General features: G+C 75.3%; 71 protein-coding genes and 1 pseudogene (2 of these 72 cut by a window edge). 29 read left to right on the plus strand and 43 right to left on the minus strand.

The annotated features are described in order from the left end of the window. A protein-coding gene (locus ABZ576_RS08935) for a hypothetical protein (protein ID WP_360737751.1) crosses the window boundary here: on the minus strand, positions 1-1,156 show its 5' portion. Its footprint begins 1,013 nt before the window's first position; the window shows 1,156 of its 2,169 coding nt (coding positions 1-1,156); it begins with the start codon at positions 1,154-1,156; the stop codon falls past the left edge of the window. Positions 1,157-1,385: 229 nt separating this feature from the next. Here ABZ576_RS08935 and ABZ576_RS08940 point away from each other — a divergent pair, with 229 nt between their 5' ends. Further along, positions 1,386-2,381, plus strand: coding sequence for an acyl-CoA desaturase (locus ABZ576_RS08940; protein WP_360737754.1), 996 nt, complete (start codon positions 1,386-1,388; stop codon positions 2,379-2,381). Here the strand turns inward: ABZ576_RS08940 and ABZ576_RS08945 are convergent. The 3 genes from ABZ576_RS08945 to ABZ576_RS08955 all read right to left on the minus strand — a co-directional run bounded on the left by ABZ576_RS08945 (position 2,363) and on the right by ABZ576_RS08955 (position 5,903). Further along, entirely contained in the window at positions 2,363-3,112 is a 750-nt protein-coding gene (locus ABZ576_RS08945) for a hypothetical protein (protein WP_360737757.1), read from the minus strand. The genes ABZ576_RS08940 and ABZ576_RS08945 overlap by 19 nt on opposite strands. Positions 3,113-3,180: 68 nt before the next feature. Next, a complete protein-coding gene (locus tag ABZ576_RS08950) occupies positions 3,181-5,241 on the minus strand; it encodes a hypothetical protein (protein ID WP_360737759.1) in 2,061 nt (686 codons plus the stop codon). A gap of 203 nt (positions 5,242-5,444) precedes the next feature. Beyond that, positions 5,445-5,903: an NAD(P)H-dependent oxidoreductase gene (locus tag ABZ576_RS08955; protein WP_360737761.1), complete on the minus strand. Its 459-nt coding sequence runs from the start codon at positions 5,901-5,903 to the stop codon at positions 5,445-5,447. Positions 5,904-5,998: 95 nt separating this feature from the next. Between ABZ576_RS08955 and ABZ576_RS08960 the strand changes: the two genes are divergently transcribed. Then, positions 5,999-6,640 carry a class I SAM-dependent methyltransferase gene (locus tag ABZ576_RS08960; RefSeq protein ID WP_360737764.1) on the plus strand — a complete coding sequence of 214 codons (642 nt, stop codon included), beginning with the start codon at positions 5,999-6,001 and terminating at the stop codon, positions 6,638-6,640. 86 nt (positions 6,641-6,726) lie between these two features. Then, entirely contained in the window at positions 6,727-7,470 is a 744-nt protein-coding gene (locus ABZ576_RS08965) for a lipoprotein (RefSeq protein ID WP_360737766.1), read from the plus strand. 19 nt (positions 7,471-7,489) lie between these two features. Here the strand turns inward: ABZ576_RS08965 and ABZ576_RS08970 are convergent, their stop codons facing one another. Beyond that, complete coding sequence (locus ABZ576_RS08970; RefSeq protein ID WP_360737768.1) at positions 7,490-8,122, minus strand: GNAT family N-acetyltransferase; 633 nt, start codon at positions 8,120-8,122, stop codon at positions 7,490-7,492. 238 nt (positions 8,123-8,360) lie between these two features. Then, entirely contained in the window at positions 8,361-10,472 is a 2,112-nt protein-coding gene (locus tag ABZ576_RS08975) for a DUF1996 domain-containing protein (protein ID WP_360738379.1), read from the minus strand. Positions 10,473-11,172: 700 nt separating this feature from the next. Between ABZ576_RS08975 and ABZ576_RS08980 the strand changes: the two genes are divergently transcribed. Then, entirely contained in the window at positions 11,173-12,162 is a 990-nt protein-coding gene (locus tag ABZ576_RS08980; RefSeq protein WP_360738381.1) for a C40 family peptidase, read from the plus strand. A gap of 61 nt (positions 12,163-12,223) precedes the next feature. On the opposite strand, the gene ABZ576_RS08985 is transcribed toward ABZ576_RS08980, so the two are convergent. Continuing rightward, positions 12,224-13,267: an alcohol dehydrogenase catalytic domain-containing protein gene (locus ABZ576_RS08985; protein ID WP_360737770.1), complete on the minus strand. Its 1,044-nt coding sequence runs from the start codon at positions 13,265-13,267 to the stop codon at positions 12,224-12,226. A 342-nt stretch (positions 13,268-13,609) separates the two neighbouring features. Here ABZ576_RS08985 and ABZ576_RS08990 point away from each other — a divergent pair, with 342 nt between their 5' ends. Further along, positions 13,610-14,974 (plus strand): FAD-dependent oxidoreductase, encoded by a 1,365-nt coding sequence (locus ABZ576_RS08990; protein ID WP_360737772.1) that lies wholly within the window; start codon positions 13,610-13,612, stop codon positions 14,972-14,974. A gap of 57 nt (positions 14,975-15,031) precedes the next feature. Here the strand turns inward: ABZ576_RS08990 and ABZ576_RS08995 are convergent, their stop codons facing one another. Beyond that, positions 15,032-19,624 carry a hypothetical protein gene (locus ABZ576_RS08995; protein WP_360737774.1) on the minus strand — a complete coding sequence of 1,531 codons (4,593 nt, stop codon included), beginning with the start codon at positions 19,622-19,624 and terminating at the stop codon, positions 15,032-15,034. Positions 19,625-20,204: 580 nt separating this feature from the next. Between ABZ576_RS08995 and ABZ576_RS09000 the strand changes: the two are divergent. Further along, positions 20,205-21,317, plus strand: a pseudogene (locus tag ABZ576_RS09000) (hypothetical protein); the annotation flags it as partial. Positions 21,318-21,701: 384 nt separating this feature from the next. Next, positions 21,702-21,989: a hypothetical protein gene (locus ABZ576_RS09005; RefSeq protein ID WP_360737776.1), complete on the plus strand. Its 288-nt coding sequence runs from the start codon at positions 21,702-21,704 to the stop codon at positions 21,987-21,989. On the opposite strand, the gene ABZ576_RS09010 is transcribed toward ABZ576_RS09005, so the two are convergent. Then, positions 21,902-23,116 carry a hypothetical protein gene (locus ABZ576_RS09010; RefSeq protein WP_360737778.1) on the minus strand — a complete coding sequence of 405 codons (1,215 nt, stop codon included), beginning with the start codon at positions 23,114-23,116 and terminating at the stop codon, positions 21,902-21,904. The two genes, ABZ576_RS09005 and ABZ576_RS09010, sit on opposite strands and share 88 nt — an antisense overlap. A gap of 748 nt (positions 23,117-23,864) precedes the next feature. On the opposite strand from ABZ576_RS09010, the gene ABZ576_RS09015 reads away from it, so the two are divergent. Beyond that, positions 23,865-26,375: a SpoIIE family protein phosphatase gene (locus ABZ576_RS09015; RefSeq protein WP_360737780.1), complete on the plus strand. Its 2,511-nt coding sequence runs from the start codon at positions 23,865-23,867 to the stop codon at positions 26,373-26,375. Positions 26,376-26,498: 123 nt separating this feature from the next. Continuing rightward, positions 26,499-29,246: a SpoIIE family protein phosphatase gene (locus ABZ576_RS09020; protein ID WP_360737782.1), complete on the plus strand. Its 2,748-nt coding sequence runs from the start codon at positions 26,499-26,501 to the stop codon at positions 29,244-29,246. 282 nt (positions 29,247-29,528) lie between these two features. On the opposite strand, the gene ABZ576_RS09025 is transcribed toward ABZ576_RS09020, so the two are convergent. The 3 genes from ABZ576_RS09025 to ABZ576_RS09035 all read right to left on the minus strand — a co-directional run bounded on the left by ABZ576_RS09025 (position 29,529) and on the right by ABZ576_RS09035 (position 33,366). Next, positions 29,529-29,765 carry a hypothetical protein gene (locus ABZ576_RS09025; RefSeq protein ID WP_360737785.1) on the minus strand — a complete coding sequence of 79 codons (237 nt, stop codon included), beginning with the start codon at positions 29,763-29,765 and terminating at the stop codon, positions 29,529-29,531. A 102-nt stretch (positions 29,766-29,867) separates the two neighbouring features. After that, positions 29,868-31,373, minus strand: coding sequence for an FG-GAP repeat protein (locus ABZ576_RS09030; protein ID WP_360737787.1), 1,506 nt, complete (start codon positions 31,371-31,373; stop codon positions 29,868-29,870). Positions 31,374-31,530: 157 nt separating this feature from the next. Continuing rightward, positions 31,531-33,366: a glycoside hydrolase family 15 protein gene (locus tag ABZ576_RS09035; RefSeq protein ID WP_360737789.1), complete on the minus strand. Its 1,836-nt coding sequence runs from the start codon at positions 33,364-33,366 to the stop codon at positions 31,531-31,533. A 242-nt stretch (positions 33,367-33,608) separates the two neighbouring features. Here ABZ576_RS09035 and ABZ576_RS09040 point away from each other — a divergent pair, with 242 nt between their 5' ends. Continuing rightward, positions 33,609-33,815 (plus strand): hypothetical protein, encoded by a 207-nt coding sequence (locus ABZ576_RS09040; protein ID WP_360737791.1) that lies wholly within the window; start codon positions 33,609-33,611, stop codon positions 33,813-33,815. Positions 33,816-33,914: 99 nt separating this feature from the next. Here ABZ576_RS09040 and ABZ576_RS09045 read toward each other — a convergent pair whose 3' ends face one another. The 3 genes from ABZ576_RS09045 to ABZ576_RS09055 all read right to left on the minus strand — a co-directional run bounded on the left by ABZ576_RS09045 (position 33,915) and on the right by ABZ576_RS09055 (position 37,183). Further along, on the minus strand, positions 33,915-34,403 hold the full coding sequence (locus ABZ576_RS09045; RefSeq protein ID WP_360737794.1) for a DUF5709 domain-containing protein: 489 nt from the start codon (positions 34,401-34,403) through the stop codon (positions 33,915-33,917). A gap of 231 nt (positions 34,404-34,634) precedes the next feature. Next, a complete protein-coding gene (locus tag ABZ576_RS09050; RefSeq protein WP_360737796.1) occupies positions 34,635-35,582 on the minus strand; it encodes a lysylphosphatidylglycerol synthase domain-containing protein in 948 nt (315 codons plus the stop codon). Next, the gene (locus ABZ576_RS09055; RefSeq protein WP_360737798.1) at positions 35,579-37,183 is read right to left on the minus strand and encodes a hypothetical protein; all 1,605 of its coding nucleotides are present in this window, start codon (positions 37,181-37,183) and stop codon (positions 35,579-35,581) included. Before ABZ576_RS09055 ends, ABZ576_RS09050 begins: the two co-directional genes overlap by 4 nt. A gap of 167 nt (positions 37,184-37,350) precedes the next feature. On the opposite strand from ABZ576_RS09055, the gene ABZ576_RS09060 reads away from it, so the two are divergent. Next, positions 37,351-37,734: a BlaI/MecI/CopY family transcriptional regulator gene (locus ABZ576_RS09060; RefSeq protein ID WP_360737801.1), complete on the plus strand. Its 384-nt coding sequence runs from the start codon at positions 37,351-37,353 to the stop codon at positions 37,732-37,734. 60 nt (positions 37,735-37,794) lie between these two features. Here ABZ576_RS09060 and ABZ576_RS09065 read toward each other — a convergent pair whose 3' ends face one another. Both ABZ576_RS09065 and ABZ576_RS09070 read right to left on the minus strand, forming a co-directional pair. Continuing rightward, positions 37,795-40,167: a glycosyl hydrolase family 65 protein gene (locus tag ABZ576_RS09065; protein WP_360737803.1), complete on the minus strand. Its 2,373-nt coding sequence runs from the start codon at positions 40,165-40,167 to the stop codon at positions 37,795-37,797. Continuing rightward, a complete protein-coding gene (locus tag ABZ576_RS09070; RefSeq protein WP_360737806.1) occupies positions 40,164-40,904 on the minus strand; it encodes a beta-phosphoglucomutase family hydrolase in 741 nt (246 codons plus the stop codon). Before ABZ576_RS09070 ends, ABZ576_RS09065 begins: the two co-directional genes overlap by 4 nt. Before the next feature lie 85 nt (positions 40,905-40,989). Between ABZ576_RS09070 and ABZ576_RS09075 the strand changes: the two genes are divergently transcribed. The 5 genes from ABZ576_RS09075 to ABZ576_RS09095 all read left to right on the plus strand — a co-directional run bounded on the left by ABZ576_RS09075 (position 40,990) and on the right by ABZ576_RS09095 (position 48,245). Next, on the plus strand, positions 40,990-41,646 hold the full coding sequence (locus tag ABZ576_RS09075; RefSeq protein WP_360737808.1) for a nucleoside/nucleotide kinase family protein: 657 nt from the start codon (positions 40,990-40,992) through the stop codon (positions 41,644-41,646). 322 nt (positions 41,647-41,968) lie between these two features. Continuing rightward, positions 41,969-43,795 (plus strand): glycosyltransferase family 39 protein, encoded by a 1,827-nt coding sequence (locus tag ABZ576_RS09080; RefSeq protein ID WP_360738384.1) that lies wholly within the window; start codon positions 41,969-41,971, stop codon positions 43,793-43,795. 77 nt (positions 43,796-43,872) lie between these two features. Next, entirely contained in the window at positions 43,873-44,790 is a 918-nt protein-coding gene (locus ABZ576_RS09085; protein ID WP_360737811.1) for a MurR/RpiR family transcriptional regulator, read from the plus strand. A 401-nt stretch (positions 44,791-45,191) separates the two neighbouring features. Further along, complete coding sequence (locus ABZ576_RS09090; RefSeq protein WP_360737813.1) at positions 45,192-45,572, plus strand: hypothetical protein; 381 nt, start codon at positions 45,192-45,194, stop codon at positions 45,570-45,572. A 270-nt stretch (positions 45,573-45,842) separates the two neighbouring features. Then, positions 45,843-48,245 carry a SpoIIE family protein phosphatase gene (locus ABZ576_RS09095; protein WP_360738386.1) on the plus strand — a complete coding sequence of 801 codons (2,403 nt, stop codon included), beginning with the start codon at positions 45,843-45,845 and terminating at the stop codon, positions 48,243-48,245. Between the two features lie 96 nt (positions 48,246-48,341). Here the strand turns inward: ABZ576_RS09095 and ABZ576_RS09100 are convergent, their stop codons facing one another. Further along, positions 48,342-48,782 carry a flavin reductase family protein gene (locus ABZ576_RS09100; protein ID WP_360738388.1) on the minus strand — a complete coding sequence of 147 codons (441 nt, stop codon included), beginning with the start codon at positions 48,780-48,782 and terminating at the stop codon, positions 48,342-48,344. Positions 48,783-49,005: 223 nt separating this feature from the next. Next, entirely contained in the window at positions 49,006-49,848 is an 843-nt protein-coding gene (locus tag ABZ576_RS09105; RefSeq protein ID WP_360737816.1) for a hypothetical protein, read from the minus strand. Positions 49,849-50,243: 395 nt separating this feature from the next. On the opposite strand from ABZ576_RS09105, the gene ABZ576_RS09110 reads away from it, so the two are divergent. The 3 genes from ABZ576_RS09110 (at position 50,244) to ABZ576_RS09120 (ending at position 54,686) form a co-directional block, all read left to right on the plus strand. Then, on the plus strand, positions 50,244-51,017 hold the full coding sequence (locus tag ABZ576_RS09110; protein WP_360737818.1) for a TetR family transcriptional regulator: 774 nt from the start codon (positions 50,244-50,246) through the stop codon (positions 51,015-51,017). A 200-nt stretch (positions 51,018-51,217) separates the two neighbouring features. Beyond that, complete coding sequence (locus ABZ576_RS09115) at positions 51,218-51,634, plus strand: zinc ribbon domain-containing protein (RefSeq protein ID WP_360737820.1); 417 nt, start codon at positions 51,218-51,220, stop codon at positions 51,632-51,634. Positions 51,635-51,917: 283 nt separating this feature from the next. After that, entirely contained in the window at positions 51,918-54,686 is a 2,769-nt protein-coding gene (locus tag ABZ576_RS09120) for a hypothetical protein (protein ID WP_360737822.1), read from the plus strand. Between the two features lie 21 nt (positions 54,687-54,707). Here the strand turns inward: ABZ576_RS09120 and ABZ576_RS09125 are convergent, their stop codons facing one another. Together ABZ576_RS09125 and ABZ576_RS09130 are read right to left on the minus strand one after the other, a co-directional pair. Continuing rightward, positions 54,708-55,094 (minus strand): PPOX class F420-dependent oxidoreductase, encoded by a 387-nt coding sequence (locus tag ABZ576_RS09125; protein WP_360737824.1) that lies wholly within the window; start codon positions 55,092-55,094, stop codon positions 54,708-54,710. Between the two features lie 119 nt (positions 55,095-55,213). Continuing rightward, positions 55,214-56,392: an aminotransferase class I/II-fold pyridoxal phosphate-dependent enzyme gene (locus ABZ576_RS09130; protein ID WP_360737826.1), complete on the minus strand. Its 1,179-nt coding sequence runs from the start codon at positions 56,390-56,392 to the stop codon at positions 55,214-55,216. A gap of 351 nt (positions 56,393-56,743) precedes the next feature. On the opposite strand from ABZ576_RS09130, the gene ABZ576_RS09135 reads away from it, so the two are divergent. Together ABZ576_RS09135 and ABZ576_RS09140 are read left to right on the plus strand one after the other, a co-directional pair. Beyond that, positions 56,744-57,574: an SAM-dependent methyltransferase gene (locus ABZ576_RS09135; RefSeq protein ID WP_360737827.1), complete on the plus strand. Its 831-nt coding sequence runs from the start codon at positions 56,744-56,746 to the stop codon at positions 57,572-57,574. A gap of 122 nt (positions 57,575-57,696) precedes the next feature. Beyond that, positions 57,697-59,070, plus strand: coding sequence for a S1 family peptidase (locus ABZ576_RS09140; RefSeq protein ID WP_360737829.1), 1,374 nt, complete (start codon positions 57,697-57,699; stop codon positions 59,068-59,070). Between the two features lie 82 nt (positions 59,071-59,152). On the opposite strand, the gene ABZ576_RS09145 is transcribed toward ABZ576_RS09140, so the two are convergent. From ABZ576_RS09145 to ABZ576_RS09155, 3 genes are all read right to left on the minus strand, one after another. After that, positions 59,153-59,338, minus strand: coding sequence for a hypothetical protein (locus ABZ576_RS09145; protein WP_360737831.1), 186 nt, complete (start codon positions 59,336-59,338; stop codon positions 59,153-59,155). 175 nt (positions 59,339-59,513) lie between these two features. Beyond that, entirely contained in the window at positions 59,514-60,209 is a 696-nt protein-coding gene (locus tag ABZ576_RS09150) for a L,D-transpeptidase (protein ID WP_360737833.1), read from the minus strand. A gap of 146 nt (positions 60,210-60,355) precedes the next feature. Beyond that, a complete protein-coding gene (locus ABZ576_RS09155; RefSeq protein WP_360737835.1) occupies positions 60,356-61,744 on the minus strand; it encodes a PLP-dependent aminotransferase family protein in 1,389 nt (462 codons plus the stop codon). 75 nt (positions 61,745-61,819) lie between these two features. Between ABZ576_RS09155 and ABZ576_RS09160 the strand changes: the two genes are divergently transcribed. Further along, positions 61,820-63,253, plus strand: coding sequence for an aminotransferase class I/II-fold pyridoxal phosphate-dependent enzyme (locus tag ABZ576_RS09160; protein ID WP_360737838.1), 1,434 nt, complete (start codon positions 61,820-61,822; stop codon positions 63,251-63,253). Between the two features lie 90 nt (positions 63,254-63,343). On the opposite strand, the gene ABZ576_RS09165 is transcribed toward ABZ576_RS09160, so the two are convergent. From ABZ576_RS09165 to ABZ576_RS09180, 4 genes are all read right to left on the minus strand, one after another. Beyond that, entirely contained in the window at positions 63,344-64,258 is a 915-nt protein-coding gene (locus ABZ576_RS09165; RefSeq protein WP_360737840.1) for an SDR family oxidoreductase, read from the minus strand. A gap of 80 nt (positions 64,259-64,338) precedes the next feature. After that, complete coding sequence (locus tag ABZ576_RS09170) at positions 64,339-64,968, minus strand: MBL fold metallo-hydrolase (protein ID WP_360737842.1); 630 nt, start codon at positions 64,966-64,968, stop codon at positions 64,339-64,341. Further along, entirely contained in the window at positions 64,968-66,056 is a 1,089-nt protein-coding gene (locus tag ABZ576_RS09175; protein ID WP_360737844.1) for an S-(hydroxymethyl)mycothiol dehydrogenase, read from the minus strand. Before ABZ576_RS09175 ends, ABZ576_RS09170 begins: the two co-directional genes overlap by 1 nt. Positions 66,057-66,454: 398 nt before the next feature. Beyond that, positions 66,455-66,757 carry a hypothetical protein gene (locus ABZ576_RS09180; RefSeq protein ID WP_360737847.1) on the minus strand — a complete coding sequence of 101 codons (303 nt, stop codon included), beginning with the start codon at positions 66,755-66,757 and terminating at the stop codon, positions 66,455-66,457. Between the two features lie 171 nt (positions 66,758-66,928). Here ABZ576_RS09180 and ABZ576_RS09185 point away from each other — a divergent pair, with 171 nt between their 5' ends. Further along, positions 66,929-67,291, plus strand: a complete 363-nt coding sequence (locus ABZ576_RS09185; protein ID WP_360737849.1) for a nuclear transport factor 2 family protein — start codon at positions 66,929-66,931, stop codon at positions 67,289-67,291. Between the two features lie 171 nt (positions 67,292-67,462). Here the strand turns inward: ABZ576_RS09185 and ABZ576_RS09190 are convergent, their stop codons facing one another. Both ABZ576_RS09190 and ABZ576_RS09195 read right to left on the minus strand, forming a co-directional pair. Continuing rightward, positions 67,463-68,488, minus strand: a complete 1,026-nt coding sequence (locus tag ABZ576_RS09190) for an alcohol dehydrogenase (protein WP_360737851.1) — start codon at positions 68,486-68,488, stop codon at positions 67,463-67,465. Between the two features lie 146 nt (positions 68,489-68,634). Then, positions 68,635-69,297, minus strand: coding sequence for a TetR/AcrR family transcriptional regulator (locus tag ABZ576_RS09195; RefSeq protein WP_360737853.1), 663 nt, complete (start codon positions 69,295-69,297; stop codon positions 68,635-68,637). 189 nt (positions 69,298-69,486) lie between these two features. Between ABZ576_RS09195 and ABZ576_RS09200 the strand changes: the two genes are divergently transcribed. Then, positions 69,487-70,740, plus strand: coding sequence for a YncE family protein (locus tag ABZ576_RS09200; RefSeq protein WP_360737855.1), 1,254 nt, complete (start codon positions 69,487-69,489; stop codon positions 70,738-70,740). 142 nt (positions 70,741-70,882) lie between these two features. Here the strand turns inward: ABZ576_RS09200 and ABZ576_RS09205 are convergent, their stop codons facing one another. Further along, the gene (locus ABZ576_RS09205) at positions 70,883-72,940 is read right to left on the minus strand and encodes a translation factor GTPase family protein (protein ID WP_360737857.1); all 2,058 of its coding nucleotides are present in this window, start codon (positions 72,938-72,940) and stop codon (positions 70,883-70,885) included. 184 nt (positions 72,941-73,124) lie between these two features. Between ABZ576_RS09205 and ABZ576_RS09210 the strand changes: the two genes are divergently transcribed. Beyond that, complete coding sequence (locus ABZ576_RS09210; protein ID WP_360737858.1) at positions 73,125-73,949, plus strand: XdhC family protein; 825 nt, start codon at positions 73,125-73,127, stop codon at positions 73,947-73,949. 140 nt (positions 73,950-74,089) lie between these two features. Here the strand turns inward: ABZ576_RS09210 and ABZ576_RS09215 are convergent, their stop codons facing one another. The 4 genes from ABZ576_RS09215 to ABZ576_RS09230 form a co-directional block, all read right to left on the minus strand. Beyond that, a complete protein-coding gene (locus tag ABZ576_RS09215; RefSeq protein WP_360737860.1) occupies positions 74,090-74,680 on the minus strand; it encodes a GNAT family N-acetyltransferase in 591 nt (196 codons plus the stop codon). A gap of 22 nt (positions 74,681-74,702) precedes the next feature. Further along, positions 74,703-75,206 carry a metallophosphoesterase gene (locus ABZ576_RS09220; RefSeq protein ID WP_360737862.1) on the minus strand — a complete coding sequence of 168 codons (504 nt, stop codon included), beginning with the start codon at positions 75,204-75,206 and terminating at the stop codon, positions 74,703-74,705. Between the two features lie 9 nt (positions 75,207-75,215). Beyond that, entirely contained in the window at positions 75,216-76,226 is a 1,011-nt protein-coding gene (locus tag ABZ576_RS09225; RefSeq protein ID WP_360737864.1) for an SDR family oxidoreductase, read from the minus strand. A gap of 109 nt (positions 76,227-76,335) precedes the next feature. Further along, entirely contained in the window at positions 76,336-79,386 is a 3,051-nt protein-coding gene (locus ABZ576_RS09230; RefSeq protein WP_360737867.1) for an FAD-linked oxidase C-terminal domain-containing protein, read from the minus strand. 124 nt (positions 79,387-79,510) lie between these two features. On the opposite strand from ABZ576_RS09230, the gene ABZ576_RS09235 reads away from it, so the two are divergent. Next, positions 79,511-79,948 (plus strand): MarR family transcriptional regulator, encoded by a 438-nt coding sequence (locus ABZ576_RS09235; protein ID WP_360737870.1) that lies wholly within the window; start codon positions 79,511-79,513, stop codon positions 79,946-79,948. Between the two features lie 98 nt (positions 79,949-80,046). Continuing rightward, positions 80,047-80,631 carry an isochorismatase family protein gene (locus tag ABZ576_RS09240; RefSeq protein WP_360737872.1) on the plus strand — a complete coding sequence of 195 codons (585 nt, stop codon included), beginning with the start codon at positions 80,047-80,049 and terminating at the stop codon, positions 80,629-80,631. A 191-nt stretch (positions 80,632-80,822) separates the two neighbouring features. On the opposite strand, the gene ABZ576_RS09245 is transcribed toward ABZ576_RS09240, so the two are convergent. The 3 genes from ABZ576_RS09245 to ABZ576_RS09255 form a co-directional block, all read right to left on the minus strand. After that, the gene (locus ABZ576_RS09245) at positions 80,823-81,191 is read right to left on the minus strand and encodes a DUF6479 family protein (protein ID WP_360737874.1); all 369 of its coding nucleotides are present in this window, start codon (positions 81,189-81,191) and stop codon (positions 80,823-80,825) included. Between the two features lie 254 nt (positions 81,192-81,445). After that, entirely contained in the window at positions 81,446-81,718 is a 273-nt protein-coding gene (locus ABZ576_RS09250) for a hypothetical protein (RefSeq protein ID WP_360737876.1), read from the minus strand. A gap of 130 nt (positions 81,719-81,848) precedes the next feature. Continuing rightward, positions 81,849-84,284 (minus strand): SpoIIE family protein phosphatase, encoded by a 2,436-nt coding sequence (locus tag ABZ576_RS09255; RefSeq protein ID WP_360737879.1) that lies wholly within the window; start codon positions 84,282-84,284, stop codon positions 81,849-81,851. Positions 84,285-84,607: 323 nt separating this feature from the next. Here ABZ576_RS09255 and ABZ576_RS09260 point away from each other — a divergent pair, with 323 nt between their 5' ends. Both ABZ576_RS09260 and ABZ576_RS09265 read left to right on the plus strand, forming a co-directional pair. Next, positions 84,608-88,648 carry a GTPase gene (locus tag ABZ576_RS09260; RefSeq protein WP_360737881.1) on the plus strand — a complete coding sequence of 1,347 codons (4,041 nt, stop codon included), beginning with the start codon at positions 84,608-84,610 and terminating at the stop codon, positions 88,646-88,648. Then, positions 88,645-90,495: a GTPase domain-containing protein gene (locus tag ABZ576_RS09265; RefSeq protein ID WP_360737883.1), complete on the plus strand. Its 1,851-nt coding sequence runs from the start codon at positions 88,645-88,647 to the stop codon at positions 90,493-90,495. The genes ABZ576_RS09260 and ABZ576_RS09265 overlap by 4 nt, the downstream gene beginning before the upstream one ends. Before the next feature lie 66 nt (positions 90,496-90,561). On the opposite strand, the gene ABZ576_RS09270 is transcribed toward ABZ576_RS09265, so the two are convergent. From ABZ576_RS09270 to ABZ576_RS09290, 5 genes are all read right to left on the minus strand, one after another. Then, the gene (locus ABZ576_RS09270) at positions 90,562-91,815 is read right to left on the minus strand and encodes an MFS transporter (protein WP_360737885.1); all 1,254 of its coding nucleotides are present in this window, start codon (positions 91,813-91,815) and stop codon (positions 90,562-90,564) included. Then, complete coding sequence (locus ABZ576_RS09275) at positions 91,812-92,465, minus strand: GNAT family N-acetyltransferase (protein ID WP_360737887.1); 654 nt, start codon at positions 92,463-92,465, stop codon at positions 91,812-91,814. The genes ABZ576_RS09270 and ABZ576_RS09275 overlap by 4 nt, the downstream gene beginning before the upstream one ends. A gap of 157 nt (positions 92,466-92,622) precedes the next feature. Further along, on the minus strand, positions 92,623-92,826 hold the full coding sequence (locus ABZ576_RS09280; RefSeq protein ID WP_067045059.1) for an MbtH family NRPS accessory protein: 204 nt from the start codon (positions 92,824-92,826) through the stop codon (positions 92,623-92,625). Positions 92,827-92,954: 128 nt separating this feature from the next. Then, positions 92,955-112,850: a non-ribosomal peptide synthase/polyketide synthase gene (locus ABZ576_RS09285; protein WP_360737889.1), complete on the minus strand. Its 19,896-nt coding sequence runs from the start codon at positions 112,848-112,850 to the stop codon at positions 92,955-92,957. Positions 112,851-112,863: 13 nt separating this feature from the next. Continuing rightward, positions 112,864-115,343 carry the 3' portion of a non-ribosomal peptide synthase/polyketide synthase gene (locus tag ABZ576_RS09290; protein ID WP_360737891.1) on the minus strand. Its footprint extends 16,459 nt past the window's final position, so the window shows 2,480 of its 18,939 coding nt (coding positions 16,460-18,939); the start codon falls outside the window, past its right edge; it ends in the stop codon at positions 112,864-112,866.

Genomic DNA, 115,343 nt, shown 5'->3' on the forward strand with positions numbered 1-115,343 from the left:
CGTGCTGGTTGGTGATGCTGGCGACCCAGGTGCGCGGGTCGGCGGGCCTCTTGCTGTCGACCGGGGAGCCGACGGTGACGACGTGGGTGACCCGGTAGGCGCGGCAGAACTCCTCGTCCTGGGCGAGGTTCATCACCGCGATACCGCCCTCGCTGTGTCCGATCAGCGCCAGTTCGGCACCGCGCGGGATGCCGTAGTCCTCCAGCGCCAGCAGGATCGAGCGGGTGTACGGCGAGTCCGTCATGAACAGGTTGCGCCAGGCGCCGATGAAGTCCTGCGGGGAGTCGTTCCGGGGGCGGCCGGGTGCCATGCCGGGGGCCTGGAGGACGTAGCGGACCACCCCGTCCGGGCCGCGCACGTTCTGCATCAGGATCCGGCCGTCGGTGGAGAGCATCTCGATGTTGCGCAGGAAGCCGAGGAAGGACCCTTCCGTGGCGACGACCTGGCGTTCCTGCTCGGTCAGGTCGACGGCCTCGGCGGCGCCCTCGCCCCTGTCCATGCCCGCGAGACGGGCGGCGCTGATGCCGTGCAGCGGGTCGGCGGACAGTTCCCGGCCGGCGGCGAGCGCCCAGCCGGTCTCGTCGTTCTTCGGGTCCTCGTCCAGCAGGGCGCGGATGGCGAGCAGTTCGGCCATCAGCGGGGCCAGCCCGGACAGCGCGCGCTGGGCCCCCTGGTCGCGGAAGAGGGCCCGCAGGGACCGTACGGCCTCCAGGTCCCGGTCCGCGGTGACGGCCTCGGTCAGCCGCCGCATGCCGGGATCGCGCCCGAACTCCGGGTGGTCGACGAGCACGGCGGCGATCCTCAGCCGCAGCGAGGTGACCGCCACCAGCGCGGCCAGGCTCTCCCGGCCGAGCACCTCACCGGCCGCGCCGAGCACATGGCCCATGCCCTTGGGGGCGACGATGGCCGAGCCGCCCAGGCCCTGTTTGTCGGTCAGGGCCCGCAGCAGCGCCCACTGGGCGGCGAGGCCGGTGCGGGGCCGGCGGCGCGCGGAGGCGGACAGGGCCGGGTCGAACAGCGCGGTGCTGGTGCGCGCGGACACCGCGCGGACGCCCTCCGCGACCTCGACCACGTCCCGCGCGCACCGGCGCAGCAGTTCCCTGGTGTCCTGACCGTCCGGCGCGGGCCGTCCCGGCGCGGTGCCGTCCGCTCCCATCCGGCGCTCCCTCGGCTCGACGACACGGGATGGGCCGCGTCGACGGGCGCGGCCCCGCTCCCATGGTCGGCCAGGGCGGGCGGGCCCGCACCTTCATCCATCCAGGTAGAGGATGCCCACCGGGTGCCGTGCCGCCCGTCGAGCCTGGGCTCCGCCCGCGTACGGCTCGCGCATAATCGCCGCACATGACCCCCTCCACTCCCCCGCTCCTCCCCGTGGGAGGCGCGCCGTGACCACGTCCGCCGAACGCCCGGGGGACCCGCGGGCCCCGCTCGCCGACACCGTCCCGGTCGGCCTGCCGCTGCGCACCGGCTATCTGCTCACGCTCGTGGTCGGCCCGCTGGCCGTCCTGGCACTGGCACTGCCCGTCGCCCTGGCCGGGGGCTGGGGGCCGCGTTGGTACGACGGGTTCCTCGGCGCGGGGATGTACGCGCTGTCCATCATGGGCATCACGGCCGGCTACCACCGGCACTTCACCCATCTGTCGTTCAAGGCGAAACGACCCCTGCGGATCGCCCTGGGTGTCGCGGGCGGCCTGGCCATGGAGGGCCCGGTCACCATGTGGGTGGCCGAGCACCGGCGCCACCACCAGCACGCGGACCGGGAGGGCGACCCGCACTCGCCGTGGAAGTACGGCACCACCCGGCGAGCACTGCTCAAGGGACTGTGGCACGCCCAGGTCGGCTGGTTCTCCTCCTCGCCGGTGCGCTCCAACTACCCGCGCTACGCACCCGATCTGCTCGCCGACCCGGACGTGCGCCGCCTGGACCGCTGCTATCCGCTGGCCATCGCCGTCTCCCTTGGCCTGCCGCCCGCACTGGTCTGGGCGGTCACGCGGGACGGGCACGCCGCGCTGGTCACCTTCTTCTGGGCGAGCCTGGTCCGGTACGCCGTCGTCCACCACGTCACCTGGTCGGTCAACTCCGTGGCCCACGCCTTCGGTGAGCGCCACTACTCCACCCGCGACCGGTCCCGGGACGTGCCCTGGGTGGCCCTGCTGACCTTCGGCGAGGGCTGGCACAACCTCCACCACGCCGACCCCAACAGCGCCCGGCACGGCGGGCTGCGCGGCCAGCCGGACCTCACCGCCTGGCTGATCGCCCGGTTCGAACGGTGGGGCTGGGCGTACGACGTGCGCTGGCCGGACCAGCGGCGGATCACCGCCCGGCTGGCCCCCGAGGCGGCCGCCCGGCGGGTGCCGCACGGTCAGCTGCCCGTGAAGTAGCGGGTGAAAGGAGTGGAGTCGACGGCGAACATGCCGTTGAACGGCTCGTTCAGCTGGTAGACCAGCAGCACGGTGAAGGTGATGAGCGCCGTCAGGCCCATCACCATCACCACGTGGGGGAAGCTCCGGCGCACCCCGAACATGAACATGAACGCCACGGTGAGCACACCGCCGACGATCAGCCCGAACCACAGCACGGGTGACAGGGTGTCGGCCACGTCCGCCTCCCGGCCGCGCCGGGCGTCGTCCAGGGTGCTGAGCTGGGCCAGGGTCTCCTGGAGCGTGGCCTGCTGGGCCGGTGAGGCGCCCGCGGGGACCTGGCCGGCCGCCCGGAGGTCGTTCAGCAGCTCCCAGCCGCGCCGGCCCGGCGGCTGCCCCTGCGCCATGGCGGGCCATTCGGCGGACACGACGTGGTGCACGTACGCGTCGACGGCGTCCCGGGTCCGTTCGCCCTCCAGTGCCGGCAGCCCGGCGGCCAGCAGACGGATCTGGTGGGCGGCGCTCGCCTCCACCTGCACATGGCCCACCGCACCGGACCGGGTCTCCCACACGGACACCATCGACAGACCGAGGACGAGGGCGTAGAGCACGCCGACCATCATCGAGATGTACTCGGCGACGTCCTCGCGGGGTTCCTCCTCCGGGTCCGGGGGCCAGTAGCGGTGCCGGACCACCACGACGCCCGCGGCGACCATGGCGATGCCCAGCACGACGGCGAAGATCTCGATCATCGGCTCGGTCTCCTGTCGTCTCGGTGTGCTCGGTGCCGGAGCCGGTGTGCCCGGTGCACGAGCGGGGTCTACTTGCCGATGCGCCGCGAGCCGAGGAGGGCGGCGGCGAGGACGGCGGGGATCAGCATCAGGAACAGCACGACGAGCAGGCCGAGCCCGGTCGGGCCGCCACCGGGCCGGACGAACCGGGCCAGGATGGAGGTGCCGGACGGCCGGCGGGGCGGGGTGCGGGGAGGCCGGGCCGGGGCACTGCTCGGGGCGGTGGACCGGCCGCCGGTGGACTGACCACCGGTCTGCCCGCCGACGGACTGCCCGCCGGTGGACTGACCACCGGTCTGCCCGCCGACGGACTGCCCGCCGGTGGACTGACCACCGGTCTGCCCGCCGGTGGACTGACCGCCCGTGGACTGACCGCCGGCCGCCTCGCCGCCCGTCGCCTGACCACCGGTCGCCCCGCCCCCGCCGGCGCCGCCTTGGCCGGCCGAGGCGCCCGCGGCGGCGCCGGCGGCACCCGCACCACCGCCGGTGGCCGCGGCTCCCGCCGCCGCTCCAGCCGCCCCCGCTGCGGCCGCCGCACCTCCAGCCACCGCACCTCCGGCCGCTGCCGCCCCGGCCGCCGCGGCTGCTCCCCCGGCCGCGGCGCCTCCCGCGGCCGCACCCGCAGCGGCACCGGCTCCGGCAGCGGCACCGGCTCCAGCTCCGGCACCGGCTCCAGCTCCGGGTACGGCACCCGCGCCCGCGCCCACACCAGCAGCGGCACCCGCCGCGACACCGACACCGGCTCCGGCCGCCACGCCCGCACCCGCCGCGACACCGGCTCCGCCCGCCGCCGCACCCGCACCCGCGCCCGCCGCCGCACCGGCGGCTGCCGCGGCACCGGCGGCTGCCGCGGCGCCCGGAGCCGCTGCCGCACCCGCGCCGGCAACTCCGGCTCCCGCGGCCGCGGCACCCGCCCCCGCGCCCGCCGCGGCACCGGCTGCCGCGCCCGCCGCCCCGGTGGTCGTACCCGCCGCAGTGCCGGGCACGGCCACGCCGGGCACGGGGGCGGGTACGCCAGGTGCGGGTACGCCCGGCGCGGGGGCGGCGGGCGGGGGCAGGGGTGGGGGCGGTGGGAACACGGCTCCGGGCGGCAGCGGCAGTACCGGCGGGGCGGGGGGCACGGCAGGCGGGGGAACCGGAGGGACTGGCACGGGAGGGGGAAGCGGCGGGGCCGGCGGTGGGGCGGGGACCGGCGGCACGGGCGCCGGGGGCGGGATCGGCGCGGGCGGGACCGGCGCGGGCGGGACCGGCGCGGGCGGGATGGGCGCGGGCGGGATCGGCGGGGGTGGAGGCGGGGGCGGGGGCGCGGGTAGCGGTGGGTGCAGCCAGAACATGCCGGTCGCACGGGCCTTCAGCAGCGGCGGCGGCTCCGGGCAGCCGTCCGGCCGGAGGGTTTTGATCCGGTCGCTTCCCGTCACGTGCCCCTCGCTGAGGTACTGGCCGGGGGGCCGCTGCACGGTCGCCACGCACCGCACCGATCCGCCGGGTTCCAGGCTCGGGACGTAGTCGCCGCCCACCGCGCAGACGATGGCGGGCGGCTGGAGCACCGGGTCGGTGAGGTGGAGGTCGAACACGGTCCGGTCACCGGTGTTGGTCACGTCGTAGAAGACGGTGGCCCGGTCCAGGGCGAAGGCCCGGCCCAGGGTTCCGGCGCCGGTGACGACGGTTTCGGTGAGTGACAGCCGTCCGCCGACGCCGGCGTACCCGGACCGGGCGACGGCCCGGGGCTCCACGCCGAGGGACGGGACGCGGCCGACGGCGGTGACGTCGGCGATCCAGGTGCCCGGGCGTGCGGTGGACCAGGCGGTACAGGTCGCCGACTCCAGTCCGCGGAGCATGGGAATGTGGTCGCCGCCCATGCAGCGGATCGCGGTGTCCGGCAGGCCGGGGTCGCTCACCCGCACGTCGTACAGGTCGGCCCCGCTGCGGTTGATCAGCCGGTACGCCTTCACCAGCGGGCGGCCGACGCGGATGCCGGGGTCGGTCGCCTCCGTGCCCGGCCTGGTGTCGACGGTGACCTCCAGGGCGAGCCCGTGGGTTCCCGCCCCGTCGGCGACGGCTCGGCCCACCGGTACCCCGGACACGGCCATGAGCAGGGGCAACACCGCGGGCAGACGGGGGCCGAGAGCCCGTCGACACCTCCCTAACAGTCCTATGAACACACAAAAAGGACTAACAGAGCGGCCCACGGGCGCGCTGCGGTCCACGCCGGTCACGGGGTGGGGTCACACGAAGATCACTCCGGTGGCCGCGCGAGGCCGGCGGGGCTCCGTGCCGCCGGACGCCGGGCAGCTCAGGCGTCGGGCATCAGGCCCGCCGCGACCGTCGCGCCGAGCTCCCAGCACGCCTGGGTGGCCGCCTTGTCCGGCGCGCCGGTGACGGTCACCGGCTCGGCCGCCCGGCGCCAGCCGAGTCCGGTGGTGACGGTCTCCACGGCACGGACGGCGCCGGTGACGTCGTTGCCGCCGTGGACGTAGAAGCCGAAGGGGCGGCCCCGGGTCTCGTCCAGGCAGGGGTAGTAGATCTGGTCGAAGAAGTGCTTGAGGGCGCCGGACATGTAGCCGAGGTTGGCGGGCGTGCCGAGCAGGTAGCCGTCGGCTTCGAGCACGTCGGAGGCGGTGGCGGACAGGGCCGCCCGCCGTACGACGCGGACGCCCTCGATCTCCGGTGTGGTGGCGCCCGACACGACGGCCTCGAACAGCGCCTGGCAGTGCGGCGAGGGGGTGTGATGGACGATCAGCAGGGTAGGCACAAGCGGCACCCTGCCGTGCGTCCGCCGCCCCTGGCAAACGGGCTCCGTGACGGCCCGGGCCGGGCGCCGCCGCAGGGAGGACGGGAGGAGTCGCCGTGACCGAGGAGGACCACCGGGCGCCGGCCGCGGTCGTGTTCGACGCGCTGGGCCTGGACTACGAGCAGGCGTTCGCCGGCTCCGCACCGCACCGGGAGTCGCTGCGCCGGCTGCTGGAACTGCTCCCGCCGGGCAGCCGGGTGCTGGACGTGGGCAGCGGCACCGGACGGCCGACCGCGCGGACACTGACCGAGGCCGGCCACCGCGTGCTCGGCGTCGACGTCTCCCCGGTCATGGTGGAGCTGGCCGCCCGGCAGGTGCCCGGGGCCGAGTTCCGGCTCGCCGACATCCGCGAGACGCCGCTGGATCCGGCTTCGTTCGACGCCGTGTGCGCGTACTTCTCGCTGCTGCAGATGTCCCGCGCCGAACAGACGGCCGTCGTGGCGAAGCTGGCCCGGGCGGTGCGGCCCGGCGGCCTGGTCGCCCTGGCGACGGTGCCGCTCGACGTGGAGGACGCCGAGGGCGTCTTCATGGGGCAGCCGGTGCGGGTGACGAGCTTCACCGCCGAGGCGTTCACCCGGCTGGTGACCGGAGCGGGCCTTGCCGTGCTCGCGCGGGAGCAGGCGCCGTTCACCCCGGCCCATCCCGAGGCGACGCCCGAACCCCATCTGTTCCTGCTGGCCCGGCGCGAGGCCGGATGACCCCGCGGCCGGTGCGCCGCCGTGCGTGCGGCATCGTCGAAAGCCCTCGGTTACAGTGACGGCTTCCAACCGAAGGGGAGACAGCTGTGCAGGTCGGGGTGGGGGCCGTAGGCGGCCGAGCGGTGGTCGCGGTGGCACTGGTGGCGGTGCTCGGCGGATGTGCGCAGTCGGGGGACGACGGCGGGAAGAAGTCCGCGCGCACCTCGGCGGGCGCGAAGGGCACGAGGGGTACGGACTCGGCCGGCAAGGAGGCGACGGGCAAGGGCTCGGCGGGCAAGGACGCCGCCGTCGCCACCGGGGGCACGATCGGCGCTGCCGGCTCCGCGTGCGAACTGCCCGTGAGCTTCCGCCTGGCCAAGCACTGGAAGGCCAAGCCGGTCGACGCGGAGAAGGAACTGGGCAAGGCGTCGAAGGGTGAGGACGGCGACCTGACCGGGGCGCTCGCCGAAGCCTTCCTCCGGCAGGGTCCGGTCACCACGGCCTGCGAGATCGACGCCAAGCCGGCCGGCAACATCGGCTTCCTGCGCGTGTGGACCGGCGAGCCCGGCGACGCGGACGCGGGCGGCGTGCTGCGCGCGTTCGTCGCCGCCGAGGACAACGTCAGCAAGGAGAAGTACCGTTCCTTCAAGACCGGCGGCGGGCTCGCCGCGGTGGAGGTGGAGTACCTCTACACCAGCAAGCTCCTCGAGGAGACGAAGAAGGAGAGCGCCTTCGCCGTCAGCACGCCCGAGGGCCCGGTCGTCCTGCACCTCGGCGGCATGGACACCGAGGAGCACGAGGAGATGCGGCCCGCGTACGACCTCGCCAAGCGGACCCTGAAGCTGGCCTGAGGGCCGCCGCGCGCCCCGTTCAGTCCCGGGCCGTGGTCCGGCCCAGGTAGGTGAGCGGGCCGGCGTCCGCGACCGGGACCGGGTGGAAGCCGACCCGGTCGTAGAAGGCTCGGGCGGCGGTGTTGGCGGTGACCATGCCCAGGTGGACCGCCTGGACGCCCTGTCCGCGCAGGGCGTCCAGGAAGGTGCGCATCAGACGGCGGCCGTACCCCCGCCCCTGCCAGCGCGGCAGCAGGTCGATGTGCAGGTGGGCGGGGTAGGCGGCGAGTTCGGGTACGAGCATCCGCTCCGGGTGGTGCAGGAGGCCGATCATCTCCTCGGTGGGCGTGCGGGGCGGGGCGGCGGGCGCGGGGTAGCGGCCGCTCAGCCGGGGGATCCACTCCCGCCGGAAGTCCGCGACGAAGCGCTCGGTGTCCGCGGTGCCGACGATGTATCCCACGGCCCGGCCCGTGCCGTCGTCCAGCACGAAGGCGAGGCCGGGGTCGAAGTGGCAGTACGGTTCGGCGAATATCGACGGCATGAGACCCGGGTCGGGGTAGATCGCCCGGGAGTCGCCTCCGAGGTGCGCGGTGCGGACGCACACGTCGGCCACGGCGGCGCGGTCGGTGGAACGGTAGGGCCGGATGACGGCGGCTTGGTCAACGGACGGCATGCACGCCATCCTCACTCACTTGGGAGCGCTCCCACAAGGGGGTGCCGCGGAGGCGCGGCACGGCGGCCACCCCTCGTCAAGGTGGCCGCCGTGAGTGGGCGGCGCCGGCACGGGACGGCGTGCGGCTCGCGGTTGGCAGCTCGCGGCTTGCGCTTGCGGCTTGCGCTTGCGGCTTGCGGCTTGCGCTTGCGGCCTACGCGGTCGGCACGCCGTGTGTGCGGCCGGCGTGTGCTCGTGGTCAGTAGCGCAGGCGCCTGGCGCGGAGCAGCATGAACAGTCCCGACAGGGCGAGCAGGGTGCCGAGGGCCGCGGGCCACAGGTGCGCCCCCGTCTCCGCCAGACCGCCCCCGGCCGCCCGGGGTTCGGTGCGCGCGGCCGCGGGCGGGGCGTACGCGGCGGCGGTTCCCCGGCCCGAGGCGGTGGAGTCGGACGCGGACGGGTCAGGTGTAGCGGCGGCGGGTGCGGAACGGGCCGGTGCTGCGGGTGCGGAGCGGGCCGGCGTGGACCGTGGTGCGGGGGAACCGGCCGGCGGGACCTCGGCGGCGTGCGTGTCGCGCTGGGTGGTCCGGGCCGGTGCGGTCGTCGCGTCGAGCCGTGGCGCGTCGCCGGAACGGGAAGCCGAGGCGGAGGGCGCGGGCAGGGAGGTGTCGCTCCCTCCGGGCTCCTCACCCCCGCCGGAACCGGAGTCCCCGCCCCCGCCGGAACCGGGCTCTTCGCCCCCGCCGGAACCGGGCTCTTCGCCGCCGCCGTCACCGGGCTGGGGGGCGGCGCTTCCGCCGGGCTCCTCGGCGGCGCCGCCACCGGGTTCCGTGGCCGTGCCCCGGCCCGGCTCCTTCTCGGCGCCGTCGCCGGGCGCGGGCGTCGCGCCGGATCCCGGGCTCGCCGTGGGCGTGGGCGTCGTACCGGAGTCGTCGGCGGTGGAACCGCAGGCGCGCCCGGAGTTGATGCAGTCGACCATCTCGCGCATCAGGTCCTCGTCGAAGACGTTGATGAAGTCGCCGTGGTCGGTGACGGGCTTGTGCAGCTGCTCGGGGAAGGAGTCCACCGCGAACAGGGGGACGGTGCGGCCGCCGTCCCGCAGGCTCGGTGCGGCCACGTCGTAGACGATGCGCTGCACCAGCTGCGGTATGGGCCGGAAGCCGGCCGGGCAGGAGCCGTCGGCGGCCGCGAAGGCCACATGGGTGCGGTGGTTGGCGCTGTCGATGTTGCGGCCGTCCCAGCAGCTCTGGAACCGGAAGGTGCGCACCACGTCACTGCCCGGCGGGCACAGCGGGTACTTGTCCTTCAGCTGGCGGTCCTCGTAACCGGTGCAGCTCCAGGACGCGTTGGCGTTGCCCGGTCCGTTGACGAACGCCTTGGCGTCGCCGGTGATGATGCGCAGCAGGCGCGGCATGGCGGTGATCTCGCCGCGCGGGTTCCCCACGAAGGTCAGCGTCACCTCCTCGGGCGTCACGATCCGGCCCGCGTTGCCCTCAGTACCGCCGCCCGGTGCCCCGGCGTCCCGCTCCTGGGTGCCGTTCTGCAGGCGCAGCACCGGCCAGTAGTACGAGGACTTGTCGCCCCGGTCCGCGCAGCTCGTGCCGGCCTCCGCCAGGTCGTCGTCGCTCGCGAAGGCGTTGTTGGCCTGGTTGCCGACGTAGTCGTGGAAGTGGTGGGCGCCGTTGGAGACGCCGGGGGCCACGATGACGTTGTCGGAGTTGAACAGGCCGCCCGCGTTGACCCCGCAGTCCGAGGTGAAGGTGCCGCGGGAGGCTCCGGCCTGCGGCGCGGCGGCCGGCGGTTCGGGCGGTACGGCGGTGATGTCCGCGTAGTCGGACACGACGGGTCCGTTGCCGCCCTGGCCCGCGCCGTTCTGCCCCTGGCCCGCGCCGTTCTGCCCCTGTCCGGTGCCGTTCTGCCCCTGGCCGTCGCCGCCGTCCGGGGTGCCGGTGGGGGGAGCCGTCTCGCCGGGGCGCAGGGTGCAGGCGGCCAGGGCGTCCAGGCCCTCGGGGCGCTTCCCCGCCCGGTCGATGGCGTCGGCGATCCGCCCGAGGGTCGCCGACCGCCGCTCCTTCAGCGGGTCCATGATCGTGGCGTCGGCGGAGCCGGTGTCCTGCCCTTGCCGTCCCGCCTCCCGCAGCTGCCGGTACGCCGCCGCGGTCTGCTGGTCCAGTTGGGCGAGTTCACGGTCGACGGCCGCGCGGGCGGCCTCGGGCACGGTCGTCAGCCGGTTGCCGACGTCGGGGCAGTCGATGGTCGCCATCCCGGTGGTGAGGACGCGTCCGGTGGAGTCGGCGCCGGATCCGTCACCCCAGTTCTCGCCGGCCGAGGCGTAGACGTTCGCCGCGACGAGTCCGGTCCCGCCCAGCATCAGGGCGACCGCTGCGAGGGTCGCGCGTCGTGCGCGGGTCGGGCGTCTGCGCCTGTTGCGTACCAAGGTCGTCCCCTGTGTCTGATCGCCGGTCGGGCATGGAGTTCCCCGGGCTCATACGGAGGGCGGAGCCGTTGTGTTCAACAGCTTCGCCGATTCACCGGGATCTCACAGGAAACTACGGCCTCCACACTTCTTCGGCCGAACACGACACCGAACATCGCACACAGGTATCGGACATTTCACCTCTCAACCTTCACACGAGGCACACACGTTGGCTAGGTTGACGCGAGGCCGCCCCCGTTCAGCCGGTGAGCCGCCCAACTGCCCCAGGGGGCAAGGAAGGAGCACGTCTTCCATGGCGCCGGAGAACCGCGACGAGGTGCGGCAGCGGATCGATTCCCTCTACGACCAGGCCGAGAACGCCACCGGAACCTTCAACGCCACCCGGGCGATGGCCGTCCGGAGGCGGTCACGCGGCGTTCCGCTGGCCAAGGCGGCCGGCCAGGGTGGCGATCCGGGACTCGACGAGGTCGCCCGGCAGTGGTTCGAGGGGGCGCGCGCCCGGCTCGGCCCGACCGTCCCCGCCGTCCTGCCGGCCGACCGGCTGCCCGGACGTCCGGCCGCACCGGCACCGGCGCTCCCCCGGCAACCGCATGGGGAGGGGACCGGCGCCCTCGCGGGCGGCGCCCGGGAGGTGTTGGAACCAGGCCCGTCCGGCCGCGGGCCACTGGCTCTGGAACGCCCCACCGATCGCGCGGCCGCCGAACTGCCGGCCGGGGGCCCGGTGGCCGCACTGCCCGCCGGGGGCCCGGTGGCCGCACTGCCCGCTGGAGGCGCGGTGGCCGCACTGCCGGGCGCGAGTGTGGTGGCCGAAGTGCCGGGCGGGGGTGCGGTGGCCGCACTGCCCGCCGGAGGCGCGGTGGCCGCACTGCCGGGCGGGAGCGCGGTGGAGGGATGGGCGGCTCAGGGCACGGTGGCCGGACTGCCCGCCCACAGCACGGCAGACGGATGGGTGACGCAGGGCGCGACGACCGGACTGCCCGCCCGCAGCGCAGTAGACGGTTGGGCGACCCGGGGCGCGCTGGCCGAACTGCCCGCCAGTGGCCCGGTAGACGGATGGGCGCCCCAAGGCGTGGTGGCCGGAGTGCCGGGGGCAGGTGTGATCGCCGAGCTGCCGGGTCGGAATGAGGTGAACGGGTGGCTGGACCTGGGTGGAACGGCTGTTCTGCCGGTCGCCGCGCCGTCGCCCGCTCCCGCCGAACCGGTCGTCGCACCCGGGCAGGCGACGACCACGCCGGCCGGCGCCCCGGGGCCCGAGGCGCTCTGGGCCCCGCGCGCCGCCAAGGCGATCGCGTTCGCCCGGGCGCAGATCGGGAAGCCGTGCGTGTGGGGTGCGACCGGGCCGGACTCGTACGACTGCGCCAGCCTGGTCCAGGCCGCGTGGAAGGCCGCCGGCGTCGAGCTGCCGCGCGCCGCGCACGAGCAGGCACTGTTCGGTGCCCCGGTCACGACGGCCGGAATCCAACCCGGTGATCTCGTCCTCTTCTTCGACGACGACCGGCATGTGGGCCTTCACATCGGCGGCGGCATGATGGTGCACGCTCCGGGACCGGGCTCGACCATCCGTGAGGAGTCGATCTACGGCGCCGGGGAGTCGGCCATCCACCGGATCGTCCGGCCGGCCTGACCCGGCTCGGCAAGGGACTGGACCGACGGCCCGCGGGCAGGAGCCGGCCGTCTGCCCGCGGTCAGGGCCTGACCAGGACCTTGAGCGTCTTGCGGTCGGCCATGTCCTGGTAGCCGGCCGGGACGCCGTCGAGATCGGTGGTGGCGTCGAAGACCTTCCCGGGCTCGATGGTGCCGTCGATGATGTCGGGCATCAGTCCCTCGATGTAGGCGCGGACCGGTGCGGGGCCGCCGGCGAGGCGTATGCCGTGGCGGAAGAGGCTGCCGAAGCCGATGGGTGCCTCGTCGTACTGGGGGACGCCGACGCGGCTGATGACGCCGCCGGGGCGGACGATGCCGAGGGCCTGCTCGTAGGCGGGCATGTTGCCGACGGCTTCCAGGACCACGTGGGAGCCGTGGCCGCCGGTGAGTTCGCGGACCGCTTCGATGCCCTCCTCACCACGGGCGGGGACGACGTCGGTGGCGCCGAACTCACGGCCGAGGTCGGCGCGGGCCTGGTGGCGGCCCATGAGGATCACCTGCTCCGCACCGAGCCGCTTGGCCGAGAGCACCGCCAGCAGGCCGACGGCCCCGTCGCCGATGACGGTGACGCGGGTGCGCTCGTCGACGCCGCCGGCCACGGCTGCGTGGTACCCGGTGCCGAAGACGTCCGAGAGGGTCAGCAGGGAGGGGATGAGGGCGGAGTCCGCGGCGACGGGCAGCTTGACCAGCGTGCCGTCGGCGAGGGGCACGCGGACCGCTTCGGCCTGGCCGCCCTCGTCCGGTTCGCCGTCCCAGAAGCCGGCCTGCGGGTGGGCGCAGGAGGTGTGCAGGTTCTCGCGGCAGAACTGGCAGGTGTTGTCGGAGATCGCGAACGGGGCGACGACCAGGTCGCCGGGCTTGACGGTGGTGACCTCCGAGCCGGTGTCCTCGACGACGCCGATGAACTCGTGTCCCATCCGTGCGGGACCGTCCTCGGGCTTCATCGAGCCGTACGGCCACAGGTCGCTGCCGCAGATGCAGGAGGCGGTGACGCGGACCAGGGCGTCGGTGGGCAGCTTGACGACGGAGTCCGGGACGTTCTCGACGCGGACGTCGCCGGCGCCGTACATGAGGGTTGCGCGCATGAGTGTTCTCCCGTGCGGTGATCGTGTGGTGCGGTGGGTGCCGGCCGGTGGTTCACGGGCGAGTGCGCGCCCTGCCCTGGCTCCAGCCTGCTCGGCGTGGGCGCCGACCGCATGTGGAGGGTCCGCCGGGCCCGGGCAGCACGGCGTCGCCGCGCCGCAGCCGCCGAGTGAAGTGCCGACCGGCCGGGCCGGAATGCCGTCGGTGCGCGGCATAAGCACTGCCTGGGCAAGTCATAAGACCGGCTTATGGGGTCATAGACCGGACCCCCGTACCAACTTAGGTGTGCCTTAGTTTAGGCTTCCTGATCAAGTCGCCCATTCGCGTTCGAAGGGAACCTGATCATGCCGCGCCCCCTGCGGGTAGCCATCGTCGGAGCCGGCCCCGCCGGGATCTACGCCGCCGACGCCCTGCTCAAGTCCGAGGTGGCCGCCGACCCCGGCGTGTCCATCGACCTCTTCGAGCGGATGCCCGCCCCGTTCGGCCTGATCCGCTACGGCGTCGCGCCCGACCACCCGCGCATCAAGGGCATCATCACCGCGCTGCACCAGGTGCTCGACAAGCCGCAGATCCGTCTGTTCGGCAACGTCGACTACCCGACCGACCTCAACCTGGACGACCTCCGCGCCTTCTACGACGCGGTGATCTTCTCCACCGGCGCCATGGCCGACCGCGAGCTGCCCGTACCCGGCATCGACCTGGACGGCTCCTACGGCGCCGCCGACTTCGTGTCCTGGTACGACGGCCACCCGGACGTGCCGCGCACCTGGCCGCTGGAGGCCGAGAAGGTCGCGGTGCTCGGCGTCGGCAACGTGGCCCTGGACGTCGCCCGCATCCTCGCCAAGACCGCCGACGAGCTGCTGCCGACCGAGATCCCGCCGAACGTCTACGACGGCCTGAAGGCCAACAAGGCCGTGGAGATCCACGTCTTCGGCCGCCGTGGCCCTGCGCAGGCCAAGTTCAGCCCGATGGAGCTGCGCGAGCTGGACCACTCCCCCACCATCGAGGTCATCGTCGATCCCGAGGACATCGACTACGACGAGGGCTCGATCGAGACGCGGCGCGGCAACAAGCAGGCCGACATGGTCGCCAAGACGCTGGAGAACTGGGCGATCCGGGACACCGGCGACCGCCCGCACAAGCTCTTCCTGCACTTCTTCGAGTCGCCCACCGAGATCCTCGGCGAGGACGGCAAGGTCGTCGGCCTGCGCACCGAGCGGACCGCCCTGGACGGCACCGGCAACGTCAAGGGCACCGGCGTCTACAAGGACTGGGACGTCACGGCGGTCTACCGCGCGGTCGGCTACCTCTCCGAGAAGCTGCCCAAGCTGCCCTGGGACATCGAGTCGGGCACCGTCCCGGACGAGGGCGGCCGGGTGATCGAGGAGGGCGGCACCCACCTGCGGTCCACCTACGTCACCGGCTGGATCCGGCGCGGCCCGGTCGGCCTCATCGGCCACACCAAGGGCGACGCCAACGAGACCGTGGCCAACCTGCTGGACGACTACGCCAACGGGCGGCTGCACACCCCGGACACGCCCGAGCCGGAGGCCGTGGACGCCTTCCTCGCCGAGCGCAACGTCCGCTTCACCACCTGGGAGGGCTGGTACAGGCTGGACGCCGCCGAGCGCGCCCTGGGTGAGCCGCAGGGCCGCGAGCGCGTGAAGATCGTCGAGCGTGAGGACATGCTGCGGGAGAGCGGGGCGTAACTCCCGCACCCGACAGGGTTCCAGGGGCCGGCGCCGGTGCGCCGGCCCCTGCTCCGTTCAGCCCCGCGCCGCCCGGGCGAACAACTCGTGCAGCGGCACCGTCGGCAGCAGCCTGACGAGGGGGCCGTACAGGCCCTTGCCCGCCCGGACCGCGCCGTGCGTGGCCAGCTTGCCGCTCTCCACCGGCAGATGGGGCGCGCCGAGAGCCTCCCAGGTGTCACGGGCGAAGACCGTGCGCCCGGCGCGGGCCCGCCGGCCGGTCTCCACCGCCCCGACGGCCACCAGCTCGGCCTGCGCCGCCTTGTGCCGGGCGGGGGTCCAGCCGTTCCAGCGGCGGACGTTGCGGTCCGTCGGCCGGGCCAGCGCGGTCAGCTGGAGGTGGAGCGCGGCGGCGTCCGTGCCGACACCGAGCCGCCGCGCGACCTCGGCGACCAGGCCGGGGACGCTGAGCGCGGGGTTCGCCTCGTAGCCGCCCGCGGGCACGGGGGTCGCGGCCGCGCGGGCCGCCATCCGGGACATGCCGTCGAGCAGCTCCCGGATCCCGGTGACCTCCTGCCGGAGCCGGGGCAGGTCCCATCGATCGCACAGGTCCCACGCCCGTGCCACCCGCTCCGGTTCCGCCAGGGCGGCCGTCCGCAGGAACACGTCCCCGCCGGGAGCCGCGACGACGAACATGCCGTCGTCCCTCGCCGTGGCGGGTCCCGGGACGGTGTCCAGGAGCGGCTCGGAGCACGGGATCACGGTGCCCTCGTAGGGCCGGAAGCCGGGGTCCTCGGCGGCGGCCCGGGCCAGCACCGGACTGCCCATCAGCTCGACCAGCGTGCCGGGCGCGGCGAGCCACGCCCGCAGCAGCTCGTACAGCCGCAGCGCCCCGTCGGCGGCCGGGTCGCCGACCGGCCGCTCGGTCAGGGCCCAGGCGATCACGCTCAGTGCCTCGGTGTGCGGGGCCCGGCCACGGCGTATCCCGTCCCCGGCCGTACCGTCCGGGCCTGCCCGGTGCAGGTACAGCCGGCCGCTGCGGCTGCCGACCAGGACGTGTCCGCCCGGTTCGACCGGCGGCCGGCCGGCGGGCAGTGCGCGGGCCCAGTCCGCCGGCAGGCCGAGGTCCGTCTCCAGCTCACCGGCCAGGTCTTCGTCGACGTAGGGCCGCGTGCCGAGCAGTTCGGCCCAGACGGCCGCCATGCGCTCCGCGGCCCGGACCGGCCCGTCCGCGGTCCACAGGTCGGCCGGGTCCTCCGGGACCCCGGCGGCGAGCAGCGCGCGCCGGCCGTGCGGCCCGAGCCGGTGCCAGCAGGCGTCGTACTCGGAGGCCGTGGTCTTGTTCGCCTGGTAGGGCTTGGAGCGCAGCATCCTGGCGTGGTCGTCGTGCCCGGTGCGGCGCGGGAGACCGCCGAGGACCAGGTGGGCGACGGGACGGCGCGCTCCGGTGCGCCGGCAGAAGACGGCGAGGGCCTCCGGGGTCAGCGGGACGGGTCCGTCGCGCTCGACCCGTTCCAGCAGCCGGGCGAGGCGCGCGGCGTCGTCCCGGGTGATCGTGACGGTCCGCTCCTCCTCGGTGCCGTCGGGGGCGGGGGCCCCGGCCGGCTGCACGAAGCGGGACAGGCCGTCACGGGCGGGCCCGGCCGCCGCGGCCGGTGCGCCGGCGAGCTGCCGCTGCGGTGCGCGACCGGTGCGCCACTCGCCGCCGGGCTCGGCGAACGGCTGCCGGCTCCAGGTCCGCAGCAGGGCGGACAGCGCGGTGCGGTCGTCCTCGGCGGTGGTCTCGACGGCGGCCCGCCAGGCGACGGCGTCGATGCCGCCGAGCAGCGTCTGCCACTCGGCGGGGCGGGACGGCGGCGCCAGGCTGCGGGTCTCCTCGTCGATCTCGCCGCGCAGGAAGCGGCCGTCGGCGGCGATGGCCGTCAGGGTGCCGGGATGCCGCTCGGGGGCGTACGCCTCGTAGGCCCGCAGGTCGGGCAGCAGGCCGTTCAGGGCGGGCGCGAGGGCGGTGTCGGGGGTGTCGGCGGGGAGGGTCACCACCGGCCCGGAACGCATGATGCCGACGCGCCGGGAAAGGTGCTCACGGCGGCGCAGCACGTCGGCCGCGAGCCGGGCCGCGCGCACCACTCCCTCCCGCACGCGGGCGTCGGCGACCTCGGGCAGCAGCCGGGTGACCCGGTCGCGCAGCCCGTCGTCGTCCGGGGTGTCCAGGGCGGCGTCCAGCAGGGCGCGCACCGAAGCATCGGCGACGGCGCGCAGCGCCTTGGAGGAACGCGCGTCGCGTGGGGTGAGGAAGTGCCAGAACGCGGGCGGCGGCACCGGGCCGGCCTCCTTCCCGAGCGTGGGCGCGCGGTCCCGGTCGCGCTTCGAGGGCGAGGCGAAGCCGTGGACCTGCCACAGCAGTGAGTTGTCCGCGGCGGCGTGGCAGCGGACGGTCATCTCGCCGACGGTGACGGCGTCCTCGCCGCCCTCCGGGAGGCCGATGACGCCCCACGGGTGGCGGCCGAAGCGGCGGCTGCGGTAGCGGGCGGTGCGGCCGTCGACCGACTCCACCAGGAACTCGGTCGGCGACGGGCCCTGGTGGGGTGTGCGGTTCAGGACGCGGCAGCCGACGAGCCGGCCCTTCTGCCCGAGCGGGGAGGCCGGGGCGTCCTCGGGGAGCACCGCGAGGTACTGGCCGCCCTCGAACTCCTCCATGCCGGGCGGAACGTCCCGGTCGCGGTGGAAGTCCGGAAGGGCGCGGTCGGCCGCGGGCGCCCCGGTCGCGGGGTCGTACGGCGTCCAGTTGCCACGGGTGTGGAACACCTGCGCGCCCCAGAGGCGCCGGCCGTCACTCATCTGGAAGTCGTGGCCGCCGATGCCCTCGCGCCCGCCCGGCCGCAGCACCCGCTCCCCGTCGAACCGGCCGCCGCCGTCCGGGGTCTCGAACTGGTACCCGAACCCGCCCTCGATCAGTCCGCCGTAGGGCCGCAGGCCGAACGCGTCCCCGGGTGTGAACACCTCGTGCGGCCGGTCGGCCCAGAACGCCTGGTCGGCGAAGGAGTGGCGGTCACCGGTGCGCCAGCTGACGAGGAACTGCCCGCCGACGTAGTGGACGGCGTGCGAGGTCGCCTCGTCCGGGAGCCTGAAGGAGCAGGCCGCGCGCGTGCCCGCGAGGTCGACGGCCACGGCGCGGTCCGCGCCGAAGACGGTGAGGACGGGCCAGGTGCAGGTGACGCGGAGGGCGTCGGCCGGGTCGAAGCCCGCGACCGCCGCCTCCAGGGCGGGCCAGCCCAGTTCCTCGGGCAGCCCGGCGCGCAGGGCGCGGGCCAGCGGGCCGGTGAGGTCCAGCGCCGCCAGCGCCTCCTCGATGCCGTCCAGGGCGGTGGCGGTGGGCCGGTCGAGGAGGCCGGCCAGTTCGGTGACCGCCTCGTCGGCCGCGGCGAGCCCGCCGCCGCGCAGCGCGCCGAGCAGGCCCTCGATCCGGGTGTGCACCTCGCTCGCGATGCCGGCGTTCTCCGGGAGCCGGGTGATCGCCGTGCCCGCGCCGCGCAGCCCCTCGTGCACGGTGCCCTCCAGACGGCGCCCGAAGACCGGGTGCGCCGCCAGGGCCTTCAGGTCGCGGCGCGACCGGTCGCCCCAGAAGGTGAGCGTCACGGCGTCACCGGGGTCCTCGACGGTGATGCCCTCGGCGAGGCAGGCGTCCAGCAGGTCCGCGTCCAGGCCGGGCCACCGGTACCTGTCCTCGTGGATCACCACGGGTGTGCCCGCCGCGCGCAGCCGGGGGGCGAACCGCGTGACGATCTCGAAGAGTTCCTCGGGCACGGGCTGGCTGGACACGCCGCCGTACGCCACCCGCTGATGGCGGTACATGCGCGTGTACCGGCCCAGCCAGCCGGCCAGGCCGCCCTCGGGATCGAGGTGCCCGGCCGCCGCCGCGTCGACGATCCCAACGCGCAGCAGCAGCCGCAGCCAGACCGCCGCGTCCTTGCGGGAGTCGGGGAACAGGTCGAGCAACGCGGCCTGCACGCCGGGGCCTTGCGGATGGTCGCCCAGCGGTCCGGCGGCGGCCTCCAGCAGGGCGTCCGGGACCGCCTTGCCGCGGGCGGCACCGAGGACCTGCCCCAGGACGCGGGCGACCTCGTCGGTGCCGAGACCGGCGGCCCGCGCGGACGCCGCGATCCGGCGGGCGAGGTCGGCCGGGAGCTCCCCGGGCGAGGCCGCCCAGGCGGTGAGCACACGGACGTACTCCTCATGTGCCTCGGCCGGTCCGAGCTGTCCGGCCAGCCAGCGCTGGTGCTCGCTCAGCTCCTTCACCGGCAGGGCCCCGCGCGTCGCGAGAAGCAGCGTGTTGGCCCGCCGCCAGCCCGGGTCGACGGGCAGCGCGTGCTCCCGCTCCGCCTTGCGGGCCAGGGTGTACGCCTTGGCGGCGGCACCGCCGGGGTAGCCCAGCAGACGGTGGGCCACCGTGTCCCAGAACCAGGGCAGATGGGCGGCCGGCAGCCCGCTCGCCGGCCGCCGCAGCCGCTCGAGGCAGCGCCCCATCCGGGGATAGGCGGACGACACGGCCACCGCCACCTCGCCCAGCAGGGCGTCGGCCGCCCTCTCCGCGGCCGGGTCGTGGGACGCGGCCCAGAGCACGTAGGTCCTGGACCGGTGGGGTTCGGTGGGCAGCAGGCCGTGAGTGAGCATGCGGCGATCTTGGCACGGCGGTCCGACACTCGCTCCGGGCTGTGGACAACTCCCGGCACCGGCCCGCCCGGCCTGTGGACGATCAGGGCCGGTCTCGGGGTAGCAGCGCGCGCACCCGGCAGGGCACGCGAGAGACGCCGGGTGCGCGCGGGCGACTGAGGGAGCGGTGGATACGTGCGCGGGCACGGCAGGGGTGGTGGATGCGTGCGCGGGCACGGAATGGGACGGCGAATGCGTGCGCGGGCACGGGAGGGGACGGCGGATGCGATGCGTGCGCGGGCACGGCAGGGGCACGGGAGAGACGAGTGAACGGGGTCCGCCCCTGAGCGGATGGGCGGGCGGGCCCCGTTCGACGGACCAGTGTGGGGCCGTGCGCGGCGGGCGGGCACGCGTGAGACGTGCTCGGCCGACGCGCGGCCCCCACTCCCCGGGCGTACGCCGCACTCCCCGGGCGTGCGCCGCGCACCCCGTGCGCCGGGCGCACACCCGGGCGACGCGCGGGGCCGGGCCCCGGCCGACGGATCGGCCCGCCGAACGGTGATACTGGGGGGCACATCCGCCCCCATCAGCAGATTGGCTCATGTCGAACTCCGCCACCGACCACGCCACCATCCCGCAGACCCTCTGGGCGGCCCGGGGCCGCCACACGGGTCCCGCTCCCGAGGACGTCGTCCGCCGCACCTTGCGACGACACAAGGAGACCGGGGACATCGACGACTTCGCCGAGCCGCCCGGGGCAGGGGATCCGGACCCGCGGATCTTCGAGGCACGCTGGCGGGCCGGCGGCACGGTGACCGTGCGGGCCAGGCTCACCCTCGAACCTCGTCGGGGCCGGCCGCAGGGGCACGTGTGGCGGCTGGTCGCGGAAGCGGAACGGCCGTGGGACGAGGCATGGCCCTCCCCCGCGACCCTGTTCTGGCCCGAGGGCGGCTCGGGTGAGGGCGGTGACGGCTCCTGGGACCATCACGCCACGGTCGCCGGTCTGCGCTTCCGGCAGGTCAACGCGTTGCCCGAGGACGACAAGGAGATGCGGCGCCGCCTGCGGGACGCGGCCCGCGAGTCCTGGTGCGTGAACGTCGTCGTCCACGAGGCGATGACGCCGGACGAGCGGGGCCGGCTGCCGCTGGCGCGCCTGCTGCCGCCCGGCCTCAGGCACCGTGTGATCGAGCACCGGGCCGCCCCGCAGCAGCTGCGCGCCGTCAACTGGGCGCTGAAGGACCTCGGCGTGGAGGTGCCGCGCGGCGGGGCGGTGCTGCTGCCGCCGGATCCGGCGCCGCGGGACTACGACGGCCGGGAACACAGCGTGCGCAACGTCTTCCTGGACGGCTCGGAACCGGCCGAACTCGTCGCCGCCCTGCGCCGCTTCGTCGCCCTGCCCCGGCCCCTGCCCCGGGAGGCGGAGGAGGCGTTGACGGACCTGCGCGAGAACTGGACGCTGCTGACCCTGCGGGAGGAACTGGAGCGCGAGCGGCGGCTGGTCGCCATGTACGCCGAGGCGCTGGAGGCGATGACGAAGTCCCGCGACCTGTACCAGCAGGCGGCCGAGCAGGCGCTGGAGGCGCTGGCCGCCTACCGCGACGTACCCGCGCCCGCCGTGCCGCAGCAGCGGCCCGGCTCCCGGACGCCGGGTGCGCTCCAGCAGCTGACGCGGACGTTCGAACGGCTCAAGCTCGCGGGCAAGGGCCGTCAGCAGCCGGTGTCCCCTGCGGACGCCCCGCCGCACCCCGCGCCGCAGGATCCGCCGGCCGGTGACGCACGCGGGTACGACGTGCGGAAGGACGACGCCCGGGAAGACGACGTACAAGAGCACGACTCACGGAAACTCGACCTCCGGAAACTCGACCTCCGGAAGCACGACGTGTCGAAGCACGAGCTGCCGAAGCACGACCTGCGGAAGCACGACGTGTCGAAGCACGAGCTGCCGAAGCACGACCTCTCGAAGCACGACTTGCGGAAGCACGACTTGCGGAAGCACGACCTGCGGAAGGACGACTTGTCGGAGGGCGACGGCACGGGCGCCGGCGGCGAAGCCGGGGACCGCTCGTCGTAGCGCTCCGGCGCGGACAAGGAGCCAGGGATGGACACGACCACGACGCTGCTGGTGATCGGGGCCGTCGTCGCGGCGGCACTGCTCGCCGTCGCCGTCGGTCTGCTGGTACGGCTGGTGCGAGCCCGGCGGACGCTGCGGCGCGCCGGGCTGCCGACGGGCCCGCGGTGGGTGTTCTGGGGTGCGGTCGCCTACCTGCTGCTCCCCGCCGACCTGCTGCCCGACCCGGTCTACCTGGACGACATCGGCGTCCTCGTACTCGCCCTGCGCAGCCTGCGCCCCGCCCGGACCCTGCCTGGGGAGACGACCGCGCCCTGACCGGCCCCCGCCGGATGCCGCGTCCCCCCGGCGTTCCAGGACGCGGCCGTGGACACGAGCCCGGTGAGCAGGACCGTCAGCGCCGCGAGCGCCGCCGCGGCGGCCGCCGTGCCGGCGAGCCAGGACGGGGCCAGGGTCGCCGCCTCCAGCCGGACCGGGGCCGGCAGGCCGAACCGTCCGCCGAGCATCTGCCCCGCGGCGAGGACCGCGGTGGCCCCGACGGCGGCCGTCGCCGCGACGAGCCGGGCCGGCACCGCCCGCGCGGTGAGGGCGAGGGCCAGCAGACCGCACAGCGCCGAGGCGAGCAGGGCGGCCCCGAGCGCGCCGTGGGACAGTCCGGCCCAGTAGCGCGGGGCGTGGGCCACCCCGCACAGGACCATCAGCAGCGCGGCGCCCCGGGCGGCCCGCACGCACACCGTCCTAGCCGGACCGTCCGCGGCCCGGCGCCGGGCCGCCGACCGCTCCGCGCGCGCGTGCCGGGCCGCCGGCCGCTCCGCCCGGGACCGCTTCCTCCTGACGGGCCGGCCCTCGGTGGGACGTGGCTCCGCCGGCCCGGCCTGCGGGTTCCGCCCTGCCGCTGGGGCGGCCTCGGCCAGAGGCCGCCGGTCCGCGGCCTCCGCTCCCGCCGGCTCCGGGTACGCCCGCTCCGGGTACGCCGGCTCCGGGCCCGTGGGCGCCAGGTTCATCGCCGCCGAGTTCACCGGCTCGGGCAGCGCTCGCTCGCCGGTCGTCCGGTCCGCGGCCAGCCGGGTGATCAGCTCGGCGAGCTCCTCCACGGGCCGGTGGACGGCCACCGCCCGCACCGCCGCCTCCCCGCAGTGCGGTCGCACCGGGTCGCGGTGGAGCAGCTGCATCAGCCGGGAGACGTCCTCCAGGGGACGGCGCTCGGCGGCGGCCCGGATGGCCTCGTCGGCGCTGCCGGTGTCCCGGGGCGGCTCGGTCAGCAGGGTCACCAGGCGCGTGACGTCCTCCACGGACCGGTCCACCCCGACCGCGCGCAGGGCGTCGGCCGTGGTCCGGGCATGCTCCGGTGAGCGCTCCAGCAGAGTGATGAGCCGGACGACGTCCTCCAGCGGCCGGTCGGCGACGGCCGCGCGGACCAGGCCGGGCAGCGGATCACCGGACACGGAACCGCCGCCGGAACCGCCGCCGGGGCCTCCACCAGGGCCGCCGCGCCGATCGCCGTGGCCATCGCCGCGCGGACCGCCGGACGCATCGTCGGCCGGACCGCCGGACGCATCGTCGGCCGGACCGACGGACGGGGAGCCGTCCGCGCCGGACGTGCCGGGAGGTCGCTCGGAAGGTCTCTCGGAAGGTCGCAGGGGCAGGGTGAGGAGCTGGGGGGACGGGGTGGGGACGCCGGTGGCGGCGGGTGCCGGAGGTATCAGCGAGTCGTCGGGACGGGGGGACGAAGAGCGGGTGGTCATCTCGGCTCCAGGAGAAGGGGCGGCCGCACCTGCGCCCCCGGGTACGGCCGCGGCGTCACGCAGTCCATTACTAGGAGTGGGGCAGGAGCCCCGCCACTCGGGCGGGGCACTGGTGTGAGGCGGTCCGCCGACCGCTCCCCCGCCAGCCCCAGCCCGGACGTCCCGCTCCTCCCCCGCCAGCCCCGGCCCGGCCCGACCGTGCCGCTCCCCCGCCAGCCCCGGCCCGGCCGTCCCGCTCCCCCCCGCCGGCCCCGGCCCGGCCACGACCGTGCCGCTCCCCCGCCAGCCCCAGCCCGGACGTCCCGCTCCCCCCCGCCGGCCCCGGCCCGGACGTCCCGCTTCCCCGTGGCCGTGCTTCCTCGCCGTCCTCCCAGGTGCGTTCCACGCGGGTGGAGGCGCATTCTTGCTGTGTCATCCACCCTGAGGCGTACGGGACGAGGTAGGGCCGATGGCGGGGAGCGGCGAGCAGGACGGCCGCGCGCGGACCCGGCTGGCCGCGCCGCTGGCCGACGTCTGTGCCCGCGCCCTGGGCTCGGCCGGCGGCCGGGTGGCGGGGGTGTACCTGCGGTCCGGCACCCCGGGACTGCTGCGTCTGGCGGTGATCGTGGGGCTGCCCGGCCCCCTGTTCCGGCCGTGGTGGCGGCTGCAGGTCGGCCGTCCGTTCCCCGTCGCCGACGCCTACCGGCTCGGTGTCCAGGTGGTGCTCCCGAACGCCGCGGAGACCATGCGCCGCTATCCGCAGTTCGCGGCCGGTCTGCCCTTCCCGTTCGGATCGGTGCACGTGCCCGTGCCCCTGCCGGCGCCGGGTGCCGCCGAGCCGCTCGGGGTGCTCACGGTGCTGCGCCCGGCTGCGACGGACGCCGCCGAGGAACTGCCCGACCGGGAACTGCTCGCCCGGCTCGCCGAGGGTCTGGGCGCGGAGCTGCTCGGCCTGGCCGGCGGCGACGAGAGCGCGGTCTTCTGGGAGGGGGAGCCGCGGTGCCTGCGGCCGCCCGCCAGCCGGCCCGCGCGGGCCGCCGCAGGACGGTTCAGCTGGGACCCGGTGACCTCCGTGGTGCGCGCGGACGACCGGCTGCGGGCACTCCTCGGTCTGCGGCCGGGCGAGTTCACGGGGACGGCGCGGGCGCTCGCGGACGCCGTGGCCCCGGCCGACGCGCACCGCGTCCTGGCCGCGCTGCACGACGCGGCCGCCGGGACGCCGCCGGGCGCGCCGCTGAGCCTGCGGGCCCGGGACGGCACGCCGCGGCTGCTGGACGTGTGGCCGGCCGGTGCCGGCGCGGTCGGTCCGGCGGTGGGCGGGGTGGTGTTCGACCCCGGCGCGGCGGTCTCCGCCGACGGTGCGGCCGACCTGTTGCCGCAGGGCGTGTTCTGCCTGGACCGGACGGGGCTCATCGTGTACGTCAACCCGGCGGCGGCCCGGCTCGCCGGCCGGGAGCGGGAGTGGCTGCTCGGGCGCGCGCTGTGGGAGGCGATGCCCTGGCTGGCCGGGCCGCCGTACGACGATCACCTGCGCGGGGCCCTGCTCTCCCCCGAACCGGTGCACTTCCACGCGCGGCGGCCGGCCGACGACCGGGACGCGCCCGGCGAGGGCGACTGGCTGGCCGTGTCGGTGCACCCCGGTGCGGACCTGCTGACCTGCACGCTCGTCCCGGCCAGCCGCGTGGATCGGGCGGCGGAGCCGGCCGCCGAGGCGCACGGTGGGCGGGACCCGGCGGTGGGCGGCTCTTCGCTGGCGCCGCTGTACCGGCCGATCGCGCTGGCCATCGCGCTGACGGACGCGGTGACCGCCCGGCAGGTGTCGGCGGTGGTCATGCAGGAGCTGCTGCCCGCGTTCGGGGGCCGGCGGCTGGCCATCTACCTGCTCCAGGACCGGCATCTGTACCTGGCCTGGGAGACCGGCTTCCCGCAGGGTTTCCTCGCGCCGTTCGACGGTGTCGGCCTGGACGCGCGCATTCCGGGCGTGGAGACCCTGACCACCGGCCGGCCGCTGTTCTTCGAGTCCATGCAGCAGATCGCGGCGTCCTATCCGGGCCTCCCGCTCGACGCCCACGAGGGGGCCCGCGCCTTCCTGCCGCTCATCGCCTCGGGCCGGCCGGTCGGCTCCTGCATCCTCGGCTTCGACCGCCCGCGCGGTTTCAGCACGGAGGAGCGCACGGTGCTCACCGCGCTCGCCGGGCTGATCGCGCACGCGATGGAGCGGGCGCGCCGCTACGACAGCGAGGCGGCCCTGGCGCGTGGCCTCCAGCAGGCCCTGCTGCCGCGCCGGTTGTCCGCGCACCCGCTGGTGGAGACCGTCGGCCGGTATCTGCCGGGCACCCAGGGCATGGACGTGGGCGGCGACTGGTACGACGTGGTCGGGTCGGGGGACGGGCTCGCGCTGGTCATCGGTGATGTGCAGGGGCACGGGGTGCAGGCGGCGGCCACCATGGGCCAGCTGCGCAGCGCCGTGCGGGCGTTCGCGCTGGGCGACCGGCCGCCGGACGAGGTGATGTGCGGTACGAACCTCCTGCTGATCGACCTCGATCCCGGTCAGTTCGCCAGCTGCTGCTATCTGCGCCTGGATCCCGCCACCGGCCTGACCCGGATCGCCCGCGCGGGCCATCCGCCGCCGGTGCTGCGCTTTCCCGACGGACGGACCCGGCTGCTGGACGTCCCGGGCGGTGTCGTCCTCGGGGTGGACCCGCAGGCCCGGTACCCGGTGACCGAGCTGGTGCTGGAGCCGGACGCGGTCCTCGCCCTGTACACCGACGGCCTGGTGGAACGGCCCGGCGCGGACATCGACGAGGGCATCACGGCGCTGCGGCTGGTGCTGTCCAGGGCCGGTGCCGCCGTCGGCCGGTCCGGTGGGCGGTCCCTGGGCGGGGTCGCCGACCGGCTCACGGCGACCGCCCGGCGGGCCACCGACCGCCCCGACGACGTCGCCCTGCTGCTGGCCACCCGCCGCGCGGCACCCGGGTAGCGGCCGGTCGGCCGGGGCCGTCTCCCGGGGTACCGCCGTCCGGTCGGCCGCCGTCCGGTCGGCCGTCGTCCGCCCCGGGCGACGGTCTCGCCGGATACGGCCGGGCAGTGTAGACATGGGCACATGGTGCGACTGCCCGGCCGGCCCGTGACTCGGCCGCTCCGTTCCCTCGGGCACCCGCGCGCACCGGACGTCCCGCCGCCGCGGGAACGCGAGGGGGACGCCGGCCGGCCGGGGCGGCCGGGGGTGCTGCGGTCGGCGCTGAGCGGCCGCAGCGTGGCCGGGCAGGTGTTCCTGCTCCAAGTGGTGATCGTGGTGCTGCTGGTGGTGTCGGCCGTGGTGGCCCAGGTGCTCCAGGTGCGGCGCGACACCGACGTGGAGGCCGCCAACCGCTCCCTCGCCGTGGCCGAGACGTTCGCCAACGCGCCCGGCACGGTGGCGGCGCTGCGCTCAGCGCATCCCTCGGCCGTCCTCCAGCCGAAGGCGGAGGCCGCGCGCAAGGCGACCGGCGTGGACTTCATCGTCGTGATGAACACCGAAGGCGTCCGCTACACGCACCCCAAGACCGACCGCATCGGCAAGAAGTTCGTCGGCACCACCGCCCCGGCGCTGGCCGGCGGCACGGTCACCGAGCACATCACCGGCACGATCGGCCCGCTGGTGCAGGTCGTGGTGCCGGTGAAGGACCCCGCCGGCAAGGTGGTGGGCCTGGTCTCGGCCGGGATCACCACCGCCCACGTGGGCGGGGCCGCCGACCAGCAACTGCCGCTGCTGCTCGCCGCGGCGGCCGCCGCGCTCGCGCTGGCCACCGCGGGCACGGCCCTGGTCAGCAGACGGCTGCTGCGCCAGACGCACGGCCTCGGGCCCTACGAGATGACCCGGATGTACGAGCACCACGACGCGGTGCTGCACGCTGTCCGGGAGGGCGTGCTGATCGTCGGCGGTGACGGCCGGCTGCTGCTGGCCAACGACGAGGCGCACCGGCTGCTCGGCCTGCCCGCGGACGCCGAGCGGCGCGACGTACGGGAGTTGGGCCTGGACGAGGAGACGGCGGGGCTGCTGGCCTCGGGGCGGGTGGCCACGGACGAGGTGCACCTGGTCAAGGACCGTCTGCTGGCGATCAACCAGCGGCCCACGGACCTGCGCGGCGGCCCGCCCGGCAGCGTCACCACGCTGCGCGACTCCACCGAGCTGCGCGCCCTGTCCGGCCGCGCGGAGGTGGCGCGGGAGCGGCTGAACATGCTGTACGACGCCGGGGTGGGCGTCGGCACCAGCCTGGACGTGGCCCGTACCGCGGAGGAGTTGGCGCGGGTGGCGGTGCCCCGGTTCGCGGACTTCGCGACGGTGGACCTGTTCGACGCGGTGCTGAGCGGGGAGGAGCCGCGGCCGGGGACGGCGCTGCGCCGCTCGGCCTGCGTGGGCGTCCACAAGGACGCCCCGCTGTACCCGGTCGGCGAGCGGATCCGGTTCGTGGCCACTTCGCCGCAGGCCCGGGCGCTGACGACCGGGCAGTCGGTCGTGGTGCCGCGGCTGCGCGCGGAGCCCGGCTGGCGGGCACAGGACCTGGAGCGGACCGACCAGGTGCTGTCGTACGGCATCCACTCGCTGATCACCGTGCCGCTGCGGGCGGGCAGCCTGGTGCTGGGCGTGGCGAACTTCTGGCGGGCGGAGAAGCCGCAGCCGTTCGACGCCGAGGAGCTGGCCCTCGCGGAGGAGCTGGTGGCGCGGGCGGCGGTGGCCATCGACAACGCCCGCCGGTACACCCGTGAGCACAGCATGGCGGTCACCCTCCAGCGGAGTCTGCTGCCGCGTTCGCTGCCCGAGCAGGGGGCCCTGGAGCTCGCCTACCGCTATCTGCCGGCCCAGGCCGGGGTGGGCGGCGACTGGTTCGACGTGCTGCCGCTGTCCGGTGCCCGGGTGGCCCTCGTCGTCGGCGACGTGGTGGGGCACGGGCTGCACGCGGCGGCGACGATGGGCCGGCTGCGGACGGCCGTGCACAACTTCTCGTCGCTGGACCTGCCGCCGGACGAACTGCTCGGCCTGCTGGACGAGCTGGTGGGCCGGATCGACCAGGACGAGACCCCGGCGGGGGGCGCGGCGGTGGTGACGGGCGCCACCTGCCTGTACGCGATCTACGACCCGGTGTCCCGGCTGTGCACCATGGCCCGGGCCGGGCACCCGCCGCCCGCGCTGGTGGGTCCGGACGGCGCCGTGGAGTTCCCGGAGCTGCCCGCGGGTCCCCCACTGGGCCTGGGCGGGCTGCCGTTCGAGACGGCGGAGCTGGAGCTGGCGGAGGGCAGCCGGCTGGTGCTGTACACCGACGGGCTGGTGGAGGACCGGGAGCGGGACATCGACGAGGGGCTCGGCCTGCTGCGCGACGCCCTTCGGCGGACGCCGGGCGCCTCCCCGGAAGACACCTGCCGGACCGTGCTGGACCGGCTGCCGGCGCGGCCGAGCGACGACGTGGCGCTGATCGTCGCCCGTACCCGGGTGCTGGGCGACGACCGGGTCGCGCAGTGGCAGGTGCCGTCCGAGCCGGCGGCCGTGTCGCGGGTGCGGGCCTCGGTGACCCGGCGGCTGGCCGACTGGGACCTGGAGGAACTTGCGTTCACGACCGAGCTGATCCTGAGCGAGCTGGTCACCAACGCCATCCGGTACGGGCGCGGCCCGATCGGGGTACGGCTGCTGCGCGACCGCACGCTGATCTGCGAGGTCTCCGACCACAGCACGACCTCGCCGCACCTTCGGTACGCGGCCGGCACCGACGAGGGCGGGCGGGGGCTGTTCCTGGTGGCGCAGCTCGCCGAGCGCTGGGGGACCCGGTACACCCCGCACGGCAAGGTGATCTGGGCGGAGCAGCCGCTGCCTTGAGCACGCCCCGACCGGGCCCGCGGCAACGCTCGGGGCCGCCCTGCGCAGGAGCGTCGCGGGGGACGACCGGGACGAGGCCCGGGGGTCTTCGGGCACGGCGTGGGCCCGGCGGGCCGTGGCGCGTGCCCGGGGGTCTTCGGGCACGGCGTGGGCCCGGCGGGCCGTGGCGCGCGGGCCGCGTCCCGGTCGTGGCCCCCGAGGGGGCGTGACCGGGGCGGCGGGGGCGCGTACGGCCCGCCGGGCCCCTTCCCGGAGTGCCCGGTTCGCCTGAGGAGGCGGAGATCAGCCGCCGTTCAGCCGCGAGCGCAGCAGCTGCTTGCCCAGTTCGGCGCCCTTGCGGCTGTCGGCCTGGGCCTTGCGGAACAGGTCCGCGACTTCGTCGTCCTTGTCCCGTTCGGCGTCCTGGATGTACTGCTCCAGGCGCAGGGCGTTGCTCAGGCACGCCTCGACGTACCAGATGAGGTTGTAGTCCTTGTCGCGGGTGCCGGTGACGTCGCCGGTCTCGCTGGTGCTGGTCATCCGGGGTCTCCTCCTTCGTTCGACCCTGCGTCGATTCCGTTGCGGGACACCCCGGGTACCCGTGCCGTCTGTCGGCACACCGCCCGAATCCGGGCCGGTCTGCTACTCGTCGATCACCGCGCCGAAACGGGCGCCGTGGGCGGTGCCGCCGAGGGCCGCCGCGCCGTAGGACCAGGAGCCGTCGGCGAGCGGCCCGCCACCGCTCGCCGGGAGCAGCCACATCGCGCCGTCGCCCGCGTTCTCGCCGGGTGCGGCGGCCAGCAGTTCGGCGCGGCCGTCGCCGTCGGTGTCGGCGAGACGCACCTGGGCGCCCCAGGCGTCGTCGGCCTCGGCCGTGCCGGGGACGCCCCGGGTGTTCTGGTCGAAGGACCGGGCGTGGGCGCCGGTGAGGCCGTCGCGGGAGCCGCGCAGCAGCCAGACCGCGCCCGCGTCGGCGGTGGTGCCCACGTCCTCGCCGGGCGCGCCGACCGCCACGTCCGCGCGGCCGTCGCCGTCCACGTCGGCCACGGACAGGTCGGCGCCCCAGGCGTCGCCCTCTTCGGCGGTGCCGGGGACGCCCGGGGAGTTCTGCGACCACCACTGGGGGGCGGTGCCGGGGCCCTGGGTGCCGGCCGGGCCGTGCTCGCCGCCGTAGTAGACGCCGACCAGGCCGCCGGGCGCGTGCGCGTCGCCGGTGGCGTCGTCGGCGGCGCCGAACTGGCCGACCACGAGGTCGTCGTAGCCGTCGCCGTCGATGTCGCCGGAGGCCGAGCCGAGGCCGCCGTGCAGGTCCCGGCGGTGGGCCAGGCCCCGCGGGCCGCCCGCGTAGTACGCCGACCAGCCCTTGGCGTAGTCGTCGTCGGGGCTGTAGCCGGAGACGACCAGGTCGGCGAAGCCGTCGCGGTCGTAGTCGCCGGTGGTGACGTAGCCGGGCTGGAGCCGGTGGCCGGCGGAGTGCGGGGCGCCCACCCGGCGCAGGACGCCGGCGTGCCAGGTGAACACGTTCAGGCCCACCTCCTGGTCCACCACGACCAGCTGGTCGGAGTCCACGTCGCCGGTGAACCGGGCGGCGGCCACGGCCAGTCCGAACCGGGCGCCGGCAGCGGGCCGGGCGGCGGTGACCGAGGCGGTCCCCGCGGTTCCGAGGCCCTTCTTCGAGCCGTACAGCACGGTGACCCGGCCCGCGTCCGCGACGCCGCCCTCGTCCTCGCCGGGTGCGCCGATCACCGCGTCGTCGTAGCCGTCGCCGTCCAGGTCGCCGGTGGCGACGGCCTGTCCGAAGTCGTCCCATGCCTCGGAGGTGCCGGGCACGCCCTTCGTGGACTGGCTGACGACCTGGACCCGCCCCCGGGGGACGGTGGTGCGGGTACCGATGCCGTTGGGGGCGCCGTACTGGACGGTGACGTAGCCGGCGCCTTCCTTGCCGTCGACGGTGCCCTCGGGGACTCCGGTGAGCAGGTCGGTGTAGCCGTCACCGTCGAAGTCGCTGTTGCGGTCGGCGGCCGAGGTGCCGCCGGGTACGCCCGCGAAGGCGGCCGGGGCGGCGAGGACGCCCGCCGTGGCCGTGAGCAGGAAGGCGGCCGCGGCGACGGCGGCGGAGCCCGCGGTACGGCGGGTGTTGCTGGTCATGTCCGGTACCCCCGTGCGTGATTGACGGTCCATCAGCCGGCCGGTCCGGTCGGCGCTGGGTTGGACCCGGCGGGGGTGCGGGTGGTTGTGGTGTGCGCACGGGCTGTTACACGGCGGTGACAGCCGTGCCCGGAGCGGGACGGGGCGGGGCGGGGTCTCAGCCGAGGGCGCGGTCCAGGTTGAACGCGGCGCTGATGAGGGACAGGTGGGTGAACGCCTGGGGGAAGTTCCCCTGTTGCTCGCCGGTGCGGCCGATCTCCTCGGCGTAGAGGCCGAGGTGGTTGGCGTAGGTCAGCATCTTCTCGAAGGCCAGGCGGGCTTCGTCGAGCCGGCCGGCGCGGACGAGTGCCTCGACGTACCAGAAGGAACAGATGGAGAAGGTGCCCTCGTCGCCGCGGAGGCCGTCCGGGCTGGCCTGCGGGTCGTAGCGGTAGACCAGGGAGTCGGAGACGAGGTCCTCGGTGAGGGCGTCCAGGGTGGACAGCCACTTGGGGTCGGTGGGGGCGATGAACTTGGCCAGCGGCATCATCAGCACGGAGGCGTCGAGGACGTCGCTGTCCTCGTACTGCACGAAGGCGCCCCGGCGCTCGGACCAGCCGCGGTCCATGATCCGCCGGTAGATCGTGTCGCGGGCCCGGCGCCAGCGCCGGTGATCGGCGGGCAGTCCGCGGTGGTTGGCGAGGCGGATGGCCCGCTCGATCGCGACCCAGCACATCAGGCGGGAGTACAGGAAGTCCTTGCGGCCGCCGCGGGTCTCCCACACGCCCTCGTCGGGCTGGTCCCAGTGGTCGCACACCCACTCGACCAGGTGGCAGACGTCGTCCCACTGTGCGCTGGAGATGGGCTGCGCCCACTTGTCGTAGAGGTAGATGGAGTCGATCAGGGCGCCGTAGATGTCGAGCTGGAGCTGGCCCGCGGCGGCGTTGCCGACCCGGACCGGTGCCGAGCCCAGGTGCCCCTCCAGGTGCGGCAGCTCGCGTTCGGGCAGGTCGACGCGGCCGTCGATACCGTACATGATCTGCAGCGGGCCCACGGCCGAGCTGTCGCAGGGGGTGATGTGCGTGGTCAGGAACCTCATGAACGCCTCGGCCTCGCCGCTGAAGCCGAGTCTGAGCAGCGCGTAGACGGCGAAGGCGGCGTCGCGTACCCACACGTAGCGGTAGTCCCAGTTGCGCTCGCCGCCGAGCTGCTCGGGCAGGCTGGTGGTGGGCGCGGCGACGATGGCGCCGGTGGGGGCGTAGGTGAGGAGCTTCAGGGTGAGGGCGGAACGGTGCACCATCTCGCGCCAGCGGCCCCGGTAGCGGGACTGCTGCAGCCATCTGCGCCAGTAGGCGACGGTGGCGTTGAACTGCTGCTCCGCCTCGGTGCGGGCGCAGCCGCGGGGTATGACCTCGTCGCCGAGCTGGTCGACGGCGAAGACGGCCGTCTCCCCCTCGCTCAGTTTGAAGTCGGCCCGCGCGTCGCGGCCGTCGTTCTCCGTCGAGACGGTGGAGGTGAGCGCGAGGGACCGCTCGGGGGACTCGAACAGGATCATGCCGTCCAGGGAGCGCAGGGTGTGCGGGTCGGCGCCGTAGTTGAAGCGCGGGGCGATCAGGGCCCGGAAGGGCACGGTGCCGCGGACGCAGACCACACGCCGGATCAGCCGGTGCCGGCTCACCTCGCGCGCGCTGTCGCAGCAGACGGGCATGAAGTCCTGCACCTCGCCGACGCCCTCTTCCGTGAAGAAGCGGGTGATCAGCACGTTGGTGTCGGGGAAGTAGAACTGCTTGGTGCGGGCGGGGACGGAGGCGGCCAGCTCGAAGCGGCCGCCGCGCTCGGCGTCGAGGATCGCCGCGAAGACGCTGGGGGAGTCGAAGGAGGGACAGCAGTACCAGTCGATCGTGCCGTTGGTGCCGACCAGGGCGACACTGCGCAGGTCACCGATGAGCCCGTGTTCGGCGATGGGCAGATAGCGGGTGCGGGGAGCGTCCCCGGCGAACGGCGTCGCGGCCATCGGCGGCCTCCCGGTGGTCTTCCCTGCTCACGGCCGTTTCATCCGCTTGCGGGGCGTTTTTCAGTGTGTGGGGTGTTTTCCAGCTTAAGAGCGCGTGGTTTCCTGTGGCGTGGGAAGGCGCTCGTCACCCGCTCCCGTGACGCCTCCGGATGCAGGCGGCGCCGCGGGGGGCAATGGTGAGAGTGTGCCCCGTTCGGCGGCACCGGCACGGATGCGGTCATCCGGACCGAGGAGGAGGCATCATGTCGACATCCACACCCGAAGAGTCCCGTAGCGCGGACGACGTCCGCACCCCGGACGCCCTGCTCCACTCCGCACCCTCGAGGGATGTCACCCCGGAGGACCTGGTGATGGCGGCGGGCAGGGACGTCACACCGAAGACCCTCGACTGGGCGCGTCGCAAGCTGGAGTCGGAGGGGCCGGCGGCCATCGAGAAGCTGCTGCCCTAGGGCGATCCGGGGATCACGGGAGAGCGAACGGGGGGACCGGCCGGGCACGTCGTGCCCGGCCGGTCCCGTGCGCACGCGCCGGGAGGGACGCGGCCCGGTCTACTCGGGCAGGCTCGTCTCGTCCGGTACGACGTGGACCGCCGCCTCCTCCGCCCCGGCCGCTCCCCCGTCGACACCCACGTCCTGGGCGATCTCCTCCTTGACGGTGTCCGCGTGGGCGCCCTCGTCCGGGGCGACGAGACGGCCGGCGCGGGGCCCGCCCGCCTCGGGATCGACCGGTTCGCCCTCACCGCCGGGCAGGTCGCCCACCTCGTCGCCGGCCGGCACGGTCACGTCCGGGACCTCTTGGCCGAGCCGTTCGTCCAGGGTCTCCCCCGCGTGCTGCTCGGCGGCCGTGGTGCCGTGCTTGGTGACGCCCAGGGGGCGTTCGGGCGGGGAGTAGCCCTCGTCCAGCATGTCGTCGTAGGAACGCTCGTCGACCGCGTCCTGGAGGTCCAGGGGGGCGGCGTCCTCCTGCTCCTCGTTGGTTCCGGTGGGCTGGTAGGCGTCGTCCGCCATCGGGGTCTGCTCCGACTGCTGGTCGCTCATCGTCGCCTCCTTCTCGGCTCGCGGGGCGGTCCCGGTCCGCGTTTCCCGTGGCCGGACGGTTAACCCCGCCCGCCCGCGAAGAGATCGGCCGGCGGCCCGCCCGGCCGGGTATGCCCCCGGCGTCCCCCGGTACGGCGCGGACGACCCCGGCGGTCCCGGCCCCGGCGGTCCCGGCCCCGGCGGTCCCGGCCCCGGCGGTCCGAGGTCCGGTGCCGGCGAAGGCGACGGCCCTCACAACGCCTTGCGCCGCACCAGCAGCCAGAGCACCAGCAGACCGGGGAGCAGCGGCAGCCACATCGTCAGCAGCCGGTAACCGAGTACCGCGGAGGCGGCCGCGGCGCCGGGGGTGCCCGCGGCGGTGAGCGCGAGGGCGAGCGCGGCGTCCAGGGAGCCGAGGCCGCCCGGGGTGGGCAGCAGGGCGGCGGCGCTGCTGGCCGCCAGGTACAGCAGGGCCACCTGGAGCGGGGCGAGCGGCAGTCCGACGGCCCGGGTGACGGCGACGAGGACGAGCGCGTGCAGCGCGGCGAAGGCCAGCGAACCGCCCCACAGGGCCGCCGCACGGGCGCGGCGGGCGTGCAGCGCGCGGATGTCGGCCAGTACGGCGCCGAGCCCGCGCCGGCAGCGCGGCCACCAGGGTGTGGCGAGCAGCACCGCCGCGAGCGCGGTGGCGCCCAAGGCCGCGGCGGGTACCGCGGCCGGGACGTGCGGGATGCGGAGCAGCCCGGGCCAGACGGGGGCGAGCAGCGCGAGCAGCACCAGCCGTACGACGGCGCCCGCGGTCGCCTTCACGGCGAGGGCGGCGGCCGCGCGCCCGGCCGGCAGCCCGCAGCGCATCAGGAACCGCAGGTTCACCGCGCCCGCGCCGAGCCCCGCGGGGAGCAGGTGGTTGGCGGCGGAGGCGGCGAACTGGGCGGCGACCAGCCGGGGGCCGGGCAGCCTGCGCAGGACGGCACCCTGCTGGGCGAGCGCGGAGGCCGCCCAGGTGCCGACGGCCGCCGTCGCGCCGACCAGCAGCCAGCCGTGGTCGGCGACCGCCAGCCGCCCGGCCCCGCTCTCCACCGCGGGCCAGTGCCGGCGGGCCAGGTAGAGCGCGCCGAGCAGTACGGCGAGGCAGACCCCGGCGTGCCAGTAGGCGCGCCGCCGGCCGAGGGCCGCGGCGAGGTCCGCCGGGGACGTCATGAGCCGGCGCCCGGTACGACGTAGTAGAGCCGCACCCGGCCGACGGGTACGGCGGTCCAGTGGCGGGCGTAGCCGGGCGGCTCGCTCCCCGCCGGCACCAGCGTGGCGACCGGCATCCGCCGGGCGGTGCGGATGATGCCTGCGGTGGTGGTGTTGGCGTTGGGGCCGGCGGTCGCGCCCGAGGAGCAGCCGGCGGCGAAGGCGACCGGGATGGCCTCGTGGCCGGTGAGCAGGCAGGGCGGCCGGACGCCGTGGCGGTGCAGCTCGGCCGCGGTACGGGCCCAGGCCCGGTGGGCGGTGTCGGTGCTGCGGACGGTGTGCAGGACGACCACGAGCTGCACGGCGAGGTGGGCGACGAGCCCGGCGCCGACCAGCGCGGCGAGGATCGGACGGGTGGCGGGGCGCCGGGCCGGTCGCGGACGCCGGACCGCGGGCGGGCGGCCGGCGGGGCCCGGGGCCGGACGCGGGGGCCGGGCCGGGAGCGCGTCCCGGGCCGTCGGCGGGGGCGCCGCGGGACGCGCGGCCCCGCGCGGGTGCCGGGGCGCCGCCAGGTGGAGCAGCGCGTCGGCGGCCGGGACGGCGAGGAGGGCGTAGGCGGGGAGCAGGAAGCGGGGGGCCGCGTAGCCGATCAGGAACAGGTAGGGGAAGGCGGCGGTCGCCGCGCAGGCGAGGGGCAGCGCCGTGGCCGCCGTACGCCGGGCGCGGACGGCGACGGCCAGCGCGAGTCCGGCGAGCAGGGGCAGCGCGCACCACCACACGGCGAGCGCGGGGTGCGGCAGGGCGCCGGTGCAGGGCCGGCACAGGGTCCGCCCGCCCAGGCTGCGCAGCTGGTCCACGACGGCGAGGTGCCAGCCGAGGCCGCCCTGGATCGCCGAGCCGTCGGCCAGCCGTCGTGCCAGGCCGCCGTAGCGCGTGAACGCCTCCACGACCCACTCGGCGGCACCGCAGGCGAGCCCGGCGAGCAGGACGAGCAGGGCGCGCCGGTGGCGGCGCGCCAGGCCGAGGCCGAGCAGGGGCAGGGTCGCCCAGACCGAGTCCACCGGTCGCATCCACGCCATCAGTGCCGCGCTCGCCGCGAGGCCCCAGAGCGCGGTGCGGTCCGCGGGAGCGCGCAGGAAGCAGGCGACGGCGGCCAGGGCACCGACGGCGACCCAGTAGTTGGGCATGGCCTGCGGGCCGTAGAACAGGGTCACCCACAGGGAGGCGAACAGGGCGCCGGCGAGGGCGAGCACCCGGACGGGGAACAGGCCGCGCCAGGCGCGCAGCGCCAGGAAGAGGGCGAGGCCGGACAGCAGGGAAAGGTAGATCCGCAGCAGCGCCGTGGACGACGACCAGGACGCGACGGGTGCGACGAGCAGCGAGACGCCCCGCGCGCGGGGCGCGCTGAAGAAGGTCGCGGGGGCGTGCCCGCTGACCTGGCTGACGTACACGGTCTCGTCCCAGCCGAGGCCCAGGCCGGGCGGTACGAGGAGGAGTTGGGCGAGGCCGAAGGCCCCGGCGACGGCGGCGAGCGGCCAAGTGGCGCGCGCGGAACCGGCGGACGTGCGGCGCGAGCGCTCACGGCTCGCCGCGCCGAGTGTCGCGTGGGCACTGCCGGCCATGACCACCCCTTCGTCCCTACGGTCCGTAGGGTCCGCTTGTCACACTAAAGCGTGCAGGGTTGACGGCGGGAGCGGCGCGGAACACGGCCGAACCGGCGTGAATCCCCCACTCGGGCCCGGCGGCTGGGCCATCCGGCCCACGGCCCTACGCGCTGTAAGGTTGGGGCATGGCTGGCACAGGGTCCCGCGGCAGGACGGAGCGGCGCAGCGCCGGGAAGCTGGAGAGCGAGGTGCTGACCGCCCTGTGGGCCACGGAGCGGCCACTGACCCCGGCGGAGATACAGCAGCGGATCGGCGGCGGACTCGCCTACAACACGGTCCACACGATCCTCAAACGCCTGTACGACAAGGGACTGGTGCTGCGGGACGCCGACGGGCGGCGCGGTGCCTACCGGCCGGCCAAGAACGCGGCCGAGCTGACCGCCGAGGCGATGCGCGAGGCCCTGGACCGGGGGCCGGACCCGATCGCCGCGCTCCGGCAGTTCGTCACCGGGCTGAGCTCGGAGGAGGAGCGGGCGCTGCGCGAACTGCTCGGCGGAGGCGGCGCGTGAGGGCACGCGGAACCGGCCCCGGTCCCACGTCGGAGACGGCGGAGCGGGGCCGGGTAAGGCTCACCCGTCCTGCGGCGCCCCGCCCGTGTGCGGCGCGCGGTGGGGCGGCTGTTGCGGGGCCGGGCGGCGGACCACCGGCGGCAGGGCCCGGACGGCCGGCTCGTCGGTGCTGATCGTCAGCGGCTCGCCGTGGTGGCGCAGTGTCAGCGGCGGGCCGTCCAGCAGCTGGTAGGTCGCCTTGTCCGCGCCGATGTCCACCCGCAGCCGGCGTCCGCGGAACTGGAGGTGGAAGGCGAGGCGGCGCAGCCGCTCGGGCAGCCGGGGCGCGAACCGCAGCCGCTCGCCGTCGTGCCGCATGCCGCCGAAGCCGGCGACCAGCGCCATCCAGGTGCCGGCGAGCGAGGCGATGTGCAGCCCGTCCCGCGTGTTGTGCTCCAGGTCGTGCAGGTCCATCAGCGCGGCCTCGGCGGTGTAGGCGTGGGCGAGGTCCAGATGGCCGGTCCGGGCGGCGATGACGGCCTGGCAGCAGGCCGACAGGGAGGAGTCGCGCACGGTCAGCGCCTCGTAGTAGGCGAAGTTCCGGGCGATCTGCTCCTCGTCGTACTCCTGCTCGAAGTAGTCGCCGCACGTGTACATCGCGAGGACCAGGTCGGCCTGTTTGACGACCTGTTTGCGGTAGAGGTCGAAGTAGGGGAAGTGGAGCAGCAGCGGGTACTGGTCGGGGCGGGTGCCGGCGAAGTCCCAGCGCTGGTAGCGGGTGAACCCGGCGTGCTGCTCGTGGACGCCGAGTTCGTCGTTGTAGGGCACGTGCATGGCGTCGGCGGCGTCCCGCCAGGCCGCGCTCTCCTCGTCGTCCACCCCGAGCCGGCGCGCCTCGCCCGGGTGGCGTTCGACGGCGTCGGCCGCGGCCCGCAGGTTCTGGCGGGCCATCAGGTTGGTGTAGGTGTTGTCGTCGGCGACCGCGCTGTACTCGTCGGGGCCGGTGACACCGTCCAGGTGGAAGACGCCGTGCCGGTCGTGGTGGCCCAGTGATCGCCACAGCCGGGCCGTCTCCACCAGCAGCTCGACACCGGTCTCCCGCTCGAACTCCGTGTCGCCGGTGGCCTCGACGTACCGGACGACGGCGTCGGCCACGCCGGCGTTCACGTGGAAGGCGGCGGTGCCGGCCGGCCAGTAGGCCGAGCCCTCCGGGCCGGCGATGGTCCGCCAGGGGAAGGCCGCTCCGGCGAGCCCCAGCTGGGCCGCGCGCTCCCGGGCCTCGTCGAGGGTGTTGTACCGCCAGCGCAGCGCCTCGGCCACGGCCTGGGGCGCGGTGTGGCCGAGCACCGGCAGCACGAACATCTCGGTGTCCCAGAAGGCGTGCCCGTCGTAGCCGGAACCGGTCAGTCCCTTCGCCGGGATCGCGCGCTGCTCGGCCCGCGCCCCGGCCTGGAGAACGTGGAACAGCGCGAACCGGACGGCCTGCTGGACCTCCTCGTCGCCCTCCACCTCGACGTCGGCGCGGGCCCAGAAGTCGTCCAGGCACGCCCGCTGGCCGTCGAGCAGGCCCTGCCAGCCGTCGTGCGCGGCGGCGGCGAGCGCGGCGTCGACTTGGTCGGCCATCGCGGGCAGCGACCGGGTGCCGGACCAGCCGTGGGCGACCAGCTTCTCCACCCGCAGGGTCTGGCCGGGCTCCAGGACCGAGGTGACGGTCAGCCGCGCGACGTCGATGCCGCTCTCGCTGCGGCGGGTGGTGCGCTCGGGGCCGGTGACCACGTGGTCGGCGGCCACGGCGACCCTGAGACCGCTGCGCCGGGTACGGTGCACCAGCCGCAGCCGGTCGCCGGAGGCGAAGCCGTCCTCCTGTTCCAGCGGGGACTTCAGCGCCCGCGCCGCGCGCGGGTCGCCGTTCGGCTCCGGCAGGCTCTCGTTGGCGACCAGCTCGGACTGGATCACCACCCGGCTGCGGCTGCCGACGGCCTCCACCTCGTACGCCACCGCGGCCACCGCGCGCTGGGTGAGCGACACCAGCCGGGTGGAGCGGACCCGGACCGTGGAGCCGGCCGGGGAGGTCCACTCACAGGTCCGCTCCAGCACGCCGCGGCGCAGGTCCAGGACGCGTTCATGGGCGACGAGCCGGCCGTAGCGCAGGTCGAAGGGCTCGTCGTCCACCAGCAGTCGCAGGACCTTGCCGTTGGTGACGTTGATGACCGTCTGCCCGGACTCGGGGTAGCCGTAGCCGGCCTCCGCGTACGGGAGGGGGTGCACCTCGTGGACGCCGTTGAGGTAGCTGCCGGGCAGGCCGTGCGGTTCGCCCTCGTCCAGGTTGCCGCGCCAGCCGACATGGCCGTTCGAGAGGGCGAAGACCGACTCGCTCTGCGCGAGGACGTCGAGATCGAGGGCCGTCTCCCGTACGGTCCACGGTTCGACGGCGTACGACCGCTCGGTGATCACTGTGCGCCTCCCAGCTCGGCGAGGTCCTTCACGACGGTGTGCGCGCCGTGGGTGTAGAGGGCGTCGCGCTGGCCCGTCCGGTCCACGCCGACGACGTACCCGAAGCCGCCCGCGCGGCCCGCGTCCATGCCGGCCAGCGCGTCCTCGAAGACGGCGGCGCGGGCCGCGTCGACACCGAGGTCGCGGGCGGCGGCGAGGAAGGTGTCGGGGTGCGGCTTGCCCGGCAGCCCGCGCTCGGCGGCGACCACACCGTCGATGCGCACGTCGAAGAAGTGCTCGGCGCCCACCGAGCGCAGTACGTCCAGGCAGTTGGCGCTGGAGGAGACGATCGCGGTGCGCAGCCCCGCGGCGCGGACGGCCTCCAGATAGCGCAGCGTGCCCTCGTACGCCTCCACGCCGCCGGTGCGGATCCTCGCGAGCAGCAGGTCGTTCTTGCGGTTGCCGAGACCGTGCACGGTCCGGGCGTCGGGGGGGTCGCCGGGACCGCCTTCGGGCAGGTGGATGCCGCGCGAGTCGAGGAAGGCGCGGACGCCGTCGGCGCGGGGGCGGCCGTCGACGTACTCGTCGTAGTCGGCGACGACGTCGAAGGGCCGCCCCTGCTCGCCCTCGTAGTCGCGCAGGAAGGCGTCGAACATCTCCTTCCAGGCCGCCGCGTGCACGACGGCGGTCTTGGTGACGACCCCGTCGAGGTCGAACAGACATGCCTGGATGGTGTCGGGCAGACCGAGCTGAGTCATACCCAGGACTGTTCCCCGTCGACGGCGCTCCAGCGAGTGGCGCACGCCACATACGGGGTGCGCCGGCGGTGCCACACTCTTCTGTGTGCCGCTGACCTTCGACGACCTCCTCGTCCGCGCCCGCGCGCTGCCCCGCGACGGCCGCCGGGCCCTGCTCGGCATCGCGGGCAGCCCCGGCGCGGGCAAGACCACGCTGGCCGAGCGCCTGGTGTCCGCCCTGAACGGCGACGGCTCGGTCCGGGCCGCGCACGTGCCCATGGACGGCTTCCACCTCGCCGACGCCGAACTGGACCGGCTGGGCCGCCGGGACCGCAAGGGGGCGCCGGACACCTTCGACGCGGCCGGGTACGCGGCGCTGCTGCGGCGCCTGCGCGAGGAGTCCGACGAGGTGGTGTACGCGCCGGGGTTCGAGCGGGTCCTCGAACAGCCCCTGGCCGGTGCGATCCCGGTACCGCCCGAGGCGCGCCTGGTGGTGACCGAGGGCAATTACCTGCTGCTGGAGCGGGGCCCGTGGGCGCGGGTGCGGCCGTGCCTGGACGAGGTGTGGTTCTGCGAGACCGCCGAGGAGGAGCGGGTCCGCCGACTGGTCGCCCGGCACGAGGAGTTCGGCAAGGAGCACGCCGCGGCCGTGGCCTGGGTGCGGGGCACCGACCAGCGCAACGCCGACCTGGTCGCGGCGACGCGGGAGCGGGCGGACCTGGTGGTACCGGACACCGCGCTGCCCGCACCGCCGCCGCGGTGAACTCCGGCGGGCCGCGGGCCGTACCGGTGTGCACGGCAGAGGGTCTGCCGGTACGACTCGTGCGGCGGTGACGCCCGCGGAGGCGGGAGCGGTGCGACAGTGGGGCCGTGATCCGCCTCCCGAGCCCTCCCGCCGGCGGGCGGCCGGCGCCACCGAGGGGCGGATGATGGCGCGCGAACGGCACCCGGTCCTCACATCCGGGGCGACCGCCACGGGACCGGCCGGGCAGGCGCCCGCCGGCGCGGCCGCCCGGCACCGGCGGCACCGGCGGTGGCTGCCGCCGCTGCTGGTCGCCCTGCTGTCGGCGCTGTCGGCCGCCGCCATGGTCACCACGGCCGTGCAGCAGACCCCCACCATCGACGAACCGGTGTACGTCGCGACGGCCGCCGACTACCTGCACGAGCACCGGCTGCGCTACAACCCCGAGCACCCACCGCTCGGGAAGCTGCTGATCGCCGCCGGGGTGGCGGTCGCGGACCCGCACTACGACCCGTCGTCCCCCGGCACCCAGGGCGATGTGGGGCGGCATCTGCTGTACGCGTCGGGCAACGACCCCTGGCGGCTGATGCTGTGGGCGCGGATGCCGGTCATCGTCGTCACGCTGCTCGGCGGGCTGGTCGTGTTCGCGTTCGCCCGGGACCTGACGGGCACGGCGGGCGGACTGCTCGCGCTCACCCTGTACGCCTTCTCCCCCGACGTCATCGCGCACGGCTCGCTGGCCACACTGGACATGCCGGCGACCGTGGCCGTCCTGGCCTCGGCCTGGCTGGCCTGGCGGGCCCGGCGCCGTCCCGCCCGGTACCTGCCCCTTGCGGGGGCGGCGCTGGGCGCGGCCCTGGCGACCAAGATGAGTACGCTGCCCGCGGTGCCGGTCGTGATGGCGCTGGCGGCGGTCTCCACCCTGCACGCCCGACGCTCCCGCGAGCGCGACCAGCCACCCGGCGAGCCCCACCGGCAGCCCGGCGAGCCCCACCGGCAGCCCGGCGAGCCCCACCGGCAGCCCGGCGAGCCCGACCGGCGCTCCGACGCCGCCGACCGGCGGTCCGGCGTGCCCGCGAGGCGCTCCGGCCCCCTCGCGAGGCGGTCCGCCGTGTTCGCGTGGCCGTCCGGACTGCTCGCGAGGCGCCCGCGCACGCCCTCGCGGCGAGACGTGTTCCCGTGGCTCGCCAGCCCCTCCGGCCCCTCCGGTCCCTCCGGCCCCTCCGGCCGCTCCGGCCGGTGGCGGAGCGTGTGGGCGGCGGGGGGCGGCGCGGTGGCCGTCGTGCTGGTGGCGGTCGTCGTCGTGTGGGCCGTGTACCTGGCCGTCGACCCCCGGCTGCGGTTCACGCCCGCCGAGCCGGCGCCGGACGTGGCGGGACTGCGCGGGCGGCTGGTGGAGCTGCTGCCGCTGCCGCCCGCGTACCGGGCCGGGATGCGGGTGCAGTTCGGGCTGGAGGACCATCCCTGGCAGGGCTATCTGTTCGGGCGCCTGTACACCGGTTCGCTCTGGTACTACCTGCCGGCCGCCCTGCTGGTGAAGACGCCGCTCGGGCTGCTGGCGCTGGGCACGGCCGGTGCCGTGGCGGTCGTGGCGCGGCGGCGGACGCGGCACGCGGCGCCGTACCTGCTGCTGCCGCCCGCGGTGCTGCTGGCGGCGGCGATGACGGGGTCCCGGGACTTCGGCACCCGGTACGCGCTGTGCGTACCGGTGTTCCTCGCGGTGGCGGCGGCCTGCGCGCTCGCGCCGCGGCGGCGGTGGACCGCGCTCCTCGCCGGCGCGCTGGTGCTGTGGGCGGCGGTGAGTTCGCTGCGCACGTTCCCGTACTACCTGCCGTACGCCAACGAGGCGTTCGGCGGGCCGGCGCACACCCACCGGCTGCTGCACGACTCGAACGTGGACTGGGGGCAGGACCTGGGGCGGCTGGCCGACCGGCTGCGGGAGCGGTATCCGGGCGAGCGGGTGTGGCTGGTCTACAAGGGCAGCGGGGTGCCGTCGGCGTACGGCATCCGCGCCGCCGATCCGCGCACCGTACCGCCGGACCGGGTGCACGGGCTGCTGGTGGTGTCGGACTCGGCCGCCGCCAAGGCGCGCGGGAGGCTCGCCGAGCTGATCGCGAGCAGCCGGCCCGTCGGCGAGGTCGGCCATTCGATCACTCTCCGGCGGAGGTGAGCCCGGCACCTCAACCCCCTGGTCACGGCGGTCGGTGAGCTATGTTGAGTGCTCCGGCAGACGAAGGAGGCCGACCCGTGTCCTCGCCGCAACAGGCACGCGCACAGGCATCAGCGATCACATCGGGCAAGGCGGTGCCCGAGGCCGAGGCCGCCCCGACCTCCCGGCTCCACGAACTCTTCGACGGCCCCCGTCTGTCGCCGGGGCAGCGGCGCATCGCCCAGTACCTGATCGAGCACATCACCGAGGCCGCGTTCCTGTCGATCACCGAGCTGGCCGACCGGGTCGGGGTCAGTCAGCCCTCCGTCACCCGCTTCGCCGCCGCCGTCGGTTTCAGCGGCTATCCCGCGCTGCGCGAGAAGCTCCAGTCGATCGCGCTGAGCAGCCTCGCCGGCGGGCCCGGGGAGGAGAACCGGGCCAACGAGCTCCAGGCGGCGGTCGACGGCGAGATCCAGAACCTGGAGAACCTGCGGCGCGACTTCGCCGACCCCGACCGGGTCATCCACGTCGGCCGCGAGCTGTCCCGCTCCACCCCGCTGACCGTGCTGGGCCTGCGGATCTCGGTGTCGCTCGCCGAGTACTTCGGCTACGCGGCCCGCCGTATCCACCCGGACGTGCGGCTGGTGACCCGGGGCGGCAGCGTGGCCTACGACGCCCTGATGCAGTCCCGCGAGGCCGGCGGCAGCTGGGTGCTGGCCTTCGCCATGCCCCGGCACTCCCAGGAGACGCTCAACGCCGTCCGGGTGGCGCGCCGCGCGGGTCTGAAGGTCGCACTGGTGACCGACCTGGCGCTCGGGCCGCTGGCCGACGAGGCCGACATCGTCTTCGCGACCGGCACCGGTGCGCGGCTGGTGTTCGACTCCTACGCCGCGCCCGGTGTGCTGGCCGCGGCGCTGCTCCAGGCCATGACGGACGCCGATCCCGAGCGCACCCAGGCCCGGCTGGAGAAGTACGAGCAGCTCTCCGAGCAGCATCAGTTCTTCCTCAAGGACTGAACGGCCGATCCTTCCGCCCGTGCCGGGAATTCCGTGAAGATCTTGCGGTCCCCACCCCCCTGCACGGGGATCATTCACCCCAAATCACGCATGAATGTTTTCATACGTCTTGCAAACCGGTCGGCATATATAAATACTGCTCGGCGGACTCACCGCTCGTGACACCGCCCCGAGAAAGCCGACGGACCGCCCATGCGCACGTACCACCGCACGCAGCAGCGCCGCCCGGCACCCGGGGCACCCGCACGGACGCCCCCAGCCGCCGTTCCCTACCCACGTCGGCGTCGGGGGTGTACCGGGGCGCGTCGTCTGCGCGACGTGCCCGTGGCGGCCCCGGTCATCCCCTAGGCCGGGGCCGCCCCCATCCGTCGACACCCGCACGACGCCGCACACCGGAAGCGATGATCATGACCCTGACCAGCACGCGCATCAGCCCCGACTGGCCCTGCCAGGTCAAGACGCCGGGCTCGTACGACTGGGAGCGCTCGGCGGCCAAGTGGCTGCGCGAGCTGATCCCCGCGCGCTACGCCAGTTACCCGGCGCTCATCCGGCACCCTGTCCTGCTCGCCCGGCACGCGCAGATCCAGGTGCAGCAGGAGATCCGGGTGGCACGGACCGCGCTCCAGACGGCGCGGGCCGAACTGCCCGTGCTCGGCCTGCCCGAGTCGGTGATCGAGCACACGATCAAGATGTACGCGGCCGAAGTGCTCCAGCTCCAGCACATCGCGCGCAGTGTCCGCGCCGTCAGCGAGGCCCTGGCCGGACGCGGCACCGGTCGCTGAACCCACCGCGCGCCCGCCTCGGCCGTCATCACGCTCCGGCCGGCTTCACGCTTTCGTACACACTTTTCCCCAGCTCAGGACCCGGCCCGCCCCGCAGCGGCCCCTTCCCGCCCACCCCCCGCGGACCGTTCGCCCCTTTTGGACGCCTCCCCGCTCTCCACCTCCGGGGATCTTGTATGAAGGTCGCATGAAGCCGTACCCGGCAGACGAGTGATCGAACGGGGTGAGGTGTGCAATGCTCGTCGCGTGACGAGCGAGCCTCTGCCCCCGGTGGACCCCGGCACCGGCGCCGACCTCGTAGCGCTGGCCAGGGTCGTGGCCCGCCAGCGGGCGGAGATGGAACTGCTGCGCGACCGGGCCGCGACCTCGGCGATCGTGGAGCGGGCCAAGGGCGTGCTGATGGCCGTCACCGGCTGCACCCCGGACGCCGCTCACGAGGAACTGTCCCGGCGCGCCAGGGACGGCAACCGCACCCTGCTCGAACAGTGCTGGCTCACCCTGGGCGCCCTGCCGCCCGGCGGGCGTCCCGCCGCCGCGCCCACGGCTCCGCCCGCGCAGACGCCCGCCGCCGCGGATCCCCGCGGGAACCCGGCCGCCGGCACCCGTGAGCTGACGGACGTGCTGGGACGCATCGGCCGGGACCTGGTCCGGGTCGGCTCCCCGCAGGAGCTGGCCGGATGTCTGCTGGAGCACCTGGGTCCCGAGGCGGACGCCGACGCGGTGATGCTGTACGAGCGGCTGCCCGAGGGCGGGCTCCTGCTGATCGGCTCCGCCGGCATCGACCCCACCCTCGCCGCCCAGTGGCGCCAGGTGCCCCCGGTGTCCGGAGTGGCGGCGCTGGACGCCCTCCGGTCCGGGGAGCCGTGCTGGCTCGAGGACGTCGCCGTGGACCGCACGCGGTACCTGCTCATCGGCGAGCCGCCGGAGCGGTGGCTCACCCGGGTCTGGCTCCCGGTGCCGGCCGGGGAGGCTTCCAGCGTCGCCTTCGGCGTGCTGCGCCGCTGCGGCGACCCGTTCGACCCCGGCGAGCGGGAGCTGCTGCGGGCCGTGGCCCGGCTGTGCGCGGGCCGGCTGCGCGCCTTCGACAGCCCGCACGAGGACCCGGCCGGGGCCGTCGCGCAGACCGTGCAGGCCGTGTTCGACGCGCTGCCGGGCGCGGCGATCCTGCTGACCCCGCTGCGCTCGGCCGCCGGCGAGGTGGAGGACTACCGCATCGACGCGGCCACGCCGGAGGCGGTCGACGTGTTCGGCCGGACCGGGCGGAGCATGGTCGGCAAGCACATCCTGGAGAGCTACCCGTCGGTCGCCGGTGAACCGCTGTGGCACGGTTACCTGCGGGCGCTGGAGACCGGAGTGCCGTTCGAGGGCGAACCGTTCGCCTACCAGGACTCGACCGGCGACGTGCCCGTCACCGCCACCTACAGCGTGCGCGCGGCCCCGCTGGGCGAGGGCCTGGTGGTCACCTGGCTGCGGCACGACTCGACGGAGCTGCAGGAACAGCGCCTGGCCGACGTGCAGCGGCTCGGCAACCTCGGCTGGGCGAACTGGAACCTGATCACGGAGGAGATCTCCTGGGCGGCGCAGACGTTCGCCGTCCTCGGCCGCAAGCCCGGACAGCGCCCGGTCCGGCTGGAGCGGCTGCCGGACCTGGCCCTGCCGGAGGACCAGGGGGCGCTGGCCCACGCGATCGCCCGGCTCGTGGCCGACGGCCGTTCGTTCGACGTGCCCTTCCGCATCGACACACCCGCCGGCCCCCGGCACCTGCGGATGGTCGCGGAGGCCGTCATGGCGCCCGACGGCAGCCCGGTCGAGGTGCACGGCTTCGTCCAGGACGTCACCGCGCAGCGCAGCGCGGAACTCGCCCTGGTGGAGAGCGAACGCGCGATGCTGCTCCAGCGCGGCATCCTCCAGGCCGAACGGGCCCTGGCGGCCCGGCTGCAGCACGCCCTGCTGCCGCTGCCGAGCAAGCCGGTGCGGCTGGCCGGGCTGCGCGTCGAGGTCGGCTACCTGCCCGCGCAGGCCGGCATCCACGTCGGCGGCGACTGGTTCAGCGCCGTCGAACTGCCCGACTTCAACGCCCTGTTCGTGGTCGGCGACGTGGCCGGTCACGGCATCGACGCCGTGGCCACCATGGCCCAGCTCCGGTTCACCGCGAAGGGGATGGTCAGCACCGGGTCCTCGCTCACCGGGGCGCTGGCGCGGCTCAACCAGCTGCTGCTGCACTCCCGGGACGGCCAGATCACCGCCACCATGGTCCTGGCCCGCTACGACCCCGACGAGCACGTCCTGGCGTGGGCACAGGCCGGGCACCCGCCGCCGTTGCTGGTGCGCCGCGGCGAGGCGCGCTTCCTGGACCGGCCCGGCGGCATGCTGCTGGGCGCGACGGCCGCCTCCGACTACGAGTCGCTGGAGCTCCGCCTGGAGCCCGGGGACCGGCTGCTGCTCTACACCGACGGCCTGGTCGAACGCCCCGGCGAGGGCCTGGACGCGGGCTTCGCCCGGCTGGCCGAGGCGGTACGCGCCCACGGCAGCGGCGAGTCCGGCTCCCTGGACGCCCTCCTGGCGTCGATGCTGCCGGACGAGCGGCGGGACGACGTGTGCGTGCTGGACATCCGGATGCCACTGGAGGATGTCCAGGACGCGGTGGGGACGGCGGACGACACGGAGGTCTAGCGGCCGGGACGTGGACCCGGGCGCGGTCGGTCGGTGCCCTGATGCTTCCCCCGAAGTCGGTGGCGCGCGTGGTCTCCTGGCCGGTGGCGCGCGTGGTCAGTCGACGGGGTGGCCGGCCTCGATGGCGGTGGCGTCGGGGAGCCTGAGCAGCGGTCCGTCGCGCCCCGGCCCCCACTCGACGAGGTCGAGCACGAAGCCGACGTGGTCGCCGCCGTCGATACGGTGCAGGACGGTGCCGACGCACCAGGCCGCCGTGTCCGCCAGGACGGCGGTGCCGCCGTGGCCCTCCCACCAGTCGAGCGGCGCGAACTTGTCGACCTCGTCCCCCGTCTCGCCGCCGAAGTGCTCGGCCAGGCCACGCTGGTCGCGGGTGAGCAGATGGACGGCGAGGCACCGCGCGTTCCGGGCGACCCGGTAGGTGCGGTTGGCCTTGGACAGCCACACGGCGAACCGGGGCGGCTGGATGGAGCATTGCGAGGCGAAGCCCACCAGACAGCCGGCGCGTTCACCGCCCGCCACGGCGGTGACCACGCACATGTCGGGTTCCAGCCGGCCGAAGAAGCCGTCCGGGCCGGTCTCCGGTCCGCCCGTGCCCGCGGTGTCCCGGGTGCCGCTCACATCCGTCATGCCGTACCGCCTCCCGTCCGACGCGCCGGCCGGCCCCTGTTCCGCCGGTCCGTGTCCAGCGGATACCCCTCCCCACGCCTTCCCATGAACGATCGAAGCCGTCAACCCGGCCCCGCCGCCGGGCGTCCGGGCGTCAGGCCGGGTCGAGCACTCCCTGCGCGAACCGGTTCAGGGACGCCGTGAACGCGGCGACGAAGGCGTCCCTGTCCTCCTCCGGCAGCGCGTCCAGGGACAGGTAGGGGTTCAGGTCCTCCAGCTCGACCAGCAGCAGGGTGCCGTCGAGGTCACGGCAGGCGTCGACGCGCTGGATGCCGTACCCGAGGTCGTTCCAGTCGATGAACCGGCGGGCGAACTCCAGGTCCGCTGCGGTCGCCTGGTACGGCTTGAGCTCCCAGCGGCGCTGCGGGTCGGGGGCGTACAGGGCGTACTGGAAGTCGTCGTCCACGAAGTAGAAGGACACCTCGTGCAGGAAGTCGACGCGGGGCTGGATCAGGACGTCGCCGGCGGCGTGCTCGGCGAGCCGGCTCTCGGGGACGACGCGCAGGCCGAGGGAGTCCGCGCCGAGCTTGGGCTTGACCACGTACCGCGGGGCGGCCGGCAGCAGGTGGAGGTCCTCGGCGCGGTCGACGGTCGGGATGACGGGGAAGCCGGCGGCGGTCAGGTCGAGCAGGTACTGCTTGCCGGCCATGTCCGCCTTCCCGGTGAGCGGGTTGTAGACCCGGGTCCCGGCGGCGAGCGCCCGGGCACGGAAGGCTTCGTAGGCGCGCTGGTAGCCGAGGACGGGACCGCTGTTGCGGACGACGACCGCGTCGAAGCCGTCCATCAGGGCCTCGGCGTCCAGCGGATGGCACAGGGCCAGGTCGAAGTGGGCGCGCAGCCGGGAGGTGAGGTGGATGTCCTCGTCGCAGTAGCGGCGCCCGCGGGCCTGGTACGCCAGGTCGGTGACGTAGAGCAGGCGGGGGCGGGCGACGGGCATGGAGGGCTCCTCGGGGTGGCGGGACTGCTCACCGGGGTCCGGCGCCCGGCGACGGTGGAGAAAGGTTACGTCGCAGGGTACGGGCGTCTCCGGCCACCCCCGGCCCACTCCTTCCGCCACAGGCCGGTCCACTCCTTCCGCCACAAGCCGTCCGCTTCTTCCGCCACAAGCCGTCCGCTCCTTCCGCCACAGCCCGTCCGCTCCTTCCGCCACAGCCCGTCCGCTCCTTCCGCCACAGGCCGGCGCTAGCGGCCGGCCGCCGGCCGCCTCGGCCGCGGTGACGCGGGCGGACGATGGTGCGACCCAGTGGCCCCGGTAGCACTCAGTTCCCCCGAAAGCGGGCTCACGCTGCACTGAGTGTCACTCATCCGGTCCCGGATGCTACGTTCCCGTCCATGAGCTCCAGCAGCGCGGTGCCGACCGCGAAGCCGCCGATCCGGGACGCCCTGGTGGCGGCGGCCTTCCAGCTCTTCCTGGAACGCGGGTACGAACAGACCACCGTGGACGACATCGTGGCCCTGGCCGGTGTCGGCCGGCGTTCCTTCTTCCGTTACTTCCCCTCGAAGGAGGACGTGGTCTTCCCGGACCACGAGCGCTGCCTGACCGACATGACCGCCTTCCTGGCGGCCGGCGGCCCGGAGCACGAGCCGGTGCGGCGGGTGTGCGACGCGGCCCGGCTGGTGCTCCGCATGTACGCGGAGAACCCGACCTTCTCCGTGCAGCGGTACCGCCTCACCCGGCAGGTGCCGGGCCTGCGGGCGTACGAGCTGTCGGTGGTGTGGCGCTACGAGCGCGCGCTCGCCGAGTACCTGCGCGCGCGGTTCGCGGGGCGGCCCGACGGGACGCTGCGCGCCGACGTGATCGCGGCCGCGGTCGTCGCCGCGCACAACAACGCCCTGCGTTCCTGGCTGCGCTCGGCAGGCGAGGGCGACGCGGGTACGGCGGTGGACCGCGCGCTGGAATACGTGCAGCGGACGTTCGCCCGGCCGTCGGACACCCCGGCGGCGTCCCGGCCCCGCGACACCCCTGCGGCGCCCGCCTGGGCCGGTCCGGCCGGCGCCGCCGTGGAGGCGGAGTGTCCGCAGGACGTGGTGGTGCTGGTGTCCCGCCGGGACGCCCCGCTGTGGCGGATGGTGCAGGAACTGGAGACGGCGCTCGACCGCGGCTGACCCCGGCACCCCTCCCGCCCACGGCCGGCCAGGAGAGACGGCGGTCCGGCAGTGTACAAATCTGGGGTACGGAGTGCCTTTACGAGTGACACTCAGTGCCATATCCTGTCGCCGTGCACGGTGGCACGGCAACCGTGCTCATGCGTGCGCGGCCAGCGCCGGGCACGCGGAATTCCGGCCGAGCGCAGGGAGTTGACAGCGTGTACCACCACTCAGCAAGCGCCTCGCATTCGGCGGCCGGTTCCGCGGCGGGTGTCCTGGACCCTGCCGCCGCGGACTCCAAGGACGCCATCCTCTTCCAGCGCTGCACCTGGTGCGGCACGGCGATGTACCACCGCCTGCTGTGTCCGGTGTGCCAGGGCAGCGAGCTGCGCACGGAGCGCAGCGAGGGCGTGGGCACGGTCCGCCACTCCACGGTGGTGCACCGCAACACTCCGGCCGCGCGCAACGTCTCCCTGATCGAGATGGCCGAGGGCTTCGTCGTCCGGGGCCGGGTCATGGGCCCGCCGGTCGGGATCCACAGCGGCGACCGGGTCCGGCTGTCCACCGCCAAGGACCCGGTGCGCGGGGAGCCGGTCTTCCAGCTGGTCGACGAGCCGTACCGCGCCTGGACCTGACGGCCGCAGCCCTCCCCCGGCCCCGGCCGCACCCGCACCCGCACCCGCACCCGCACCCGCACCCGCACCCGCACCCGCACCGGTCAACGACCGCCGCGAGTACGCGGCTTCCCGCCCCTTCGGGTCGGAGCGTCCCGGGCGCGGTCCTTCCTCCTCCTCACCCCCGGGTGTGATCCACCACCTCCTCCGCACAGGCAACCCACAGCCTCCGCTTTCCATCCTCCGGGAGCGAGGGGCGCCCGGAGAGGCCGGGACGTCCGATCTCGGGGTCCGAGGAGGAACTGTGGTCCGTGCCCGGCACATATGGGCGGCCGCAGCCGCGTTGCTCGCGGTGGCGGGAACATCCCCGGGGGTGGCGGTCGCCCACTCCCAACCGCTCGGAGGGCAAGGGGGGTGGGCGGCCGGTGACGACCTGCCGCTGCCACCGGGATGGCGGCTGACCGGCGGGGGCCCGGCTCCGCAGCTGGTGTGGCGGTCGGGCCGGGCGGTGCCGATGGGCGACGCCCGCGTCGAATTCCACGCCGCGGGACGGCTGTTGGGCGTGCCGCGGCCGGACGCGGACGGGCGCGGCTTCCGGTTGCCGCTCGACGGACGGCGGGCGGCGGACCTGCGCGGGCTGGAAGTCTGGTCCGGCGGACGTCGGTTGGACGCGCGGGAGAGCGGCGGCGGCGCCGTGTCGGCGGCCCGGTTGCCGGCCGCGCTGCCGGCGAACGGCGTGGACCCGGGCAAGCCGGGCGCGTACCGCACCAAGACGGGTGAGTACGGGCTGAAGTCGGTGCGGCTGCCGGGCTTCTCGGCGCCGGTGGAGATGCGCGCGGTGGTGGTCGCGCCGGTCGGCGCGTCCGGCAAGCGGCCCGTCGCCCTGTTCCTGCACGGCCGTCACTACACCTGCTACAAGGGGCGCGACGACATCTCCGGCGCCTGGCCGTGCCCGGCCGGCACCAAGCCGGTGCCCAGTCACCGCGGTTATCTGCGGGACCAGAAGCTGCTGGCCTCGCAGGGCTACCTGACCGTGTCCGTCTCGGCCAACGGCATCAACGGGCAGGACTTCGCGGCGGAGGACGGCGGCGCGCAGGCGCGGTCCTCGCTGGTGCGGCAGCACCTGGCCCGGTGGGCCGATTGGGCCGAGCACCCGGAGAAGGCGCCGAAGGCGGTCCGCGAGGCGCCGCGGGCCGATCTGTCCCGGGTGCTGCTCGTCGGGCACTCGCGCGGCGGTGAGGGGGTCAACCGGGCCGCGCTGGACAGCATCACTCCGCCGCCCGCCGACCAGGACGGCTACCGGGGGCCGGTGCGCTGGCGGGTCCGCGGCACGGTCCTCATCGGTCCCACCGTCTTCGGTCAGAACCCGGTGCCGGACGTGCCGTCGGTGAGCATCCTGCCGGGCTGTGACGGTGACGTCTCCGACCTCCAGGGCCAGGTGTACGTCGACGGGACCCGCGGGGTCGGCAACGGCAGCGCGCTGCACAGCGCGGTGTACGTGATCGGCGCCAACCACAACTTCTTCAACTCGGAGTGGACGCCGGGCCAGGCGGCCGCGCCGGCCGACGACGACTTCTCCGACGACCCGGAGCACCACGACCCGGTGTGCGCCAAGCGGGCCGCGACCCGGCTGACCGCCGACCAGCAGCACCGGGCCGGTTCGACCTACATCGCGGCGGCGGCGCGGCTGTTCCTCGCCGGTGACGACCGGGTGCGGCCGCTGCTCGACGGCTCCGGCCGGCGGGCGCCGTCGGCGGACCCGGCGCGGGTGCTGAGCCACGCGGTGGGTGCCCGCCGGGGCGGCGGTTTCCTGCCGGACGGCGGGGTGACGGTGACCGGCGGCAGGCTGTGCGCCGCGGTGGACCCGCGACCGGCCACGGCGTGCCTGGGCACGGGGGCGAAGGGGGCGTCGCCGCACTTCGCGCAGTGGGAGACCGACCGGGAGGCCGGCCGGCACGCGATCGCGCTGCACTGGACGCGCGCCGGTGCGCCGGCGCGGGTGAGCACCCGGCAGCCGGTGTCGCTGTCCGGGTCCACGGCGCTGGCGCTGCGGGTGATCGTGCCGCCGAACTCGCGGGGCACGCAGCTGGACGTGTCCCTCACGGACTCCTCCGGCCGGAAGGCGAAGCTCGGCCGGGTACGGGTGGACGGGCTGCCCGGCAGTGCGCGGACGGCCTCCTACTGGGCGCAGGAGGTCCGGGTGCCGCTGACGGCGGCCACCCGCGCCGGGCTGGCCCTGGGGTCGGTGGCGTCCCTGGAGCTGACGCCGCGTTCGGCCTCGGGGCGGGCCTGGCTGATGGACGCGTGGGGCTGGCGGTCCGGGACGCCGGCGGTGCGGACGGACGCCCTGCCGCGTGTGGACGTCGGCCGGACGACGGTGGACGAGGGTGACTCGGGCGTGCGCACCTACCGGGTGCCGGTGCGGGTCACCGGCCAGGGCGGCAGCGGTCAGGTCCGGGTGTACGTCCTGGACCCGGTCACCGGCAAGGCCAGGGACCGACTGGTCACGGTGCGTCCGGGCGGTCAGGACATCGACGTACCGGTCGAGGTGAAGGGCAACACGCGCTACGGCACCGATGTGTCGTACGACGTCCTGGTCAAGGCGGTCCGCGGCGCGGTCGTCGGCTCCTACCGGGGCGGCGTCACCGTCCACGACGACGACCCGGCGCCGAAGATGACCGTCACCCCCGTCGCCGGCGAGGTGACCGAGGGGCAGTCGCTGAAGTGGCGGGTGTCGCTGTCGGAGGCGGTGGACGTGGACATGAGTGCGCTGTTCGGCATCGCGCGGGCGACCGCGCCGGAGCTGTCGACGAAGGACGTCCCGGCGCGCTGGCTGCGGGAGACGACCGGGGAGAAGCCCGATCCCGAGCGTGCGCTGTCGAAGGTGGGCGGGCTCTACCTGTGGGCGGACATCCCCGCGGGCCGTACCAGCGTCGACTTCACCGTGCCCACGGTCGAGGACCGGGTCCGGGAGGGGACGGAGTCGGTGCGGTTCCGGCAGATCGACCTGGAGACCGGGGAGCCGAAGGCCGGTGGCCTGGAGCTGACCGGGTCGGTGCGGAACGCGTCGTAGGACACCGGTTACGGGTGGCCCTCAGCGGCCGAGGGTCACCCGGATGCCGACCGTGCCGTCCAGGCCGCGCCGGAGCCTGCTGCCCAGGAGGGTGAGGCGGCCGACGATGCCGTACTTGCGGGCGATCAGGCCGCGGTAGCGGGCGGTGGTGTCCGCGTCGGTGATCTCGGCGGTGGCCGGCAGCTGGTCGCCCGTGGGGTTGCCGCGCACGTCGCAGGGGCCGACGAGGACGTCGGGACGGCGCCGGATCCGCTTGACCTTCCAGCTGTCGGCGGCCGTCCACACGCCGAGGGTGCCGCCGTCGCGGACCACCCAGACCGGGGTGGCGACGGGGGTGCCGTTCTTGCGGTAACTGGTCACCAGCAGGTACTTGCCGGAGCCGAGCCGGTTCAGCCGCGTGTCGTCCATGTGGGCAGTCTAGGATCCGGGCCGCTCGCCGGTGGCGCCGAAGTCCGGCCCGGCACGGGCGGGCGCGCCCGCTCGCGTCCGGCCTCCGTGCGGGCGGGCGGTGCCCGGTGTCCGTGCGGTCAGGTGACGGCGGCCGCCATCCGCCGTACCGCCTCGGTGAGGATCTCGGGCGACGTCGCCAGGTTCAGGCGGGCGTGACCCGCGCCGCCGGTGCCGAAGAGCGGCCCGGAGCTGAGGGCGACCCGGCCGCGGTCGAGGAAGACGCGGGCCGGGTCGTCACCGAGGCCGAGGTCGCGGCAGTCCAGCCAGGCGAGGTAGGTGGCCTCGGCGGGGTGCGGGCGGACGCCGGGCAGTCGCTCGGCGAGCAGGCGGGCGAGCAGGCGCCGGTTGCGCTCCAGGCCGGTCAGCAGGGCGTCGAGCCAGCCGGTCGCCTCCCGCAGGGCGGCGGTGTGCGCGATGACGCCGAGGTGGCTGGGGCCGTGGCTCACCTCCTCGGGCAGCCGGGCCAGGTCGGCGGCGGCAGCGGGCCCGGCCAGGGCCAGCGCGGCCTTGAGGCCCGCCAGGTTCCAGCCCTTGGAGGCCGACATCAGGGACAGGCCGCGCTCGGCGCCGGGCACGCTCAGGTAGGGCACGAAGGGCACGCCGGGGGTGACGAGCGGGGCGTGGATCTCGTCGGCGACGACCCGGACGCCATACCGTTCGGCGAGGTCCGCGACGGTCGCGAGTTCGGCGGCGGTGTGCACGGTGCCGGTGGGGTTGTGCGGGCTGCACAGCAGGTGGGCGGCCCGGCCGCCGCGCGCGGTCGCCTCCCGGAACGCCTCCTCCAGGGCGCCGGGGTCGAGGCGCAGTCCGGCGCCGAGCGGCACTTCGACCACGCGTCGGTCCGCGTGCGCCAGGAACGGGAAGAACGGCGGGTACACCGGCGGGTTGACGATCACCGGGTCGCCGGGGCCGGTGACCAGTTTGAGCATCTCGACCACGCCGAGCATCACGTCCGGAACGATCGCGGTCCGCTCCGGGGCGATCCCGTGCCAGTTCCAGCGCGCGGCGGCGAAACCGGCGAGCGCCTCGGCGTAGGCGGTGCCGGCGGGGTAGCCGGTGTCGCCGAGGGCGAGCGCCTCCGTGACGGCGTGGACGACGGGTTCGGCGAGGGGGACGTCCATCTCGGCCACCCACAGGGGCAGCACGTCCGCGGGGTAGGTGCGCCATTTCATGCTCGTACGACGTCGCAGCCGCGGCAGGTCGAGCGCGCGCAGCGGATCCGGTGGGCCGGGTGTGCCGTGCGGGATGCTGGTCATGGGGCTCAAGATAGGGGGCCGCGGGGTGAGCCGGAACGGGTCGTGGGCCGGGCGGGTGTACGGGGGCGCCGGGGCGCGGACCGGGAGCTGACGGTGTTTCCGCGGGCGTACGGCGCTGGGGAGTCGGTGCGGGGGCGGCGCGTGCGGCCGGGTCCGGCCGGCCGCGGCCTCGGATGACCGGGGCCGGGCGACGGAGATCGACGCGGGCGTCTAGATTGCGTCGTGCACGGTGCGTCCCGGCTTCCGTCGCGCACGGTGCATCTCTGTTCGTCCCGCACGGTGCGTCTGTGTTCGCCCCGCACGGTGCATCCCTCCGTCCGGCACATATCAGGTATTCAGGAGCTGACCCACGTGACCGACAACCCGGCAGCCACCAACGACGTGGCCGTGTCGCTGCGCGCCCGTATCAACACCGGCCAGCCGCACACCGCCCGGATCTGGAACTACTGGCTGGGCGGCAAGGACAACTACGAGGTCGACCGCGCGGCCGGGGACCAGATCCGGCAACTGCACCCGGGCATCGGGGAGTACGCGCGCGCCGACCGCCTCTTCCTGGGCCGTGCCGTGCGCCACCTGGTCGAGGAGGTGGGGATCCGGCAGTTCCTGGACATCGGCACCGGGCTGCCCACCGCCGACAACACGCACGAGGTGGCGCAGCGGTTCGCGCCGGAGTCCCGGATCGTGTACGTCGACAACGACCCGCTCGTCCTCGCGCACGCGCGTGCCCTGCTGACCAGCACGCCGGAGGGCCGTACGGACTACCTGGACGAGGACCTGCGCAACGTCGACGCGATCCTCGAACACGCGGCGAAGACGCTGGACTTCAGTGAGCCGGTGGCGCTGATGCTGCTCGGCGTGGTCATCTTCATCGGCGACGACGAGGACCCGTACGGTCTGGTACGGCGGTTGACGGACCGGCTGCCGGCGGGCAGCCACCTGGTGCTGTCGCACACGGTCACCAGCCCGTCGATGCCGGACGTGGACGAGGCGGTGAAGTTCTGGAACGAGCACGGCACTCCGAAGCTCACGCAGCGCACGCCCGAGGACGTGGCCCGCTTCTTCGACGGGCTGGAGCTGCTGGAGCCGGGTGTGGTCTCGTGCTCGCGCTGGCGGCCGGAGCACGACCACGGGGCCGAGCCGGAGGAGGTCGCGATGTTCGGCGGGGTGGCCCGCAAGAGCTGACCGCCGCCGCGGTGAACGCCGCCGTCCCGGGCGCCGTATGGAGGGGCGGGCCCTCGACGGTTCGGGGGCCGCGCGGTGCCGGTGGCCGGCAGCGCGTTTCGGTTCGGCTTCGGGAGCCACGCATGCGGCACGCACGACGACGGGTCGTCCGGCGAGTGACACGGCTGGCGGCGGTCGGCGGACTCCTCCTGGGCGGCACGATGGTCGCCCAGGCGGCCATGGCGGACGAGACTCCGCGGGCCTCCGCCGGACCGCTCGCCGCCGGCGGCGCCGGGGGCCCGGGTGCCGCCGTGGTGGCGCGGCTCGGCCCGGCCCGGACGGCGGGCAGCTGGATCGGCGCCGACGGGAAGCCGGTCGTGGCGGTGACGGACGAGGCGGCGGCACGGGCGGTGCGGCGGACCGGTGCCACGGCGAAGGTCGTGCGGCACAGCATGGACGAGCTCAGGTCGGCCACCGCCACGCTGGGTTCGGCGCCGCGGGTGCCGGGAACGGCGTGGGCGGTGGACTACCGGACCAACCGGGTCGTGGTGCGGGCCGACCGCACGGTGTCGTCCGGCGACTGGTCCCGGCTGACCGGGGTCGCCGCGCGGATCGGCGGGTTCGTGCACATGGAGCGTACGAAGGGCGCCTTCACGACGCGGCTGAACGGGGCCCTGCCGATGCTGTCGACGGGTGGCCGCTGTTCGGCGGGGTTCAACGTCACCGACGGGCGGTCCGACTTCATCCTGACCGCCGGTCACTGCGGGCCCGCCGGTTCCGTCTGGTTCTCCGACACCCGGGGGGACCGGCAGCTGGGCTCGACCGTGAACAGTGCGTTCCCCGGCAGTGACTTCTCGCTCGTGCAGTACGCCGGCGGCAAGGCCGGTGCGGGCGCCGACGTGGTCGCGGTCGGTGGCGGCAAGGGGGTGCGGATCACCGGGGCCGCCGATCCGGCGGTGGGGCAGCGGGTGTTCCGCAGCGGCAGCACCAGCGGTCTGCGCGACGGCCAGGTCACCGCGCTGAACGCGACCGTCAACTACCCGGAGGGCACGGTCACCGGGCTCGTCGAGACGACCGTGTGTGCCGAACCGGGCGACAGCGGGGGCCCGCTGTTCTCCGAGGGGGTCGCGCTCGGCGTCACCTCGGGCGGCAACGGCGACTGCACGACGGGCGGGACGACGTTCTTCCAGCCGGTGACCAAGGCGCTGTCGACGCTCGGGGTCCGGCTGATCGTGTCGGGTCAGGACGCGGGCGGCGTCCCGGCCTCGCCGGCGCCGTCGGCCACCGCCCCGCAGGGCGGGATGGCGCCCAGCGCCGCTTCGCCGGGTTTCACGGCGCCGGTCACGGGCGGCGGGGAGGACGACACGTTGCTGGCGCGGCTGACGGACACCCGGAACGTCGGGCCGGGGCTGCTGGTTGTCGCGGGCAGTCTGATCGCGCTGGTGGCGACCCGCTACATCCGTGCCGAACAGGACCGGAAGGCGTATCAGCGGTACTACTCGGCGACCTGGGGCTGAGCAGCCCGGGGGCGACGACGAGAAGGGCACCCGTGCGGTCACGGGTGCCCCGAGTGGTTCTCTGCGGTCTCGCGCGGGTCGGTCAGGCCGCCCGGTGCGGCTGCGGGGTCGCGGCGGCCCACTCCATCACGAGGCGCTGGTACTCCGCGCGCTGCTCGGTGGTCAGTGTCCCGCCCGACCGGCGCCACAGGGCCCGGATCTCCTCGTTGACCTCCGCGGCCGATCGCTCGGAGGCGGCTGCAACAGTGGTGGACATGCTGTGAAGCATATGCCGCCGGAGGTGAAGGCGCTGTGAGTAAGTACGAACGATTCGGACATTACGGACCGTGTTGCTCATCACGTCAATATGTCGACTCGAACCGGGAGTTCGCTGGTCGGCAGCGCCCTCCCGGTGACCCCTCCGATGGCCCTCCCGAGGCCCGGCCGGCCGGGCCGGGCGGGGTTCAGGTGCCCGGCTTGCGCCCGTAGACGAAGACGTCGTCGCCCGTCTTCAGCAGCGACCAGTACTTCTTGGCGTCCTTGGTGGTCATGTTCACGCAGCCGTGCGAGCCCGGCGGGTTCCACATGCTCAGACCCACCGAGTGGAACGCCTGACCGCCGTCGAAGAACTGGGAGTAGGGCATCGGCACGTCGTAGATGGTCGAGACGTGGTCGATGTCCCGCCAGTAGATCTTCTTCAGGCCGGTACGGGTCTCGTAGCCGTCGCGGCCGGTGCGCACCGGCACCGGACCGTAGACCAGCTTGCCGCCGTCCTGGATCCAGCTGAGCTGGAGCGTGAGGTTCACGCAGGCGATCCGGCCCTTGTTCACCGGGCACTTGCCGTCCTTGTTCGGCTTGTTCCCGACGGCCTTCTGCCTGTTCATGAGGTCCATCACACCCCAGGTGACCGGCCCGGCGTAGCCGATGGCGGGAGTGATGCCGTGCTTGTTCTGGAATGCCCGGATGGCCGTGCAGTCGGCGGCGGACTGCTTGCCGTCCACCGGCCGGCCCAGGAACTTCTCCACCTGCTTCTGGTACGGCCCGGTCCGCGTGGTGCAGCTCGCGGCCTGGGCCGGCGCCGCGGTGAAGGCGAGCGCGAGCGGCGCCACCAGTCCCGTGACGCCCAGCGCGATGACACCTCGTCGGCGTATGTCCCCCATGGTGAGTTCCACCCCTTCTCCCCTTTTTCCCCAGGGCCTCCCCCGGGCGCTCCCCTGCGCGATTCCCGCGGCTTGCGACTACTAGACCCCCTCGGCGGGACGATGGTTGTCGTTCCGGTCAGGCTGTGACGAAACGGTGAACTTCGTCACCGCACGGCGCACTCCCGCAGCAGGCCGACGGCGCGGGTCAGCGTCTCGGGGGTCGCCGTGAACGGCAGCCGGAGGTGGTGGGTCAGGGTGGCCCGGTCGGCGGCGAAGTGCGGGCCGGGGGTGACCGCGAGACCCCGGGCGGCGGCCCGCGCCGCGAGGTCGGTGGCGCTCGGGCCGTCGTCGCCCAGGCGCAGCCACAGGGTCAGCCCGCCGGACGGGACGGTGCAGGTCCATCCGGTGCCGGCGAGCAGCCCGGTGAGGTGGTCTCGCTGGGCGCGCAGCCGGGCACGGCGGTCGTCGAGCAGGGCGGGGAGGGGCTCGCCGAGCAGTTCGGCGGCGATGAGCTGTTCCAGGGGCGGCGGCGCGAGCTGGGCCTGGAGCGGGTTGCGGCACAGCCGCCGTACGAGGTCCGCGGTGGCCCGGATCCAGCCGACCCGCAGGCCGGTCCACAGGGTCTTGCTGGCGGAGCCGATCTGGATCACCCGCGCCCCGGCGAGGTGCGGCTCGCCGCCGGGCGGGGTGCGCAGGTCCAGGTCGCGCATGGTCTCGTCGGCGATCAGGGTCAGGTCGTGCCGGTCGGCGAGGGCGGCCAGGGCCCGGCGGGCCGGTGCGTCCATGTGCGCGCCGGTCGGGTTGTGGAAGTCGGGGACCAGGTAGGCGAGCCGGGGGCGGTGCCGGCGTACGGCGGCGGCGAGGTGGTCGGTGTCCCAGCCGACCCGGGGGGAGACGGCGACCGGCAGCAGACGGGCCCGGCGGGCGCGCAGGACGGCGAGGGCGCCGGGGTAGGCGGGGTTCTCCACCACCACCGGTGCCCTGCGGTCGGTGTGCAGGTGGTCCAGGAGCAGGGTGAGGGCGGCCTGCGCGCCCGCGGTGACCAGGATCTGCTCGGGGCGGGTGGCGAGGCCGGCCCGGGTGTAGCGGTCCGCCAGCAGCTCGCGCAGCCGGGGCAGGCCGGCCGTGGCGACACCCGAGTCCACGAGCAGGGGGGCGCTGCGCTCGGCGGCCCGGGCGACGGCGGCGCGGTAGGCCTCGTGGGGCGCGGCGGTCACCGCGAGGGTGAGGTCCAGGTCGGCGTCGGGGGCGCCGCCCCGGTCCAGGGACCAGGGGGTGGTGCGCTCGGTGAGGCGGGCGGGCAGGCGTACGGCGCTGCCGCTGCCGTGCCGGGTGTGCAGCCAGCCGTCGGCGCGGAGCACGTCGAGTGCGGCGACCACGGTCCCGCGGCTGAGGTGCAGGGTGCGGGCCAGTTCCCGTTCGGAGGGCAGCCGGGTGCCGGCCGGGATCCGGCCGTCGACCACGGCGTCGCGTACCGCGGCCGCCAGGGTGCGGGCGAGGGGGCCGGAGCGGGTGCGCCAGTCGCCGAGCGCGGCGACGAATCCAGTGTCCACCGGTCCAGTGTCCCTGGTCCAGTTGCCGTGAAGTGGACCAGGTGTGGGTGGCAGCTCCGGTCTACGCTGCGGCGCATGCACCGTACCCTCGCCGACGATCTCTCCCGGCTCCCCGAACTGCTCCAGTCCGCCCGTGACGTCGCCGCCTGGGAGGTGGCGGGGCTGGCCGAGCGGCCGGTCGCCGCGTCCGGTCCGATGCCCGGGCGGGCCCCGCTCCCGGCCGACGGCGTCGGCGGCGACGGCGCCCTCGCGCGGTTCACCGAGCGATGGGCGCCGGGCTTCTCCGGCTCCGCCGGCCCGCGCTACCTCGGCTTCGTCACCGGTGGCGCGACGCCCGCGTCCGTCGCCGGTGACTGGCTGACGTCCGCATTCGACCAGAACCTGTCCGGTGCGGGCGGCTCCTGGGCGCAGGAGCTTGAGCGGGAGACGGTGGCCTGGCTGCGGGAGCTGTTCGGGCTGAGCGAGGCGCACAGCGGGGCGTTCGTGACGGGCGCGACCATGTCGAACACGGTCGGTCTGGCGATCGGCCGGGAGTGGGTCGGCGAGCGGCTGGGCGTGGACGTCTCCCGGGCGGGTGCCGCCGCGCTGGGCCCGGTCGACGTGCTCTCCGGCAGCCCGCACTCCAGCATCACGAAGGCGATGTCCATGCTGGGCATCGGCCGGAACCGGCTGCGCCGCGTGCCGCTGCTGCCCGGGAACCGCGAGGCCGTGGACGTCGCCGCGCTGGAGACGGCGCTCGCCGGGGCGGAGGGCCGGCCGGTGATCGTCGTGGCGAACGCGGGCACCGTGAACACCGTCGACTTCGACGACCTGCGGGCGATCGCCGCGCTGAAGGAACGGTACGACTTCTGGCTGCACGTGGACGCCGCGTTCGGCGGCTTCGCCGCGCTGTCGCCCGGGTACGCCGCGCTGGTCGACGGTCTCGACGCGGCCGACTCGGTCTGCGTGGACCTGCACAAGTGGCTGAACGTCCCCTATGACGCGGCCATCCAGTTCACCCGGCGCCGCGACCTCCAGGTGGCGGTGTTCCACAACGCCTCGCCGTATCTCGGCCTGCCCGTCGGGGAGCCGGACTTCCTGCACCTGACCCCGGAGAACTCGCGGCGGCTGCGCGCCCTGCCGGCCTGGTTCTCGCTGGCGGCGTACGGGCGGGACGGGCACCGGGAGATCGTGGAGCGCAACGTCGCCCTGGCCCGCCGGCTCGGCGAGGGTGTCGACGCGCTGCCGGGGCTGCGGCTGCTGGCTCCGGTCCGGTTCAACGTGGTCTGCTTCACGCTCGCCGCGGACCCCTCGCAGGAGCGGGTGGACGCGCTGGCCGGGGCGGTCGCCGCGTCCGGGGAGGCGTACCTGACGCCGACGGTGTACGGCGGGGTGCCCGGGCTGCGGGCGGCGTTCAGCAACTGGCGCACCACCGAGGCCGACACCGACCGGGTGCTGAAGGTGCTGGCGGCGGCCTCGGACGACATGGCGGCAACGGCGCCGAAGGTGCCGGCGGCGGCCTCGGTCTGACGGGCCGGGAGGAGCGCCGCACGGCCGCCTCGGTCCTGGAGGCCGTTGCCGGAGCCGACGCCGTCGACGGCCCCGCGTCCGGAGACGGCGTCACCGGTAGCCGGTGACGTCCGCCGGTCTGCCCGCGTCCTGCACCTCGACCAGGTACCGCCAGGCGTCCGGCCGGCTGCCGTCGAGGTCGGTGAAGCCGTACTCCCGCGCGAGGCCGCCGCTGGAGAGCGACTGCCCGTTGAACCGGGCCACGTCGGGGTCGGCGGCCAGGGCGGCGACGGCGCGGCCGGTGAAGCGCGGGGTCTCGGAGATGGCGAAGTGCGGTTCCCGCCGCAGGGCGTCCCGCCAGTCGTCCTCGCGGACCCCGTACGCCTCCAGCATGATCTCCGAGCGCATCCAGCCGGGGGTCAGGGCCACGGCCGTCGCCCCGCGCGGGCCGAGTTCGTGGCCGAGGGCGAAGGCCATGCGCAGGACGGACGCCTTGGCGAGGTCGTAGAAGAAGTTCACGCGATAGGTGTCGCGGTTGTACTCGGCGGTGCCGTCGGTGACCTCCACGACCAGGCCGCCGGGCCGGCGGAGCAGGAGCGGCAGGGCGTAGTGGCTGGTGATGGCGTGCGTCTCCACCGCGAGGCGCAGGAGCCGCAGCCCGCGGTCCAGGTCGTGCTCCCAGAGGGGGGTGTCCCACTCGAAGAGCTTCTCGCCGCCCCAGATGTCGTTGACGAGGACGTCGAGGCGGCCCTGTTCGTCGGCGATGCGGTCCACCAGGTCCCGTACGGCGGCCCGGTCCAGGTGGTCCGCCGGTACGGCGATGCCCCGGCCGCCGGCCGCGGTGACGAGGTCGGCGGTGTCCTCGATGGTCTCGGGGCGGTCGTACTCGGAGCGGCGGGCACGGGTGCTGCGGCCGGTGACGTAGACGGTGGCGCCGGCCGCGCCGAGTTCGACGGCGATCCCGCGGCCGGCGCCCCGGGTCGCCCCGGCGACCAGTGCGACCTTGTCTGCGAGCGGTCCGGGCATGTCCTGACTCCCCTGTGGTGTGCGTGCTGTCGTGCTCCACTGTGACCGGGAAGCCGGACATCTCCTGTCCGCTTTTCCGCTCAGTGGCCGCGGGCGATCCACTCCTCCAGATGGGGTGCCTCGGCGCCGATGGTGGTGGCGTCCCCGTGGCCGGTGAGGACCCTGGTCTCCGGTGGCAGGGTCAGCAGGCGGTCGCGGATGGAGTCGATGATGGTCGGGAAGTGGGAGAAGGAGCGTCCGGTGGCGCCGGGCCCGCCCTGGAAGAGGGTGTCGCCGGTGAAGACGGTGCCGAGACCGGGGTCGTACAGGCAGACGGCGCCCGGGGCGTGCCCGGGGGTGTGCAGGACGGTCAGGTCGGCGCCGGCGGCCTCGATCACCTGGCCGTCGAGGAGATGGCGGTCGGGTTCGCGGTGGGGGTGGGTCTGCCGCCACAGCGGCAGGTCCTCGGGGTGCAGCCAGATGGTGGCGCCGGTACGCGCGGCGACTTCCGGTGCCGCGTCGATGTGGTCGTTGTGGGCGTGCGTGCACACGATGGCGGCGAGGCGCCGGTCGCCGACGGCACGGACGATGGCGTCGGCGTCGTGGGCGGCGTCGACGACGATCACCTCCCGCTCGTCGCCGACGATCCACACGTTGTTCTCGACGTCCCAGGTGCCGCCGTCGAGGGTGAACTGGCCGGAGGTGACGAGGCGTTCGATGCGTACGGTCATCAGAGCACCACCACCGAGCGCAGCACGTCCCCGTGGTGCATCCGCTCGAACGCCTGCTCCACCTGGTCCAGTTGGACGGTCTCGGTGACGAAGGCGTCCAGCGGCAGGCGGCCCTGCAGGTGGAGGTCGATCAGCATGGGGAAGTCGCGGCTGGGCAGACAGTCGCCGTACCAGGAGGACTTCAGGGCGCCGCCGCGGCCGAAGACGTCCAGCAGGGGCAGTTCGAGCTTCATCTCGGGCGTGGGGACGCCGACGAGGACGACGGTGCCGGCGAGGTCGCGGGCGTAGAAGGCCTGTCGGTACGTCTCCGGGCGGCCGACGGCCTCGACGACGACGTCGGCGCCGAACCCGCCGGTCAGCTCGCGGATCGCGGTGACCGGGTCGGTGCCCTGGGAGTTGACGGTGTGGGTGGCGCCGAGCGTGCGGGCCGTCTCCAGTTTGCGGTCGTCGATGTCCACGGCGATGATCCGGGCCGCGCCGGCCAGCCGGGACCCGGCGATGGCGGCGCCGCCGACGCCGCCGCAGCCGATGACGGCGACCGAGTCACCGCGGCCGACACCCCCGGTGTTGATCGCGGCACCGATGCCGGCCATCACCCCGCAGCCCAGCAGACCGGCGACCGCCGGGGAGACGGCCGGGTCGACCTTGGTGCACTGGCCGGCCGCCACCAGCGTCTTCTCAGCGAAGGCGCCGATGCCCAGGGCCGGGGAGAGCTCCTGCCCGGTGGCGGCGAGCGTCATCTTCTGCCGCGCGTTGTGCGTGTCGAAGCAGTACCAGGGCCGGCCGCGCAGACAGGCCCGGCACTGGCCGCACACCGCGCGCCAGTTGAGGACGACGAAGTCGCCGGGAGCGACGTCGGTGACACCGTCGCCGACCGACTCCACGACACCGGCGGCCTCGTGGCCGAGCAGGAAGGGGAAGTCGTCCGAGATACCGCCCTGCTTGTAGTGGAGATCGGTGTGACAGACCCCGCAGGCCTGGACGCGTACGACGGCCTCGCCGGGTCCCGGGTCCGGCACCACGATCGTCTCGACCCGTACGGGTTCGTCCTTCCCCGGTGCGATCACGCCGCGTACTTCCTGCGCCATGGTCCGTCCCTTCCTTCGGTTGCCTTCGCCGCCGACCCTACGCGCGATCCGATCGGTGGCGGGACGGGCCACGAGGGTGATCGTGGATCTTTCCGCCACGCTTCCGCCGCACGGAGACCCGACCGGAAGAGGCCGTTCGATGGTGGTCACCCCGCGAGTCCCGGCGGGCGCCCGGGGTCTCCGCCCGCACAGGGCCGGAGTTCCGGGTGACGGCCGGCCGGCCGCGGTGCGCGGACGCGGTCGGCGGACGCACCGTGAGGGACTTGGCAGATGGCTGGAACCGGGCCCCGGAGACCGCCCGCGCCGAACCCCAGGGGCACGGACGGGAGCTGCACCCCGGGGCACACGGACGGGCGGGCCGTCCCGGCTGGGACGGCCCGCCCGGCGGGAGAGCCCGGTCAGTGGATGCCGGACGCCAGTCCGAGCACGGGTGCCGCGGGAGCGAGGACCTGCTCCAGCTGGTTCAGCTGGTTGAGCTCGCGCAGGTGTTTGAGCTCCTGCAGCTGTTGGCTGACCCGCGGGACGCGGTCCCGCTGCGGTGCCGGGATGTTGCCGGCGGTGAGCGAGTCCAGCGTGCTCAGCGCGCCGAGCCTGCCGACGAGCGGTGCGCCGGTGTCCGCCGCGTTCGCCTGCGGTCCGGCGAGCCCGGCGATCCCGGCGGCCAGACCGACGGCGGCGGCGATACGTCGTGTTGAGATCATGCCCTCAGCAACGGGCCGGGGCCCCGGCCGGACACGGGTGGCGGGCCGCGCTCACCCGTGAGGCGGAGGGGCCGGCTGCGCTTGCCGAGGCCGCCGGGGCGGAGGAGTCTCTGAGGTGGGGCCCGTGCGGCCCGCTCCCGGACGGGCCGCGGGCACGCGAAGGAGGTCACCATGGGTACCGCGACGGGGTCTTTCGACACCGAGACACTGCGCCGGGGCATCGAGGGGAACACCGGCAACAACCTGCTGTCGCTCTACGCGGACGACGCGCAGATCCGCATCGTCGACCGCAACAACCAGCCCAGTCACCCCACGGTCCTGCGGGGCCGGGGCCAGATCGCCGAGTTGCTGGACGACATCTACAGCCGCGACATGACGCACAAGCTGGAGCAGTGCGTCGTCCAGGGCGACCACGCCGCCTACAGCGAGGCCTGCGAGTACGAGGACGGCACCCGGGTGCTCGCCGAGTCGATGGTCACCCTGCGGGACGGCAAGATCGCCGATCAGCTCATCGTCCAGGTCTGGGACGAGTAGGACCCGGCCGGGCACACCAGGCACCGGAAGGAGGGTGTCGCGGGTCCGGGCCGCCTGCGGACCGGCCTGGACCGCCCCGCTACGGCGGCCCCCCGGCCCGCTCGGGCACCTGGGCCCGGCCGTGATGCGGGGTCTGGCGGAACGCCCGGCCGCTGGTGCGGACGCCCGGGCTCAGTCGGTGGTCAGGACCATGCGGAAGCGGGCGGCGCCGGAGAGCATCTTGTCGTAGGCCTCGCCGGCCTGGGCCAGCGGCACCGTCTCGGTCATCGGGCGGATCCCGTGCAGGGCGCTGAACGCCATGGTGTCCTCCACGTCCCGCGCGGTGCCCGAGGGGTGGCCCCGGATCACGTTGGCGTTCATCAGGAGCTGCACCGGGCTGATGCCCAGCGGCTCGGGGGACGCGCCGATGACCACCAGTTCCCCGCGCGGCGCCAGACCGCCCGCGGTCGCCGTGATGGCCTCGGCGTCGCCCGCGGTGGCCAGGACCGCCCGGGCCCCGCCGAGGGACCGCAGCGCTTCGGCGACCGGGGTCCCGGAAGTGCTGTCGACGTAGTGGTGGGCGCCCAGCTGTTCGGCGAAGCCGGCCTTCTCGGCGCCGCGGGCGATCGCCACTGTCTCGAAGCCCATCGCCGCCGCGTACTGCACCCCGAGATGGCCGAGGCCCCCGATGCCGAGCACCGCGACCAGATCCCCCGGCCGGGCGGAACTGCGCCGCAGCCCGTTGTACGTGGTGACGCCCGCGCAGGCCATGGGTCCGGCGTCGCTCGCCGCGAGCCCGTCGGGGATGCGGGCCAGGGCGTCGACGGGGGCGATCACCTGCTCGGCGAAGCCGCCGTCGTAGGCCCAGCCGGGGACCTTCAGATTCGGGCAGACGATGAAGTCGCCCTCGCGGCAGGACCGGCAGTGGCCGCAGCTGCCGCCGAACCAGCCGACCGCCACCCGGTCGCCGACCTGCGGGCTCCCGTCCCCGGTGCCCTCGCCGAGCTCGGCGATCCGCCCGGCGATCTCGTGTCCGGGCACCACCGGGAACGTGATGCCCGGCATTCCGGCGGTCACGAAGAAGGCGTCGCTGTGGCAGATCCCGCACGCCTCGACGGCGATGCGCGCCTGACCGGGCCCCGGCCGCGGCACCTCGCGCTCGACGAGCTCGAACGGACCGCCCGCGGCGCTCACCTGCGCGACTCGATAGGTACTCATGGGTCTCTCCGGAGTACGGGTACGACGGTCCCCCGCACCAGCAGACCAGTTCCGGCCCGATCGCGCGCGCCGAACCGGCCGCACCCCCGCCGGCCTGGGCGGCACGGCTCCGCGGCCTCGCCACGGCTGACGGTGGCGGCCTCGGGTCACGCCTCCCGGGGGCGCCAGCCCTCCGGCCGGAGCATGCCGAGCAGCAGCCGGACCAGCTCGTCCACCACGTCGTCCAGTGAGGCGTCCACCCAGCCGGTGGTCCAGTCGTGCAGCAGTCCGTTCACGCTGCCGATGAAGGCGGTGGCCGCGAGTCGGTAGTCGCGCGGCTCCGCCTCCCCGCGGGCCACGGCCGCGTCCGCTTCGGCGCGGATCAGGTCGACCCAGCGAGCCCGGCGGGCGAGGCGCTGCTCCTCCAGCCGGGGGCTGACGCCGACGATCTCCACGAAGGCGATGCGGATGCGCCGCGGGTCGGAGGTGACACCGCGGGCGTAGGCCCGGAAGAGGACGGCGGCGCGCTCGGCCAGCGGCAGGCCCTCCGCGTCGCCGAGCGCGTCCAGGACGGCCTGTTCGGCCCAGCCGTTGACCTGGAGGTGCAGTGCGGCGAGGACGTCCTCCAGGGTGCGGAACTCCTCGTAGAACTGGCGCGTGGACAGACCGGCGGCCTGGCTCAGCGCGGCCACCGTGGTGCCCCGGTATCCGGGTGTGTCGCCGAACAGGCCCAGTGCCGCGTCCAGGAAGCGGCGGCGCCGCTCGGCCTGCCGTTCCTCGGCGGACCGGCCGCCGTAGCGTCCCGTCGGCGCTCTGAGCCTGCCCCCCACGCTTCCCCCTCCGTCACCCCACCGGTCACCCCACCGGTCACCTCACCGGCTCGTCCGCCGGTTCGTCCCGCCGGTCACCCAATCTTGTCGTGCACACATCTTGTCGAGAAGGCCGCCCCTTCCTTACTTTTCAGTAAGTTCACTGTGAAAGCACGTGTGTTCAGATTCCCCCGAGGAAAGAGAGCCGTCATGGCCGCCTCCAGAACCAGGCACCTGTGCTCCGTGGCCGCCGCCCTCGTCCTGACCGCCGCCGCCCCGGCGACCGCCGCCTCCGCGGCCTCGGCCTCCCCCGACGGCCTGCGCGAGGTGCTGTTCGTCGGCAACAACTGGGACGGCACGGCCGATGTCATCCGGTCCTCCGGCGACTATGCGAAGATCGGCCGGATCGACGTCGTCCCCGACAAGGACGCGCGGATGGCGGAGATCAACGCGGACCCGATCAGGTGGATCTACTTCCAGGCGATCCGCAGCAGCGTCGGCGAGGGTCACGACCAGTTCGCCGACGACATGTACTCCACCCCGGACGGCAGGGCGGTGGTGGTGTCCCGGCCGAGTTTCGCGGACGTCGTCTCCATCGACCTGGCCAGCGGGAAGGTCAACTGGCGCTTCGCCGTGTCCGGTTACCGGGCCGACCACATGGCGGTCTCCCCGGACGGCACGAGGGTGGCGGTCTCCGCCTCGACGGCGAACACCGTGCACGTGCTGGACATCGCCACCGGCAAGCAGCTGGGGTCGTTCGCGACCGGCGACAAGCCGCACGAGACCGTCTTCACCAAGGACGGCGCGTACCTCTGGAACATGTCCATCGGGGACGTCAACACCGCCCTGGACACTCCGGGCTGGGACTGGACCAAGGGCGACCGGCGCATCACGGTCGTGGACGCGACGACGTACAAGCAGGTCAAGGTCATCGACATGCGGCAGCGGCTGGACGCCTTCGGTCTGAAGGACTTCTCCGACGCGGTGCGCCCGGCCGTGTTCTCCCCCGACGAGTCCAAACTGTACTTCCAGGTGTCCTTCTTCAACGGCTTCCTGGAGTACGACGTCGCCAGCGACAAGATCACCCGCCTGAAGACCCTGCCGAAGAACCCGGCGACCAGCGAGGACCGCACGACCTGGGTCAACGACTCGCGCCACCACGGGATGTCCGTGAACCCCGGGGGCACCAAGCTGTGCGTCGCGGGAACCATGGACGACTACGCGGCCGTGGTCGACCGGACCTCGCTCCAGGAGGGCCCGCTGGTCCCGGCGTCCAAGCCGTACTGGGCGACGGTCAGCGGGGACGGCAAGGACTGCGTCGTCTCCGAGAGCGGCGCCGACCAGGTGACCGCGATCGACTTCGCCACCGGCCGGAAGGTGGCGTCGGTCCCGGTCGGCGACCACCCGCAGCGCGTCCGGCTGGGGCACGTACCGGCCGACTGGACGGGTCCCGACGGCGGTTGACGGCCGGCGGACCGTGACCTCCGGGGTGCCCCCGCTCACTCCGGAGACCGTGGCCTCCGGGGCGCCCCACTCGCTCCGGAGGCCGCCTCACGACCGGCCCGGTGTGGGCGGGCGGTGCGTACACCGTGCGGCGTCGGTCGGTTCAGCCGTTCGCTCCCGTGCGGCGGGTCACGTTCAGCAGGTACTCCTTGCGGTTGAGCGGGTTGTGGTCGGTGCGCGGCCGTTCCGGGACCGCGCCGCGGGTCACCGGCGCGTAGTGGTCGAACGCCGTCTCCAGCTCGCCCTCTCCCCGGGTCGTCCCGGGCAGCCGCTGCTCCAGCGCGTGCACCCGGGCGGCCGGCACCGTGCCCTCCAGCACACAGGCCGCGGCGTGGGTGCCCGTGGACTCCGGCACCGCGCCGAGCCGGGCCAGCACCGGCAGCAGCGTGCCGAGCGTGTCGGCCGGCGCCTCCAGCCGGAAGCGGTGCACCGGCTCGTGCACCAGGGTGCCGGCCCGGCGCAGCGCGTCGGTCAGGACCAGCGGGGTCAGGCCCCGGAAGTCCTGGCCGGTGCTCGACATGCTCTTGTCGAAGCCCTGGTGGGCGTGGCTCTGCCGGGGCGAGTAGCCGGAGTGGGTCATGGTGACCGTGCAGTCGGTGACCTGCCAGCCGTGCAGCCCCTGGCCGAGCGTCTCGCGGACGGTGTCCTCGACGGCCCTGAAGAAGGCGTACGGCATCGAACCCAGCTCCACCTCCAGCCGGAAGTCCACACCCGCGCCCGGCGGAGCGGGGTCGACGCGCAGGCCGACGGTGGCCAGGAAGGGGTTCTGGTCCTTCTTGTTGAACTCCACGGCGTGCCCGGTGCCGACCGGCCGTTCGACGCACAGGGTCGTCGTCTCCCGGAAGGTGACGTCGAGGCCGTACTCGTCGGCGAGGGTCGCCTGGACGACCTCCTTCTGCACCTCGCCGTAGAGCGACACGGACGTCTCGCCCCGCAGTTCGTCGTGGCGGACGCCGATGAGCGGGTCCTGTTCGGCGAGCTGGGTGAGCGCGAGGTGCAGGGAGCGCCGGTCCGTGCCGGGCCCGGGGACGACGACCGTCTCCAGGGTGGGCGGCGCGAAGTGGTGCCCGTACGCCCGTCCCGGTACTCCCCCGGGTCCGGCCGGCCCCGACCCGGCTTCCTCGGGGCGCGGGGCACCCCCGCCGCCGGGCACATCCCGGATCGCGTCACCGATCCGGATGCCGCCGAGGCCCCACAGCCTGACGATCCGGCCCGCCCCGGCGCTGCCGGCCCGGCTGTCGGCGCCCCGGTCGAAGACGCCGAGCGCGGTGACCCGGCCCTCTTCGCCCGGTCCCCGGCGGCCGTCTCCGAACAGGATCCGGTCGCGGACGCGCAGCGTGCCGGAGAAGAGGCGGGCGTAGGCCACCTTCTCCCCGGCGGGCCCGCGCTCCACCTTGAAGACCGTGCCCGACAGGGGGCCGTCCGGGTCGCCGCCGGCGGCCGGCAGCAGCCGCTCGAAGCCGCCGATCAGCTCGGGCACGCCGGCGCCGGTGATGGCGGAGCCGAAGTACACCGGGTGGACGGACGCGTCCCGGGTCTGGGCGGCCAGGGCGCCGCGCAGCAGGTGGTCGGGGACACCGCCGTCGAGAAAGGCGGCCAGCAGAGCGTCGTCCCGGTCCGCCAGTGTTTCCAGCGCGGCCGGGCCGAGGCCGGGGCGGAACCGGGCGGCGGGCGTGCCGAGAGCGGTGGCCTTGCCCATCGGGACCAGCGGCAGGGCGAGCCGGTGCGCCAGCTGGCGGAGCACGGCCGTGTCCCGGGCGCCGCGCCGGTCGATCTTGTTGACGAAGACCAGGGTGGGGATGCGCAGCCGGCGCAGGGTGCGCATCAGCACGCGGGTCTGCGCCTGGACGCCCTCCACGGCGGAGACGACCAGGACGGCGCCGTCGAGCACGCCGAGCACCCGCTCCACCTCGGCGATGAAGTCCGGGTGACCGGGGGTGTCGATGAGGTTGACGGTGACGCCGTCGAGCGGGAACGACACGACGGCGGACTTGATGGTGATCCCGCGCTGCCGCTCCAGCGCCAGGGTGTCGGTGGTGGTGCTGCCGGCGTCGACGCTGCCGAGGGCGTCGATGACTCCGGCGGTGTGCAGCAGTCGTTCGGTCAGGCTGGTCTTACCCGCGTCGACGTGGGCGAGGATGCCGAGATTGAGCAGGTGCACGAAGCGTCATGTCCTTGGGCGAGGGGGTGAGGGCTACCGGGGTGGACATGGACGCGGCGCGCATCTCGGCTCCTGCTCGTCTCGGGAACTCGACCGGTGCAGTGCAGCAGAAAGGCGCCCACGGCGCCAACGGATTAACGTTCAACGAGAGGCCCGTGGCGGGGGTCGAGCCGAGGAGCGGACGATGCGTGAGATTCTCGCCGTACTGGACCGGTGGTACGCCGCCCGGCTGCCGTTCGGGCTGGCCACGGTCGTCTCGGTCGGCCACAGCGCCCCGCGCGGGCCCGGGGCCGCGCTGGCGGTCGGGCCGGACGGCGAGGTGGTCGGCAGCATGGCCGGGGGGTGTGTCGAGGGCGCGGTGTTCGAGCTGGCCCAGGAGGTGGTGGAGACCGGCACGGCCCGTCTGGAGACGTTCGGCTGCACCGACGACGACGCCTTCGCGTCCGGGCTCACCTGCGGCGGTGAGATCACCGTCCTGGTACGGCTGGTGACGCCGGCCCGGGACCCGGTGTTCGGCGCGATCGACCACGCCGCCGCCGTGGCCCGGCTCGGCGGCTTCCTCGGGTATCGGGTGACCGTGTGCGACGCCCGGCCGGTGTTCGCCACGCCCAGCCGGTTCCCGGAGGGCGTGGAGGTCGTCGTGGACTGGCCGCACCGGTACCTGCGCGGCACGCGTACCGACGAGCGGACGGTGATCTGCGTCCTGACCCACGATCCGAAGTTCGACGTGCCGGTGCTGCGGGAGGCGCTGCGCCGCCCGGCGGCCTACATCGGGGCGATGGGCAGCCGGCGCACCCACGACGACCGGCTGCGCCGCCTCGTCGAGTCCGGCCTCGGCGACGCGGAACTGGCCCGGCTGCGCTCCCCGGTCGGCCTCGACCTCGGCGCCCGTACGCCGGAGGAGGTCGCCGTGTCGGTGGCGGCGGAGATCGTGGCCCTGCGGCGGGGCGGCACCGGGGCACCGCTCAGCAGGACGAGCGGGGCGATCCACCCCCGGGGCGTGGCCTGAGCCCCGGCGCCCTCCGCGCCACCGGAGCGGTCCGCGGCCACGCCCGCGTGCGGGGGCCGGCCGTGGCCGGCGCCGCCGGGGTCACCCGGGCGCCGACCAGGCGCGCGTGACGGTGCCGGCCGTGGCGGCCGCTCCCCGCGTTACTCGGGGTCACCCGCCACCCGCGCGTGCAGGTGCTGGTCGTGCCAGCCGTCGGCGTGCAGCAGGGCGCTGCGCTGCGTGCCCTCGAAGGCGAAGCCCGCCTTCTCCGCCACCCGGCAGGACGCGGGGTTGGCCGTCGAGTGGCACAGGCGGAGACGGTGCAGGCCCAGGTCGGCCAGGGCCCACCGGGCGAGCCGCCGGGTCGCCGCTACGGCCACACCACCGCCGCGCGCCGCGGGCAGCAGCCAGTAGACGATCTCCGCGCCGCCGCCCGCGAGATCGACGTCGTTGAGCCCGATGAGCCCGACGGCCGGGCCGTCCGGCCGCGCCACGGCCCACACCGCGCCGGTCTCGGCCCGCCACCGCTCGTGCATGCGGTCGATCCGGGCGCGGGCGTCGGCGCGGTCGGCCACGGTGAACAGGTTCCACCGCCGGATCGCCGGGTCCTGCCCGGCGGCGACCAGCGCGTCGGCGTCCCCGGGCCGCCAGGGCCGCAGTTCCCGGCCGTCCGGCAGGGCGAGGACGGGCTGCGCGTGATCGGCCATGCGGCCGGCGGGTACGACGTGCGGTATGCCGGTGCCGGAGATCATCCCGGCATACTCGCACGACTGATCAGCGGCGCCGGGGCAGGCGGTGCAGCGTCACGTCGGTGAGTGCGGCGCCGGCCACCGTCGCCGTGAGGTAGGTGCAGTGCGGCTGGCGGCGGCGGTCGGTCGGGGAGCCCGGATTGAGCAGGCGCAGGCCCCCGGGGGCCGTGGTGTCCCAGGGGATGTGGCTGTGCCCGAAGACCAGCACGTCCAGGTCGGGGAAGCGGGCGGCGCAGCGCGCCTCGCGGCCCTGGGCGGGGCCGGTCTCGTGGACGACGCCGAAGCGCAGGCCGCCCAGTTCGGCGTAGGCCACCTCGGGGAGCCGGGCGCGCAGCTCCGGGCCGTCGTTGTTGCCGTACACACCGATCAGCCGGCGGCTGCGGCTCTCCAGCAGGTCGAGGGTGGCGGTGTCGACCCAGTCCCCGGCGTGCAGGACCACGTCCGCATCGGGGAGTTCGGCGAGCAACTGCTCGGGGAGCCGCTTGGCCCGCTTGGGCAGGTGCGTGTCGGACACGAGGAGGAGGCGCACCGCGTCAGCCTATGCGGCTCGCCCGGTGACGCGGCGCAGGCCGCGTACCGTGCCCAGCAGGGCGGCGCCCGCGCCGAGGGCGGTGGCCGCGGGGTGCCGGACCAGCGTCTCCTGCCAGGAGCGGGCGTGCGCCCTGTCGTCGAAGGAGCCGTGGGCGCCCTGGTCGTCGGCGGGTTCCCGGTCGGCCGGTGCGAAGAGGTTGTCCTCACCGGCGGGCGGGACGCGGTCGGTCTGCTGGGAGTCGAAGCCGGTGCGGGCCAGGTAGCGGTCGAGGAGGGCCGGGGCGAACCGGTTCGCCCAGAGGGTGGCCACGGTGGTGGCTCCGACGTAGTACTGCTTGCGCCGCGGGTGGTCGGCGGCGTACAGCACGCCGCGCGCGGCGACCTCGGGCTGGTAGAACGGCGCGACCGGCATCGGGTGCCGGGACAGCCGGGAGCGGACCCATTCGAACTGGGGGGTGTTGACGCCGGGCAGCTGGGCGACGGTGACGTGCACGTTGCTGCCGCGGTGCAGCAGTTCCGTGCGCAGGGAGGAGGTGAAGCCGTTGATGGCGTGCTTGGCGCCGCAGTACACCGACTGGAGCGGCACCGACCGCTCCCCGAGCGCGGAGCCGACCTGCACGATCGTCCCCCGGTCGCGGGGCAGCATCCGCCGCAGCGCGGTGCGGGTGCCGTTGACGAAGCCCAGGTAGGTCACCTCCGTGGCCCGCTTGAACTCCTCGGGGGTGATCTCCTCGAACGGCGCGAAGACCGTGGAGAACGCGCAGTTGATCCAGACGTCGACCGGGCCGAACGCCTTCTCCGCGGCCTCGGCGGCGGCCTCCAGCCGAGCCGGGTCGGCCACGTCGGCCACCTGCACCAGGGGCCGTCCGCCGAGCGCCGCGACCTCGTCGGCCGCCGCCTCCAGACCGCCCTCGCCGCGCGCGATGAGGACGACGTCGGCGCCGCGCCGGGCGTACAGGCGTGCGGTGGCACGGCCGATGCCGGCGCTGGCGCCGGTGATGACGACGGTGGGGGGCATGGTCCTCTCTCCTCCCGCGTACGCGGTGTCCGTCCTTCCACCCGGCTCATGTCCGGGTGGACCGTTCCGCCCTGCTCGTTCCACTTCCACGGCCGGCTGGTCGCTCAGGTCACCTCCTCGGCTGCCGCAGGCCGCCCACGATGCCCACGGCACCCACGGCGCCCAGGGCGACGGCGGCGGAGGCGGCCGTCGCCCAGCGGACCGTCCGGGACGGCCGGGCGGGCCGGGTGGCCAGTCGCTCGGGATGGTCGCCGGGCAGGGCGCCGTCGAGGGCGAGGGCCAGCACTTCGGCGAGGTGCAGGGCGCGGCGGCCGGTGCCGCCGTGCTCGATCTGGGTGCGGCAGCTGAAGCCGTCGGCGAGGACCAGGCTGTCCGGGGCGGCGGCGCGTACGGCGGGCAGGACGCCCTGCTCCGCGACGGCCATGGACACCTCGTGGTGGCCGCGTTCGAAGCCGAAGTTGCCGGCCAGGCCGCAGCAGCCCTCGTCGAGCACCTCGGCGTCGAGGTGGGCGCGGCGCATCAGTTCGCGGTCGGCGTCGGACTTCATGACGGCGTGCTGGTGGCAGTGGGTCTGCACGGTCGCCCGCCGGCCGAGCCGCGGGGGCCGCCAGTCGTCGGGGGCGTGGTGGACGAGCTGTTCGGCGAAGGTGCGGGTCTGCCCGGCGAGCCGCTCCGCGTCCTGGTCGCCGGGCAGCAGCTCCCGGGCGTCCGCGCGGAACACGGCGGTGCAGGAGGGTTCCAGGCCGATCACCGGGGTGCCGGCCTCCAGGTAGGGGCGCAGCACGCCGAGGGTGTGGCGCAACACCTTCTTCGCCATGGGCAGTTGCCCGGTGGAGATCCAGGTGAGGCCGCAGCAGACCGGCCGGGTGGGGACGGCGACCCGGAAGCCGGCGTCCTCCAGGACCCGCACGGCCGACTTCGCGATCGAGGGGTGGAAGTAGGTGCTGAAGGTGTCGGGCCACAGCACGACGGTGCGCGGGTCGGCCGGGTCGGGCTCGTCCCGGCCGCGCGCCCGCCACCACCGCAGGAAGGACTCCTCGGCGAACACCGGTGCCGGGCGGGCGCCGTCGACACCGGCCAGCCGCTTGCCCGCGCGGGCCAGGACGGGCGCGTGCAGGGCCGAGTTGACCAGGGAGGGGGCGAGGGCGCCCAGGCGCGCCCACACCGGCAGCCAGCCCATGGAGTAGTGGGCGGCGGGGCGCAGGCGGCGGGCGTAGTGGTGGGAGAGGAACTCCGCCTTGAGGGTGGCCATGTCGACGCCGGTCGGGCAGTCGGACTTGCAGCCCTTGCAGGCCAGGCAGAGGTCCAGGGCGTCGCGTACGGCGGTGGAGCGCCAGCCGTCCTCGATCGCGGAGTCGGCGTGCCCGCCGAGCATCTCGAACAGCAGCCGGGCCCGGCCGCGGGTCGAGTGCTCCTCCTCCCTCGTGGCCCGGTACGAGGGGCACATCACGCCGCCGGAGTGGCTGCGGCAGTTGCCGATGCCGACGCAGCGCATCACCGCGCGGTGGAAGGAGTGGTCGTCCTCGGGGAAGCCGAAGTGGGTGGCGGGGGTGGCCGGCCGCCAGCCGGGACCGAGCCGCAGCTGCCCGTCGACCGGGTCGGGGTGGACGACCTTGCCGGGGTTCATCCGGTTGCCCGGGTCGAAGAGCGCCTTCAGCTCGCCGAACGCGGTGACGAGCCGCTCACCGAACATCCGGGTGAGCAGTTCGCCCCGGGCCTGGCCGTCGCCGTGCTCGCCGGAGAGGGAGCCGCCGTAGGAGGCGACGAGGTCGGCCGCGCGTTCCAGGAACCGCCGGAAGCCGGCCACGCCCTCGGCGGTCCTCAGCCCGAAGGGGATGCGGGTGTGGACGCAGCCCTGCCCGAAGTGCCCGTAGAGGGACGGGTGGTCGTAGTCGAACTCCTCGAACAGCCGCTTGAGGTCGCGCAGGTAGTCGCCGAGCCGTTCGGGCGGTACGGCGGAGTCCTCCCAGCCCTCCCAGGTCTCGCGCTCGTCCGGCGGGCGGGCGGTCACGCCGAGCCCGGCCTCGCGGGCCCTGAGCATCTTCTGCTCGCGGGCGGGGTCGTCGGAGAAGGCGACGTCCGCGTCCTTCTCGTCCCGGCCGATGGCGCGCAGCAGCGCGTGCGCCTGTTCGTCGACGTCGTCCCGGCTGTCCCCGCCGTACTGCACCATCAGCCAGCTGCCGCCCTCGGGCAGGATGTCCAGCGAGTCCAGGTAGGCGCCTTCCGCGCGCATCAGCTGGGCCATGCGCCCGTCCAGGGCCTCCAGCTGGGTGGGCGAGCAGTGCTCCAGCAGGCGGGGCACGTCGTCGGCGGCGGCGCAGATGTCGTCGTAGCCGAGGACCAGCAGGGACCGGTACGGCGGCACGGGCACGAGGTCGAGTTCGGCGTGCAGGACCGTGACGAGGGTGCCCTCGCTTCCGACGAGCGCCTTGGCGACGTCGAAGCCGTTCTCGGGCAGCAGCGAGTCCAGGTTGTAGCCGGAGACGCGGCGGGGGATCCGGGCGAAGCCGCGGCGGATGTCGGCCAGGTACTCGCCGGCGATGCGGTCGAGGCCGGTGTAGAGCTCGGCGAGCCGGCCGCCGCCCGCGGTGATCCGGGCGCGTTCGTCGGGCGGGGTGGGGCCGACCCAGGCGCGCAGGCCGTCGTAGGTGAGGATCTCCAGGCGGCGGACGTTGTCGACGGTCTTGCCGTACGCCTGGGCGGAGGCGCCGCAGGAGTTGTTGCCGATCATGCCGCCGAGCGCGCAGTGGCTGTGGGTGGACGGTTTCGGGCCGAACTGCAGCCCGTGGCGGGCGAGTCGGCGGTTGAGTTCGTCCAGGACGATGCCGGGCTCCACCACGCAGGTGCGTGCCTCGGGGTCGACGGAGAGCACCCTCGTGCAGTACTTGCTCCAGTCGATCACCACCGCCGTGTTGGCCGACTGGCCGGCCAGGCTGGTGCCGCCGCCGCGGGAGAGCACGGGGGCGTCGAAGCGGGCGCACACCGACAGCGCCCGCGCCCCCGCCTCGACGGTGCGGGGGACGACGACGCCCAGCGGGACCTGCCGGTAGTTCGAACCGTCCGTGGCGTAGGCGCCGCGGCTGCCCGCGTCGAAGCGGACTTCGCCGTCCACCTCGGCGCGGAGGGCCGCCTCCAGGCCGGACATGTCCGGAGGGGTCATCTGGGCTCCTTGGTTCACCGACGTACCGCGCTGTCCGAGGGCGGGCGAGTACCCGGCAAACAGTCAGCCAAAACTGAACAGTTCGAACTGGACAGTGTGGCCTGTCGGTCGTAAGGTGGCGGTCATGGCCGACATCTCCGATTCCGCCACCCGCGCCGCGCGTGACCTGCGCGTGGTCTTCAGCCGGCTGCGGCGCCGCATCCGGGAGGTGGCGCAGGACGCCGACCTCAGCCCCTCGCAGGAGTCGGCGCTCACTCTCGTCGGCAAGCACGGCGCGGCCACCGCCAGCGCGCTCGCCGCCGCCGAGGGGGTGCGTCCGCAGTCCATGGCGACCACGCTGACCGCGCTGGAGCGGCACGCGCTGATCCGCCGCGCTCCCGACCCCGACGACGGCCGCCGCCAGCTGGTCACCCTGACCGACGCCGGCCGGGCCCGCGTGGCGGGCAACCGGCAGGTCCGCGAGGAGTGGCTGGCCCGGGCCTTCCAGGACCGCTACACCGAGGAGGAGCGGCGGACGGTCCTCGCGGCACTGGAACTGCTGGAACGGCTGTCGCAGCCGTGACAGCCGGGCCCACCGGGCACCTCGCCCACGGCATGTGCTCCTCCCCCGCCCGGCCGTGACCCCGGCCGGCCGACCCCTTCGAAAGGCCTGACCCCCGCATGGCGCTCAGCACGCTCGATCCCCGTACCGCCCTCGTCGCCGTCGACCTCCAGAACGGCATCGTGGCCATGCCCACCCGGCCGTACCCCGGCCCGGACGTCGTCTCCCGCACCGCGGAACTCGCCGGTGCCTTCCGCGCCCACGGACTGCCCGTGGTCCTGGTCCGGGTCTCCTTCGCGCCCGACGGGGCCGACGCCGTCCCCGGCCGCACCGAGCGGGGGCCACGCGGGCTCGCCTTCCCCGAGGGCTGGGACGCCATCGTCGACGAACTGTCCGGGCACCCCGGCGACATCCGTGTCACCAAGCACAACTGGAGCGCCTTCCACGGCACCGGCCTCGACGTCCAGCTGCGCCGCCGGGGCGTCACGCAGATCGTGCTGACCGGGATCGCCACCAGCATCGGCGTGGAGTCCACCGCCCGGGACGCCTACGCCCACGGCTACCACGTCACCCTCGCCACGGACGCGATGGCCGACGCCGACGGCGAGGCGCACGCCAACAGCGTCGAGCGGATCTTCCCGCGGCTCGGGGAGACCGGCACGACCGCCGAGATCGTGGAACTGCTCGCCAGGAGCCGCCCCTGACGCGCCCGATCCGGCCCGCTGGACGGGCCGGATCGGAGTGTCGTGCGTCTGCGCGGCGAGGCCGCCGGTACGGCAAGGCGCCGGTACGGCAAGGCGCCGGTACGGGAAGGTGCCGGGCGATCCGTGCGCGACCGGTCCCCGGTCCGCGGAGCCGGCGAACACCGTGTGCCGCCGCGGAGGCCGGCACCGGGTCAGGTCCGGCCGCCGCCCCCGCCGCCGAACGAGCCGCTGGAGCCCGGCGACCAGCGGGCGCGGCGCTGGTCGTCGGCGCGCTTGGTGCCGGCGTTGCCGAGCTGGTGGGGGGTGAGGCGTTCGCTCTCGTCGGCGGCCCGGGGCACCTCGTCGGGCTCGCGGACCTCGCGGGTCTCGTGGACCGGGCCGGACGGCGGCATCGTGGGCTGCTCGTCGGGCCGCGGCGGTGCGGGTTCACGCTCACGCACCCTGATGCCCAGCCGGAAAGCCCAGATCAGTCCCGCGACGCAGGCCACTCCGGCGATCAGGATGAGGACGTATCCGAAGACCTGGACGCCCGCGGCCGCTTGGTACATGGCAGTGTTCATGAACGCCGGGTACCCGGCGTTGCCCGGCGGATGCGCGCCGGCGCGACGACGGGCGTCCGGGGCGGCCCGGGGACGACCGGAGCGACCACGGACGGTCCGACGCCGTCGGCGCAGCTCACCGCGGGCCGGCACCGCCCGGCGCGGCACGGCACGGTACCGCGCGGCGCGCTCCAGGGCGGGCCGGCGCGGTCCGGTGCCGGGTCGCTCGTGTGGGTCAGTCCCGCGGCGTCGGTCCTACGGGTCGGTCCTGCGGGTCAGTCCTCCTCCTCCGCCGCCGCGCGGGCCACCTCCGCCTCGATCTCGGGCCGGGGCCGGCCCGTCTGCCGGGCGTACTCGCTCACCGCCGTCTGGAGATCGCGGGCCAGATCCCGCCAGGCGCGCAGGGCGGTCTCGTACGTGCCCGACTGGGCTCCGGTCATCCGCCGCTCGGCCGGCGGGCCGTAGGCGTCCCGCAGGTCCCGGACCTGGGCATGGGCGGCCTCGGCCGCGCGCTGCTTGGCGACGAGTTCTTCGAAGGTGTGCGACACGCCAACCGACCCTAGGCACATCCGGCGCGCAGGCCCAGGGCGACCTGCCGTGCGCGGCCGCGGGCGCACCCGAGTGGCGGTCGGCCGGCGGGCCGGCGGACAGCCCCCGGCCGGCGGTTCAGTGGAGGGCTCAGCCGGTGGGGAGGTCCGCCCAGACCTGTTTGCCACCGCTGACCGGTACGGTCCCCCAGGCGTCGGAGACGGCCTCCACCAGGAGGATGCCCCGGCCGCCGGTGGCCTCCCAGCCGATGCTGGTGGGTTTGACGGGACTGCGCGGGGAGGTGTCCGCCACGGCGAGCCGCAACCGGTGGTTGATCAGGCTGAGATCGAGGCGGACCGGGCCACCGGTGTGCACCAGGGCGTTGGTGACCAGTTCGGAGACGACGAGGAGCGCGGCGTCGAGGGCGTCCTGGGAGACCCCCCAGACGCGCAGGGTGCGCCGGGTGAAGCGGCGGGCGTGCCGGACCGCCTCCGGCACCCGCCACACCGTCCAGCTCTCCCGCAGCGGCCGTACCGCCATGCCGTCGTAGCGCACCAGCAGCAGGGCCACGTCGTCGCCGCGGTGGGCGCCGCTGAGCAGCGTGTCGGCGACCAGCCCGAGATGGGCGGGGTCGGCGGCGGCCAGCTCGCGGGCCAGCCGCTCCATACCGGCGTCCAGGTCGGCTTCGGCGGACTCCACCAGGCCGTCGGTGGTCAGCGCGAGCACCGTGCCGGGCTGGAGCCGCAGCGGGGTGATCGGGAACTCGGCCTGCGCGAGCACGCCGAGCGGCGGGCCGCCCTCCGCCTGAACGATCTCGGCGGTGCCGTCCGGGTGCCGCAGCACCGGCTGGAGGTGCCCGGCCCGCACGCACCAGGCGGTGCCCTGCTCCACGTCGACGTCGACGTAGGCGCAGGTGGCGAAGAGGTCGGTCTCCATCTCCAGCAGCAGCCGGTTGGCGTGGGCGACCACCACGTCCGGGGTGTGCCCCTCGGTGGCGTAGGCGCGCAGCGCGGTGCGCATCTGGCCCATGAGGGTGGCGGCACCCGCGTTGTGGCCCTGGACGTCGCCGATGACGAGGGCGACGTGGTTGTCGGCGAGCGGGATCACGTCGTACCAGTCGCCGCCCACCTCCAGGCCGGCCGTGGTGGGCAGGTAGCGGGCGACGGCGACCGCGCCGGGCAGCCGGGGCAGGCGGCGGGGCAGCAGGGTGCGCTGGAGCATGCCGACGAGCTCGTGCTCGGCGTCGAAGGCGTGCGCGCGCAGCAGGGCCTGGCCGGTGAGGCCGGCGCAGGCGGTGAGCAGGGCGCGTTCGTCGGGGCCGAAATCGCGCGGGCGGTCCCAGCCGATCAGACAGGCGCCGGCCATGCGGCCGCCGGCGGGCAGCGGCAGCACGGCGAGGCCGCCGGGGCCGACCTCGGCGAGGGCGGGTTCCAGCGGGCTGCCCGCGGGCCAGATCCGGGCGCGGCCCTCGCGCAGCGCGGCCGACAGGGTGGGCATGGCGCGCACCGGCGCGTCGGGCCACTCGGTGCGCCATTCGCTGCGCCACACCTCGGGCCAGGCCTCGGGGGCGGGCGGGTCGAGGACGGTGACGACCAGCCGGTCGTTCTCCAGCTCGGCCAGCGCGATCCGGTCGGCCTGGAGCGGTCGCCGCAGGGCGGCCACGACGGCCTGGCCCACGTCCTTCACGGTGCCGGCGGTGGCGAGGGCGGCGGCCAGCCGCTGTACCCGGGCGACGTCGGTGACGTCGGAGCGCAGGGTGGAGGCGTCGGCGACGGTGCCGACGAGCCGGGCGGGACGCCCCTCGCCGCCGGGCACCAGCCGGCCGCGCAGCCGCAGCCACTTGGGCGCGCCGGTGGGCTGGAGGATGCGGAACTCCAGCTCGCGGTCGCCGATGGACATGTGATCGGCCTCGACCACGGACATCAGCGCGGGCAGGTCCTCGGGCACCGCGTGGCCGAGCAGCGTGTCCACACGGCCGTCGAAGTCGTTCCGGGGGATCCCGAACAGGCGCAGGATCGCGTCGCCGACCTCCACCCGGCCGGTGTCCATGGCCAGGCTGAAGGCGTCCTCGCGCAGCTCGCCGGTGTCACCGGCGGCGCCCGGGACGGGTACGGCGACCGCGCGGGCGATCAGCTCCAGACAGGCCCGGTCGTCGGTGCCGAAGCCGCCGGGGTGTTCGCAGACGGCCAGCAGACAGCCGCCGTGGCCGAGCGGCAGGGCGGCCAGGGAGAAGTCCGGGGACGGGGTGCGGCGCGCGTCCGGGAAGCCGGCGAGCTCGTCGGGGCCGCACCAGCGCGGCCGGCCGGTGCGGTGGGCCTCGGCGACCGGGGAGGCTCCGGAGGCCGGGTAGCCGTCCCGCAGCCCGTACAGGGTGCGGGGCAGCCCGGCGGACTCGGCGAGGCGGAGCAGCGCGGGGTCGTCACCGGGCGTGTACACCCCGGCGAACGACGCCCCGGCGAAGACCAGGGCCTGCTCCAGGACCCGGCGGAGCCGGTCGGCGGTGGCCGGGGTCGCCGTCAGCGACGCGAGGGCGGCTTCGGCACGCTCCGCCCTCGTTCTGCTGATCGCAGCGCCCTCATAGACCACGTCGCCATTACAGCGCGTGTGAGCCGCCCGCGCAGCCCCTGTGCACGGCGCCGGGGGGCGTCTCGTCGATCAGGCCGGATCAGGGGGCGGACACAGCACGACGGCCACACCAAGTAGCCATCGCCTACACGCAGGACTCCGCCGGACGGCGACGGCGTCAACGCGAAACCGGCCGAACCGCGTGTACCCCGGAGCGCGGGCGTTGTCCAGCAGTTCGCATATATGTCGAAAAAGCCTGTCGCGGGGGTCGTTTTTCTGCCACGCTTGCCCCGCACCGCCCGGCCTTCGGGGTGACGGGCGGGTACGGAGCTGGGGAGGCTCTGGTGGGGGCGGAGAAGCTGGAAAGCGCTGTCGCGGAGGCGATCGAACGGAGCCGTCCGGTCGCGGCGCGGCTGCGACGCGAGATCGACGGGCTCGTCGGCGGGCTCATGCAGGGCGTCGGGCGTGCATCGTCCGGCGCGGCGGCGGCCTCCGGCGCGTCGGACCCGCCCGGTCCCGACGCGCTCCGCGCGTACGCCGACGATGCGGTACGGGCAGTCGTCCGCGAATTGACCGAGCTGACGGAGCGCCGGCTCGGTGACGGACTCGAAACGTTCAACCTCGTCCTCTTCGGCCGCACCGGCACCGGCAAGAGCAGCCTGAGGGAGGCGCTGACCCAGGGGTGCGGCGATTCGATCTCCCCTGACGGCGCGTCCGACTGGACGACCGACGTCGCTGCGGGCCAGTGGCGCGGCTGCCGCGTCGCGGACACCCCGGGCACCAACGGCTGGGGGCGGACGAAGTCCCGCAACCAACTGGAGGACACCGCCCGCGAGGCACTGGTCTCCGCCGACGTGGTGATCCTCTGCTTCGACAGCCAGAGCCAGCAGGAGGGGGAGTTCGCCAAGGTGGCCGACTGGATCGCCGACTACGGCAAGCCGGTGGTCGCCGTCCTCAACAACCGCAGCTCGATGTGGCGTTTCCCCACCCGGGTGCCGCAGCAGGAAATCCGTCGCAGGCTCTCCCGCTCCGTCGCCGAGCACGCCGAGAACATCCGGGACGAACTCGCCCGGATCGGCCTGCACGACGTCCCGGTCGTGGCCCTCAACACCAAGCGGGCGGTGTTCGCCCGCGCCGCCCTGCCCTACCAGGGGCCCGACGCCGACAGCCTGTCCAGGCACCGGGCCGAGGCGGGGTCCACCGACGTCCTCCTCGACTGGTCGAACCTGCCGGCCCTCGAATCGCTGCTCGCCACGGCCCTCGGCCGGGACGCGGTCGGTCTGCGGCTCGGCGCGCTGGTGTCCCAGGTCGGCGGGGCCTGCCGGAACGCGGACGACAGCCTCCGGGTGCACGTCGAGGAGCCCGCCCTCCGGCTCGCCGAGCAGACCGAGATCGGCATCGAACGGATGCTGACGGTCCTGGGCTCACCGGAGTCGGCCTTCCCGGACCGCGACCCCGCGGCGGGCACGGAGGCGGGATCCGCTGCCGCGGGCGGCCGACCGGAACATGACCCCGGCCGGGCCGACGGGGGTCTGTGCGCCGCCCTGGCCGAGCTGGAGCGCATGCGCGCAGGACGCTTCGAGGCACCCCCGACGGGGGAGTTCGAGCGGTACGCCGACCACGCGATCCGCGCGGCACTGGCCCCGGTGCGGGACGCTGCCCAGCGGCGCGCCGACGACGTCGTCGACCGGGCCATGGCGCGCAGGGAGGTGGTGCCGGACCGGGTGTTCGCCCAGCGGGTCTTCGACACCGCGGAGATCGAGGACGCCCTGCAGGGGGCGCTGCGGGCGAGCGCCGCACACCTGCGGCGCCGGGTCGGCCTCGTCGTCGAGGACGCCGCGGCGGACCTGGCCGCGGTCGCGGCCGAGCGGGCCCGGGTGGAGGGCCGGGCCGGGCGGCTGCTCCGCGGCGTGAGCATCGCCGCCGGTGTCGGCGGAGCGGCCGCGGGGATCGGCAGCGCCGCCATGGCGGCCCTCGTCGCCGCCAACATCTGGAACCCGGTCGGCTGGACCGTCGGCGGCATCCTGCTCGCGGGGGCCGCCGCCGGCCTGATCGGGCGGGCGTTCAGCGGCTGGAGCCGCCGCCGTGCCCGCCGGCGCCAGGAGGAGGCGCTGGCACGCGCCCGCGCCGACGCCCGCAAGGCCGTGGCCGCGACCTTCGAGGGGGCTCGCACGGCGGCCGCCGCGCGGGCGGGCGAGCTGGTCCGCCGGGCCCTCGCCGAACAGGTCGGCGCCGCCGTACGACAGGGCGTGGAACTGCGCCGCGTCGCCGAGTTCGCCGCGCACCGCCGGGAGCTGCTGCGGAATGCGGCCGCGGGTCTGCCGGACCCCGTCGACCCGGCGGCAGTACTGCGCGAGACCGCCGTCGCGTGCGAGGCCGCCACCGGCCTCGCCGGGAACGCGGCGGCCGCGCACCTGTGGCTCGGCGAGTCCTGGTGTGCCGGGAAGCCGGGCACCGGACAGGCACCCTCGCCGCCGTCCGAACCGGCGCGGCCCCTGCCCCAGCCCGGGTTCCTGGAGTGGACGCGAAGGGCAGCCGGGGGGCCGTTCGCCGTGCCGGCCCCCGGATCGGGCCGGCGCTGGCTGCGGGAGACCCGCCGCCTGCTGCGCCGGCGTACCGCCGGATCCGGTGGCCCCGGCCCGGCGGCCGAGGACACCGGGGCGGCGGAAGCCGCTGCCGCCGTCGACGTCGCATGCGACGAGGTGCTGGCACAGCTCGGCGGGCTCGCGGCCGACGCCCGGCCCCGGGTCCTGGTGTGCGGGGACTACAACACCGGGAAGTCCTCCTTCATCCGGCGCCTGCTGGTCGACACCGAGACGGATCCGGATGAACTCCCCGCCGTCGCCGCCGTACCGAAGACCGCCGAGCCGGCCTCGTACGAGATCGATGGCGTCGTGTTCGTCGACAGCCCCGGCTTCCAGAGCGGCCGGACGGCGCACCGTGCGGCGGCGCGGCGCGCGGTGCCGGACGCCGCCGCGGTCCTCTACCTGTTCTCGCCCAACCTGGTCGTGGGCCGGCACGACGACCTGGACCTCGTCCTCGACGGGGACCCGGAACGGCACCTGCCGGGAAAGCTCGACCGGACCGTCCTGATCGTCAACCGTTCCGACCAGATCGGCCCCGATCCGTTCGACGCGCCCGAGGAGTTCGCCCTGCGCTGCGCCCGCAAGCGCATGGAGCTCGCGCAGGCGCTGGAGCGGACGGCGCCGCCCGGTTCCGGGCGGCCGCCGGTCGACCCGGACCGCGTCGTGTGCGTGTCCGCCGACCCCTACGGCCTCCACGGCAGCCGCAGGGAGCACTTCGACCCGCACCGCCACTGGGACGGCGTGGACGTCCTCGCCGAGGCACTGGAGCAACTGCGGCCGGCTCTGGACGCGAACGGCGTCGACGTGTCCGTACTGCACGGCGGGCTCGCGCGGTTCGGCGCCGTGCTGCGGAACGCCGAGGCCGAGGAGCGTGTGGCGCGCGAACGGGCCGACCAGCTCGACCGGTTGCGCGCGGACGTCACGGACCGGCTCCGCGAGGGCCTCGCCATCCGGCAGGTACGGGCCGCGCGCCTCACCGACCTGGTGGCCGAGTTCCTCGACCGCGGACTGGGCAGGGCGCTGCGCAACGGCGACCCGGAGCGACGCAAGGTGCTCGCCGAGCGCCTCGACCGGTGGACGGAGGACCCGGACCTGCGGGCGGTCGTCGAGCAGTGGTGGGCCGAGTCGGCCGACGAGATCGCGGTATGGCGGCGGCGCACCGCCCACTCCTTCCGCCGCCGCCTGGAGTCCAAGGCGTTCGCCCGGACGTTCCCGGGGACCGGCGCCGTGGAGGCCCTCCGCTTCCTGAGCGGCCACCCGCGCCGCGAGCGCCGCAAGAAGGCCGCCCGCGGGTTCGGCCGGGCGGGGGCGCTGATCGGGAAGGCCGCCGACGGCCCGGTGATCGCCCGGGTGGCGACGTGGCTCGGCCGGAGCGTGGAGCCGGCCACGCTCGCGCGCGGGGCGGTGCTGATGGCCAGGGCGGGAATGGTCCTGCAAGCGGCCGGCAGCGCCGTCGACGTCTACACCCTGGTCCGCGATGTGAAGGACGAACAGGAACTGGCCCGGGGCCGGCTGGCGGTGTCGGTGGCCCTGCGGGAGTCCGGCGCCCGGTGGGCCGAGGTGATCACGGACGGAACCGGGGACGAACCGGGCCTGCTGTCCGGACTCGACGACGACTGCGCGGAACTGGCCGCCCGCGTCAAGGAGATCGACGCGCGCACGGCCGTGTACGCCCGGACCACGGACGGCCTCCGGGACAGGATCGGCGCCATCCGGGACGTGATCGCCGACGCGCTCGCCCACCTGGGCCACGAGCCCGTGGGCCACTCGGCACGACAGGACGAAGAGGGGGAGCGATGAGCGAGACCAAGACCCGGAACGGGACCGCGGCCTCGTCCGCCGACGGGGCGGAAAGCGGCGGCACCGCGGAGTGGACCGACCGGGTCCGCGCCGCGGTGCGCACCGTCGCCGGGCAGGGTGTCACCGACGAGGTCACGGCCCTGTGGGACGAGTTCCGGGACAGCCCGGCCGTGCGGGTGACCGTCTACGGCCCCTACGACTCCGGCAAGTCCAGCCTGGTCAAGCGCCTGCTGGTGGAGGACGGGACGGCGGTGCCGTCCTGGCTGACGATCGGTGCCCGCCCCGAGACCTTCGTCGTCGGGCGGGAGACCAGCGCCGGGCTCGAATACACCGACACCCCGGGCATCTCCGCCGGCCACCCCGAGCACGAGGCCGCCGCGGACAACGCGCTCGGCGTCACCGACGCGCTGCTCGTCGTGCTCCCGCCCCAGCTGGCCACCACCGGCGTGGAGCACATCCGCGCCGTGGCGACCGGCGCCCTCTTCGGGCCGAAGGCGTCGCGGCTCTTCCCGGCGGGCGCACTGCTGCTGGCGGTGGGGCGGATGGACGAGGCGGGCATCGACCCGCAGGACAACCCGGACGCGTACCGGCGGCTCTGCGCCCGCAAGCGCGACGAGCTGGTCCTGCTCCTGAGCCGCGACGCGGACGGCGGCCCGCCGCCGCAGGACGCTCCGGTCCACCTCGTCGCCGCCGACCCCTACGGTCTCGGCGTGTTCGACGGGCCGACCGGGGACTGGGACGGCATCGCCGGGCTCCGCGCGGACCTGGCCGCCCTCGTCGGCCGGCGCCCGGAGCTGCGCGCCGCCGCCGAGGTGCGGCTCTGGAGCCGGGTCGCGGCGCGGGCGCTGGACGAGGCCGCGACCGAACGGACGCAGACCCGGCTCGCGGCCGACGAGGCGCGCCGGGAACTGGCCCGGCTCGCCGCCGTCACCGAAGAGCTGGACGGCCTCGTCGGCGCCGCCCGCGCGGAGCTGCGGGCCTCGGTCCTCGACCTGCTCGGCTCCGCGGTCGAGAACCTGCACGGCGCGGACGAAGCCGCGGTCCGGGCCCAGGCGGAGAGCGGCCTCGGCAAGGTCCTGGCCGGGTGGTCCACCCGCTGGGGCGCCGAACTCGACCATCTGGTGCGGCGGACGGACACCGACCTGGCCGCGCGGGCCCAGCGCGCCGCCGCCACGGCGTTCCAGCGGTTCGTGGGCACGCTCACCGACCCGCCGGTCCGGCACACACCGCGGGCCGCGGCGAGGACCGGGGAGCGCAGTCTCGACGTCGTCCTGGGCGAGCTGCGCACTCATGTCCGCTGCGTGGTCCGCAGCCTCTACCAGAGCCACCTGGAGAAGAAGCTGGGCATGTCACTCGACCAGGCCGTGGCGGAGCTGGGACAGGTGGAGAGCCTCGCCGGCCAGCGGCGCAAGCTGAGTTACTACTTCCGCAGCGGTGTCGGGTTCGCCGACGCCAAGCACGTCGCGCAGGCGCAGGCCTCGCTCCGGCGGATGAAGGTGCTGGACGCGGTGCTTCCGTCCGTGCTCGAACTCGGCACCCTCGTCTTCCGCGAGATCCAGGAAGTGCGTCTGGAGGCCCGGGAGGCGGAGCGGCGCAGCGAACTGCGCGGCAGGATGGGCGAGACGGCCGAGACGATCGTGAACCGCGTGCTCGGAGACGGGGAGGACCGCCCGGACTTCGGCTGGACGACGGCGATCGCGCAGGTCCGGGCCGGTCTCGACGAACTGGCCCGGCCGCTGCGGACGATGACGGACGTCCTCGACGCGCGGGAGAAGGAGCTGGAGGCCGGCGCGGCCGAGCTGACCACCCTGCTGGAGCGGGCTCCGGCACGCGCGCACACGGCGTGATGCGCGCGGCTGGACGGAGTGGGCCCACACGCCCACCACCAGCCGGGACCACCACCTGACGAAGCACTACCGGGCGGCCACCGTCCGGATGCCCTTGCTGAGGGTGGCGGTCGTCGCGGCGACGACGACCAGTGCCGGGAAGACCAGCATGGCCGCCCCCGGGCTCCAGCGGGCCAGCAGGGCTCCGGCCAGGGCGGGGGCGAGCGCGGCGGCCGAGCCGGCGGCGAGGAGCACGCCGCTGACCACGCGTCCTTGGAGGTGGTCGGGTGTGACGGCGGCCTGGTGACCGAAGAGGGCCGCGTTCGCCGTGGGTCCGAGGAAGGCGGCGGCGGCCAGCGGTACGGCGGCCAGCACCGTGTCGGCGAGCAGGGTGCTGACGGCCATCAGCGCGGCGGTGACCCAGCACAGCAGCGTGAGCAGCACGGGCAGCCGCAGCCGCCGCTGGAGCGCCGGGGCCGCGAAGGCGCCGAGCAGGCCGCCCAGCGCGAAGACGGTGCCGGCGACGCCGACCAGGAACGGTGGGACACCGGCGCGGCGCAGCGCCAGGGTCATCGCGAACAGCATGCCGGTGAACGCCATGTTCAGGGGAGCGGCGATCACCAGCAGGGCGCGCAGGAACGGATGCCCCAGCAGGAAGCGCAGGCCCTCCGCGGCCGACGCGCCGGCCGGGGCCGCCGCCTCCCGCCGGGTTTCCTGGAGCGGTCTGCGGATGCGGAGGACGGCCACGAGCGAGAGCGCGAAGCTCAGCGCGTTGCCGAGGAAGGGCAGGGACCGGCCGATCCCGAACAGCAGGCCGCCGAGCGGCGGACCGGCCAGCGAGACGCCGTAGGTCCGTGCCTCGTTGCGGGCGACCGCCGAGGTGAGCTGGTCGAGGCCGACGAGACTGCGTACGGAGGCGTGCTCGGCGGTGCTGAAGACGGCGGTGGCGGCGGCGCCCACGACGACCACCGGGAGGATCACCGGCAGTCCGGCCGTGTCCGTCACGACGGCGATGCCGAGGAGGGCGTACACGGCGATCCGCAGGGCGTCGCAGGCGATCATGAGCCGGCGGCGGTCGAAGCGGTCGGCGAGGACGCCGGCCGGCAGCCGGCACACCAGGGTGGTGACGAGCCCGGCGGTGCCGACGAGTCCGGCCCGCGCCGGGGACCCGGTCTGCTGGAGAACCAGCAGCGGCAGCGCCAGGTCCACCATGGCACCGCCCAGGTCGGACAGGCACTGGCCGGTCCACAGGAGGGTGAAGTCCCGGTTGCGCCACAGGCTGGGCGCCGGTCCGGCGTCCGCCGTACCGGCCACTCCCCCGGAGAGCGGCGGCCGGGTCATACGGGGTCCTCGACGCCGGCGGCGGCCCCGGCCGGATCCCGGAGGGCGGTCGCGGCCGGATCCCGGGGGGCGGTCGCGGTCGTTTTCCCGGTGGCGGCCCCGGCCGGACTTCCGGTGGCGGTCGCGGCCGGATCCCCGGTGGTCGCCTCGCCGGTGGAGATGGCCAGCAGCTTGGTGACCGAGCCGTCGTCGGCCACCACGTCCCGGACGTGCCGGAAGCCCAGGCGGTCGCACATGGACAGGCTGGCGGTGTTCTCGGCGCCGACCATGCCGTAGACCTCGGTCAGTCCGAGGTTGTCGGCGGCGTGCCTGAGCAGGCCGCGTACCGCCTCGCCGCCCAGACCGCGTCCCCAGTAGCCGGGGGCGAGCGCGGTGACGAGTTCGTGGCCGTCGACGTTGCCGGTCGGCTTCACCTCGGCGTGGCCGACGTAGGTGCCCGACAGCCACAGGCCCCAGACGTCGAAGCGGCGCTGGGGGTAGACGTCGGTGAGGATGGCGCGGAACAGCTCGCGGATCTGGGGTTCGGGCACCAGTTCCTGGCCCATCCAGCGGCACACCTCCTCGTCGCGCAGCAGGCTGACGAAGACGTCCTCGTGCTCGGGCCGGTAGGGGAGGAACAGCAGGCGTCGGGTGCGCAGTTCGGGGGTCATGGCGGGCTCCTCGGGAGTGATGCGGTACGGCGGGGCCGAGGGCGGTGGGGCGCCGGGCGGCGGAGCGGGGGGTGGTGCGGGGGTGCAGGGGGTGCAGGGGAGGTGCCGGGCCGGCTCGGGTGCGGCCGGCCCGGCGTGCCGGTGGCGGTGACGCCGGTCAGGCGCCGGCGTTCTCCATGCGCTCGCGCAGGCTCTTCGGGCGCATGTCGGTCCAGACCTCGTCGACGTAGGCGGAGCACTCGGCCTCGGTGCCCTCCTTGCCGACGGGCTGCCAGCCGGCGGGCACCTCGATGTCGGCGGGCCAGAGCGAGTACTGCTCCTCGTCGTTGCGCAGCACCTGGTAGCGGGTGTTCTCGTCCATGTCGCTTTCCTTCGTGGTCGGTTGGGCGGGGAGGGGAACGGAAAGGGGCGGGCGGGTCGGGGCGCGGGGGGTGCGAGGGCCGTGCCGGGCGGACCGCCGGGACGGCGCCTCGCGGGGCCTGGGTGGTGTCACCGGCCTCCCCTGGCGTGCCGGGCGAGGTGGCGCAGGGCCGCGGCGAACTCCTCGGCGACGCGGCGCACGGTCGCCGTGTCGTGGACGCCGGGCCGGTGGTGCCAGGTGAAGGCGAGCCGGCCGTGCTGCACCGCGCCCACCACCTCGATCGGGTGCGAGCCGGGGTCCCGGGGGTCGTGGTCCTGCCCGAACGAGCCGTGTTCGGCGCGGACCAGGCCGCCGTCCGCGGTCTCCGGGCGGGCGTCCCACTGGCCGAGGTAGTTGAACACCACCTGTCCGTGGGCGTGGGCGCCGAGGCGCTCGCGGACCTCGGGCGGGCCGAAGGTGCGCAGCGCGCCGAAGCCGATGCCGTTGCCGGGTACGGCGCGCAGCTGGCGGCGGACGGATTTCACCAGGGACCGCCAGTCGCGGTCCGGGCCGAGGCCGTCGGGCTCGGGCACCTGGAGGGCGACCGGGTACACGGTGGTGAACCAGCCGACGGTGCGGGAGAGGTCGACGTCGTCGAGCAGGTCCTCCCGGCCGTGGCCCTCCAGGTCCAGGCGTACCCGGTCCTGCCCGGTCCAGCGGGCCAGCGCCAGGGCCAGGGCGGCGAGCAGCACGTCGTTGACCCGGGTGCGGTAGGCGGTGGGCGCCGAGCGCAGCAGGGCCGTGGTGTCCTCCTCGCCGAGTTCGACGCTCACCGTGGCGGCCGGTCCCGCCCCGGACCCCGGCCCCGCCCCGGGCGCCGGAGCGGGGGCCGGATCAGTGCGCACCGCCTCTTCCCAGTGGGCCAGTTCGTGGTCGAGGCCGCCCTCGGCGACGTGCGCGGCCAGTCTGCGGGACCACTCGCGGAAGCTGGTGCCGCGCTCGCCGAGCGTGACCGGGCCGCCGTCGAGGGCCTGCCGGTAGGCCGTCTCCAGGTCGTCACGGAGGATGCGCCAGGAGACCGCGTCCACCACCAGGTGGTGGGCCACGAGCAGCAGGAACGCGGGCCGGTCCGGGCCCCCGGTGAACAGGGCCGCCCGCAGCTGCGGGCCGTGGGCCAGGTCGAAGCTCGCGTGCAGCTCGTCGGCGGCCTTGGCCATGGCCGCGTCGGCGTCCTCGGCGGACAGCCCGGTCAGGTCGTACCGGACGAGGACGTCGTGGCCGGGGGCGGGCGGCGGGTTGAACTGCCGCCAGCCGTGCTCGTCGCGGGTGAACCGCATGCGCAGGGCGTCGTGGTGGTCCAGCAGCGCGTCGAGCGCGGCGGCGAGGGCCCGCGGGTCGGGGGTGCCGTCGAGTTCCAGCAGCGCCGACTGGTTGAAGTGGTGGTGGGCCGCGCGGGGGCTGGTCAGGAACCACTCCTGGATCGGGGTGAGCGGTACCTCGCCGGTGACCGGGCCGTCCCCGGAGCGCCGGGGCGCGGCGCGCACCACGGTGGCGAGTTCGGCGACGGTCTGGTGCGTGAACAGGTCCCGGGTGGCGACGTGCAGGCCCTCGCGGCGCAGCCGGGAGACGACCTGCATGCTCAGGATGGAGTCGCCGCCGAGCGCGAAGAAGTTGTCGTCGGCGCCGACCTCCTCGATGCCGAGCACATCGGCCCAGACATGCGCGATCCGGCGTTCGGTGGCGGTGCGCGGCGCGGTGCGCGGGCCGTCGGCGGCCTGCGCGGGCCCGGGTGCGGGCAGGGCCCGCCGGTCGGTCTTGCCGCTCGGGGTGAGCGGCAGCCGGTCGAGCGGCACGAAGACCGAGGGCACCATGTGCGGGGGCAGCTGCCCGGCCAGGTGCAGCCGCAGCTCGCCGACGGGCAGCCCGGCTTCCGACGGCCGCGCCGGTACGACGTAGGCGACGAGCCGGTCCGGGGCGCCGGGCGCGTCCTGCGCGCGTACGGCCACGACCGCGTCCCGCACCAGGGGGCTGCGGCGCAGCGCGCTCTCGATCTCGCCGGGCTCGATGCGGAAGCCGCGCAGCTTGACCTGGTCGTCGGCGCGTCCGGCGAACCGGAGCCGGCCGTCGGCGGTCCAGCGCACCAGGTCCCCGGTGCGGTACATCCGCTCCCCCGGCGCGCCGAACGGGTCGGGCACGAACCGCTGGGCGGTCAGTCCGGGCCGGCCCAGGTAGCCGCGGGCGAGGCCGGGTCCGGCGAGGTACAGCTCCCCGGTCACGCCCGGCGGTACCGGCCGCAGGGCGGCGTCGAGCACGTGGACGCGGGTGCCGCCGGCGGGGCGGCCGATGGACGGCGCGCCGGTGCCGGGGGTCAGCGGGCCGGTCCAGGTGGCGACCACGGTGGCCTCGGTGGGCCCGTAGGAGTTGATCATCCGGCGGCCGGGGGCCCAGGTGTCCACCAGGTCGGCGGGGCAGGCTTCGGCGCCGACGATGAGCGTGCGCAGGTCGGGCAGGACGGCGGCCGTGCCGGGCGGGACGGTGGCCAGCGCCGCCGGGGGGATCAGCGTGTGGCTGACCCGGCGCTCGGCGAGCACCTCCGCCAGCCGTTCCCCGACCAGCGGTCCCTCCTCGCCGGTGACCAGCGCGGCTCCGCTGAGCAGGGAGACGCACAGCTCCAGCACGGAGGCGTCGAAGCTGGGCGAGGCGAACTGGAGGACCCGGTCGCCGGGGCCCGCCGCGTACTGTGCGGCGGCGGCCGCGGCGAAGGAGGCGAGGCCCCGGTGGGTGACCACGACGCCCTTGGGGGTGCCGGTGGAGCCGGAGGTGTAGATGACGTAGGCCGGGTGGGCGGGGGTGAGCGGCGCGGTGCGGTCGGCGTCCGTGGGAGCCGTCTCCGGCCCGTCGGCGGACCACACCTCGGCCGGGTCGGCGAGGACCAGGTGGGCTCCGGCGTCCCGGATCATGAACTCCCGGCGCGCTTGCGGGTAGTCGGGGTCCACCGGCAGGAAGGCGCCGCCGGCCTTGGCGACGGCGAGCTGGGCCACCACGGTCGCCGCCGAGCGGGGCAGGGCGAGGGCCACCACCCGCTCCGGTCCGACACCGTCCGCGAGGAGCCGGTGGGCGAGCCGGTTGGCGGCCCGGTCGACCTGCGCGTAGGTCAGCTCCCGGTCGCCGTCCAGGAGGGCCGGCGCGTCGGGGGTGCGGGCCGCCTGCCGTTCGAACAGGTCGGGCAGGGTGGCTTCGGGCACCGGGCGGAAGGTGCCGCGGCCCTGGTCCAGCAGGGCCTTCAGTTCGTCGTCGGAGGTCAGCGGCAGGGCACCGAGCGGGCGCTCCGGGTCCTCGGCGACGGCGTGCAGCAGGGCGCCGAGCTGGCCGGCCATCCGGGTGGCCGTCGCCGGGTCGAAGAGATCGGTGTTGTAGGTGAGCAGGCCGTGCAGTTCGCCGGAGCCGGTCTCGGCGAACTCCAGGGTGAGGTCGAACGCCGCCTGGTCGGACTCCGGTTCGACGTCGGTGACGTCCAGGCCGGGCAGGTCGAGACCGGCGGCCGGGGTGTTCTGGAGGACGACCATGACCTGGAAGAGCGGGCTGCGGCTGGTGTCGCGGACGGGCTGCACCTCGTCCACGACCCGCTCGAACGGCACGTCCTGGTGGGCGAAGGCGTCGAGGACCGTCTGCCGTACGGCGGTGAGGAAGGCGGTGAACGGCTGGTCCGCCTCGGCCCGGGAGCGCAGGACCAGGGTGTTCACGAAGAACCCGACGAGCGACTGGGTTTCGGGCCGGTCGCGGCCGGAGGTGACGGTGCCGACGGTGATGTCCTCGGCGCCGGAGAGCCGGGCGAGGTAGGCCTGGGCGGCGGCGGCGAGCGTGGTGAACAGGGTGGTGCCGTGGTCGCGGGCCAGCCGGTTCAGCCGCCGCGCGGTCCGGGCGGGCACCACCAGCCGGGTGGTCGCGCCGGCGCTGGTGCGCACCGGCGGCCGGGGCCGGTCGGTGGGCAGCTCCAGCGGTGCGGTGTCGGCCAGTTGCTCCTTCCAGTAGGCCAGGTGCTCGTCGGCGCCGGTGTCGCCGGTGGTGCGCTGCCAGTGCGCGTAGTCGGCGTACTGCACCGGGAGCGGCGGCAGTTCGCCCGCGGCCGTGCCCAGTGCGGCGCGGTAGCAGTGGGCGAGGTCGCCGAGCAGGACGGAGGTGGACCAGCCGTCGGTGACGATGTGGTGCAGGGCGAGGGTGAGGACGTGGTCGTGCTCGCCGAGCCGGACCAGGGCGGTGCGCAGCAGCGGGCCCGTCCGCAGGTCGAAGGGGCGGGTGCGCTCCTCGGCCAGCAGGCGGCGCAGTGCCGGGTCCCGCTCGGCCGCGGCGAGCGTGGTCAGGTCGCGCAGGGGCAGCGGCACGTCCTGCGGCGGGTGGACGAGCTGGACGCCGTGCCCGTCCACGCTGTCGAAGGTGGTGCGCAGGGATTCGTGGCGGGCCACCACGGCGGTGAGGGCCGCGCGGAGCGCGCCGGTGTCCAGGGTGCCGCGCAGCCGGAGGGCGAGCGCGGTGACGTACTCGGCGCCGCCGGGTTCGAACTCGTGGAGGAACCACAGGCGTTGCTGGGCGTGGGACATCGGCGCGGTGGCGCCGCGGCGGGCCGGGACGATCGCCGCCCGGCCGGTGCCCTCGCGGTCGCCGAGCAGGCGGGCCAGCGCGGCCGGCGTGGGGTGCGTGAACACCGCGCGCGGCGTGACGTCGGTGTCGAATGCCTCGGCGAGGCGGGAGGCGAGCCGGATGCTGAGGATCGAGTCGCCGCCGAGCTGGAAGAAGTCGTCCTCCGCACCGGGCGGTTCGCTGCCCAGCACCTCCGCGAAGACGGCCGCCGTGCGCCGCTCGGCCTCGGTGCGGGGCTCGGTGCGCGGGCGCCGGCCGGTGGCCTGTGGCGCGGGCAGGGCCGCCCGGTCCACCTTGCCGTTGCGGCTGAGCGGGAGGGCGGCGAGCGGGACGAAGGCGGTGGGGACGAGGTAGTCGGGCAGGGTGCGGGCGGCGTGGGCCCGCAGTTCCTCCTCGTCCTGTGCGGCCGGTCCGACGACGTAGGCCACGAGCCGCTTGGCGCCCGGCCGGTCCTCGCGGGCCAGGACGGCCACGTCGGCGATGCCCGGGTGGGCGGCGAGCGCGGCCTCGATCTCGCCGGGCTCCACCCGGAAGCCCCGGATCTTCACCTGGTCGTCGGCGCGGCCGAGGAACTCCACGGTGCCGTCCGGCCGGCGCCGGGCCAGGTCGCCCGTGCGGTACATGCGGGCGCCGGGCGGGCCGGCGGGGTCGGCGAGGAAGCGGGCCGCGGTGTCGCCCGGGCGGCCCAGGTAGCCGCGGGCGACGCCCTCGCCGGCCAGGTACAGCTCGCCCGTCCAGCCGGGCGGTACGGGCCGCAGCCGGGCGTCGAGGACGTACGCGCGCATGTCGTCCAGCGGGTGGCCGATGGGGACGGTGTCCGGCACGGCCGCCGGGTCGGTGAGCGCGCAGGAGGTGGCGAAGGTCGTGGTCTCGGTGGGCCCGTAGCCGTCCACGACGGTGAGGCCGGGGCAGGCGGCCAGCACCCGGCGCACGGCCTGGGCGGGGACCACGTCGCCGCCGGTCCAGACTTGTTCGAGGCCGCGGAAGCTGTCGGGGGCGTCCTGGGCGAGCAGCCGGAACAGACCGGCGGTCAGCCACAGTGCCGTCAGCCCGCCGTCGGCGGCCAGCCGGCGCAGCAGCGCGGCGTCCACGCCGCCGCCCGGTGCCACGACCACGCAGCCGCCGGTGAGGAGCGGCGCCCAGACCTCGAAGGTGGCGGCGTCGAAGGCCACCGGCGAGTGCAGCAGCACCCGGGCGCACACCCCGCCGCTGAACCGGCTGTCGGTGGCCAGCGCCGCCACGTCCCGGTGCCGTACCGCGACCGCCTTGGGCAGGCCGGTGGAGCCGGAGGTGAACATCACGTAGGCCAGCCGGTCGGGGTCGGCGGCCGGGGTCCGCCCGGCCCGGGTGCCGGTGCGGGCGGCGGCCACCTCGGCGGCGGTGAGCCGGACGGTCACGCCCGCCCGGGCGAGCAGGGTGCGGCGGCGTTCCTCCGGGGCCCGGGGGTCGACGGGGACGTAGGCGCCGCCGGCCATGAGGACCGCGAGCTGGGCGACGACGAGTTCGGCGGAGCGGTCCAGCAGCAGCGCGACCCGGTCCTCGGCCGCCAGCCCGCCGGCCACCAGCCGGGCGGCCAGCGCGCCCGCCCAGTCGCCGAGCTGGCGGTACGTCAGCTCGCGGTCGCCGTCGCGGACCGCGGGCGCGTCCGGGGTGCGGCGGGCCTGTGCGGCGAAGAGGTCGACCGGGCTCGCCGGGGCGGCCGGGCGGGCGGTGGTGTGCCAGGCGGCCAGCAGCTCCCGGTCGGCCGGGGTGAGCAGGTCCAGGTCGGCCAGGCCGGCGTCGAACCCGTCGGCGAGGGCGGTGAGCAGGGCGGCCAGCCGCTCCGCCGCGCGCTCCGCGGTGGCGGGGTCGAACAGGGCCGGGTCGTAGGCCAGGTCGAGACCGAGCCGCTCGGTCAGGTGGGCGCGCAGGCACCACGGGAAGGTGGTGGCGTCGTCGGCCCGCACCTCCTCGACCCGGACGCCGGTGCGGGCCGTGGCCGACTCGTCCACCGGGTAGTTCTCGAACACCACCATGCTGTCGAACAGCGCCTCGCCGGGCGGGATCTCGCTGACGGCCTGGATGCGGGGCAGGGCGAGGAAGTCGTGGCGGCGGGCGTCGCTCTGCCGGTCCTGCAGTCCGCGCAGCCACGGCAGGGCGGGCCCGGCGGGCACCCGCACCCGGGTCGGCACGGTGTTGATGAACATGCCGATCATGCCCTCGACACCGGGGAGTTCGGCCGGGCGGCCGGAGACGGTGGTGCCGAACACCACGTCGTCCCGGCCGCTGCAGCGGGCCAGCAGCAGCGCCCAGGCGCCTTCCACGACCGTGTTGACGGTGAGCCCGGCACGGGCGGCGTTCTCCCGCAGCCGCCGCGAGGTGCCGACGTCCAGCTCACGGTGGACGGCCGCGGCGGACCGGGCGCGGTGCGCCTCGGCGGGCGTGCGGTCGTACGGCAGCGGGGTGCGGGCGGTGAACCCGGCCAGGGCCTCGGCCCAGTACCCTTCGGCCGCCGTCTCGTCCTGCGCGCGCAGCCAGTGCAGGAAGTCGGCGAACGGCCGCCGTGCCGGGGGTGCCGGGTCCGGGCCGCCGGTCAGGGCGGCGTACCGCTCGCACACCTCGGTGAGGAGCTGTCCGGTGCTCCAGCCGTCGAGGACGATGTGGTGGGTGGACCACAGCAGCAGCACCTCGTCGCCGGGCAGCGCGGCGAGGGTGAGGCGGGTCAGCGGCGCCGTGGTGAGGTCCATGCCCGCCGCGCGGTCCTCGGCGAGCAGCCGCTCGGTGGCCTCCGCGCGCCGCTCGGGTGTCAGGGTCCGCCAGTCGAGGTGGGTGACGGGCAGCTCGGCGCGGTGGTGGACGACCTGGACCGGGTGGGGCAGGCCGTGCCAGTGGACGCTGGTGCGCAGGGCCGGGGTGCGGTCGGCGACCTGTTGCCAGGCCGCGGCGAAGGCGCGCGGGTCGGCGACGCCGGACAGCCGTACGGCCGTGCGGTCGAAGTAGGCGTGTTCGGTGTCCACCAGGCCGTGGAAGAGCATGCCGGACTGCAGCGGGGTGAGCGGCAGGACGTCCTCGACGTGCCGGCCGGTGCCGACGAGCCGGTCCAGCCGGGCCTGGTCCAGGCCGGCGAGGGGGAAGTCGGACGGGGTGCGGCCGCCCGCTCCGGGACGGGCGCAGTGCGCGACGATCTCCCGCAGGGCCGCGAGCGTCTCCTCGGCGAGCCTTCGGACGGTGTCCGCGTCGTAGACCGCGGCCGGGTAGGTCCACCCCAGTTCGAGCCGGCCGTGCTGGACCACTCCGGTGATGTCGAGGAGGTAGGGGCGGGGTTCGTCCGGGTCGGTGTCCCGGCCGGCCGGGGGGAGGGCGCCGCGGAACAGGCCGTCGGCGCCGGTGCCGCCCGCGTCCCACTGGCCGTGGTAGTTGAAGCCGACCAGCGGAGCGGGGGTGCCGGCGATCGGGCTCCCCGGCACGAGGTGGCGCAGCGCGCCGTGGCTCAGGCCGTGCAGCGGTACCGCGCGCAGCTGCTCCTTGACCGAGCGGAGGGTGTCGTGCCAGCCGGCGTCGGGACCGGTGCGCAGGGCGAGCGGGAACTCGGCGGTGAACCAGCCCACGGTCCGGGACAGGTCCACGTCCTCGAAGAGGTCCTCCCGGCCGTGTCCTTCCACGCCCAGCAGCACCGTGTCGCGTCCGCACCAGCGGGCCAGGGTGCGGCCGAGGGCGCTGAGCAGGACGTCGTTGACCTGGGTGCGGTAGGTCTCGGGGACCTTGCGCAGCAGGGCGTCGGTCGTCTCCGGGTCCAGGGCGACGGTCAGGGTGGCGGCGGTGCCGTGGGTGTTGGGGCCGGGGCGTCCGGCGGGCAGCCGGGCCGGGGCCGCTGCGGTGCCCGTCCAGTACGGCAGGTCGCCGTCGAGGGCCCCGGAGCGGGTGTGCCGGTCGAGCCGGGCGGCCCATCCGGCGTAGGAGGTGGTGGTGGCGGGCAGTCCGGCGGGCCGGCCGGACGCGGCCGCCCGGTGGGCGGTCTCCAGGTCCGCCAGCAGGATGCGCCAGGAGACGCCGTCGATCACCAGGTGGTGGACGGTGACGACGAGCTGGCCCGGCTGCCGGGGGCCGCGGTCGGCGAACAGGACGCGGATCACCCGGCCCGTGGTGGGGTCGAGGGCGGCCTGCGCCTCGTCCGTGAGCCGCTGCACCTCGCTCTCCAGCGCCGCCTCGTCGAGACCTGCCAGGTCGTGGCGGGTGAAGACGCCGTCCGGTGCCTGCGGCAGGACCTCCTGGCGCCAGCCGTCGGCGGTGCGGCGGAAGCGGGTGCGCAGGGCCGCGTGGTGGCCGACGAGGGTGCCGACGGCGTCGCGGAGCGCCGACGGGTCCGTGCCGGGGGCGAGCGCGAGGCGCTGGGTCATGGTGAACCGCAGCGCCTGTCCGGGCTCGCGGCCGTCCAGGTACCAGTGCTGGATCGGTGTGAGCGGTGCCTCGGCCGTCTCCTCGGCGGCGGCCGGGAGCGGGGCCGACCGCGTGGCCCGCAGGGCGAGTTCGGCGACCGTCTGGTGGCGGAAGACGTCCTTGGTGGTGAGGGCGAGACCGGCCTGCCGGGCGCGGGCGACGATCTGGATGCTCAGGATCGAGTCGCCGCCGAGGGCGAAGAAGTTGTCGCGTGCGCCGACGCGTTCGACGCCGAGCACCTCGGCCCAGATCGCGGCGAGGCGTTCCTCGGTGCCGGGCCGCGGGGTGACGTAGGGGGTGGCGCTGTCGGGTTGTGCGGGCGGGGCGGGCAGGGCGCGCCGGTCGGTCTTGCCGCTGGTGGTGCGGGGGATGCGGGCCAGCGGGACGAACGCGGCGGGCACCATGTGGTCGGGCAAGGTACGGCGCAGCGCGAGGCGCAGCTCGTCGGCGGACGGGGCGCGCCCGGCGGCCGGCACCACGTATCCGACGAGCATGAGCCGGCCGGCGTGCTCGCGGGCGGCCACCGCCGCGTCGGTGACGTCCGGGTGGTCCAGCAGCGCGGCCTCCACCTCGCCGGGCTCGATGCGGAACCCGCGGATCTTGACCTGCTCGTCCACCCGGCCCAGGAATTCCAGCAGCCCGTCCCGGTCCCAGCGGGCCCGGTCGCCGGTGCGGTACATCCGCTCCCCCGGTGCCCCGAACGGGTCGGCGAGGAAGCGGGCGGCGGTCAGGCCGGGCCGGTTGAGGTAGCCGCGCGCGACCTGCTCCCCGGCCAGGTACAGCTCGCCGGGGACCCCGGGCGGCACCGGGCGCAGGGCGCCGTCGAGCACGTAGGCGCGCAGGTTGCCGCCGGGGCGGCCGATGGCAGGGCGGTCGGGCCGGTCGGCGCACCGGCCGTAGACGGCGTCGACGGTGCACTCGGTGGGCCCGTACATGTTGTACACCGCCACGCCCGTCTCGCGTTCCGCGCGGACGAGTTCGCGCCAGCCGGCCGGGGTGACGGCCTCGCCGCCGACGAGCAGCAGGCGCGGGTGGTGGCGGCCCGGGGCGAGCAGGCCGGCGGCGGTGAGTTCGCGCAGGAAGGTCGGGGTGACGTTCACCAGGTCGAGGCGGTCGTCGGCGACCTGGGCGCAGAACGCCCCCGGGTCCAGGCGTACGTCCTCGTCGACGAGGTGGACCTCGTGGCCGAGGGCGAGGAGCAGCGGCCCCTCCCAGGAGGTGTCGAAGGAGAAGGAGGCGCTGAGCGCGGCCCGCAGCCGCCGCCCGCCGGCGGTGTGCGGGGCGAGCAGGCCCGCCCGGTGGTCGTGGCACAGGTTGACCAGCTGCCGGTGTTCGACGGCGACGCCCTTGGGCCGCCCGGTGGAGCCGGACGTGTAGACGAGGTAGGCGGTGTGCCGCGGCAGCAGGGGTGCGTTCCGGTCGGTGTCGGTCGGGTCGTGGGCGGGCAGCCGGTCCCAGGGCACCGCGTCGAGGCCGGTCAGGAAGGTGTGCGGCCGGGCGTCGGCGAGGAGGAGGTCGGTGCGCTCCGCGGGGAGTTCGGGGTCGACGCAGAGCAGGGCGGCCCCGGCCTTGAGGACCGCGAGCAGCGCCACCACCAGGTCGGAGGTGCGCGGCAGCCGTACGGCGACCACCTGTTCGGGGCCGGCGCCGAGGGCGATGAGGTGGTGGGCGAGCCGGTTGGCCCGCTCGTTCAGCGCGGCGAAGTCCAGGGTGGTGTCGCGGGCCACCAGGGCGGTGTGGTGCGGGGTGCGGGCGGCCTGGGCCTGGAACAGGGCGGGGAAGGTGGTGTCCGGCTCGGGCAGCCGGGCGCCCTGCCCGTGGCGGAGCACCCGCCGCCGCTCGGCGTCGCTCATCAGCGGCAGGCGTCCGACCGCCTGCCCGGGGTCCTCGGCGGCGGCCTCCAGCAGGAGCCGCAGCCGGTCCGCCAGCTCTTCGGCGGTGGCGGCGTCGAACAGTCCGGTGTTGTACTCCAGGTGGCCGGTGAGGCCGTCGTCGCCCGCCACGAAGTCGAAGGCGAGGTCGAAGGTGGCGGTGTGGACCGGCGGGGTCACCGGCTCCGCCGTGAGGCCGGGCAGCCGGGGCGGCTCGGCGCCGAGGTTGTGCAGGGCGACCATGACCTGGAAGAGCGGGGTGCGGCTGGTGTCCCGCTCGGGCCGGAGGGCGTCCACCACGCGTTCGAAGGGCACTTCCTGGTGGGCGAACGCCTCCAGGACCGTGGTGCGCACCTCGGCCAGCAGCTGACAGAAGGACAGGTCGGGGCGGACCCGGGCGCGCAGCACCAGCGTGTTGACGAACATGCCGACGACGTCGTGCAGTTCGGGGCGGTCGCGGCCGGCGGTGACGGTGCCGACGGTGACGTCCTCCTGGCCGGCCCAGCGGGAGAGCAGGACCTGGCAGGCGGTCACCAGGGTCATGTAGAGGGTGGCGTCGGCCTCCCGGCCGCGCTCGCGCAGCCGCTCGGTGAGCGCGGCGGGCAGGGTAAAGGTCACCAGGGCGCCGTCGCGGGTGCGGACGGCGGGCCGCGGCCGGTCGGTGGGCAGTTCGAGCGGGGTCACGCCGTCCAGGGCCGCGCGCCAGTAGTCCAGTTCGGCCTCGGCGCGGTCGGCGCGGGAGCGCTGCCAGGCGGCGTAGTCGCGGTAGCGGACGGGCAGGTCGGGCAGGTCGGGGCGGCGGCTCTCGCGGGCCGCCGCGTACAGCTCGCCGAGGTCGCGGGCGAGCACGCCGACGGACCAGCCGTCGGTGACGATGTGGTGCACGGCGAGCACGAGGACGTGCTCGTCGGCGGCGAGCCGGACCAGCCGGGCGCGCAGCAGGGGCCCGGCGGCCAGGTCGAAGGGGGTGGCGGCTTCCCGGTCCAGGAGCGCGTCCAGGCCGGCGGTGTCCGCGAGGCCGGTCACCGGCAGGGGTACGGGACGCGGCGGGTGGACGGTCTGCCGGGCCTGGCCGTCGTGTTCGGTGAACGTGGTGCGCAGCGCCTCGTGCCGGGCGACCAGGCCGTCCAGGGCGGTGCGCAGGGCGGCGGTGTCGAGCGGGCCGCGCAGCCGCAGCACGGACAGGGTGGTGTACTCGGTGCTGCCCGGCTCGAACCGGTCGAGGAACCACAGGCGCTGCTGGGCGTACGACAGGGGCGCCGGGGCGTCCGGTGCGGCGGCCGGGATGACGTCGGCGGCGGCACCGTCCCGGGGCTCGCCCAGGGCGGCCGCGAGACCGGACAGGGTGGAGTGGGTGAACAGCAGCCGGGGTGAGACGTCCGTGCCGAAAGCGGCGCGCAGCCGGGAGGTGACGCGGACGGCGAGGATGGAGTCACCGCCGAGGGCGAAGAAGTCGTCGTCCGCGCCGACCTCGTCGGTGTCCAGGACGTCCGTCCACGCGGCGGCGACCAGCCGTTCCGCCGGGGTGCGCGGCGGGATCCGCCTGTTGTCGGCGGCGAAGCCGTCCGGGCCGGGCGCGGGCAGGGCGCGCCGGTCGAGCTTGCCGTTGACGGTGAGCGGCAGCGCCGTCATCGGCACGTAGGCGGCCGGCACCATGTGCGCGGGCAGCAGCTTCTCCAGGTGGGCGCGGAGTTCGGCGGCCGGCGGGGGCGGGGTGGCGCGGTCGCCGGTGCCGGTGCCGGTGCCGACGACGTGGGCGACCAGCCGGCGGGTTCCGGCGGCGTCCTCGTACACGCCGACGGTGGCCGCGCCCACGCCCGGGTGGCCGTGCAGGGCGGCCTCGATCTCGCCGGGCTCGATGCGGTAGCCGCGGACCTTCACCTGCTGGTCGGCGCGGCCCAGGTACTCCAGTGTCCCGTCGGCCCGCCAGCGGGCCCGGTCCCCGGTGCGGTACATGCGGGTGCCGGGCCGTCCGAACGGGTCGGCGAGGAAGCGGGCCGCGGTGAGCGCGGGCCGGTTCAGATAGCCGCGCGCCAGGCCCTCGCCGGCGACGAACAGCTCGCCGACGGCGCCGGGCGGTACCGGCTGGAGCGTGCCGTCGAGGACGTAGAGCCGCAGGTCGGGGATGCCGGTGCCGATGGGGCTCGCGGTGCCGGGGCGGGCCGCCGAGCGGTCCAGCGGGGCGTAGGTGACGTGCACGGTGGTCTCGGTGATGCCGTACATGTTCACCAGGCGGGGTGCGGTGTCCGGGTGTCGGGCGTACCAGTCGGCGAGCCGGGACACGTCGAGCGCCTCACCGCCGAAGATCACCGTGCGCAGTGCCAGCCGGCGGCTGATGTCGGGGAGTTCGGCGTCGGCGCGGACCAGCGGGTAGAAGGCGGAGGGCGTCTGGTTGAGGACGGTGACCCCTTCGTCGGCGAGCAGGCGCAGGAAGTCCTCCGGGGAGCGGGCGGTGTCCTCGGGGACGATGACCAGGCGGCCGCCGTGCAGCAGCGGGCCCCACAGCTCCCACACCGAGAAGTCGAAGGCGTAGGAGTGGAACAGCGTCCACACGTCGTCGGGGCCGAAGCCGAACCACTGCCGGGTGCGGGTGAAGAGGCGGACGACGTTCGCGTGCGGGACGACGACGCCCTTGGGCCGGCCGGTGGAGCCGGAGGTGTAGATGGCGTAGGCGGGGCTCTCGGGCAGCGCGCGGCGGGCCGGGCCGGCGGCGGGGCGCCGGGCCAGGTCGGCGCGGACGTCCGGGTCGTCCAGCGGGACGCGGGGTACGGCCGTTACGGCCGTGGTGTGCCGGGTGGTCACCAGTGCCACGGGCCGGGCGTCGTCGAGCAGCTGCCGGAGGCGTTCGGCGGGCAGGGCGGGGTCGACGGGCAGGTAGGCTGCGCCGGTCTTGAGGACGGCGAGGACGGCCACGACCAGGTCGGTGCAGCGGGGCAGCGCGAGGGCGACGAACGTCTCGGGGCCGGCGCCGAGTTCGGCGAGCCGGTGGGCGAGGCGGCCGGCCCGCGCGTCCAGGGTGGCGTAGTCGAGCCGGTCGTCGCCGCAGGCGACGGCCTCGGCGCCGGGGGTGCGGGCGGCCTGGGCGGCGAAGAGTCCGTCGAGGGTGTCGGCTGGCCGGCCCCCGGCGGCGCCGTTCCACTCGGTCAGCATCCGCCGCCGCTCCTCGGCGGTGGTCCAGGCAAGGGTGCGCACGGGCCGGTCCGGGTCGTCGGCCAGCTCGGTCAGGAGCAGGCGGAACCGGTCGGCGAGGCCGCGTACGGTGGCGGCGTCGAAGAGTTCCGGGTCGTAGGCGAGGTCGAAGCCGAACCGCTCGCCCTGGTAGGCCCGCAGGACGAGCGGGTAGTTGGTGGCGTCCCGGGAGGAGACGTCGGCCAGCCGTATCCCGGTCGCGGCCGAACGGGCTTCGTCGAAGGGGTAGTTCTCGAAGGCCACCATGCTGTCGAACAGCGGTCGGCCCGCGGGTACCTCGCTCAGCGCGGTCAGCTCGGCGAGGGACACCGTGGCGAACCGCCGGGCGTCGGCCTGCGCCTGCTGGAGCGTGCGGAGCCAGTCGGCGGCGGCGCGGCCGCCGTCGACGCGGACGCGGGTGGGCAGGGTGTTGATGAACATGCCCACCATCGACTCGGCGCCGGGCAGGTCGTCGGGGCGGCCGGAGACGGTGGTGCCGAACAGCACGTCCCGCTCGCCGCTGTACCGGGACAGCAGCAGGGCCCAGGCGCCCTGGACGACGGTGCCGAGGGTGAGTCCGGCCGCCCGCGCGGTGCGGGCCAGCCGTGCGGAGACCTCGTCGGACAGGCCGGCCGTGTGGACGCCCGCGGAGCGGGTCTCGTGTCCCGGTCGCCGGAGGCGGTCGGCGGGCAGCGGGGTGGGCGTGGCGAAGCCGGCGAGGACGTCCCGCCAGTGCGCGCGTGCCGCCTCGCCGTCCTGGCCGGCCAGCCAGCGCACGTAGTCGCCGAACGGCCGGCGTGCCGGGGGCCGGGGCGTGGCGCCGGTGGTGAGCGCCGCGTACTCCTCGAAGACCTCGCCGAGCACCTGGGCCAGGCTCCAGCCGTCCAGGATCAGATGGTGGGAGGTCCACAGCAGGTGCAGCCGGGCGTCGGGCAGCCGGATCAGGGTGAGGCGCATCAGGGGCGCCGTGCCGAGGTCCAGGCCGCGGGCGAGATCGTCGGCGCGCAGCCGGGCCAGCCGCTCGGCCCGCTCGCCGGCCTCCAGCTCACGCCAGTCCAGCCGGCTCACCGGCACGGTGACGTGCCGGTGCACGACCTGGAGCGGTGCCGGCACGCCCTCCCACACCACCGAGGTGCGCAGGGCGGGGGTGCGGTCGGTCACCCGCTGCCAGGCCAGGGCCAGCGCGTCGGGGTCGCTCACCCCTTCCAGGAGCAGTGCGGCCTGGTCCACGTACACGTCGTCCGGTCCGCCGACCAGCCGGTGGAAGAGCATGCCCTCCTGGAGCGGGGTGAGCGGCAGCAGGTCCTCGACGTCCCGGCCGTCACCGGCCAGGCGGTCCACGCCGGCCTGGTCCAGGCCGGCCAGCGGGAAGTCGGAGGGGGTACGGCCGCCCGCGCCGGGCCGGGCGCAGTGGTCGGCGATGGCGGCGAGCGCCCGCACCATGCCCTCGGCCAGCCCCCGGACGGTGTCCTCGGTGTGCACCTGGTCGCTCCAGTGCCAGGTGATCTCCAGCTCGCCGTCGGCCACCAGGGCGGACACGTCCAGCAAGTGGTCCAGCGGCTCGGCCGGGTCGGTGTCCCGGCCGGGTACGTCGGCGGCGGGCGCGAAGTCCCGTCCGCCGGGCGCCTCCCACTGGCCGTGGTAGGTGAAGCACACCTCGGGCAGCGGGCGTTCGCCCAGGGCCCGCGCGGCGGGCCGGCCGGCGCCGAGGTGGGCCAGCGCCTGGTAGCTCAGGCCGCGGCGGGGCACCGCCCGCAGCCGTTCCTTGACGGCCTTGAGGGTGGCCCCCCAGTCGGCGGGGTCCGCCGGGGTCAGGGTGACCGGGTACTGGGTGGTGAACCAGCCGACCGTACGGGACAGGTCGGCGCCCTCGGCCAGCTCCTCCTCCCGGCCGTGGCCCTCCAGGGCGACGGTCACCCGGTCCGCGCCCGTCCAGTCCACCAGCACCCGGCCCAGCGCGCTCAGCAGCACGTCGTTGACCTGGGTGCGGTACGCGGCCGGGACGCGGCGCAGCAGCGCCTCGGTGGTGGCCCGGTCCACCCGGGTGCGCAGGGTGCGCACGGACCCCGCGAGCGGGGTGCCCGGGAGGTCGACGGGGAGCGGGGTGCGCGGCAGCGCGGCCTCCGCCGTCCAGTACGCCAGGTCGTCGTCCAGGCCGCCGGCCCGGACCCGCTCCGCCAGGTCGCGTGCCCAGTCGGCGAACGCCGTGTGCTCGGGCTCCGGCCGGGGCTCCTCCCCCGCCGCCGCCTGCCGGTAGGCCTGCTCCAGGCCGGCGAGCAGCACCCGCCAGGAGACGCTGTCGACCGCCAGGTGGTGGGCGGTCAGGAACAGGCGCGGGCGCTCGCCGCCGGTCAGCAGAGCGGCGCGCAGCAGGGCCCCGGTGGCCGGGTCGAGGGCTTCGCGGGCGGCGTCGGCGGCTTCGGCGGGCGGGGTCCCGGGGCCGTACCGGGTCAGCAGTCCGGTGGCCGGTCCGGTGCCGGGGTGCTGCCGCCAGGTGTCCCCGGTGCGGGTGAAGCGGGTGCGCAGCGCCGGGTGCCGGGCCACCAGGGCCTCCAGTGCCCGTTCCAGTGCCCGTTCGTCCAGGTCGTGCGGCAGGTCGAGCAGCATCGACATGCTGAAGTGCCGCAGCGGGCCGTGGGTGGCGAAGAACCACTGCTGGACCGGGGTGAGCGGGGCGGGCCCGTCCTCCCGCGGGCGCCGGGGCGCGGGCACGGCGGCGGGGCGGTGGGACGCGGCGGCGGCCAGGTCGGCGACCGTCTGGTGCCGGAAGACGTCCTGGGAGCCGATCCGCAGCCCGGCGGCGCGGGCCCGGGAGACGGCCTGGATGCTCAGGATCGAGTCGCCGCCCAGCTCGAAGAAGTTGTCGGTGACGCCCACCCGGGGCACGCCGAGCACCTGTGCCCAGATGCCGGCCAGGGTCTCCTCGTCGGGGGTGCGCGGGGCCACGAACTCCCGTTCCCGCTCGGTGAACTCGGGTGCGGGCAGGGCGCGGCGGTCCAGTTTGCCGCTGGTGGTCAGCGGCAGCGCGTCGAGCGGGGTGAAGGAGGAGGGCACCAGCGGGTCGGGCAGGACGCGGCGCAGTGCCGCCCGCAGGTCGGCGGGGGCGGGCCGGGGTGCGCCGGGTGCCGGGACGACGTAGGCGGCGAGACGGGTGTGGCCGTGCGGGTCGGGCACCGCGACCACCGCGGCGGCGGCGATGCCGGGCAGCGCGAGCAGGGCGGCCTCGATCTCGCCGGGTTCGACGCGGTGTCCGCGCACCTTGACCTGGTCGTCGGCGCGGCCGAGGTAGTCGAGGCGGCCGTCGGGGGTCCAGCGGGCCAGGTCGCCGGTGCGGTACATCCGCTGCCCCGGCGCCCCGAAGGGGTCGGCGAGGAAGCGGGCGGCGGTCAGGCCGGGGCGGCCGGTGTAGCCGCGGGCCAGCTGGGCGCCCGCGAGGTACAGCTCGCCGCCGACCCCGGGCGGCACCGGCTGGAGCCGGTCGTCCAGCACGTAGGCCCGTACCCCGGGCAGGGGGCGGCCGACCAGCGGGCGGTCGCCGCCGTCGATACGGCAGGACAGCGCGTCGACCGTGCACTCGGTCGGGCCGTAGAAGTTGTGCGCGGTCACGTCCGGGTGGGCGGCCAGTTCCCGCCACAGCGCGGAGCCGACCGGTTCGCCGCCGAGCATGAGGACACGGGGGCGGTGCCGGGGATCGGTGAGCAGCCCGGCGGGCAGCAGCTGGCGCAGGTAGGAGGGGGTGACGTCGAGGAAGTCGACGCGGTGCTCGACCACGTACTCGACCAGGGCGGCGGGGTCCATCCGGGTGACCTCGTCGACCAGGTGCAGCGGGTGGCCGTCGGCCATCAGCAGCACGCCTTCGAGGGAGGTGTCGAAGGAGAAGGACGCGGTGAGCGCCACCCGCAGCGGGCCGCCGCCCGCCTCGGCGACGAAGCCGGCCCGGTGGGCGGCCAGCAGGTGCGCCGCCGCACGGTGGGACACGGCGACGCCCTTGGGGCGGCCGGTGGAGCCGGAGGTGTGGATGACGTACGCGGTGTGCTCCGGGTGCAGCGGGGCGCGCCGGTCGGCGTCGGTGGGGTCGGTGCCGGGGGCGGTCCCGGGTACGGCGCGCAGGGCGTCCTCGTCCAGGACCAGGGCGGGACGGGTGTCGTCCAGCAGGAAGCGGACCCGCTCCTCGGGCAGGGCCGGGTCGAGTGGCACGTAGCCGGCGCCGGACTTCCAGACGGCGAGGATCGCGACGATCATGTCGGCGGTGCGCGGCAGCCGCAGCGCGACCAGTCGTTCGGGGCCGGCCCCGCGGGCGATGAGGTGGTGGGCGAGCCGGTTGGCGCGGGCGTTGAGCGTCGCGTAGTCCAGCCGTTCGCCGCCCGCGACGAGCGCGAGGGCGTCGGGGGTGCGGGCCGCGCGGCGCTCGAAGAGCTGTGGGTGGACGGTGTCGTCCACCGGGTGGTGCGCGGTGGTGCTCCAGTCGTGGACGACACGCCGTACCTCCTCCTCGGACATCAGGGGCAGGCTGCCCAGCGGGCGGTCCGGGGCGGCGGCCGCGCCCTCCAGCAGCCGCAGCAGCTGTCCGGCCAGCCGCTCGGCCGTGGCCGCGTCGAACAGGTCGGTGCGGTACTCCAGCAGCCCGGTCAGCCCGGCGCCGTCCGGCACGAACTCGATGCTCAGGTCGAAGGTGGCCGCCTGCCGGGGCACGCTGACCGGGGTGGTGGCGAGCCCGTGGGGGGCGGTCGCCGCGGGCGGGTCGGGATGCAGCAGGACCATCACGTCGAACAGCGGGTTGCGGCCCGGCTCGCGGGACGCGCCCACCGCCTCCACGATCCGCTCGAACGGCGTGTCGCCGTGGGAGAAGGCGTCGTTGACCGTGTCGGCCGCCTTCGCCAGCAGGTCGCGGAAGGATCCGGAGGCGTCGACGGTGGTGCGGAGCACGACGGTGTTCACGAAGAAGCCGACGGTCCGTTCGAGGTCGGTGCGGGACCGGCCGGGAGTGAGGGAGCCGACGGTGATGTCGTCCTGGCCGGACCAGCGGGCCAGCAGGGCCTGGGCGGCGGCGACCAGGGCGGTGTGCAGGGTGCTGTGCTGTTCCCGCGCGAGGTCGCGCAGCCGCGTGGTGAGCCGGGCGGGCACGGTGAAGGTGTGGACGGCGCCCTCCCCCGCCTCCTCGCCGCGCCGCGGCCGGTCCAGGGGCAGCTCCGGCGCCACCGCGCCGGCCAGCCGGCCCGTCCAGTGGTCGAGTTCGCGTGCCAGGCGCGGGCCGGAGAGCTGCTCCCGCTGCCAGACGGCGAAGTCCGGGTACTGCGTGGCCACCGGCGGCAGCCCGGGCCGGGTGCCGCGCGCGAGGGCGTCGTAGGCGGTGCACAGCTCGTCCAGGACCACGCCCATCGACCAGCCGTCGGTAATGATGTGATGGGCCGTCAGCAGCAGGACGTGGGCGGTCGCGGACTCGCGCAGCAGCAGGGCGCGCAGCAGCGGGCCGTGCCGCAGGTCGAAGGGGCGGGAGTACTCCGCCAGCAGGTCCGCGTCCAGGTCGCCGGTGTCCCGGACCGGCAGCGGCACCGGGCCCGCCGGGTGCACGCGCTGCGCCGGCCGGCCGTCGGTCTCCTCGAAGGTGGTGCGCAGGGCGTCGTGCCGGGCCACGACCGCGGCGAGCGCGGCGCGCAGCGCCTCGTGGTCCGGCGCGCCGGTGAGCCGGACGGCGACCGCGCTGTTGTAGCGGGGGTCGCCGGGCCGCAGCCGGTCCAGGAACCACAGGCGCTGCTGCGCGAAGGACAGCGGCAGCGGGCGGTCGCGGTCGGCGCGCGGTATGCCCTGCCGGGCGGCCGGGGCCGCGCCGCCGGCCCGTCCGGCCAGGCGGCGGCGCAGCGCCTCCCGCAGCTCGTCGGGGAGCGCCTCGGCACGGTCCCGGCGGGAGGGCCGCGCGGAGCCGGAGGGGTTCGAAGGGGTCGAAGACGTCATGGTCGTCGGATCCTCACCGTTCGTGGTCGTGGCCGCCGGACGCGGCGTCTTGGTCCCGTGCGCTGTACGCGGCGTCTTGGTCCCGTGCGCTGTACGCGGCGTCTTGGTCCCGTGCGCTGTACGCGGCGTCTTGGTCCTGTGCGCTGTACGCGGCGTCTTGGTCCCGTGCGCTGTACGCGGCGTCTTCGTGGCCGTGGCCACCGGGCACGGTGGAGCCGTCGTCGGCGTCGCCGTACGCGGCGTCCTCCAGTTCGCTCAGCACCTGCTCCTCGACCAGTTCCGCCAGGGCGGCGACGGTGCGGGAGACCAGGACGTCGCGGGGGGTGAGCGTGACGCCGAACGCGTCGTTGGCGCGGGAGGCGATGAGCAGGGCGCGCATGGAGTCGCCGCCGAGCAGGAAGTAGTCGTCCTCGGCGCCCACGGCCGTCTCCAGGGTCTCCTCCCAGACCGCCGCCAGCGCCTCCTCGGTGGGCGTGCGGGGGGCCACGTACCCGGGCCGGGCCGGCTCCTCGGCCGGCGCCGGGGCGGGCAGGGCGGATCGGTCGGTCTTGCCGTTCTCGGTGAGCGGGAAACGGTCGAGCACGACGAACGCCGAGGGCACCATCGGGCCGGGCAGGAAGCGGGCGGCCAGCGCCCGCAGTTCGGTGGCGGTGGGCGGTTCGGCACCGGGCGCCGTGAGCAGGTGCGCGACCAGCCGCGGACGGCCCGGTTCGTCCTCGCGTACGGTCACCACGGCGTCCAGCACGCCGGGGTGGCGTACGAGCGTCGCCTCGACCTCGCCCGCCTCGATGCGGTGGCCGCGCAGCTTGAGCTGGTGGTCGGTGCGGCCCAGGTAGTGCAGTTCGCCCGCGGCGTCGCGGCGTACCAGGTCGCCGGTGCGGTACATCCGGGTGCCGGGCGGCCCGAACGGGTCGGCGACGAACCGGGCCGCGGTCAGCCCCGGCCGGCCGAGGTAGCCGCGGGCCAGCGCCGGTCCGGTGAGCCACAGTTCGCCGGGGACGCCGTCGGGGACCGGCCGCAGCCGGGCGTCCAGGACGTAGGCGCCGGTGGCGGGCAGCGGGCGGCCGATGGGCGGTGCGGCGCCGTCCGCCGTCAGCGGCGCGGACCAGGTGGCGACGACGGTGGCCTCGGTGGGACCGTAGGAGTTGACCATGCGGTGGTGCGGGGCCCAGCGGGCGACGAGGTCGGCACCGCACGCGTCGGCGCCGACGACGAGCGTCCTGAGGTCCGGCAGCGTGCCGGGGGTGTCCGGCGGCAGGGTGGCCAGCGCGGCCGGCGGCAGCAGGGTGTGCGTGATGCGCTCGGCCCGCAGGACGTCGGCCAGTTCGGCGCCGAGCAGCGGTCCGGGCCGGGGTACGACCAGTCGGGCGCCGTGCGGCAGGGACATGCACAGCTCCAGCACGGAGGCGTCGAAGCTGGGCGTGGCGAAGGCCAGCACCCGGTCCCCCGGGGCCACCCGGTAGTGGGCGGCCTCGGCGGCGGAGAACGCGGCGAGCCCGCGGTGGGTGACGACGACGCCCTTGGGGGTGCCGGTGGAGCCGGAGGTGTAGATGACGTAGGCCGGGTCGTCCAGGTCGAGCGGGCGGGCGCGGTCGGCGTCGGTGGGCCGGTGCCCGGGGACGTCGTCGGCCGGGTCGGCGAGCAGTCCGGCGATCTCCTTGGCGTCGAGGGTGAGGGCGGGGGCCGCGTCGCGCAGCATCAGGGCGATCCGCTCCTCGGGGTAGGCGGGGTCGACGGGCAGGAACGCGGCGCCCGCCTTCGCCACCGCCAGCTGTGCCAGCACCATGTCCGCCGAGCGGGACAGCAGCAGCGCCACGAGGGTGCCGGGCCCCGCGCCGCGGGCGATGAGCCGGTGCGCAAGCCGGTTGGCCCGGTCCTCGGCCTCCGCGAAGGTCAGCCGGATACCGTCCGCCTCCAGCGCGGGGGCGGCCGGCCACCGGTCGACGGCGGCCTCGACGAGGGCGGGCAGGGTGGCGGCGGGCACCGGGGCGAGCTCGGGGCGGGCCGGGCCGTGCAGCAGCCGCTCGCGCTGCGCGGGCGGCAGGAGGTCGAGGTCGTCCAGGCGGGCGGTGCCGTCCGAGGCGGCCAGGGCGTCCAGGGTGTGCAGCAGCTGCCCGGCCAGGGAGGCGGCGGTGGCCGGGTCGAAGTACCGCGGGTCGTAGCCGAGTTCGACGGCCAGCCGGTCGCCGGGCGAGACGACCACGGTGAGCGGGTAGTTGGTGGCCTCCCGGGCGTCCAGGTCCCGCAGGGCGAGCCCGTGCGCGCCCGCGGTCGCGTCGCCGACCGGGTAGTTCTCGAAGACCACCAGGCTGTCGAAGAGCGGGGTGCCGACCGGGAGCCGCGTGAGGCCGTGCAGCGTGTTGAGCGGCAGGTGGTCGTGGCGGCGGTCCTCGGCCCGGTCCTCCTGCATCGCCCGCAGCCAGGCGGCGCAGCCGGCCGTGCCGTCGACGGCGGTCCGGGCGGGCAGCGTGGTGATGAACAGGCCGGTGATGG

The sequence above is a fragment of the Streptomyces sp. NPDC013455 genome, assembly GCF_040632975.1.
Classification (GTDB): domain Bacteria; phylum Actinomycetota; class Actinomycetes; order Streptomycetales; family Streptomycetaceae; genus Streptomyces.

Coding starts and splice junctions, on each gene's coding strand:
- ABZ576_RS08945 (WP_360737757.1), bottom strand. CDS start 3,112: ATGATCGAGATCTTCGCCGTCGTGCTGGGCATCGCCATGGTCGCCGCG.
- ABZ576_RS08950 (WP_360737759.1), bottom strand. CDS start 5,241: ATGGCCGTGTCCGGGGTACCGGTGGGCCGAGCCGTCGCCGACGGGGCG.
- ABZ576_RS08970 (WP_360737768.1), bottom strand. CDS start 8,122: ATGCCGTCCGTTGACCAAGCCGCCGTCATCCGGCCCTACCGTTCCACC.
- ABZ576_RS08975 (WP_360738379.1), bottom strand. CDS start 10,472: ATGCTGGGCGGGACCGGACTCGTCGCGGCGAACGTCTACGCCTCGGCC.
- ABZ576_RS08985 (WP_360737770.1), bottom strand. CDS start 13,267: ATGCGCGCAACCCTCATGTACGGCGCCGGCGACGTCCGCGTCGAGAAC.
- ABZ576_RS08990 (WP_360737772.1), top strand. CDS start 13,610: ATGCCGCGCCCCCTGCGGGTAGCCATCGTCGGAGCCGGCCCCGCCGGG.
- ABZ576_RS08995 (WP_360737774.1), bottom strand. CDS start 19,624: ATGCTCACTCACGGCCTGCTGCCCACCGAACCCCACCGGTCCAGGACC.
- ABZ576_RS09005 (WP_360737776.1), top strand. CDS start 21,702: ATGGACACGACCACGACGCTGCTGGTGATCGGGGCCGTCGTCGCGGCG.
- ABZ576_RS09015 (WP_360737780.1), top strand. CDS start 23,865: ATGGCGGGGAGCGGCGAGCAGGACGGCCGCGCGCGGACCCGGCTGGCC.
- ABZ576_RS09020 (WP_360737782.1), top strand. CDS start 26,499: ATGGTGCGACTGCCCGGCCGGCCCGTGACTCGGCCGCTCCGTTCCCTC.
- ABZ576_RS09025 (WP_360737785.1), bottom strand. CDS start 29,765: ATGACCAGCACCAGCGAGACCGGCGACGTCACCGGCACCCGCGACAAG.
- ABZ576_RS09030 (WP_360737787.1), bottom strand. CDS start 31,373: ATGACCAGCAACACCCGCCGTACCGCGGGCTCCGCCGCCGTCGCCGCG.
- ABZ576_RS09035 (WP_360737789.1), bottom strand. CDS start 33,366: ATGGCCGCGACGCCGTTCGCCGGGGACGCTCCCCGCACCCGCTATCTG.
- ABZ576_RS09040 (WP_360737791.1), top strand. CDS start 33,609: ATGTCGACATCCACACCCGAAGAGTCCCGTAGCGCGGACGACGTCCGC.
- ABZ576_RS09045 (WP_360737794.1), bottom strand. CDS start 34,403: ATGAGCGACCAGCAGTCGGAGCAGACCCCGATGGCGGACGACGCCTAC.
- ABZ576_RS09050 (WP_360737796.1), bottom strand. CDS start 35,582: ATGACGTCCCCGGCGGACCTCGCCGCGGCCCTCGGCCGGCGGCGCGCC.
- ABZ576_RS09055 (WP_360737798.1), bottom strand. CDS start 37,183: ATGGCCGGCAGTGCCCACGCGACACTCGGCGCGGCGAGCCGTGAGCGC.
- ABZ576_RS09060 (WP_360737801.1), top strand. CDS start 37,351: ATGGCTGGCACAGGGTCCCGCGGCAGGACGGAGCGGCGCAGCGCCGGG.
- ABZ576_RS09070 (WP_360737806.1), bottom strand. CDS start 40,904: ATGACTCAGCTCGGTCTGCCCGACACCATCCAGGCATGTCTGTTCGAC.
- ABZ576_RS09080 (WP_360738384.1), top strand. CDS start 41,969: ATGGTCACCACGGCCGTGCAGCAGACCCCCACCATCGACGAACCGGTG.
- ABZ576_RS09090 (WP_360737813.1), top strand. CDS start 45,192: ATGATCATGACCCTGACCAGCACGCGCATCAGCCCCGACTGGCCCTGC.
- ABZ576_RS09100 (WP_360738388.1), bottom strand. CDS start 48,782: ATGTGCGTGGTCACCGCCGTGGCGGGCGGTGAACGCGCCGGCTGTCTG.
- ABZ576_RS09105 (WP_360737816.1), bottom strand. CDS start 49,848: ATGCCCGTCGCCCGCCCCCGCCTGCTCTACGTCACCGACCTGGCGTAC.
- ABZ576_RS09110 (WP_360737818.1), top strand. CDS start 50,244: ATGAGCTCCAGCAGCGCGGTGCCGACCGCGAAGCCGCCGATCCGGGAC.
- ABZ576_RS09125 (WP_360737824.1), bottom strand. CDS start 55,094: ATGGACGACACGCGGCTGAACCGGCTCGGCTCCGGCAAGTACCTGCTG.
- ABZ576_RS09130 (WP_360737826.1), bottom strand. CDS start 56,392: ATGACCAGCATCCCGCACGGCACACCCGGCCCACCGGATCCGCTGCGC.
- ABZ576_RS09140 (WP_360737829.1), top strand. CDS start 57,697: ATGCGGCACGCACGACGACGGGTCGTCCGGCGAGTGACACGGCTGGCG.
- ABZ576_RS09145 (WP_360737831.1), bottom strand. CDS start 59,338: ATGCTTCACAGCATGTCCACCACTGTTGCAGCCGCCTCCGAGCGATCG.
- ABZ576_RS09150 (WP_360737833.1), bottom strand. CDS start 60,209: ATGGGGGACATACGCCGACGAGGTGTCATCGCGCTGGGCGTCACGGGA.
- ABZ576_RS09160 (WP_360737838.1), top strand. CDS start 61,820: ATGCACCGTACCCTCGCCGACGATCTCTCCCGGCTCCCCGAACTGCTC.
- ABZ576_RS09165 (WP_360737840.1), bottom strand. CDS start 64,258: ATGCCCGGACCGCTCGCAGACAAGGTCGCACTGGTCGCCGGGGCGACC.
- ABZ576_RS09170 (WP_360737842.1), bottom strand. CDS start 64,968: ATGACCGTACGCATCGAACGCCTCGTCACCTCCGGCCAGTTCACCCTC.
- ABZ576_RS09175 (WP_360737844.1), bottom strand. CDS start 66,056: ATGGCGCAGGAAGTACGCGGCGTGATCGCACCGGGGAAGGACGAACCC.
- ABZ576_RS09180 (WP_360737847.1), bottom strand. CDS start 66,757: ATGATCTCAACACGACGTATCGCCGCCGCCGTCGGTCTGGCCGCCGGG.
- ABZ576_RS09185 (WP_360737849.1), top strand. CDS start 66,929: ATGGGTACCGCGACGGGGTCTTTCGACACCGAGACACTGCGCCGGGGC.
- ABZ576_RS09190 (WP_360737851.1), bottom strand. CDS start 68,488: ATGAGTACCTATCGAGTCGCGCAGGTGAGCGCCGCGGGCGGTCCGTTC.
- ABZ576_RS09200 (WP_360737855.1), top strand. CDS start 69,487: ATGGCCGCCTCCAGAACCAGGCACCTGTGCTCCGTGGCCGCCGCCCTC.
- ABZ576_RS09210 (WP_360737858.1), top strand. CDS start 73,125: ATGCGTGAGATTCTCGCCGTACTGGACCGGTGGTACGCCGCCCGGCTG.
- ABZ576_RS09215 (WP_360737860.1), bottom strand. CDS start 74,680: ATGATCTCCGGCACCGGCATACCGCACGTCGTACCCGCCGGCCGCATG.
- ABZ576_RS09225 (WP_360737864.1), bottom strand. CDS start 76,226: ATGCCCCCCACCGTCGTCATCACCGGCGCCAGCGCCGGCATCGGCCGT.
- ABZ576_RS09230 (WP_360737867.1), bottom strand. CDS start 79,386: ATGACCCCTCCGGACATGTCCGGCCTGGAGGCGGCCCTCCGCGCCGAG.
- ABZ576_RS09235 (WP_360737870.1), top strand. CDS start 79,511: ATGGCCGACATCTCCGATTCCGCCACCCGCGCCGCGCGTGACCTGCGC.
- ABZ576_RS09240 (WP_360737872.1), top strand. CDS start 80,047: ATGGCGCTCAGCACGCTCGATCCCCGTACCGCCCTCGTCGCCGTCGAC.
- ABZ576_RS09245 (WP_360737874.1), bottom strand. CDS start 81,191: ATGAACACTGCCATGTACCAAGCGGCCGCGGGCGTCCAGGTCTTCGGA.
- ABZ576_RS09265 (WP_360737883.1), top strand. CDS start 88,645: ATGAGCGAGACCAAGACCCGGAACGGGACCGCGGCCTCGTCCGCCGAC.
- ABZ576_RS09270 (WP_360737885.1), bottom strand. CDS start 91,815: ATGACCCGGCCGCCGCTCTCCGGGGGAGTGGCCGGTACGGCGGACGCC.
- ABZ576_RS09275 (WP_360737887.1), bottom strand. CDS start 92,465: ATGACCCCCGAACTGCGCACCCGACGCCTGCTGTTCCTCCCCTACCGG.
- ABZ576_RS09280 (WP_067045059.1), bottom strand. CDS start 92,826: ATGGACGAGAACACCCGCTACCAGGTGCTGCGCAACGACGAGGAGCAG.
- ABZ576_RS09285 (WP_360737889.1), bottom strand. CDS start 112,850: ATGACGTCTTCGACCCCTTCGAACCCCTCCGGCTCCGCGCGGCCCTCC.